Annotated in this window: 80 protein-coding genes, 7 tRNA genes, 1 pseudogene and 1 riboswitch (1 of these 89 cut by a window edge); of the genes and pseudogenes, 12 read left to right on the top strand and 76 right to left on the bottom strand. The window is 38.2% G+C overall.

Annotated features, from left to right (window positions below):
- Positions 1–475 precede the first annotated feature (475 nt).
- Complete coding sequence (locus DWV85_RS07920; protein WP_004692958.1) at positions 476–1,207, top strand: SIMPL domain-containing protein; 732 nt, start codon at positions 476–478, stop codon at positions 1,205–1,207.
- Here the strand turns inward: DWV85_RS07920 and DWV85_RS07915 are convergent.
- Positions 1,188–1,934 (bottom strand): ubiquinone/menaquinone biosynthesis methyltransferase, encoded by a 747-nt coding sequence (locus tag DWV85_RS07915; protein WP_123138484.1) that lies wholly within the window; start codon positions 1,932–1,934, stop codon positions 1,188–1,190. The genes DWV85_RS07920 and DWV85_RS07915 overlap by 20 nt on opposite strands.
- A 346-nt stretch (positions 1,935–2,280) precedes the next feature.
- Here DWV85_RS07915 and sstT point away from each other — a divergent pair, with 346 nt between their 5' ends.
- Both sstT and DWV85_RS07905 read left to right on the top strand, forming a co-directional pair.
- Complete coding sequence (gene sstT, locus DWV85_RS07910) at positions 2,281–3,501, top strand: serine/threonine transporter SstT (RefSeq protein WP_123138483.1); 1,221 nt, start codon at positions 2,281–2,283, stop codon at positions 3,499–3,501.
- Positions 3,502–3,747: 246 nt separating this feature from the next.
- Positions 3,748–5,265, top strand: coding sequence for an FAD-dependent oxidoreductase (locus DWV85_RS07905; protein WP_123138482.1), 1,518 nt, complete (start codon positions 3,748–3,750; stop codon positions 5,263–5,265).
- A 189-nt stretch (positions 5,266–5,454) separates the two neighbouring features.
- Here the strand turns inward: DWV85_RS07905 and DWV85_RS07900 are convergent, their stop codons facing one another.
- From DWV85_RS07900 to DWV85_RS07710, 40 genes are all read right to left on the bottom strand, one after another.
- A complete protein-coding gene (locus DWV85_RS07900; protein ID WP_123138481.1) occupies positions 5,455–6,111 on the bottom strand; it encodes a PepSY domain-containing protein in 657 nt (218 codons plus the stop codon).
- A 127-nt stretch (positions 6,112–6,238) separates the two neighbouring features.
- Positions 6,239–7,360, bottom strand: coding sequence for an AI-2E family transporter (locus DWV85_RS07895; protein ID WP_123138480.1), 1,122 nt, complete (start codon positions 7,358–7,360; stop codon positions 6,239–6,241).
- A gap of 226 nt (positions 7,361–7,586) precedes the next feature.
- Complete coding sequence (locus DWV85_RS07890; protein ID WP_123138479.1) at positions 7,587–8,600, bottom strand: OmpA family protein; 1,014 nt, start codon at positions 8,598–8,600, stop codon at positions 7,587–7,589.
- 552 nt (positions 8,601–9,152) lie between these two features.
- Complete coding sequence (locus DWV85_RS07885; protein ID WP_123138478.1) at positions 9,153–10,562, bottom strand: MATE family efflux transporter; 1,410 nt, start codon at positions 10,560–10,562, stop codon at positions 9,153–9,155.
- Between the two features lie 255 nt (positions 10,563–10,817).
- Positions 10,818–14,201: a YadA-like family protein gene (locus DWV85_RS07880; protein WP_243632553.1), complete on the bottom strand. Its 3,384-nt coding sequence runs from the start codon at positions 14,199–14,201 to the stop codon at positions 10,818–10,820.
- 26 nt (positions 14,202–14,227) lie between these two features.
- Positions 14,228–15,013 (bottom strand): ESPR-type extended signal peptide-containing protein, encoded by a 786-nt coding sequence (locus tag DWV85_RS09420; RefSeq protein WP_243632552.1) that lies wholly within the window; start codon positions 15,011–15,013, stop codon positions 14,228–14,230.
- A 416-nt stretch (positions 15,014–15,429) separates the two neighbouring features.
- Positions 15,430–16,452: a biotin-dependent carboxyltransferase family protein gene (locus DWV85_RS07875; protein WP_123138477.1), complete on the bottom strand. Its 1,023-nt coding sequence runs from the start codon at positions 16,450–16,452 to the stop codon at positions 15,430–15,432.
- Positions 16,439–17,182, bottom strand: coding sequence for a 5-oxoprolinase subunit PxpB (gene pxpB / locus DWV85_RS07870; protein ID WP_123138476.1), 744 nt, complete (start codon positions 17,180–17,182; stop codon positions 16,439–16,441). The genes DWV85_RS07875 and pxpB overlap by 14 nt, the downstream gene beginning before the upstream one ends.
- A 74-nt stretch (positions 17,183–17,256) precedes the next feature.
- Positions 17,257–18,453, bottom strand: coding sequence for an NRAMP family divalent metal transporter (locus tag DWV85_RS07865; protein ID WP_004698382.1), 1,197 nt, complete (start codon positions 18,451–18,453; stop codon positions 17,257–17,259).
- Positions 18,454–18,594: 141 nt separating this feature from the next.
- Positions 18,595–19,362: a 5-oxoprolinase subunit PxpA gene (locus tag DWV85_RS07860; protein WP_123138475.1), complete on the bottom strand. Its 768-nt coding sequence runs from the start codon at positions 19,360–19,362 to the stop codon at positions 18,595–18,597.
- Positions 19,363–19,541: 179 nt separating this feature from the next.
- Positions 19,542–19,817, bottom strand: coding sequence for a thiamine phosphate synthase (locus tag DWV85_RS07855; protein ID WP_165851648.1), 276 nt, complete (start codon positions 19,815–19,817; stop codon positions 19,542–19,544).
- 4 nt (positions 19,818–19,821) lie between these two features.
- Positions 19,822–20,019, bottom strand: coding sequence for a sulfur carrier protein ThiS (thiS, locus tag DWV85_RS07850; protein WP_008602700.1), 198 nt, complete (start codon positions 20,017–20,019; stop codon positions 19,822–19,824).
- Positions 20,020–20,042: 23 nt separating this feature from the next.
- Entirely contained in the window at positions 20,043–21,347 is a 1,305-nt protein-coding gene (gene thiC, locus DWV85_RS07845) for a phosphomethylpyrimidine synthase ThiC (RefSeq protein ID WP_123138473.1), read from the bottom strand.
- Between the two features lie 77 nt (positions 21,348–21,424).
- A riboswitch (TPP riboswitch) is annotated at positions 21,425–21,532 on the bottom strand.
- A gap of 77 nt (positions 21,533–21,609) precedes the next feature.
- Complete coding sequence (locus tag DWV85_RS07840; RefSeq protein ID WP_123138472.1) at positions 21,610–23,763, bottom strand: ATP-dependent Clp protease ATP-binding subunit; 2,154 nt, start codon at positions 23,761–23,763, stop codon at positions 21,610–21,612.
- A gap of 310 nt (positions 23,764–24,073) precedes the next feature.
- On the bottom strand, positions 24,074–25,000 hold the full coding sequence (locus tag DWV85_RS07835) for a hypothetical protein (RefSeq protein WP_123138471.1): 927 nt from the start codon (positions 24,998–25,000) through the stop codon (positions 24,074–24,076).
- Between the two features lie 80 nt (positions 25,001–25,080).
- Positions 25,081–25,157 (bottom strand) — tRNA-Arg (locus DWV85_RS07830).
- 105 nt (positions 25,158–25,262) lie between these two features.
- Positions 25,263–25,336 (bottom strand) — tRNA-Gly (locus tag DWV85_RS07825).
- 10 nt (positions 25,337–25,346) lie between these two features.
- Positions 25,347–25,423 (bottom strand) — tRNA-Pro (locus DWV85_RS07820).
- Positions 25,424–25,803: 380 nt separating this feature from the next.
- Positions 25,804–27,009, bottom strand: a complete 1,206-nt coding sequence (locus DWV85_RS07815; protein ID WP_004693580.1) for an NADP-dependent malic enzyme — start codon at positions 27,007–27,009, stop codon at positions 25,804–25,806.
- Between the two features lie 265 nt (positions 27,010–27,274).
- Positions 27,275–28,057 (bottom strand): adenosylmethionine decarboxylase, encoded by a 783-nt coding sequence (gene speD, locus DWV85_RS07810; RefSeq protein WP_008715652.1) that lies wholly within the window; start codon positions 28,055–28,057, stop codon positions 27,275–27,277.
- 77 nt (positions 28,058–28,134) lie between these two features.
- Positions 28,135–28,632 carry a YfcE family phosphodiesterase gene (locus DWV85_RS07805; RefSeq protein ID WP_123138470.1) on the bottom strand — a complete coding sequence of 166 codons (498 nt, stop codon included), beginning with the start codon at positions 28,630–28,632 and terminating at the stop codon, positions 28,135–28,137.
- 66 nt (positions 28,633–28,698) lie between these two features.
- Positions 28,699–29,274 (bottom strand): XTP/dITP diphosphatase, encoded by a 576-nt coding sequence (locus DWV85_RS07800; protein ID WP_123138469.1) that lies wholly within the window; start codon positions 29,272–29,274, stop codon positions 28,699–28,701.
- A 1-nt stretch (position 29,275) separates the two neighbouring features.
- On the bottom strand, positions 29,276–30,031 hold the full coding sequence (gene rph, locus DWV85_RS07795; RefSeq protein WP_105087097.1) for a ribonuclease PH: 756 nt from the start codon (positions 30,029–30,031) through the stop codon (positions 29,276–29,278).
- Between the two features lie 163 nt (positions 30,032–30,194).
- Complete coding sequence (locus tag DWV85_RS07790) at positions 30,195–31,619, bottom strand: histone deacetylase (RefSeq protein WP_123138468.1); 1,425 nt, start codon at positions 31,617–31,619, stop codon at positions 30,195–30,197.
- On the bottom strand, positions 31,609–33,321 hold the full coding sequence (locus DWV85_RS07785; protein WP_123138467.1) for a hydantoinase/oxoprolinase family protein: 1,713 nt from the start codon (positions 33,319–33,321) through the stop codon (positions 31,609–31,611). Before DWV85_RS07785 ends, DWV85_RS07790 begins: the two co-directional genes overlap by 11 nt.
- A gap of 195 nt (positions 33,322–33,516) precedes the next feature.
- Positions 33,517–34,167, bottom strand: coding sequence for a coenzyme F420-0:L-glutamate ligase (locus DWV85_RS07780; RefSeq protein ID WP_004698361.1), 651 nt, complete (start codon positions 34,165–34,167; stop codon positions 33,517–33,519).
- Between the two features lie 12 nt (positions 34,168–34,179).
- Complete coding sequence (locus tag DWV85_RS07775; protein WP_004698324.1) at positions 34,180–34,719, bottom strand: hypothetical protein; 540 nt, start codon at positions 34,717–34,719, stop codon at positions 34,180–34,182.
- Between the two features lie 12 nt (positions 34,720–34,731).
- Positions 34,732–35,535 (bottom strand): glutamate racemase, encoded by an 804-nt coding sequence (gene murI, locus DWV85_RS07770; RefSeq protein WP_004698316.1) that lies wholly within the window; start codon positions 35,533–35,535, stop codon positions 34,732–34,734.
- Positions 35,528–35,947, bottom strand: a complete 420-nt coding sequence (locus tag DWV85_RS07765; RefSeq protein WP_004693602.1) for a thioesterase family protein — start codon at positions 35,945–35,947, stop codon at positions 35,528–35,530. The genes murI and DWV85_RS07765 overlap by 8 nt, the downstream gene beginning before the upstream one ends.
- Before the next feature lie 116 nt (positions 35,948–36,063).
- Complete coding sequence (locus tag DWV85_RS07760; protein WP_004693603.1) at positions 36,064–36,408, bottom strand: YkvA family protein; 345 nt, start codon at positions 36,406–36,408, stop codon at positions 36,064–36,066.
- A 22-nt stretch (positions 36,409–36,430) separates the two neighbouring features.
- On the bottom strand, positions 36,431–37,282 hold the full coding sequence (locus tag DWV85_RS07755) for a hypothetical protein (protein ID WP_123138466.1): 852 nt from the start codon (positions 37,280–37,282) through the stop codon (positions 36,431–36,433).
- 126 nt (positions 37,283–37,408) lie between these two features.
- Positions 37,409–38,176 carry an SDR family oxidoreductase gene (locus DWV85_RS07750; RefSeq protein WP_118090942.1) on the bottom strand — a complete coding sequence of 256 codons (768 nt, stop codon included), beginning with the start codon at positions 38,174–38,176 and terminating at the stop codon, positions 37,409–37,411.
- An 11-nt stretch (positions 38,177–38,187) separates the two neighbouring features.
- A complete protein-coding gene (locus tag DWV85_RS07745) occupies positions 38,188–38,982 on the bottom strand; it encodes a TSUP family transporter (RefSeq protein WP_008715639.1) in 795 nt (264 codons plus the stop codon).
- A gap of 65 nt (positions 38,983–39,047) precedes the next feature.
- Positions 39,048–39,344 (bottom strand): YerC/YecD family TrpR-related protein, encoded by a 297-nt coding sequence (locus tag DWV85_RS07740; protein WP_004693609.1) that lies wholly within the window; start codon positions 39,342–39,344, stop codon positions 39,048–39,050.
- Between the two features lie 9 nt (positions 39,345–39,353).
- A complete protein-coding gene (locus DWV85_RS07735; RefSeq protein ID WP_060919524.1) occupies positions 39,354–40,007 on the bottom strand; it encodes a methionine ABC transporter permease in 654 nt (217 codons plus the stop codon).
- Positions 39,988–41,034, bottom strand: a complete 1,047-nt coding sequence (locus tag DWV85_RS07730; protein ID WP_021147815.1) for a methionine ABC transporter ATP-binding protein — start codon at positions 41,032–41,034, stop codon at positions 39,988–39,990. The genes DWV85_RS07735 and DWV85_RS07730 overlap by 20 nt, the downstream gene beginning before the upstream one ends.
- A gap of 55 nt (positions 41,035–41,089) precedes the next feature.
- Positions 41,090–41,947 (bottom strand): aminotransferase class IV, encoded by an 858-nt coding sequence (locus tag DWV85_RS07725; RefSeq protein ID WP_008602746.1) that lies wholly within the window; start codon positions 41,945–41,947, stop codon positions 41,090–41,092.
- A gap of 282 nt (positions 41,948–42,229) precedes the next feature.
- Entirely contained in the window at positions 42,230–43,351 is a 1,122-nt protein-coding gene (locus tag DWV85_RS07720) for an acyltransferase (protein ID WP_123138465.1), read from the bottom strand.
- 10 nt (positions 43,352–43,361) lie between these two features.
- The gene (locus DWV85_RS07715; RefSeq protein WP_123138464.1) at positions 43,362–45,176 is read right to left on the bottom strand and encodes a DUF4127 family protein; all 1,815 of its coding nucleotides are present in this window, start codon (positions 45,174–45,176) and stop codon (positions 43,362–43,364) included.
- A gap of 148 nt (positions 45,177–45,324) precedes the next feature.
- Entirely contained in the window at positions 45,325–45,951 is a 627-nt protein-coding gene (locus DWV85_RS07710) for a trimeric intracellular cation channel family protein (protein ID WP_004693621.1), read from the bottom strand.
- 83 nt (positions 45,952–46,034) lie between these two features.
- Between DWV85_RS07710 and tadA the strand changes: the two genes are divergently transcribed.
- The 3 genes from tadA to DWV85_RS07695 all read left to right on the top strand — a co-directional run bounded on the left by tadA (position 46,035) and on the right by DWV85_RS07695 (position 47,870).
- Complete coding sequence (gene tadA, locus DWV85_RS07705; protein ID WP_207798798.1) at positions 46,035–46,580, top strand: tRNA adenosine(34) deaminase TadA; 546 nt, start codon at positions 46,035–46,037, stop codon at positions 46,578–46,580.
- Positions 46,534–46,624: transfer RNA gene (locus DWV85_RS07700), tRNA-Ser, on the top strand. The genes tadA and DWV85_RS07700 overlap by 47 nt, the downstream gene beginning before the upstream one ends.
- A gap of 58 nt (positions 46,625–46,682) precedes the next feature.
- Positions 46,683–47,870, top strand: coding sequence for an MFS transporter (locus tag DWV85_RS07695; protein WP_123138463.1), 1,188 nt, complete (start codon positions 46,683–46,685; stop codon positions 47,868–47,870).
- Positions 47,871–47,981: 111 nt separating this feature from the next.
- Here DWV85_RS07695 and DWV85_RS07690 read toward each other — a convergent pair.
- The 4 genes and pseudogenes from DWV85_RS07690 to DWV85_RS07675 all read right to left on the bottom strand — a co-directional run bounded on the left by DWV85_RS07690 (position 47,982) and on the right by DWV85_RS07675 (position 51,474).
- Positions 47,982–49,227, bottom strand: a pseudogene (locus DWV85_RS07690) (L-serine ammonia-lyase, iron-sulfur-dependent, subunit alpha).
- Position 49,228: 1 nt separating this feature from the next.
- On the bottom strand, positions 49,229–49,600 hold the full coding sequence (locus DWV85_RS07685; protein ID WP_004693629.1) for a RidA family protein: 372 nt from the start codon (positions 49,598–49,600) through the stop codon (positions 49,229–49,231).
- A 132-nt stretch (positions 49,601–49,732) separates the two neighbouring features.
- Positions 49,733–50,530, bottom strand: coding sequence for a hypothetical protein (locus tag DWV85_RS07680; protein WP_123138462.1), 798 nt, complete (start codon positions 50,528–50,530; stop codon positions 49,733–49,735).
- A complete protein-coding gene (locus DWV85_RS07675) occupies positions 50,530–51,474 on the bottom strand; it encodes a glutamyl-tRNA amidotransferase (RefSeq protein ID WP_123138461.1) in 945 nt (314 codons plus the stop codon). The genes DWV85_RS07680 and DWV85_RS07675 overlap by 1 nt, the downstream gene beginning before the upstream one ends.
- 242 nt (positions 51,475–51,716) lie before the next feature.
- Between DWV85_RS07675 and menA the strand changes: the two genes are divergently transcribed.
- The gene (gene menA / locus DWV85_RS07670) at positions 51,717–52,619 is read left to right on the top strand and encodes a 1,4-dihydroxy-2-naphthoate octaprenyltransferase (protein ID WP_060919515.1); all 903 of its coding nucleotides are present in this window, start codon (positions 51,717–51,719) and stop codon (positions 52,617–52,619) included.
- Between the two features lie 142 nt (positions 52,620–52,761).
- Positions 52,762–53,580, top strand: a complete 819-nt coding sequence (locus tag DWV85_RS07665) for a MetQ/NlpA family ABC transporter substrate-binding protein (protein ID WP_004698373.1) — start codon at positions 52,762–52,764, stop codon at positions 53,578–53,580.
- Between the two features lie 39 nt (positions 53,581–53,619).
- Here the strand turns inward: DWV85_RS07665 and DWV85_RS07660 are convergent, their stop codons facing one another.
- Genes DWV85_RS07660 through DWV85_RS07645 form a run of 4 tightly spaced genes read right to left on the bottom strand, consistent with a single transcriptional unit; the run spans position 53,620 to position 56,687 of the window.
- Positions 53,620–54,015, bottom strand: coding sequence for a cytidine deaminase (locus DWV85_RS07660; RefSeq protein WP_004693640.1), 396 nt, complete (start codon positions 54,013–54,015; stop codon positions 53,620–53,622).
- Between the two features lie 10 nt (positions 54,016–54,025).
- Positions 54,026–55,327: a pyrimidine-nucleoside phosphorylase gene (locus tag DWV85_RS07655; protein WP_123138460.1), complete on the bottom strand. Its 1,302-nt coding sequence runs from the start codon at positions 55,325–55,327 to the stop codon at positions 54,026–54,028.
- Positions 55,328–55,380: 53 nt separating this feature from the next.
- Positions 55,381–56,043: a deoxyribose-phosphate aldolase gene (gene deoC, locus DWV85_RS07650; protein ID WP_123138459.1), complete on the bottom strand. Its 663-nt coding sequence runs from the start codon at positions 56,041–56,043 to the stop codon at positions 55,381–55,383.
- A 14-nt stretch (positions 56,044–56,057) separates the two neighbouring features.
- On the bottom strand, positions 56,058–56,687 hold the full coding sequence (locus DWV85_RS07645; RefSeq protein WP_123138458.1) for a 3'-5' exonuclease: 630 nt from the start codon (positions 56,685–56,687) through the stop codon (positions 56,058–56,060).
- 188 nt (positions 56,688–56,875) lie between these two features.
- Between DWV85_RS07645 and pyrF the strand changes: the two genes are divergently transcribed.
- Positions 56,876–57,595 (top strand): orotidine-5'-phosphate decarboxylase, encoded by a 720-nt coding sequence (gene pyrF, locus DWV85_RS07640; protein WP_060919511.1) that lies wholly within the window; start codon positions 56,876–56,878, stop codon positions 57,593–57,595.
- Positions 57,592–58,179 carry an orotate phosphoribosyltransferase gene (pyrE, locus tag DWV85_RS07635; protein ID WP_008602774.1) on the top strand — a complete coding sequence of 196 codons (588 nt, stop codon included), beginning with the start codon at positions 57,592–57,594 and terminating at the stop codon, positions 58,177–58,179. Before pyrF ends, pyrE begins: the two co-directional genes overlap by 4 nt.
- Before the next feature lie 276 nt (positions 58,180–58,455).
- On the opposite strand, the gene DWV85_RS07630 is transcribed toward pyrE, so the two are convergent.
- The 13 genes from DWV85_RS07630 to DWV85_RS07570 all read right to left on the bottom strand — a co-directional run bounded on the left by DWV85_RS07630 (position 58,456) and on the right by DWV85_RS07570 (position 71,185).
- Positions 58,456–58,884 carry a hypothetical protein gene (locus DWV85_RS07630; protein ID WP_060919510.1) on the bottom strand — a complete coding sequence of 143 codons (429 nt, stop codon included), beginning with the start codon at positions 58,882–58,884 and terminating at the stop codon, positions 58,456–58,458.
- 9 nt (positions 58,885–58,893) lie between these two features.
- A complete protein-coding gene (locus DWV85_RS07625; RefSeq protein ID WP_008602778.1) occupies positions 58,894–59,469 on the bottom strand; it encodes a DUF1700 domain-containing protein in 576 nt (191 codons plus the stop codon).
- On the bottom strand, positions 59,456–59,785 hold the full coding sequence (locus DWV85_RS07620; protein WP_004693657.1) for a PadR family transcriptional regulator: 330 nt from the start codon (positions 59,783–59,785) through the stop codon (positions 59,456–59,458). The genes DWV85_RS07625 and DWV85_RS07620 overlap by 14 nt, the downstream gene beginning before the upstream one ends.
- Before the next feature lie 359 nt (positions 59,786–60,144).
- Positions 60,145–61,242, bottom strand: a complete 1,098-nt coding sequence (locus DWV85_RS07615) for a trypsin-like peptidase domain-containing protein (RefSeq protein WP_004698370.1) — start codon at positions 61,240–61,242, stop codon at positions 60,145–60,147.
- Positions 61,243–61,910: 668 nt separating this feature from the next.
- A complete protein-coding gene (locus DWV85_RS07610) occupies positions 61,911–62,600 on the bottom strand; it encodes a response regulator transcription factor (protein WP_060919508.1) in 690 nt (229 codons plus the stop codon).
- Positions 62,597–63,937: a HAMP domain-containing sensor histidine kinase gene (locus DWV85_RS07605; protein WP_123138457.1), complete on the bottom strand. Its 1,341-nt coding sequence runs from the start codon at positions 63,935–63,937 to the stop codon at positions 62,597–62,599. The genes DWV85_RS07610 and DWV85_RS07605 overlap by 4 nt, the downstream gene beginning before the upstream one ends.
- Positions 63,938–64,386: 449 nt before the next feature.
- Positions 64,387–65,739 carry a pyruvate carboxylase subunit B gene (locus tag DWV85_RS07600; RefSeq protein ID WP_008602782.1) on the bottom strand — a complete coding sequence of 451 codons (1,353 nt, stop codon included), beginning with the start codon at positions 65,737–65,739 and terminating at the stop codon, positions 64,387–64,389.
- 543 nt (positions 65,740–66,282) lie between these two features.
- Complete coding sequence (locus DWV85_RS07595; protein ID WP_060919506.1) at positions 66,283–66,609, bottom strand: hypothetical protein; 327 nt, start codon at positions 66,607–66,609, stop codon at positions 66,283–66,285.
- A complete protein-coding gene (locus tag DWV85_RS07590) occupies positions 66,596–67,771 on the bottom strand; it encodes a glycosyltransferase family 9 protein (RefSeq protein ID WP_123138456.1) in 1,176 nt (391 codons plus the stop codon). Before DWV85_RS07590 ends, DWV85_RS07595 begins: the two co-directional genes overlap by 14 nt.
- Before the next feature lie 72 nt (positions 67,772–67,843).
- Positions 67,844–68,791 (bottom strand): hypothetical protein, encoded by a 948-nt coding sequence (locus DWV85_RS07585; protein ID WP_060919504.1) that lies wholly within the window; start codon positions 68,789–68,791, stop codon positions 67,844–67,846.
- A gap of 8 nt (positions 68,792–68,799) precedes the next feature.
- Positions 68,800–69,738 (bottom strand): phosphodiester glycosidase family protein, encoded by a 939-nt coding sequence (locus DWV85_RS07580; RefSeq protein WP_004693677.1) that lies wholly within the window; start codon positions 69,736–69,738, stop codon positions 68,800–68,802.
- Positions 69,739–69,749: 11 nt separating this feature from the next.
- The gene (locus tag DWV85_RS07575) at positions 69,750–70,553 is read right to left on the bottom strand and encodes a polysaccharide deacetylase family protein (protein ID WP_004693679.1); all 804 of its coding nucleotides are present in this window, start codon (positions 70,551–70,553) and stop codon (positions 69,750–69,752) included.
- Positions 70,554–70,621: 68 nt separating this feature from the next.
- Complete coding sequence (locus DWV85_RS07570) at positions 70,622–71,185, bottom strand: nitroreductase family protein (protein WP_120056104.1); 564 nt, start codon at positions 71,183–71,185, stop codon at positions 70,622–70,624.
- Positions 71,186–71,390: 205 nt separating this feature from the next.
- On the opposite strand from DWV85_RS07570, the gene DWV85_RS07565 reads away from it, so the two are divergent.
- On the top strand, positions 71,391–72,182 hold the full coding sequence (locus DWV85_RS07565) for a carbon-nitrogen family hydrolase (RefSeq protein WP_123138455.1): 792 nt from the start codon (positions 71,391–71,393) through the stop codon (positions 72,180–72,182).
- Positions 72,183–72,288: 106 nt separating this feature from the next.
- Here the strand turns inward: DWV85_RS07565 and DWV85_RS07560 are convergent, their stop codons facing one another.
- From DWV85_RS07560 to DWV85_RS07535, 8 genes are all read right to left on the bottom strand, one after another.
- Complete coding sequence (locus tag DWV85_RS07560; RefSeq protein WP_123138454.1) at positions 72,289–72,501, bottom strand: hypothetical protein; 213 nt, start codon at positions 72,499–72,501, stop codon at positions 72,289–72,291.
- Between the two features lie 54 nt (positions 72,502–72,555).
- The gene (locus tag DWV85_RS09415; protein WP_243632550.1) at positions 72,556–72,912 is read right to left on the bottom strand and encodes a hypothetical protein; all 357 of its coding nucleotides are present in this window, start codon (positions 72,910–72,912) and stop codon (positions 72,556–72,558) included.
- 3 nt (positions 72,913–72,915) lie between these two features.
- Entirely contained in the window at positions 72,916–73,542 is a 627-nt protein-coding gene (locus DWV85_RS09410; RefSeq protein ID WP_243632549.1) for a hypothetical protein, read from the bottom strand.
- A gap of 51 nt (positions 73,543–73,593) precedes the next feature.
- Positions 73,594–73,992, bottom strand: a complete 399-nt coding sequence (locus tag DWV85_RS09405; RefSeq protein WP_243632548.1) for a hypothetical protein — start codon at positions 73,990–73,992, stop codon at positions 73,594–73,596.
- A gap of 182 nt (positions 73,993–74,174) precedes the next feature.
- Positions 74,175–74,606: a hypothetical protein gene (locus tag DWV85_RS07550; protein WP_243632547.1), complete on the bottom strand. Its 432-nt coding sequence runs from the start codon at positions 74,604–74,606 to the stop codon at positions 74,175–74,177.
- Between the two features lie 392 nt (positions 74,607–74,998).
- Positions 74,999–75,084 (bottom strand) — tRNA-Leu (locus tag DWV85_RS07545).
- 12 nt (positions 75,085–75,096) lie between these two features.
- Positions 75,097–75,172 (bottom strand) — tRNA-Phe (locus DWV85_RS07540).
- Positions 75,173–75,193: 21 nt separating this feature from the next.
- Positions 75,194–75,269: transfer RNA gene (locus DWV85_RS07535), tRNA-Asp, on the bottom strand.
- 335 nt (positions 75,270–75,604) lie between these two features.
- Between DWV85_RS07535 and DWV85_RS07530 the strand changes: the two genes are divergently transcribed.
- On the top strand, positions 75,605–76,225 hold the full coding sequence (locus DWV85_RS07530) for a DUF2939 domain-containing protein (protein ID WP_004697968.1): 621 nt from the start codon (positions 75,605–75,607) through the stop codon (positions 76,223–76,225).
- Between the two features lie 237 nt (positions 76,226–76,462).
- On the opposite strand, the gene DWV85_RS07525 is transcribed toward DWV85_RS07530, so the two are convergent.
- The 6 genes from DWV85_RS07525 to menD all read right to left on the bottom strand — a co-directional run.
- On the bottom strand, positions 76,463–76,840 hold the full coding sequence (locus DWV85_RS07525) for a PaaI family thioesterase (protein ID WP_004697993.1): 378 nt from the start codon (positions 76,838–76,840) through the stop codon (positions 76,463–76,465).
- Entirely contained in the window at positions 76,837–77,988 is a 1,152-nt protein-coding gene (gene menC / locus DWV85_RS07520; RefSeq protein WP_123138453.1) for an o-succinylbenzoate synthase, read from the bottom strand. The genes DWV85_RS07525 and menC overlap by 4 nt, the downstream gene beginning before the upstream one ends.
- Positions 77,989–78,001: 13 nt before the next feature.
- On the bottom strand, positions 78,002–79,408 hold the full coding sequence (menE, locus tag DWV85_RS07515; protein ID WP_123138452.1) for an o-succinylbenzoate--CoA ligase: 1,407 nt from the start codon (positions 79,406–79,408) through the stop codon (positions 78,002–78,004).
- Between the two features lie 207 nt (positions 79,409–79,615).
- Positions 79,616–80,458 carry a 1,4-dihydroxy-2-naphthoyl-CoA synthase gene (gene menB / locus DWV85_RS07510; RefSeq protein WP_004693709.1) on the bottom strand — a complete coding sequence of 281 codons (843 nt, stop codon included), beginning with the start codon at positions 80,456–80,458 and terminating at the stop codon, positions 79,616–79,618.
- A 4-nt stretch (positions 80,459–80,462) separates the two neighbouring features.
- Positions 80,463–81,323, bottom strand: a complete 861-nt coding sequence (menH, locus tag DWV85_RS07505) for a 2-succinyl-6-hydroxy-2,4-cyclohexadiene-1-carboxylate synthase (RefSeq protein WP_004697990.1) — start codon at positions 81,321–81,323, stop codon at positions 80,463–80,465.
- Positions 81,320–81,331: the final stretch of a 2-succinyl-5-enolpyruvyl-6-hydroxy-3-cyclohexene-1-carboxylic-acid synthase gene (menD, locus tag DWV85_RS07500; protein WP_123138451.1), read on the bottom strand. The gene runs 1,752 nt beyond the window's last position; the window shows 12 of its 1,764 coding nt (coding positions 1,753–1,764); its start codon lies off the right edge, out of view — the gene reads right to left on this strand; the stop codon is at positions 81,320–81,322. Before menD ends, menH begins: the two co-directional genes overlap by 4 nt.

The following is an 81,331-nucleotide window of genomic DNA, read 5'->3' as shown; positions in this document are numbered from 1 at the left end:
GGTTTTGACTATGTCAAAACCCGCACTCTGGCATATGTTCAATCGTTATGATTGATTACCTATCATTGTTCAGTTTTCAAAGATCTGTTATCAATTTGCACTACTTCATTATTAAGTACTGTCGTAATTGACGACTTGATTATAATAACATTATGACCACTTTCATGTCAACACATTTTATAATCTTTTTTGAAGTTCATTTTAAACCTCTAAGTGTATTGCTACACTCATTAAGAAACAGCCGCTCAAACGACTGTATGCATATTATAGTACAATGAAAATATAATCGCAACCCCCAATTCTCAATTTTACAAAATCTTCATTTTATTTTCATTTTTAACCATAAACCTAATAATTGATTTTACACAATTAATCATGTACAATGTAGCTGTAATAAAGAACTTTCAGCACAAATTAGTTTTCTTTTATTAGCGTTTACCAATATGAATATTACATTATTGTAAGGAGATTGAGTATGAAACTATCAAAACATTTATTATCAAAAGCTGTAGCTATAGCTGCTATATGTGCTACTATGGGAACCACCACATTAGCTGCACCACAGGGCACATTTGATACTTCAGAAATTAATATTACTGGTCAAGCGTCTCGATCTGTAGCACCTAACTATGCGATTTTAACACTTGGTATTACAAGCCAAAATACCAATATCAATGCTGCAAAATCTAATAATGATCGTATTATGAGTAATTTAATTAGTCAATTAGCTAACTTAGGTGTTGCAAAAAAAGACATCTATACATCTAGCATTTCCATCAATCCAACGAGCGACTATCAAGACGGCAAACGCATCAATACAGGTTACAATGTATCAAATCATGTAACAGTTAAGATCAATAACCTTGATAACGTAGGAAAGGTTGTCGATGCCGCTGTTAGCGCTGGTGCTAACGACATCAACAACCTTTCATTCCAAAATGATGTGTCTCAACAATTATCTGATTCTTTAACTACAGAAGCGATTCAAAACGGTCGCCATAAAGCAGAAGTTATCGCAGCTGCCCTCGGTCGTACATTGGGACCAGTAAAAACTGTTTCCATTAGCACAACTGAAACTAGCACAATGGACTCTGGTTACTATCGTAACCCAGTAATGCTAAAAGCAGCTCTCGAAACTGCTACACCTGTAGAAAAAGGCTCTTTAATAGTTTCCCAAGACGCTAACATCACTTATTATCTACAATAGAATTTTCCGGTACCACACCTTCGTGTACAGCTACAATGCCGCCTGTCAATTCATGATAGGTGGCATTTTCATATCCTAGAGATTTCCAGATTTCTAAAATCTCACTTTGATGAGGGTATCTACGTAAAGATTCTGGAAGCCAGGCATAGGAAGAGTTATCTTTGCTCAATTTTCCTATAATAGGCAATATATATGAAAAATAGAAGTTATATAACTGTTTAAACCCAAACATACTTGGTTTTGCAAGTTCTAACACCACAACCTTCCCACCTGGTTTTACCACGCGTTGCATTTCAGACAATACCTGCTTAATATCTGGAACATTTCGCATTGCAAAGCCACTCATTGCAGCATCAAATGTATTATCCTCATATGGTAAGGCCATGGCATCACCTTGTACTAAATTTACTTGATTAAGTAAACCAGCAGCCTCAATACGAACACGACCTTGATTTAACATTTCACTATTAAAATCTAATGCCTCTACCTTCAAAGTGGGCTCTTGACGTAATACTTCCTTCGTAAATACACAAGTGCCACATGCCACATCAAGTACATATTGGTGAGGACCGATATTCATCGCTTTTACAGAGAATTTACGCCAAAAATAATCTTGTCCAAAGCTTAACACCGTATTCATTAAGTCATAGTTTTTTGCAATATTAGAAAAAACGCCTTGTACAAATTTCTCTTTATCTGCATACGTTTTAAATTCTTTAGTATTCATTATGGACCTTTCACAAATCAAGAACTATGTTCAAGAATTATATATGGCATAGTATACCACACTATAGGAACGCTAAAAAGAATCCTAATATATATACTCTATATAATGACTATGTAATATATACATATCTACTAAAAACACTGGTATTTAGTATTTTCCGCTACATAATATAGAACTAAACACACATATCTATTTTTTACCTATATTTATAATAAATATATACGGCTATCGATTATAATATCTATTGCCACCATTTCATGTTCGTTGTATAATGACATATGTCCATGTTGAAAGGATGCTTTATCATGGAGTTTTATTTGTTTTTATATAAGTATTGGAGTGTACTATGAATCGATTTGTAAAATCAATCAATAGAGTCAGTCTAATCCAACAAATTATCATAGGTTTGATTATTGGTATTTTAACTGCTCTTTATGTGCCAGATGTGGCCAATGAACTTGCTTTATTAGGAGTCCTCTTCGTTGGAGCGCTAAAAGGTATCGCCCCTATCCTCGTATTTTTCTTAGTAATTGCTGCGATTAGTAAACATCGCTCTGGACAAAAAACAGGTATGGGCTCTGTTATAACCTTATATTTACTAGGTACATTCCTATCTGCGGCTTTAGCAGTAATCGTAAGCTTCTTTTTCCCGACTACATTACACCTAGCAGCAGGTGCAGCCGATGCCGCACCACCTCAAGGTATCGTAGAGGTTATGACAACATTACTAAAAAATGTAGTTGATAATCCTGTAAAAGCATTAATGACTGCTAACTACATCGGTATTTTAGGTTGGGCACTTATCATTGGTGGTGCTTTACGCCATGCACCGATGAATACGAAGGAAGTTATGGAGTCCATTGCACAAGCTATTACTACTGTAGTAGGTTGGATCATTCGATTCGCCCCTCTTGGTATTATGGGCCTTGTAGCAGAATCCATTGCTACTAACGGCATCGAAGCCTTGATTGGGTACTTTCAATTACTCGTATTATTACTTGGTTCTATGATCTTTGTAGCACTAGTAATCAATCCAATTTTATCCTTTATTTACCTTCGTCGTAATCCATACCCATTGGTATTCAAATGCTTACGAGAATCTGCAATCTATGCGTTCTTTACACGTAGTTCTGCTGCAAACATTCCCGTAAACCTTGATTTAGCCAAACGATTGAAACTTAATCCAGATATGTATTCCGTATCCATTCCATTAGGAGCCACAATCAATATGGGGGGTGCAGCAATTACAATCACAATCATGACATTAGCTGCGGCGCATACATTAGGTATCATTGTAGATATTCCTACCGCAATCCTATTATCTGTTATTGCCACTATAGGTGCATGTGGGGCTTCCGGTGTTGCAGGCGGTTCCTTGTTACTCATTCCATTGGCTTGTTCCCTATTCGGTATATCCAATGATATAGCAATGCAAGTTGTAGGCGTAGGCTTTATTATCGGCGTATTACAAGATTCCACGGAAACTGCACTTAACTCTAGCACAGATATCCTCTTCACTGCTACTGCTGATTATGCAAAACGCGGTTATCATCAAGATTGGAACTAAAAATTTTTTTAGACGGTCCTTTGGGACCGTCTTTTTTTGTAAACTAATTGTACATTCTTTTATAGGACTTTGTGAAAGTTACATATATCCGCGCCTCTTAATTTTCTGGAAATAATATTATGTATTTGGATAAACTAAATATAAACTTTCACCAATCACTAACAAACTATATTGATTTTCTTCAATGTAGTGGTATAATATAGTTAATGATAATAACTATTAGTAGATATATAGGAAGGAATCAACATGAAACAATACGATATTATTGTAGTTGGTACAGGCGGCGCAACCATCGTAGCTGATGCTGCGCTCAAAAAAGGCCTTAAAGTGGCAATCATAGAAAAAGGTAAATTTGGTGGTACATGTCTAACTCGCGGTTGTATTCCTACAAAAGTTATGGTTACAGCAGCTAATGCAATTCAAGAAACAAAAGAATTCAAAAAAATTGGCGTTAACGTTGGACCTGCTACTATGGACTGGCATACTGTGTCCAAGCGTACTTGGCATAAAATTGACGAATCTGCAGACATCTATGATTATTACAATGCCTATGACAACGTAGATGTGTATCGTGGTGCAGCAAGCTTTGTATCTGATAAAGTGATGAACATCCATCTTAACGATGGGTCTGGCATTGTAGAAATTACAGCGCCTACAATTATCCTTGGTACTGGTGGCTATAGTAATGTACCTAATGTACCAGGTCTTCAAGAATCAGGGTTCCTTACTAGTGAAAGTCTCTTTGGTGATAAATTCCCTAAACAGCCATATAAATCCCTTGCTGTACTTGGTGCGGGTCCGATTGGTGTTGAGTTCGCTCATGTATTTGATTCCGCTGGTACAAAAGTAACAATTCTACAACATAATGTACGTTTAGTTCCTAAAGAAGATGCAGATATATCGGAACACTTGCTTAACAACTACAGAGAACGTGGTATTAACGTACTTCTAAACCAAGACACTGTTGAAATCCGCCAAGAGGATGGCCTTAAAGTAGTAGTTACTAAAGATCGTACTACTGGCGAAATTACAGAAACTAAAGTTGAAGAAATCCTTGTAGCTGCAGGTATCCGTCCAGCTGTGGAAGAACTTCACCTAGAAAATACTGGTATTGAAACACGGCCTAAAGGCTGGATCAAAACTAACGAATTTTTAGAAACATCCGTTGATGGTATCTACGCTTTAGGTGATGTCAATGGGGAGCCGGCATTCCGTCACCGTGCAAACTACGAAGCAGATATCATTGCTCACAATCTCTTCTATGCAACAAGTGAAGATGATTACCGTTGGGCAAGGTATGATACATTACCAAAAGTTACTTTCTCCTATCCTGAAATTGGTAGTGTAGGTCTCACAGAGGCTGAAGCTATCAAAGCGGGTTACAATGTAGGGGTTGGGAAGAACTTCTACTCCTCCACTGCAAAAGGCTATGCAATGGGTATCAACCCTGGAGATATAAACGATGGATTTGTAAAAATTGTAGTAGATAAAGACACCAACCATATCCTTGGTATGCATGTCGTAGGTCCTCAAGCCTCTATCCTCTTCCAGCCTTATGTGAACCTTATGAATAGTGGTGTAACTCCGTTGACAGCAATCAACGAAGAAATTGCTTCTGAACGCACTAAACGTTTACGTGAAAAAGGTATTACTCGTGAAATGGACCCTAGATCCGTTATCACTGTAGGCGAAACTATGAGCCCACATCCATCCCTCGTCGAGGTTATCATGTGGACACAAGTGTACTACGAAAATCGTTGGTAATACAACTATAGTTATAAATAATAAAAGGACTAAACCTAGGCACAGTCCTTTTGTTGCAAACATATCTATTGTAAAAAAAATATTCTAACATAAGAGCACTATCAACCGATATTTTATAGTATCGGAATCGCAAAAAAGAGCCAAAGGCATTGCCTTCGGCTCTTTTCTTATTAATCATCAATAGATAGGTTAGCGGCCCATATCTATATCAGAACCCCAAACGAGATTTGTTTTACGACCATCGAAGCCTTGATCTGGCTCAGGTGGTAATTTATAGGATTTAGATTGTTCTACATAAGCACCTGTCTCAGCATCTACTGTAACAACTACTTTTTTACCATCTTGATGCATAGTCACATAGTATAAAACTTTACCATTATGAGCTTCAATTTTCCAGCCCTTCATAACAGCATCATTTCCAAGTTGTTGTTTTGCAACACGTTCTGCTTGCGTTGATTCAATAACTTTATCTTTATTAAAAATCTCACCAATAACTTTCTTAGGTTTGCCCCCCTCTTCCATATCAGAAGCATTACCAGTGATTACATCAATTTTCATCTTGTACTGATGATACTTACCATAACCAACTACTTTATAACCATAGTTCAAGTCATTAGAGTTGAGCTCTACAGAATGAAGCGCCGCATTAGGATAGCGATTTTGGAAAATAGTTCCAATTTGGCTCATAGTCATAACTATGGACTCGCCAGGTGCACGTTTTACAGAAATATCCGTACTTGTTTCAGGCTTTGTTTTGCGTGCATCTGCCACACTTGGTGTAGCAACGGATAACATGCCCACTGCTAATACCCCCGTTAATGCCATAGAAATCAACTTTTTATTCATTATAATCCTCCTACTAGATACTATGCTTCTATTAATCAAACTATTAGTACACTAGAATTTCTATAAGTTCATGCTATATTCAGCAACACGAAAAATATGTAAATAGTCATATCATTTAGACAATATACTATAAACCTTCATTAGATGCAAGTCGTCCATCTACATCAGTCATAATCAATTTATAGCATGTAGCCACTAAAGGTACACCGATCAACATACCAGTAACCCCCATCAAACTACCGCCTACGATAACAGCAGCAAATACCCACAAACCTGGTAATCCAACAGAGTTACCTACAATTTTAGGATAAATAAAGTTACTTTCAATTTGATGAAGTACCTCTAAAATAATTACATATATGAGAGCATCCATAGGGCTAACAGTAAGTAGCATAACGGCTCCAATGATACCACCAACATAAATACCTAATAGTGGAATCAATCCAGTTAGACCAATTACACAGGCAATCGTTGTAGCATATTCAATATTAAATAGCCATAAAGTAATTCCTACCATCACGCCTAGAACCAAGGCATCTATAAACTGACCTACAAAAAAATTGCTGAATGTTTGAACTGCTACGCGAGTTACATAACTAACTCGATTTACCCACTCATCTGATGCATATGCCTTTAATATACGTTTACCTTGTAACATAAGGCGTTCCTTATCAAGCAACATATAAACAGCAAAAATTAAGCCAAGACCTATGTTCAAAGTCCAAGACAATACGGTGCCCATTGCATTTACAATATATGTGCCACCTTTTGTCCCCCATTCACGAGTATATTTAGCAATATTCTCTCCACTTAGGGCATCTATAATCGTTTGATTCGACGCCATTGGAATGGTTTCTGTAATATGTTGCATCCATGTTTGGAAATCCGTATACAATTGCGGTGATGCAGCTACAATAATCGACATAGAATGAATCAATTGAGGTAAAGCCATCCGAGCAATAAAATACACAATAACACTAATTGTTACAAAGGATAGCAAAAGACTCAACGGGCGACGTATTTTATACTTCCATCCAGAGTCACACTTAGGCCATAGCCATCGTTCATAACGAACGACTAGAATATCCAATACGAAAGCAATACAAGCACCCACAATGAGCGGAACAAAAGCCGTAAAGATAGCGTCAAGACCACTAGCAATATCACTTATACGTAGTGCCATCATAATCATAATGCCCGCTAGTATAATAGCTCCTATGAGCTGTTTGTAATATTTGAATTCTTTCATAATAACCTACTTCACATAACACTATTAATAAGCTACACCTATATAACTATACGATTCTCACATCGCATACATTACCAAAGCATAATGAACATTGTATGACCTAGGATTGTATGCAATTTTAGTATAACACAAAAGTCCACCTTATCGCATGCTCGAATTCTCGATAAACAAGAGAGCATGATTGAAGGTGGACTTATTGTAGGCCTAATCTAGATTAGTCTAGAGATTAGCGATGAATATAAACGTCTACACGACGGTTTTCAGCTTTACCTGCTGCTGTAGAGTTAGTTGCAACTGGTTTAACATCACCATTAGCAATACCGATAAGACGATCGGCAGATACACCATGGTTAACTAAATATTGAGCCACATGTTGTACGCGGCGTTCAGACAAAGCAATGTTGTATTGAGGATTTGCATCAGTATCAGCATTACCCATCAATTTAACTTGGTCTTGAGAATATTGGTTAGCAGCATTTACAGCAGCTGTTAAGTTTGGATATTGGTCTGCACGAGCAACATCTTGGTCGGAGTCAAAGTAGATAGATTGTACATAGTAATCCAATTTAGGAGTTTTATATGCAGGCGCTTCTACAGTAGGAGCTGGAGCCGGAGTGTATACAGGAGCTACGGATTTGTGACCGCCGAAACGGTAAGATAATCCAACTACTGGACCTTGGAAGGAAATATTGGATGCATCATCACGTTTAGTATTGATATAACGATACCCTGCATTAATATCCCAGTCTTGATTAACTTTATAACCTAAACCTGCTTCCCAAGTGGTAGTTCTCTTAGTCCCTACACCCGCTTTACCATAAACGTCTACTTTAGAGCCAAGGTTAGCTTTACCAATTACACCTAATTGAGCAATATTATTTGCTTTAGGGAATGTATCACCAGAAATGTGAGCATAACCGCCATATACTGCAAAATTTTTGTTCAAGGATTGAACCAAATTAACTTCTTGCATTCTGTCACTATAGCTAGTGCCGAACATTTTATCATTCAAACCATGGTATTGGTATTGCAACGCTGTTTTATCTGTGAAAGCGTATGTTACACCACCATCAAAGTTCCATTTTGCATCAGCAGTCCAAGCTTTAGTTTTTGCTTTAGAATCAGACGCACCAAGATCAACTTGAAACTCACCTTTATTGAATTGAGTTTGAGGAGTTGCACCTGCTACGGACACACCTACAGCAGCAACTGCCAATAAAGCTAATAATTTTTTATTCATTATAATTCCCTCCAAAAACAGCCCTTATAATACTTAGGCTTTGGTAATAATATGCTTATATTTTACATAATTTTTCAATATAATTCAACATTCTTCATGAATATTTGATGAATTTTTAGTTATATCTATCTATAAATATTATAAATATAAATATTTAAACCCTCTCTATTGCCGAATCACTGCGATTCTCTGCACATATTACATTCCCGTAATTATAATACTATTTATCTTTTTTAAGATTCTCTAACAATAATAAAATTACTGGTCTTATAAGTTCATCAAAATCATTATTATATATACTAATAGATCTAACTATAATTGAACGAATAAAAGCTCCCTTATGCACTAAGGAAGCTTTTATCATTTCATATGTATATCCCTTACATATATACGTGAAATCAGAAGTTTCTGGTCAGATAACACATTCCCCAATGTGTCATTTTTTTCACATTACGTATTGTACATCAAAAATTTTTAATAGCCAAGAGTTTATTCACTTCTTTTTCATGAATCCTTCTAAAACTTTCAATGTGAAAAAGAATTTACATCTCATTAAACAACCTTATGTTGCCATGTTCCTCGAATAAATCTCAAATAAGAACAACATAATCTTAGAGACTGATCGAAGCACAAAGATAACCATGCCCCAAAAAGCCCTAAACCTAGTGTAATGCACAATAAATAAGTAATAATAGGACGAATGATTGCTACGCTTACAAGAGAATATTTCATGATGTAATATGTATCTCCTGCCCCTTTCAACACACCGGAATACACTTGCTGTAATGCTTGAGGGAATGCAGCGATAGCCATAATGCCCATCAAAGTGGCTGAAAGTGTAACAACATCACTTTCACGAGTATATAACTGTACTAAAAAATCACCAGGACCAATAAAGATTAATGCACTTACAAGGCCCACGACTAAACCAATACGAGCACCAATTTTACCATAAGTACGTGCAATATCTGGTCGTTTGTGTCCCAGACTTTGCCCCGTATGTGATGCACCTGCAAATCCAAGACCCATCGCAAAATAGTAAAATATATCCATTAAATTCATACATACGTAATGTGCTGCTAAAGGTACCGCACCTAAGGAAGCAACAATCATAGTGTATGTATACATACCGAACCGCTCAAAGAACTGTTCTCCTAAAGAACTGCCACCGACATGAAACATTGTATGTAATACGGGCCTTTCAAAAGTCCATTTCGACGGATGGCGCAATGTTAATCCAGTAGAAGTATGTTGTGAAATCGTACGCAACAACAATAATGCAATAATAGCACTACTGATCATAGTGGATACACCTGCCCCCATAACGCCAAGTTCAGGGAAGAAACCAATACCATAAATCAAGAAGAAATTCATTATCGTATTCAAAATATTCCCTACTACATTAGATTTAAAAATAACTTTAGTGTTACCATATCCAATGAGTGCAGCCCCTACGATTTGGCTAAAGGACTGAAATATTAAGCTAATAACTATGAAACGACCATACCAAACGGCTGTTTCAATATAGCCATCTTCAGCACCCGTAAAACGTAGAATATGCTCTAAGTTCAAGAAACATATCAATAATAACGGTACATAAATTAAAAAATTCAATAAAATAGATTGCTTGAGTACGGCATTCATACCATCTACATCGCCTTCACCATGACGACGAGCTATAATTGCTGTCACAGCAATGGATAAGGCTCGACAAAAGATGAGCATTACCATCTCAGGTTGACCCATAATGCCTACCGAAGCAAGAGCTGACGCACCTAAGGCACCAACCATCGCCAAATCAATGGCAGTCATAAATTGTAACATCAAGCCTTGTAATGTAGCTGGCCAAGCTATTTTTAAATAATTACCATATAGCTGCTTTGTAGTTCCTACAGGTCCTAATCGTTCTGCAACAGGCAACATGGTGTCTATTGAAAGCCATCGTTGTATACGGTCTAACATCCTATCTCCTATTCATGTAAGATCATATAGTAAAGGCATTACTTCACCTCTTATATCTATTGTATTATATCATATAACATATGAAAAATCATTCATATGTTATGTTTTTTAAATAAGAATATATATCAAAATAGCAAAAAAGAACCTCTTAGACGAAATGTATATACCCTATCAAGTACAACAATGTATAAGAGGTTCTTTAGTTTTACAGGAAAATAACTATCTTAGACTATTATCAAAATTAGTTCTCAACTCTTAACCTTTAGAGGCTAATAATTGATTTACTACGGCACGCAAGTCATCTAAGCCTTGTTTAGTTTCAGCCAATTCTTGACGTTGACGTTCATTTTCAGCTTCTAATGTATTTAGACGCGCTGCTTGATTAGCAATAACAGTTTTTTGATTACTATTTTCTTTTTTGAGACTAGATACTTCATCTTGCATTACATAAACAGAGCTAATAGGACCTGCTTTATAACGCTCTGGAATAGCGTCTTTTCTTTCACGACTACCACCAAATTTATGCGTTACACCTGCATTTACCATGTTATGGCTAGTGCCAAGTGAAACACCTACGTTGAACATAGTATCTTCAGTTCGGTAGTGAGCAATACCGATGGCACCAGCAGTTTCACCACGGTAGTTACCGATACCAGCCATAATTTGTGTTGGTTCCAATGGATCATATTGAATTGGTTTCAACGCTGCCATAGCTGCCGCATGAGCACCAACACGTTGTGTTTCAGTACCGACACGGTTAACAGCTTCTTGTAAACCAGCATTAGATGCTTTCAATTGGCTAACATTTACTGCATCAGTATCAGCTGTGCCAGGCGCTACTCCATGAATTTTGTTGCCACCATTATTTAAGCCGTCTACAGTAAGTGATACAGGGCTAGCTGCTGTATCTGCAGGAGTAATAGTCATACCACCCCCATTAATTGTAGTAGAGTTGCCAGCTGCATCTTTCACAGTTGTACCTGCAGGAGTGATTTTAGTAGATACACCGTTTTCATCACCTACAATAACACTGTTTAGGCCTTTTAAGTCTTTAGCCAAGCCATATGTGAAAGTAGTTCTATCTTGGTTAACTACAAGATTATCACCAGCTTGGAATTTTACGGTATCACTACCTTGTACTTTTTCAACGGTACCGCCAGCAGCCGTTACATTCCATGCAGATATATCTTTAACTTGTTGTTTACCAGCATCTGTCAAGTTGCTCAAATCTTGATTTGCTGCATTATCGATTTTTGCTTTAGTTTGATCATCAATCTTAACAGTTACATCTTCACCATTAGCTATAGTTGTTAAACCGTTTTCGCCTTTAATATTGAATTTTACATCCCCTGTACTCAACGATTTTTCATCAGTCAAACCAGAGTTACCACCTAAAGAAATCTTACGAGCAATAGCTGTCGTGTTTTTGTCGATATTAGCTTTATTGGTTGAGATGTTATCCTTATTAGTTGCAATATCACTAGTATTTTTAGTGATAGCCGCTTTGTTATCAGCAATATTTTGTTTATTCGCAGCAATATTGTCCTTATTAGTTGCAATATCAGCAGCATTTCTATCAATTGCAGCTTTATTATTAGCTATTTTTTGCTTATTATCTGCAATGACATCAGCATTTTTGCCAATCTTATCTGTATTATCAGCAATATTGGCTTTGTTTTCTGCTACTTGATCATCAACGTATTTCAATTGGTCTTCTGTAGCTGCACGACCAGATACAGGTTGTGTTTGGCCTAGAGTCCATGCAGTGTTAGTCAAACCTGTTACTTGAGGAGCTTCAACCCCAGTTGTCGCTTTAACCTTTGGCGCTGTAATCGTTTGAGTAGCTGTTACCGTATCAAAAGTTACATCTTTCTTAGTAGAAATGGTGAAGTCTTTACCATTTTGAGTGATGGAAATGTTATCGCCATCGATGAACTTAACGGTGTTGCCACCATCAACTTTTTCAGCCGTTTCATTATTAGCGACTACATTCCAAGCTGCTAAATCCTTAACTTGTTGCTTACCATCAGGAGTCAAATTGCTCAAATCTCGATCAGCTGCATTGTCAACTTTACCTTTAGTTGCATCATCGAGTTTAACAGTCACATCGTCACCATTGGCAACCGTAGTAAGGCCATTTTCCCCCTTCACATTGAACTTCACATCACCTGTGCTCAAGGATTTTTCATCGGTAGAACCAGAGTTACCACCTAAAGAAATCTTACGGGCAATAGCTGTCATGTTTTTGTCGATGTTAGCTTTATTGGTTGCGATGTTATCCTTATTAGTTGCAATATCACTAGTATTTTTAGTGATGGCCGCTTTGTTATCAGCAATATTTTGTCTATTGGTAGCAATTTCACCAGTATTTTTATCTATTGCAGTTTTATTGTCAGCAATTTTTTGCGTATTCGCAGCAATACTGTTCTTATTGGTGGCAATATCTGTTTTGTTTGTTGTAATGTCACCTACATTTTTAGCAATTGCGGTTTTATTTGTATCAATAGCAGTTTTGTTAGCTTCAGCTTTATCGTCAACTTTTTTCAATTGAGATACATTGACAGCATCTTTATCAGCAACACCATCTGCTACATTGGCAACTTTCAAATTTCCAGCATTGATACCTTTATCACCATCAATTTTTACAGTTTCATTACCGCTAGCATTATTGAAAGAAGCACTGTTTAATTTAGAAAGATCTTTTTTCAAAGCTACAGAGATTTTCTTATCATTTCTAGCAACCGCAACATTATCGTCACCAGAAAAATCTACTGTATTACCTTTTTCAACTGCTACTGGTGTAGCTTCACCATTAGCAGAAAGATTCCAACCATATTTATTTTGATCAATTGCTTGATTAATCGCATTAGCTACGTTAGCAGAATCCGCCATACCAGCCGAGGCTGTAGCGCTACCATTTGCTACAGTAATGTCTTGCTTTTTACCAGAAACTGTAATTTTCTTGCCATTAGCTGTAGTGCTAATGTATGTATTATCACCATTTACAGCCAATTTACTATTAGCAAGGTTCACATCGCCTGTACCAGTATCACCTGTAAAAGCTAGATTAACACTCTTTAATTGCGCCACGTTTACTGCGTCTGTATCAGCAGTACCTGCAGCAACATAGTTAATTTGACGTGTTTGGTTTATCGTACCAACAGCAACACCACCTAATTTAGACGTTAGGGCGGCACCACTTAAACCAGCATATATATCTGTACGACTAGCATTAACATTATATCCCGCTACGCCTGAAGCAATATCAGCTATAGATTTTGAGCCAACAGCTACACCATCTACTACTTTACCTCTGGCGCCATCACCAACAGCCACAGAACGACTTGCAGATGTGTCTGTTGCGGCATTTGGGCCAATAGCAATAGAATTATCGGCCGTAGCACCAGTATTATCTTTATTAGCAACATCAGAAGATTTTATAGATATATATTTATAAGCGATTTGGTCTACAATAGCGCTAAGTTGAGAGCCATTAATTGCATCTGTGGAAGTAGCACTTACTTCGCCAGGAGCCACATGTTTCAACTGACGTTCATACCCTTTAGAACCAAAAGATACAACGTCACCTGGCAATGTTTTATCACCACCAGCCCAGGAAGCAACAACGTTATTTGGCAAAGTATAGCTAGATTGTTTTGTACCGCCTACATCAGTGTTAGAACCACCACCGATGGCAATAGCATTATCACGATTGCCCTAGCCCCTGTGCCAATAGCAATAGCATTTGTTACATCATTATTGGCTTGACCAGAAGGTCCTGATAAACGGTCCTTCGCATTTGCACCTGTACCAATGGCAATGCCCACATTGCCTGACTGACCTTTCATGCCTAATGTGATACCAGATTCACCAGCTGTTGCCGTTGTATATAGTGGATTTCTCATATCAAAGCCTGTTAAGCTTTGAACCGCACTACGCAAATCCCCAGTTTGAATCTCACCATTATTCGTAGTGTAAATAACTTTTACACCATCGGCTTTAACTACATCATCGCCACCAATAACAATAGAAGAGTTACCTTGAGCTATTGTATTTCCCCCAATGGCAATTGCTTGCTCCCCAATTACTCTTGCACCTTCATTAGCAGTATTACCACCACCAATAGCGATTCCTTGTGGACTGTTAACACTAGTACTAGAATTAGAACCTATTGCAATAGAATATCCACCAGCTGCTGCTGCATTTTGACCGAAACCTACAGCTTTATCACCAGTAACAGAAGCACCATCCCCCAAGCCTACTGCTGTTGCATGCAGTTTTGTAGGCAAAGTATTTGCCGCCATGGAGATGCTAGCATTAGTCATTGCTAATGCAGCCAAGATTGCTGCTACAACAATTTTCTTCTTGCCACTATTATTCTTAGCGAACTCAGATACTACTACGTAGCAGTTTTTTGATTTGCTCCAAACCACTTTAAAAATCTTATTCATACTTTCTCCTATAAACTATAGTAATAGTAATGCTCCCTCGATGTTTTATCATATGGTAAGTCATACGAGAATTCCAAAATTTTCAATATTATAAGTATATCAAAACCTTTAATACACTATCAAGCTTTTTCATTTTTTATTCATAATTCTACACGGCGCACAAATGCAGCATTAATGCTTTTTATAGTGATTCATATCACAAATTTATATAAAATACGGGCTTATTTTATACCATAACGAAGAGATAAAATGAATATAAATTCATAATCATTATTTTAAACTTGTTTTATAAGATTATATTTTCCCACCACCTCATCAATTCATCTTACATTACATAACAAAAAGCTATCTCATAGAAATAACAATCTACAAGATAGCTTTATTGCTAGTTTATATAATTAAATAGGGAAAACCAATTAAGTTACATTAAAGGCATATACACTTTGTTCGTGTGCTAATTGTATGCGCTTATGTAAGCGTTTCATATATGTACGATATATCGCTTGTGCTTCTTCGACAGATATGATATCAAAATGAATTCCATCCCCTACTGGTAATTGGCTTAACCTAGGTAAATCTGCCGTAATCACAGTACCAATCTTTGTATAGCCACCTGTTGTTTGCCGATCTGCCATGAGCACTATAGGGTTTCCATCAGAAGGAACTTGGATAGAACCAAATACAGCGCCATCGGAGATAATATCTGCACCATCTATATGCTCTATAACAGGGCCATCCAAGCGAAAGCCCATGCGATCACATTGTACAGTCAATGTATATATTTTACTACCAAAGGTCTTGATTCCTTTCTCTGTAAAATACTTTGCTTGATTTCCGAGAACAACACGCAAAGGTTCGTGACACTCACGGCCGCCGCGGTTATATAAGGCGATATTGAATAAGTTATGACCATCATAGAAGTCGCACACATTCACTTCGTCTCTAGTAAATGCTTTAATGCCAAACTGATCACCTGCTTGTAACGGTCTCCCCTCAAGACCACCTATCTTAGCCTTTGTATGAGTCGATACGCTACCATTAATAGTAGGAACATCAATACCGCCGGAGAAAGCAATATACATACGCACGCCACATTGGCTAAAGCTACCAGAAATAATATCTCCTTCATGACATATAAAAGGTATGTATCGAGGCACGACTATATTATTAATAGTGGGGTGCATATCAGCCCCTGTAAAAGCAACAATACATGTACCTTGAACCATTAGTGTAGGCGGTAATACGGTGCATTCTAAAGCACCTAAAGGCTCCTTGTTTCCTACTAAAGCCTGCCCCAATAGATAGCTTTCACTATCCATAGGCCCCGCTACAGGCATACCATATTGTTGATAGCCGACTCGTCCTGCATCTTGAATCGTTGTATACATCCCTGGTCCATCTACGTGGATTGAAGCTTTCTTAAAACTATTTAAAGCCACGCAAATCACCTACCTCTACTTCATGTACAACAGGAATATAAGCTGAACCTAAGGATTTGATGCGATAAAATTCAGTATCATCGATGGGCACATAACGAACGTAGTCCCCTGCTCTTAATAATGCAGCTTGTTTTTTAGACATATCATACATAGTCACAGGTGTGCGCCCAATGATCTGCCATCCCCCTGGAGAATCTGATGGATATGTGCCAGTCTGTTCTCCTGCAATACCTACAGACCCGGCAGGAATCAAAGTTCTTGGCGAAGACAACCGCGGCGTTGCAATGCGAGGATCCATTCCACCTAAGTAAGTAAAACCAGGAATAAAACCTAACATATAAACCAAATAATCAGTACCACTATGAATGGATACAACCTCAGCTTCACTTATATGATTATGAGAGGCTACAAAGCCTAGATCTGGACCATACTCGCCACCGTATATGGTCGGGATTTCAACAATCGTAACACGTTCATTTGCGCTGTCTGTTACAGATTCTTGTAATATAGGATTGATAGTTCTACAAATGTCGGAATACGTATATACCATTGCATCATATTGAACAAGCAATGCACAGTATGTAGGAACTAGTTCAATAATTCCATCTAGCTGTAAGAGTTTAATCTGCTCTATAACTTGTCGGATTTGTCGATTAATCTTTGGATCGATTGCTTGACCAAAATCAATAGAGATAGCGCAATCCCCTACAGGTGAAATTGTAGGTTTCATATGTACCTCCTGCTATAACTAGAAAGGACCATCACATTCAAGACGAACGTAATGGTGCTTTCACAGATAATTAATTAACCTAGTAACTTAGCAATACCTTTTAAAGATGTAACACCAATGTAAGATGTTACGAGCACTACAATCCACCCTGTATAATATAAAAGTTTATTGTGTTTATATGTTCCTACGATTTCAGATTTATGAGTTGCGACAAGCATAACTGCCAATGTAACAGGTAATATTAACCCATTTACAGAACCAGCTAAAATCAATAGAGATGCTGGTTTACCAATAAAAATCAGGATACATGTGGAAATAAAGATAAATGCCATAATAGTCAATTTTTCATTTCGTTCTACCACTTTAAACAATGTTTTTAAGAAGGATACTGATGTGTAGGCAGCCCCTACTACAGAGGTCAATGCGGCACAGAAGAACACTATACCGAATAATTTATGCCCGATTTCACCAGCTCCTAAAAGAAAAGCAGAACCAGCTGGATCCTTAGCATCTAGTACAAATCCCATAGATACCACACCAAGAACAGCTAAGAATAATAATATACGAACTAGCGCATCAACAGACATGCCCATAATCGCTGCACGACGTACATCCTTTAAATGTTCTTGACCTGTAATACCAGCATCAATAAGGCGGTGACCGCCAGAGAATGTTATATAACCACCTACGGTTCCTCCAATAAGAGTTATCGTAGCAAGCCACGGATAATTCGTAGGTACTATCGCATGAGTTACTGCTGTACCTACTGGAGGATTTGTTGAAAAGGCTACATAAGCAATAAGGACAAGCATAACCGTACCGAGTACTTTAGCCGTATTATCTAGAACACCACCCATCTTCTTGGATGTAAATAATAAGATGCCCAAGATACCGCTAATAGCGGCCGCTGTTGTTGTGTCAATTCCAAATATAATATTGAGGCCCATAGAGGCACCACCAATATTACCGATATTAAAAGCCAATCCGCCAAGAGAAATTAAAAATGCCACTATATAACCAAGGCCTGGTAATACCTTATTCGCAATATCTTGACCACGCATTTGGGATACACCAATAATCGTCCACACATTAAGCTGTGCAATAATAGAAAAAATAACGGATACGACGATAGCAAATGCAAAGTCTGCTTTCAACTCATTTGTAAATGCTGCCGTTTGTAACATAAATCCAGGTCCAATGGAAGACGTGGCCATTAAGAAAGCTGCCCCTAGTAGGACAGAGAAACTCGCTTTACCTGTAATTGGTTTCATAGGAACCTCCACATATAATAATTAATTGATGCCATACTTATTGCTTAAAGCTCATACTTACATGTAATACTTACTTTTAATACTTATATTTGCATTTTTGTTGGTATTAATTAAGCATTTATTTTAATGTATTTAATAGCGTTATCGGTGTTGAAAATTCGCCACCGTTACACCAGCTTTTGTAAGCCCCTCCCGAATATATCTTGTGAAAGCTATCGCTTCAGGATTATCTCCATGAACACATATGGAGTCAGCCACAATATCAATGATCTTCCCCGTATTAGTAACAACCTTACCCTTTGTAACCATCATAAGAACTCGGTCTAAAGCCTCTTGCGGGTCTTTAATGAAAGCACCTACTTCTGTACGAGGGACCAATGTTCCCTCCTCTGTATAGCCACGATCGGCAAACACTTCCTGTATAACAGGAATACCTCGTCGCTGTGCCTCTTGAGCAATATAGCTACCACTCAATACCATGATCGCGATATTAGGATTTACCGCTTGTAAACCATCTAAAATTGCATCGGCTAGTACAGGCGTAACACAGGCTGTATTGTAAAAAGCACCATGTAGTTTCATATGCTGTAAAGTAATGTCATAACTATCACAAAAAGCTTGAAGTGCACCTAGTTGGTACATCATATAGGCTTTTGCCTCAGCAGGACTTACTGCCATCGCACGACGACCAAATCCCATCAAATCTGGATAACCAGGATGCGCCCCTACGGCAACTCCTTTTTCTTTACATATACAAACAGTCGCATCCATAATAAGAGGATCTCCAGCGTGCCAACCACAAGCAATATTAGCACTTGTTACGTGATTTAATACTTCACTATCCATGCCTAATGTATAGTTACCAAAACTTTCGCCTAAATCACTATTTAAATCTACATAATGAGACATATACTATTACCTCTCCATCTTCATTTATTTTATAAATTCTATAGAATATCGAATTTAATGATACGATTATACTAAATAAACCTATATCTTAGCAAGGATATTTATCAAATCTACAAAATTATTTTATAAATACAAAAACCACAAGATTAAAATCTTGTGGTTTGTATGTATACTCTTTTTTATCTGACCCTACTATATCCCATCATGAGCTCATAAATAGTATTTTGTATATTATCCGATTCTGTTATTTCAGAAACGGCACAAATAAAATCGGGATGCGCTTGCCAAACGGTATCAGCATTTGTGGTTTTAATGCCCCCAACAGCAACAATGGGAGCCTTACTAAACTGCTTTGCCCAATATATATAAGAAATTCCTACAGGATTAGCATTGGGTTTTGTTTGTGTAGAAAAAATAGGCCCTACCCCAATATTACCTATAGTAAATGTATCCAATATATCAATTACCTCCTACAAAGCTAACGATTTCTAATCTGTCAGCAGCCGTTAATTTAGTGGTTGTATATGCTTCCTTACTAAGAATCTCTCCATTAAGCTCAACTACAAAGTGTTTACCAGAATAGCCTAATTCATCAAGAATCAAATGAAGTTGCTCACCTACAACATACTTTGGCTCTCCATTAACAATCAAATCCATAATGACCTCCCATATGAAAAAGCTTATAAAATATCAATATATTCTTCTTGTAAAGCTTTATTCATACTGCGTACAGCACAGAATTTGCCACACATAGAACAGGTTTCACTATGGTCTTCCTCCGGTGCTCTACTTTCACGAATAGAACGAGCCCGTTCCGGATCAATGGCACAAGCATATTGTGCTTCCCAGTCGAGAACTTGACGCGCCTTAGCCATAATGTCGTCTATATCTCTTGCATTAGTAATACCACGAGCAATATCTGCAGCATGCGCCGCTATTTTGAAAGCCATAATTCCATCTTTTACATCATCTGCATTTGGTAAGGCTAAATGTTCCGCTGGTGTAACGTAGCACAAGAATGACGCCCCATGCATACCTGCTACAGCACCACCAATGGCAGCTGTAATATGGTCGTAACCAGGAGCAATATCTGTTACGAGCGGTCCCAACACATAGAAGGGCGCTCCATCACACAAGGACTCTTGTATTTCCATATTCATTTGTATTTGATGTAAAGGTACATGCCCAGGTCCTTCAATCATAGCTTGTACACCATATTGTTTCGCTCGTTTTGCCAATTCACCAAGCCTTACAAGCTCTTCAATTTGGCACACATCAGTTGCATCCGCCAAGCAACCTGGACGACAAGCATCACCTAAAGACAAAGTAACATCATATTCTTTGCAAATCTTTAAGATTTCATCAAAGTATTCATAGAATGGATTTTCATGGCCTGTCATGCTCATCCATGCAAATACCAAACTGCCTCCGCGGCTAACAATATTAAGCAACCGTTTATGATTCTTGATTTGATCTATTGTTTTTCTCATAATACCACTGTGGATAGTAATAAAATCTACACCATCTTGAGCGTGTAATCGGATAGTGTCCAAGAAATCTTGAGCTGTTAATTCACCTAAATCTTTTTGATGATGAATGACACTATCATAAATAGGCACCGTACCAATCATTACTGGCGATGTCTCAATTAATTTACGTCTAAAAATACGAGTGTCACCATGAGTGGAAAGATCCATGATCGACTCTGCGCCAAGTCTAATAGCTCGATTAACCTTTTCAATTTCACTATCATAATCAGTAACGTCTTTCGATGTACCTAAATTAACATTGACTTTCGTTCTAAGGCGTTTGCCAATCCCCTCAGGCGAAATACTAGTATGTTGCTTGTTACAAGGAATAACAACCTTTCCTGCTGCCACTAGTGAACGTAATACCTCTTCATCCATACGTTCTTTTTCCGCAACTACTTTCATTTCCTTCGTAACTACACCAGCCACAGCAGATTCCAATTGAGTCATAAACATTTTACATCCTCCTATATAAAAGACATATATAGTTAGGTATGCAAAAATGGGTATCGAACAAAATGATCGATACCCATATTAAGTATTAGCGTGCTTCCTACGCGGGCATGATCCCGATCAGGTATAAAGGTCAGGTGCTCGCAGCCCTTTCTCAGCCTATATAATAGGCTCCCTTGCATACTCACTATATAATTATGCTATTAATATTACTACTTTATTCAGATTTGTCAAATGATTATTCTGACACTTTTACGTCTATTCTTTATTTCTCAGCCTTATCTTGGTCTTTGCTATCATCGGAATCTGCTTTTTCAGAGATTACAATATGACCATCCTTAACATCGGCAAGCAAGTGTTTAGCATCGATGTGATCCAAGTAGAAATCAGTTACATTATCGCGGATTTCAGATTCGATAACACGACGTAATGGACGAGCGCCCATAGTTTTGTCATACCCTTGTTCCATCAACAATTCTTTAGCTTCATCTGATACATCAAGAGTGATATCTTTTTTGGCTAAAGTTTTATTCACTTGATCAAGCATCAAATCTACAATTTTTTTCAAATCTTCTTTGCTCAATTGATTGAACTCGATAACTGCGTTGAAACGGTTCAAGAACTCTGGACGGAAGAATGGAGCAATGCGTTCCATTACATCTACTTTATTTTCATCATCATTGTCATTACCATAACCGAAACCTGCATTGGATGTAGCAATGATAACAGTATTTTTAAAGTTTACTGTGTTACCTTGACCATCTGTTAAGCGACCATCGTCCAATACTTGTAAAAGTAATGTAATAACTTGAGGGTCTGCTTTTTCGATTTCATCGAATAATACGATGGAATAAGGATTACGACGTACGCGTTCAGTTAATGTGTTAGAGTTATCTTCATAACCAACATACCCAGCTGTAGCGCCGATTAATTTAGATACGGCTGTGCGATCACTATATTCGGACATATCCAAGCGAATGATTGCATCTTTGTTACCAAACATATCTAGAGCTAATTGTTTAGCTAATTCTGTTTTACCAACGCCAGTAGGACCTACGAATAAGAAGCTACCAATTGGACGGTTGCCTTCGTCAAAGCCTGCACGGTTACGACGAATTGCTTTAGATACGGCTTCTACTGCTTTATCCTGACCAATTACATGAGCTTCTAAACGAGATTTCATGTCTTTCAAGCGTTCGATATCGGATGCCCCCATTTGAGATACAGGGATACCTGTCATTCTTTCAACGGCTTCTGCTACATCGTTGACCTTAGCCACTACCTTTTGATTTTCTGTATGGTTATCAAGCTCTGCTTGTAACTTTTGAATACGCATTTTTTCATTGATTGCAGATTCATAGTCTTCTTTTTGAGCATATTCCTCTTGTTTTGCTTTAGCATCAGCAATATCTGCTTCCAATGTTTTAATATCTGTTACAGGATGTTGAGATGCCAAGTGAGCTGCTGTTACATCGATTAAATCAATAGCTTTATCAGGCAAGCTACGTTGTGGAATATACTGTACGGAATAATCTACAGCTGCTTTCAACACCGCATCTGGCAATTCAATATTATGATGCGCTTCGTATAATGGACGAATGCCTTGTAAGATTTTGAAAGTATCCTCTGCAGATGGCGCGTTTACCTTTACCTCATTAAAACGACGAGCGAGAGCCGCGTTTTTCATGATTGTATTACGGTATTCATCTTGTGTTGTAGCACCAATTACAGTCATTTCACCACGAGACAAGGCAGGTTTTAAGATATCTGCCAAGCCTTTGGAGCCTTGACCATCACCGGTAGAACCAGCACCCAAAATTTGGTGGATTTCGTCGAAGAACAAGATAATATTGCCAGCGGCTTTTACCTCTTTAATAAGATTTTGAATGTTTTCTTCAAAGGAACCACGGTATTGAGTACCAGCTTCCAATCCGGAAATATCGATAGAAATGATTTCTTTATTTTTAATAGCTGCTGGAACATCACCATTTACAATAGCTTGTGCCAAGCCTTCTACTACTGCAGTTTTACCAACACCAGCATCACCTACAAGTACAGGATTATTTTTAGTACGACGTGCTAAGATTTCTGCTGTTTCTTGGATTTCTTTATTACGTCCAATTACAGGATCAAGTTTACCATCACGAGCTTGTTGAGTTAAGTTTGTCCCCAAACGAGCAAGGATGCCATCTTGTTTAATTTTACCTTGTTGCGCAGCTTGAGCAGCTTGCATTTCTTCATTAGATGGTAAGCGACCAGTTTGACGATAAAACGCAAATTCTTCTGGAGTTACTTCGCGACCATTAATCTTATAACTACGTCGTTCTGTGGAATAACCACCCATATTACCCATCAATTGATTAAACAAATCATTCATGCTAGAAAATTCATTACCAAAGTTGTTAAAGTTGTTGTTCATATATTTTACCCCCTCATACATCATAGAGTTTAACTATTTGACTAATACTATTTTTACTGGGTTTATTTACCCTACGACATTATAATAACCTTTAAAAGTCAAAAAGTCAATATATCAAAACGTAATTTTTTGACTTTTATTTTGACTAATTCGAATTATGAGGAAAGAATGTAGATAAATACTGAATTTATAGGATGCGATTAAAGCTGAACTTTTGAGTGATTTATTATAAATGCAAAAAGACCATTCGATGAATGGTCTTTTTTTCAGAAGCTCAATATAAAAATATTGTTAATATATGAATCTATATCTAATTTAAAATAGCTAATAGGTTACTATAATCTTCCCAAAAAATATTCTCTGTAATTAAATCCCTTACTTGCCAACGTCTTTTCTTTAAATCAAAATTTAATATAAGGTAAACAACAGACTGTTCTTTATAAGTTTCATATATTAGAGGAGAAAGATATATTCTATTTTTTATAATCTCTTGAAGCTTTTTTAGTTTTTTTACTATTTTATTGTAATATTGTATATCAACAATTGGATCCCCAATAGTAGAATAACCTAACCCATTCATTGAGACAAAAATTTTCTCTCCATTTTTAGAGTCTTTAATATCTATTATAGCTGAATTTATACCTGCTTTTCTAAGCAGCTGCCGATCATCATCTGAAATCTCAGTTGGCAAACCAATAATATCATCAAATTTATGAAGAAGCTCCGGCCAATTATCATATACTTTTTGTACTAATATTTTTTTAGACCAAACATTATCACGATGATTAAATACAGAGAGAAGATATACTTTATCAAAATATGGAATTATAAATAAAAGAGGACCAGTTCTCTTTATAAATTTAGGATTTTTAGCTTCAAACTCCTTACCCAAATGTAAATGTAATATCCCCCAATCATTAAATAAATAATCAAATTTCTCATCATTATTTAAGATAATACTATTCTTACTTAAATATGGCGTCAAATCGACTCCATTTTCAATTTTATTAATTAATGAATGAACATTATCAGCCAATTCTACAGGAATAGATTTATCAAAATCTTTTGACTTTATTATCTTTTTAGGTAAACTATTTCCTGTTTTTCTTAAATAGGTTAAAACTCGAATAGACGCTAATGATGGATCAAGATTTTGTAGTTCAAGACCTATTGAACGCCCCTTATTCACGAGCTTATCCTCAAAATCACCAATTAAATTTATACGTACATATGCCAAATTACCACCATCCTTACACAGGCTATTATAAATTCAAATAAACAACGGATAGCTCATTACGAACTATCCGCTTATTTCTTTGGTGATCCAGGAGGGATTCGAACCCCCGACCCACGGCTTAGAAGGCCGTTGCTCTATCCAACTGAGCTACTGAACCATGTGGATTACCTATATATGGAATTATCTATTATAGTATAAATTATGTACTATGTATCGTCAACTACACCCTATCTTAGTATACCCTAAAAAAGGCAAAAAAAAATGGAGCGGGTGAAGGGAATCGAACCCTCGCGACCAGCTTGGAAGGCTGGGGCTCTACCATTGAGCTACACCCGCAAATAAAAAATGGTCGGAGCAGCAGGATTCGAACCTGCGACCCCCTGGTCCCAAGCCAGGTGCGCTACCAAACTGCGCTATGCCCCGTCATTAATTACTTTGCTATTATAGCAAACCCGGTAGTTGATGTCAACCACTACTCTTGCTGAGTTCTTACTCTTTCAAGTATCGCTCTGCAACGAAAATTATTATATCATTGATAGAAACTAGTGACAAGTACTTTTTTACAACTTCATTAATTTTTTTACTGATACATTAATACATTCTTTAATATATATCTATCCTTACTTCTATTATCCTATACGCCTACGCCTCTATATCATTTTAATCTATAGATTATTCGCCCTAATAGTATAAAGCCAATCATATACTTAATCGATCATATAAAAACATGCACCCCTTTCGAGGTGCATGTTGTATTGTTCTATGGTTATATAAGATTATAAAATGCTAGTAAAGCAAATAAATTAACCTTCGTAGCTACCATCTTCTATTGCTTGAGGATTTTTAGCAATACCTTGTTTTACAGCAACTTCAGCAACTGCTTTAGCAACAGCTGGAGCTACGCGAGGATCGAATACGGATGGCATTACGTTTTCTTCGTTCAATTCACTATCAGGAATCAAGTGAGCCAAAGCGTCAGCAGCAGCTAATTTCATTTCGTCAGTGATTTGAGACGCACGAACGTCGATAGCACCGCGGAATACACCTGGGAATACTGCTACGTTGTTGATTTGGTTAGGAGCATCGGAACGACCTGTACCAGCAACACGGATACCAGCAGCTTTCATATCAGCATATGTTGCTTCTGGATTAGGGTTAGCCATTGCAAATACAATTGCATCGTCAGCTAAGCTTTCCAAAATTTCTTTTGTAAAAGCACCTGCTGCAGATACACCAAGAAGAATATCAGCACCTTTAGCATTTTCAGCCAAATCGCCATGTTTTTCTTCAAGTTTAAGTAAATCGATTAATTCAGCTTGTAAAGAGTCAAGACGTTTGTAGTCTTTATGCAATACGCCAGAGGATACCAATAATGTAATATCACGAGCACCTGCAAGGTATAATAAGCGAGCAATATTAGCACCTGCCGCACCAGCACCGTTTACAACGATTTTAGCAGTAGCTAAATCCTTTTTAACCAAACGAAGAGCGCCTTTTACACCTGCTAAGCATGCGATAGCAGTACCGTGTTGGTCATCGTGGAATACAGGGATTTCTAACTCTGCTTTCAAACGATTTTCAACTTCATAGCATTTAGGAGAGGAAATATCTTCCAAATTTATACCAGCAAAGTTTTTTTGCAACAATTTTACTGTATTGATCAATGTATCAGCATCTTTTGTATCTACAACCAATGGAATGCAGTCTACATCACCGAATTTTTTGAACAATAAGGATTTACCTTCCATTACTGGCAGTGCTGCTGCAGCGCCAATATCACCAAGACCAAGTACACGAGTACCGTCAGATACAACGGCAACCATGTTGGAACGGCAAGTTAATTCGAAGGATTCTGCTTCATTATCTTTAATACGCAAACATGGTTCTGCTACACCTGGTGTGTAAGCTACAGATAAATCATGAGCGTCTTTTAATTCATATTTAGTTCCTACAGTAAGGAAACCTTTTAATTCACGTTTTTTTTGTACAGCTAATTCACGTACGTCCATAACAATTCTCCTTTGTGGATACACTCGGACTCTTTAGAGTCGGTAATTTATACCTTTAACTAATTGTATTATACAAAATGCTAAATCATAATTCAAGTTTTTTCGATATAGTTTCTCGAAAATTTTAAAAACAACTATCATTAAGCTCCAGTATTAATAAAGTAAATTATAAAAAAGTAGATAAACCATATAAGGCTTATCTACTTCAAGTCTATCTTCGTATTATACGATAAAAGCTGTCACAACAATGTTATAAAAGCTGTCTTTAAGCTTTTACAGATGGCAAATTGCGTCCATAGAAGATTTCCATCATTTCTTGTTTTAATTGATGTTTAATTTGCTTGATTTCACGATCGCTCAACTCTGACTCAGTGATGCCAAAGAGATAATTATCTAAATCAAATTCTTTTAACATCATCTTTGTATGGAAAATATTTTCTTGATATACATTTACATCAATCATATTGTACATGTTGCGAGTTTTTGCACTGATGTAATTTTGAATAGAATTGATACGATGATCAATATAAATTTTCTTACCAGACACGTCCCGAGTAAAGCCACGTACATGATAATCCAAGGTAAGAATATCAGAGTCAAAACTTTGAATTAAGTAATTCAGTGCATTTAGCGGAGAGATTTGTCCACATGTAGACACTTCAATGTCGGCACGGAATGTACTAATCCCTTTGTGCGGATGGCTTTCAGGATACGTATGTACAGTAAGATGCGATTTATCTAGATGCATAACTACATCTTCTTTTTCAATTTCCTCTTCAGAAATCAAAATTGTAACAGACGCACCTTGTGGATCATAATCTTGTTTCGCTACATTAAGGATGTTAGCGCCAATAATATGGCTAACTTCCGTCAAAATAGCTGTTAAACGATCCGCATTGTATACTTCATCAATGTATTGAATGTATTGTTTTTTCTCTTCTTCCGTACGAGTATAACAAATATCATAAATATTAAAACTCAATGTTTTCGTGAGATTGTTAAAACCATATAACTTCATTTTAGGCTTTGCTTTAACTGGTGTATCCATGATATGTCATAACCCTTTCCATGCATAGACTTACTATTCCTTTTGAAAGTTTCAAAACCGAAGCTTTCACCATATAACTAAACAATATCTTGTTTATACACAAACTCTACATCAAACTGTCCATTATCGTAGATAACGATGGCAAAGGTACCACCGGAGCGATCACGAGCCAAAGAAATACTACCAGGATTTACAAATACCGCATCACGGGCACGAACCTCCCCATGATGATGGCTATGACCGGACACGATGAGTCGTGCACCCATGTCAGTTCCTAACTCAATCAATTTTTGTATTCGATTATAATATGATACCTCATGACCATGTGTCATGTAAATATAGGTATCTTCAAGAGGAATTAATTGCTCTCGTGGTTCAAGCGGTTGCACACGGTCGTTGTTCCCACGTACAGCATATACAGGAATATCCGTATGTTCCTGCATATAGCGTGCGTCATCTCCAAAATCACCAGCGTGAAGCCACATATCGATGTCTTGATCAGCGGTAGCAGCCAAAACGAGGTCGATATCCTCTAGATACCCATGAGTGTCACTTAAAATGCCAATTCGTTTCATTGTATTTAATCTCTAATGCCACTATATTATATATTTATATGAACTATACCATATAGTTCGAAAATATCAAAGTTTGTTAATTAATTCACGTAGTGCACGGCCACGATGACTAATCGTTTCCTTCTCTTCTATACTTAACTCTGCCATAGTCTTTTTAAACTCAGGCACATAGAAGTACGGATCATAGCCAAAGCCATTCTCCCCTTTTGGCTCATCTTGAACGAGTCCATCACAATAGCCTTCCGCAGTAACTTCTCGGCCATCAGGATATACAAGCGCTAAAGCGCATACATAATGACCTGTACGGTTACTTTTCCCTTGTATTTCACGAATTAACTTCTCGTTGTTTGCATTGTCATCACCATGACGACCTGCATAACGCGCAGAATATACACCTGGTGCACCATTGAGGGCATCGACAGTAATGCCAGAATCATCAGCAAGGCATGGGCGATTCGTAGCCCTCGCATAGTAACGAGCCTTCAACAGAGCATTTTCCATAAAGGTTGTACCAGTTTCCTCAGGCTCCTCAATGGAAATCACAGCTTTTACAGGTACACAATCGATAGATAAATGGGAAAAAGCCTCAGAGAACTCACGAATTTTCCCTTTATTGCCTGTAGCAAGCACAATTTGTTCCATTTTATACCTCCGGAGCTGTAGGATACTCTTTACCTACTTTATCTGCTGTCGCACCAAGTACTTCACGTTGTTTAGCCATGAGCTCATCTGTAGCAGCCTCTGCTAAATCAAGTAAAGCGTTGAGCTCATCACGATTAAATGTACCGTGTTCACCTGTGCCTTGTACTTCAACCATATTACCAGAACCGGTACGGACTACATTCATATCTACAATGGCGGCACTATCCTCTTCGTAACAAAGGTCCGTAATAGGACCATCTGGACCAATACCTACGGAGATGGCTGCACAGAAGTCAGTAATTGGAAATTTGCCAGCTCCGCCAAAGGTGAAGTCCACCGCATCAACGAGGGCTACAAAGGCACCGGTAATCGAGGCTGTTCGTGTACCACCATCCGCTTGAATCACATCGCAGTCGATAGTGATAGAACGCTCTCCTAATGCTTCAAGGTCCACAACAGCACGCAATGCACGACCGATAAGGCGTTGAATTTCTACAGTCCGTCCTGTTTGTTTTCCCTTTGCAGCCTCACGGCTCACGCGAGTTTGCGTAGAACGTGGCAATAATGAGTATTCCGCAGTTACCCATCCTTGCCCAGAACCTTTTAGCCAGCGTGGCACAGAATCTTCAACAGTAGCTGTACAGATAACCTTGGTCTTACCACACTCAATAAGTACAGAACCTTCTGCATACTCTGTAAAATTCCGTGTTATTTTAATAGGTCGCAATTGACCCGCTGTTCTATTATCACTGCGCATAGGAACCTCACCATTCTAAAACTAAATATTAGAACGCCCCTTACACAAAGGGGCGTTATTTCTTATATTATATCATAATTTTTCTATTTTTCAGCATTACGAATCATATTATAATTTACGATTCTAACATGATAACTCACCTTATCATTTACAAAGATTAACATTATAGTTCATATTGTCCGTCACCAAGTGGATCTACCACAACGTAACGGCTAGCTCCCCCTTCTGCTTTAGCTCGTTTTGCTTCTGCGATAGCATCTTGACGCGTCCCTTTATCTGCTTGCCAAGGGATGAACATCGCATATACACTTTGCGGCCCATACGGGCCGTATTGTCCTCGTGAAAGCACGCTATGCCAGCCTACCTTGTCTTCGTACATGCGCACCCTTTCAAGGCGCTCCTCTTGTACGCCCGTTTCATCGTAATACACATTGTAACGATTTGACCAAATATCACCTACACCAGCACGTTCTTCTTCTGCTATACGATATCGATTAGCCCATTGTACCTTCCACTTAGCGATAAGCTCATCTATATAATTTGTTACACTTTGACTTTGTTTATATTTAACAGGGTCAAAGGCAGGTTCTACGACCTTGCTGTAATCAAGGCCTGCCATGGATAAAATGATACCTGTATTCACATATGGCAATGCTTCCTGTACGGAATATCCCCCTTCTAAGACTGCTATATCGGCTTGTAATAAATCGACTAACTCTGCATAGCCTTTTGCAGTTACCTGCATATTGGCTAATGGATCGCTAAAGTGATTATCTTGCCCAGCCGAGTTAATGACGATATCTGGATTAAACTCTTCAAGGATAGGCAATACAAGCTCACGCATGACCTTCATCAAGCCTTCGTCACCCGTACCAGGCGGTAGTGGAATATCGATGTTACCACCGATGGCCTGAGGTCCACCAAATTCATCCATAAAGCCTGTGCCAGGATATAAAGTACGTCCATCTTGATGGAAGCTAATATACAACGTATCAGGATCATGGTAAAACACATCTTGAGAACCATCACCGTGATGTACATCAGTATCTACTACGGCAACGCGTTTGATTCCATAGGTTTGACGTATGTGTTGAATCATAACGGCTTCAATATTAATCGTACAGAAGCCACGAATACCATGAACCATAGCCATCGCATGGTGACCTGGTGGTCTTACCAATGCAAAGGCGCGATCTACTTCACCGCGCATGACCGCATCAGCTGCCGCAATAGCACCTCCAGCAGATACTCGATGAGCTTCAGTCACCCAAGACTCTAAATCTGGAACACCAACATGAACCCGCTCTATTGTATCCCAATCAGCTACTATTGGATTATATTCTCTAATATTCGGTATATCTAACAAACCTTCTTCTACAATTTGATCACGCGTATAGAGTAAACGCTCTTGTCGTTCAGGATGTGTTTCAGAAATTTTCCAGTCAAACGCAGGGAAAAAGACAAGACCTAAACTGTGATGATATTTAGCTTTATCAATAGTAGAATTCACGTCGTCATTCAGTTTCGTGTTTATATTCTTTTCTATAAGGCCATGACGCTCACGATAGGATAAACCTTTATTCCACATAGTGTTTCACCCCCGCCGCTAGTTGTACTTTCACCGTAATTAAACGCTCCATAGATTGCCAGCCCTCTACCACAGGGAAATCTTCAATGCTAATGACCTCGATTTCTTGCGCCGTATCTAAACCTAAACGTAAAGCCTCTTCACTGAGAGCCTCTTTAGCTCGTTCTACAACTTGTTCCGCTCGTTTTAAAGTACAATTTTGCTGTTTAATACCTAATTCAGGAATAACAAGCAAACGACGTTTTGTATCTACATGGACAGTGAGTTCGATGGTAGATAAAGCTAGCGCAGCACCAATAGCATTCGCTACGGCTGCATTTTCTGGAATCGTAATAGGTAAATCCATATATTCTCCAATGCTCGCTCCGAGACTTGGCGCCGTGCCTCCTACTACAACAATATGTTCAGGCACAAATATATCAGGATTTACAATATCTGCCACCACATAAATAGGGCGTTTATTCTCAACCGTTATAACCTCATCTACGCCACGTTGAATCGTTTCCAACGCATTTTGTAGGATTAGTCTTGCTACATCAGAGGAGGTCTTAATAAGAGTTAGTTGATTATTTAAGGTATTTACATTATTAGATTGCAACGTAGCCTGGATAGCATCTGCTAAATCTTGTAAAGCTCGTGATGCTAGATTAAAGTCGCCATAGTTCGCGTGACCGAGCACGATAAGTGCATCCCCCAAGGTAGGTTCTACACCACCTAGAGCCACCGATGGTCCCACTCGTTCAGGACCTACGGTAAGATTACCATTTTTAAGACGAACTACAGATTCCCCACCAATGCCGACCGAGGTAACGGCAAAGGATCGCACTGCACTTGGATACTCACGGATAGATACACCATTTTTTGTCATCAATGGTCTACCATGCTTCCAGAGGGATATATCCGTTGTAGTACCTCCAATATCTAGAGCCACTGTATGCTGATTACCTATAACGCCAAGAGCAGATAGTCCAAGAACTGTTGCGGCAGGGCCTGTAAAGGCGGTCTCTACCGGGCGACTCACCATGTGTTCTATTGGAAGAGAGCCTCCATCTGCTTTTAAAATGTGAAGCGGGGCCACTATATTTCGAGCACGGAGAGCGTCTTCGACATTTTCCTTAAATACCGTAAATACGGGTGTCACAGCGCTATTAAAGTAAGCGCTAATAGTACGCCGTGGAAAGTTTAAAGAGCCACTTAATAAACTGCCATTAGAAATTGTATGATATGTGTTTTTCAATTCCTCTGTAATAGATAATTCTTCCTGAGGATTCCGTACACCAAATTTAGCTGATACAGCAGCCAAATCAGTACCACTACGTGCTTGAACCATGTTGGCTATACCACGTACAGCATCAGCAGGGGTATGCTCTACAACGATACCTCTATGATCTGTATAACCTTGAAGGTATATAGGTTTCACAGGGAATATATCATCTACATTACGGCCTGGACCTGTAACCACATAGAGATCTACTACTTGCTCCTTCTCTTCTACGATGGTATTCGTCACCACGGTAGTAGATAAGGTTACTTGTTCAATATTTGATGTATCATAGCCCTCCAAAACCGCATCTAAGGCCTCACCTATACCATTCATTAGATTATCCTTTGTAGTCCGCCTCTTGGCAGTTGCCACTACACGATGGCCATCAATGATAACAGCATCGGTAAAAGTACCACCTACGTCTAACCCTAGTAACATATAACCTCCTTATTAGTATTAATAAAGAATCTATACAAACTCAAAACAGAGTAAAGAAAACTCAATTTAAGCTAGCATATAATCTCTATTTGAACTAATATGCAATTCCTATTCAACCCTGCGTTTAGTTCGTATTCAATCTCATTATATATAAAAAAGCTGTACCCATCTCTATGTGATGAGTACAGCCTTCTGTTATTTACCAGATACAGATGCGTAATTTTTGATGATAACAATCGGAGTCATTTGGCTATCATTACCAAATGGATTATCAATCAACAATTGTGCAATTTTCTTAGCGTCAATGCCACGACTTGTACCTAAAATAGCGGACCGTTTCAAGTCATTAACGTCAGCTACAACGGCACCATAACAACCAGTGCGAGATACAATTTTCTCAGCCACTTTATCAGGATCCTTTGGACCAAATACAATATGCTTATCAAATGGAGGCATAGTCCCCGTTACATCATCGGTTAAGGATGCAGCACGAGCAATTGCATAGAACACGCCAGGTTTACGGAAAATTTTAGCAATAGCACCTAAAATAAAAGCACCTAACACCTTCCATTTACCGTCCAAATTCATAGCCGATTGCATACCATAAATAGATGCCATGGAGCCATCTGGATGAATAAAACGATTAATTAAACGAGCTTGCCAGCATACATCTAGCTCTTCAGGACGTGTAAAACGGCCTTGCGTAATAGCCACTACAGATTCAGCAACGCATACGATATCTTCAGGTCCAATATTATGACCGCCAAATTCAACGATAGCATCAACGATGTCATCATTATCTGTAAGAATACGTGTTGGCACACATACTAACTCTAATTCTGCCATTGTTATGCCTCCTTATTGAACCATTGCTGCTTGAACTTCTTCAGCAGTCAAACGAATACGCTGTTTATCGATATGATAGTCTGTCCGACCTACGATTTGGTAGTAAATATCGATGTCCATATAAGGGAATCCCTTAATATCTTCTCGAATATTGCCAGTTTTACCTGTTAATGTAACATATACACGAATTGTGCCACCTTTGCGTGGTTTGATAATTATAGCTTCAAAGTATCCATCTTGACGTGGACGATTAATATCCATAGCCCAAGCATTTACCTTAATAGCATCAAAATGTTCTTCTGGTAATAATGGACGTGGAAATAAGTCCATTATTGTGCCTAATTGGCGCCCTTTATTTACAAATGGTATATCACAGAACAACGTAATGGACTCAAAATTACGATCAGATACTTGAAAGTTCGTTGCTCGTTTCGCTAATAAGACAATATTTTCATTACCTTGTTTCAATACAAACAAACGGAATAATAAGTACAGAGCTGCAACAGCCACAATAATAGCTATTACTGCACTGAGGATGTTATAAAACCACATAGGGTATCTCCTTTATAATGTAATATGTTCAATGGTACGACGGCTTGTATCAAGAAAGGATGCACTCAATGCATCACCAAGTTCGACATCCTTTGTAAAACACAATGTCACGGTGCCTACAGTATCTTGAGGATTGAAAAGATTTTTACTCTCAAGTCTGTGACGAACCAATTCACTTGTTTCAAAAGCAGGATCAATGAACTGAATGCGACATGACGTTAGTTCCTCTAGTAAAGGTTGTACAAATGGGAAATGAGTACAGCCCAAAACGACTACCTCAATTTCTCGAGATAATAAAGGTTCTAAATAATCCTTGCATACTTCACGAACAAAGTAATCATCTAAATGACCTTGTTCAATAAGCCCCGCCAACTCTGGACAAGGTTGTTCCCAAACCAAAACCTCATGATCAACTTCTAAAGCCACATGCTTATGAATATGACTATTTACAGTGGCTACGGTTGCCATAATACCGATAGTCTTGCTTTTACTTTTATTAATGGCTGTTTTCACACCTTGTGATACACCAATAACTGGCACAGATACAAGTTCACGTACCGCATCAAGAGCCACAACGGTGAAGGTATTACAGGCAATCACCATCAACTTAACAGGCTGCTTTTCTAGCGTCTCCGCAATACGACACGCCAAATAAGTAATTTCATCATCACTGCGATTACCTACAGGATTATTCGCATTATCACCGATATAGATGAAATCTTCGTTAGGAAATTGTTCTTGTAACACCTTTAACACAGATAATCCGCCTACACCAGAATCAAATACACCGATAGGCAATTGTTGTACATTACTCATGCGGCATCTCCTCAACAGCTGCTAACATAGGCAGATAGAAAGTATCGTCTAATCGCACAATTTTTCCTGTTAATTTTGACATAAAGGCGTTCTTAGTTTCCCCCGTAGCAAGTAACGCTCCATCACTAGCACGGCGCATGCGATAGCGAAACACCATTTGAGCCCTCGTCATCTTAACCAAATACGTTTCGATGTGAAGTTCATCATCGAAATTCGCAGGTTCTTTATAATTGCAAGATACATTCATGATAGGAAATACAATATCCTCATTCATCATATCCCACAAAGTGACACCGATCTTACGAAGGAATTCAATGCGCGCCATTTCAAACCATCTAAAATGGTTACTATGGTGAGCAATCCCCATCATATCAGTTTCATAAAATCGTACATTTACTGAAGCAATATGCATAAATTCTGTCCTTTTTAAATAGTATACAATTTTTATTCTATATCTATTACTTTAGTGTGTCAAATAAATAAAGGCAGTTCAATCACTGTGGATCAAACTGCCTAAAATGGTAAAAGTTAGCGACTGCTACCAAATGGAAAGAATTTTTTTGCCTCTTCTTGATGACTCGTTTTGATATAACGATTCGCAATCTTAAAGGCTAATCCGAGTACTGCCACATCATCTACCCAACCTAATACAGCAATCGCATCCGGCACAATATCAATAGGTAATACCAAATACCCTAAGGCACCTGCAATGACCGCTTTTACATATTTGGGAGTATCCTTGTCACGAAAACAAAGGAACAAGGTTACTGCTTGTTGTACAAAGGCAAGTTTCTTACCATATCGACCAAGAAACCCTAAAAATCTTGATTCGCTAAAATACTTACCATATTTAATAATATTAAATGGATTCATAGTAATAATAATCCTTCAGCGTTTATTTACGCAAACCGCCAATTTTTTCTTTCGCTGTATTAACAGTGTTTGTAGCAACATCTTTTGCTGTCTCTACAGCATCAGAGGCTTTAGTTTTTGCAGTTTCTACTGCTACTTGTGCAGAAGCTTTTGCCACTTCTACACCACCTTTTGCGAATTCTTTGGCTACTTCAATACCTTCTTTAGCAGAATCAATTTTTTCTTTCGCTGCATCAGAAACCTTTGCTACAACCTCTGCTGCGTTATCATGAATTTGGTATTTTGTTTCATTATTCCATTTATTGATGGCAGGTGTTACTTTTTCATCGTAAACTTGCTTTAAAGATTCTTTAGCAAGACCTGTTTCGTTAGCAATCCCAGCCCATACGTCACGTTGACCTTGAGTGAAAGGAATGCTAGCACTTGCATCACGAACGATTTCAGAAGCAATAGCTTTGCCATTTTCAAAGAATTCAGCAACCATCGGTTTGTAACGTTCGATATCAGAAGGCATGCCATCTTGAATCCAAATATGTGCAATTTTACCAATAGCATAAGTTAAACCGATAGCTACAGGAACGCGAACAGCTTTAATTGGAATTAGAAGGGATACTGCAGCTGTACCTACAGCTGTGCTAAGACCACCTACTAAACCAACTACAGCACCTGCTTGCAATTCTACATCATAAAGATGAGCAATGCGAGTTACCATGTACGTAGCATTGGCGCACAAAGCGACACTGCTGAATTTAGAGGATAATGCCAATGCTGCCGCACGACCTGCCCCCCAGAAGATAAATTGTTCAACTTGATAGTCACGATCTTGAGATCCATCCGTAAGGGGCTCAAGTGTTACGCCATTATATTCTGCCATAAGTATTCTCCTTTGTTGTGAACCAACTATAGGTCTTATTATTAGTATTATTATACCATTCTATTGATAGAAGTGAAATGAATTTTTCTAATTATCCATATATAATAGCTTCTAATATTTTCTATATTACCAACTTGTGAGTCCTCCATCGATTGTCCAGGCTGCACCTGTCACAAAAGACGCCTTATTACTCAACAAAAATACAATTACTTCTCCAATTTCATGAGGCTTAGCAATACGACCTAATGGGTAATGTTGGCCCATTTCAGCCTTAGCAGCCGCCGCATCTTGGTGGGCATTAGCAATCTGTTTATCTACTAATGATGTATCTACATCACCAGGACACACACAGTTTACACGAACACTGTGAGGTGCCATTTCAAGGGATAGAGATTTTGTAAAGCTCACTACAGCTCCCTTTGACGCACCATATACAGAACAAGCTACATTACCTTGTAAACCCGCATCACTAGCAATCGTTACAATACTGCCCTTTGAAGACCGTAAATAGGGAAGCGCCGCTTGGCATAAGAATACAGTACCTTTTACATTGGTTCCAAACATTTCATCAAAAGCTGCCTCTGTAACATCAGCTAGTAACTCTTCTTCATAATAGCCTGCAGCTGTTACAAGAGCAGACACCCCACCAAATAAATCTACTGTTTCTTTTACAATTCGCTGACAGTCCTCAATTTTAGATACATCACCTTGAATATATTGCACCTTAGAGGAATAGCGACGTAGCTTAGTTTTAACCTTTTGACCAACTTTTTCATTTCGACCATTGATGACTACACACCAACCTTCTTTAAGTAAAAGCTTTGCCGTAGCAAATCCAATACCCGATGTACCACCACTAATCAAGGCCACTTGAACATCACTTTTATGAGGCATACCTTGCCCTCCTATAATGTTGAAATATAGTCATAGACTAATTTCAACAACATAACTGTCGTTACCGACAAGAATACAACTCGCACCAAAGATGAGCCCTTCGCAATTGCCAAATGCGAGCCTAAATAAGCACCTATAATTTGACCTGCCCCGGTGGCAAGACCATACTTAACATTGACGTGTCCTAAATATAAAAATACCAATAAAGACGCCAAATTACTAGTAAAATTCAATATTTTTGCATTAGCAGATGCATGTAAAAAATCAAAGCCTGTAAAGATAAAGCCCATAATCAGAAATGTACCTGTACCAGGACCAATAAAGCCGTCATATATACCAATGCCAAGAGCAAAAGCCATACAAATATATAGCGCTTTTCCTGCTACCTGAGATGTACGATTGATTTCACCCCAGTCTTTTTTGAACACCACAAAGAGTGTTACACAAACAAGTAATATGATAATAATAGGCTTTACATATAGCGGTGGTAAAGAAACAACCGCCAAGGTACCAAGCATAGAACCCACAAAGGTAAAAGGCAGTAATTTACGAACTAGGGAAAAATCAACCATGTGATTTCTCAAAAATGTAATCGATGCACTGCCAGCACCAAAGATACTGGATAATTTATTACTGCCTAGAGCCACACTAGGTGGAAGATTTGTTAATAACATGGCAGGTACAGAAATGAGGCCTCCCCCGCCTACAATGGAGTCTACAAAGCCAGCAAACGCACCAGCTACGGCGAGTAAAACGAGTATAAGGATATCAAATGGTAAACCTGTTACCGTAATGAGCCACTCCATAATAAACCTCCTACAGATAGCACATCAACGGTCGCCAAAGGCCACCGTTGTCATGCTAATTTATTTTATTTTGCACCTAGACGATCGAGGGCCAATGTATAACCATCCGCACCATATACTAAACAGCGCTTTACACGACTAATCGTAGCAGTACTCGCACCCGTTTCTTCTACGATTTTCTCATAGCTATCCCCTGCGCGAAGCATTTTTGCTACTTGTAAGCGTTGAGATAATGCTTTTAATTCGTTAATCGTACAGATATCTTCAAAAAATGCATAGCATTCCTCTGTATTTTCAAGCGTTAAAATGGCGGTGAACAATTCGTCATTTTGTTGACTTCTCAATTTTTCATTGATACTCATAGGATCCTCCTACTTCTTATTCATCGCTTTAGACCAAGCATCACCAATCATTTGTACAACTTGTACCAATACAATCAAGATGATGATTGTAGCGATCATAATATCTGCTTGGAAACGTTGGTAACCATATCGGATAGCAATATCCCCAAGGCCACCACCACCAATAGCACCAGCCATCGCAGAGTAACCGATGAGGTTAACGATAAGAACCGTTACATTGTCAATAATTGTTGGCAATGCTTCTGGTAATAATACTTTCCAAATGATTAGTAATGGGCTTGCCCCCATAGATTGAGCCGCCTCGATAACGCCAAAATTGATGTCCTTAATAGACGTTTCTACAAGGCGTGCCAAAAACGGAATTGCCGCAATGGTCAACGGCACACATGCTGCAGTTGTACCGATGGATGTACCTACCACCATACGAGTAAACGGAATGATAGCAACCATCAAGATGATGAAAGGTACAGAACGTGTAGCATTGACAATGGCACCCAATACTTTATTGAGTGCTACATTTTCTAAGATATGACCTTTAGAAGTAACAACCAAAACAACACCAAGAGGAATACCTAATAACATTGCCATTACGGTAGAAATTATCGTCATTTGCAATGTATCAAGGGTACCAGTTATGAGTAGATTAATGATTTGCTCTGACATAACCGATCACCTCGCTTTCAATTGGTAATGTTTTGATGTAGTCCAAACCTTCTTGCGCATTTTCTGGGTCACCATTCAAGATAACGATGAGGCGACCAACGCTCGTATTTTGGATGTAATCAATGCCACCAAAAAGGATGCTTACATCTAAATTAAAGCGTCTTACAAGGCCTGCTACTACAGGCTCATCTGTTGCTTGTCCTGTAAATTTGAGACGAACTAAGGGCGCGGTCCCTGCAATCCATTGATCATGCAACTCTAGATGTTCCAATGCTTCTGGAGGTAAGTTATCACTCACTACAGAGCTAATAAACTCTTTTGTCGTATTTTCGCGAGGATGTGTGAATACTTCAATAGTACTACCTTCTTCGAGGATGACACCACCTTCAATAACCGCCACGCGATCACAGATTTCACGGATAACGTGCATCTCATGTGTAATGAGCACAATAGTGAGCCCCATCTTCTCATTAATATTTTTCAACAATTTCAAAATAGAATCTGTTGTTTGAGGATCAAGGGCAGATGTAGCTTCGTCACAAAGGAGGACCTTTGGATTAGACGCTAAAGCACGAGCAATACCAACACGTTGCTTTTGACCACCAGACAATTGAGATGGATAGTTGTTCATCCGGTCTGTAAGGCCTACGATATCAAGAATCGGCGTAATGCGTTCCTTGATTTCAGATTTGCTCATTCCTTGTAGTTCCAACGGAAATGCCACATTGTCATATACGGTACGAGAGGACAATAGGTTAAAATGTTGAAAAATCATGCCAATATCTTTTCGCGCTTTACGCAAATCAGATTTGCTAAGTGTAGTTAAGTCTGTACCATTTACGATAACAGAGCCAGATGTAGGTGCTTCGAGCATATTGATGCAACGAATCAATGTGGATTTACCGGCACCAGATTGGCCGATAATGCCAAAGATTTCGCCTTCTTTCACATTTAGGCTAATATCTTTCAACGCTTCCACACGAGTAGCGCCTTCATAGACTTTACTAATGTGTTCTAATTGTATCAAAATAATTTCCTTTCTTAAGGTAAATATGTATTATTTGATGAAAGCAGCTTATCTATCAAGGTAATCCTTCTTCCATCAATTTTTCTAGAGCTTCGCGTAGACGAAGTGTAATAGCACCTGGTTTACCACCAGATACTGGATTTCTGTCTAGCTTAGTAATTGGAATGACACCACCAATTGTATCGGTAAAGAATAGTTCGTCCGCTTCATCTACAAAGGTGCGGTCAAATTCTTTCTCAATAATGGTAATACCTAAAGATGGTGCTACACGGGTTAAGATCATTTGGCGCGTAATACCTTTTAAGATATGATTATCCGCTGGATGCGTGTACAAGATACCATCTTTAACAGCAAACACATTAGATGTAGCGCCCTCTGTACAAATGCCATCACGGAACAAAATGGCTGTATAGGCAAATTTCTTTTCTGCTTTTGTTTGCGCCAAAATATTCGGGATCAAGTTAGTAGTCTTAATATCTACATGTTCCCAACGTTCATCAGGCAAAGCTATCGCTTTTACACCTTCACCCAATTTATTGACTTCATCTAAATCCAAGGTACGGATAGACATAAGCATTTGTGGTTCTAATTTGGAGCGATCATAAGCATGATGACGTGGTGCTACACCACGAGAGATTTGTAAATAAATATAGCCCTCTTTGATTTCACTTTGCTCGATCAAAATTTCGTGCAATTCTGTCAAATCATCAGGGGTCATTTTTACAGGGATATCCATTTCACGCATAGAGCGATACAAGCGATCTTGGTGGTAAGACAAAGCGAAGCAACGGCCTTTTACGACGCGAACAACTTCATATACAGAGTCACCAAATAAATAGCCACGATCATCAATGCTGATAACTTTAGCACCTGGTTCGACGAATTCACCGTTAAAATATGTTAATTCTTGCATAGGAGCACCTCTTTTTCTATTCCGTTACTCTATCAAGTGGTAATCATCATGGACTTATTATAACACAATTACTTTTAAATTTTCACACTTTACTTTGTGAAAGATATTAATTCGATATACAAAAATCCGCTAGGATACCATAGTTAAAAACTATATCCTAGCGGATGTATAACAAATATTATTTTTATACTAAATCAGCACTACAAAACTAACTAAAACTACGTACACCATTAACGTACTAGCACCAATTAGGGCTCTCTATAAAATAGTTCTCATACTAAACTAATGCCCCAGTATAAATTTACGGATAGATTTAGGCACATAATTAAGAGCCACTGTAGTCAAATAAGATAATGCTAACGCCATACCATACATAATTAGCACGTTGGTCACCGTATACAAGAGATTATATTTAGCCATCACACCAGAAATGATTAACAACCAAAATGGATGCGCTAAATAAATACCATACGATTTATCGCCTATCTCAGACCAAATGGACTCCATAGTCACATTCATAGGTAGCCTTTGGAATAGGAACAAACTAAACATCGTTCCCAATCCTGTATAAAGAACGCCCATAGGACTCATTTGATGTACCGTGTAAATTGCTTCCAACACAGTGTAATGCCATACGTCCATGACATAGTAATAGGAGCCAAGCATCAACAATACGGAGCTTACCGCACTGACGCCTAAAAGGTAACGATAACGCCACATATATTCGCAGACGGTTTCATATCGTTCAGCACATACGGCACCTAAAAGGAAAATCCACACATAATGAATAACCCAATAGTTGAGTCGCATATCAAAAAGATATTTAAGAACTGGCTGATTACTTAGATTTTCTGTTACCCAACGACCAAGCATGTAAGACGAAACATAATCGATACCAACTTGGATGACAAATAGTAACACCATCCAAAATATAGGCCGTTTTAAGATGACTTTCACCATTGCCCGCCATAATGGCATCATCACGTAGAACCATAGCAAAATAACCATAAAATATAGATGATACATAGAGGTACCAAAGAGTAAATTTATCGACAACGGCCCTGGATGTAAATTGCTAAGGTTATGAGCTGTCATCCCTGTATATAGCAAGTAAAAGATGGACCACGTAATATATGGAAATAGCACCACCTGAATGCGGCGGTGCATAAATTCCTTATATGAGAATGGTCCCTCTACCGAGGTATGATAAAACAAGCCAAATGCAGAGAGGAAGAAAAACGCAGGCACCCCAAAGCGAGAAAGAATTTCTAATACGCTAATGAGTTCTAAATTTACAAAAGGATTTTGCAATGCGTAAGATCCTACATGAATGCCGATAACACCGAGCATACAGAGGCCTCGCATATAAGTAATTTCCGGTAAAAACGCTTTTTTCATAGCCATTGCCTATTCACTATTGACCAGGTGCCACTGTAGGTGTCGGTACCACACGTGGACCTTGAGACTCTGTAGCTGGTTGTTTAACTACAGGAGGTGTAGATGTAGGTATTTGAGGCGTTGCAGCTTTTTCAGGTTGTGCGGCTTGTGCTGGTACAGCCTGACCATTTGCTTTAGCAGCCGCTTCTGCCTTAGCCTTAGCTTCTGCTTCAGCCTTAGCTTTTGCTTCAGCTTCTCGTTTCAAGCGCAATTCTTTTTCAAGTGGTACCACTGGTTTGGCATAAACAGTGATATCCGTTTCAAATAGACGACCCCATGGGAATGTAGCTTTTACTGTACGAGGATTGATTTTAAGGTATTTTTCAGCGAAATCTTGAATGCGTTCACCTAAGTAACTTTCAAGACGTTCATTTAATTCACCAGAGTAACGAACATTGTCTGTTCTGATAGAATCTTGCATACGATAAATATCTTTACGAATATTTGCTTGATATGCCCAGTTATCCAAATATTGTTGCGTCAACATATCACGATGACCTTCTGGACTCATAGATTTAAGCAATAATCCTTGAGCAATAGCGTAACCTACTGTGTTACTTGCTGTATTCCAACCATTATACGCACCGATTTTGTACAACAAATCTCGTTTATACATAGCGGATACCAATGTATTATCTGCGCCATTATTGAAAGCAATATCTGCAACGCTTACGTTCACACCAGAGTCAACAGCTTGCTGAATGCGATCTACGAAAGCATTTGTAGAGTTAGAGATCATTGGGAAGTTTTCGAAGTTTTCAGACTCGCCTGTACTCGTAGTAAGAGGTGTATTAACAGCCAATAATACAGTTGGTTTACCTTGTGTCACCATTGTGCCACCTACAGCCTCAACGTGTTGAGCAATTGTTTTATCAATCGTTTGATCTTCGTAACCTGGTAATGTTTTACCTCCGCCACCGAGTGGATAAATTACGGAGAATGTAGGTTTTTCTGTGCTCACATCGGTACGGGAACGCGCCATCAATAAGAGACCAAGTTGGTCAGCACCAGGGAAGCTACCGTATTTTTCAACAGAAATATCCTTGGAATATTTGTTAAGGTAACGACCTTCTAGAGCGGATTGAGATAATTGAGATGTATCATCATGACCTAATGCAAAGTAGTCGAATACACCACTGCGAGTTTCATCAATCAACTCTTTGTTGATTTTCATATTTTTTTGACGGCGGTCAAACCAGTCTTGCAAGTATTCCACAGGAACAGAGGCTTGTAGGCTCATCAATTTTTGAGTTTCTTCTTGCGTTAAAGAGCCAGAATCTAATTTATCTTGTAATGCAGCGATTTGGAAGATAGTTGGGCCATATTCCGCATAGTAGGCCGGTTCAGTACCACCACCACTCGCGCGTGGGGAACGCATTACGGTACCAAATCCATAGATGCGTACATTTTTATTACGCGCTTTTAAACCTTCAATACGTTTCAAGCGATTTTGCAATGTGCTAAGAGGAATATTATGTTTACGAGAATCTACAAGACCTCCATAAATAAGAGTATCTGTACTTAATACCATAACATCAGCACGACCTGCATTTTGCTCTACCCAAGCCATAATTTGATCAGCTTGACCTTGGTACGTCTTACCAGAAATCAAGTGTTGAGGTGGTGTCAACACAGTCATACCCGCCTCACGAGCTGTATCAACTGTATATTGCAAACTTACAGGACGATCATCTTGAGGTACATATAATACGGTTTCTGCATCAATTTTGATGGATGTACCTGTAGCAATGGCTGTAACCATTAATGCTACTTTCAACCATTTATTTGTCATAAAGCAAATCTCCTTCTGTGTACACGAGTACTCTCGACTCGAAAATTAACTTTTATATAATACTCTTTTTTTCTGACACTTTTATGAAATACTTAATAGTATAATTATATCATTTACCTGTTATTTCTCAAATGCAGTGCCTTTAGCTTTAGCGCACTTTGGGTAAGCTCCAATTATATTTAATAGCTAGTAAACGGATAACTAGTACAACGGTAAACGCACCATATACAGCCTCTCCAACCCAGTTAGAAATAACCATTAAGTAATAAACGATGCCCCCAATAACACTAGGCAGAGCGTACACATCTTCTTTCAAAACAGACGGAATCCGTTGAGCCAGCATATCTCGGATAATACCACCTCCAACAGCAGTAATAGTTCCTAATAAAACAATGAAAATTGGCAACTCTGGATATAGTTTAAACCCTGCAGATGCTCCAGTTACTGTAAAAGATGCCAACCCAACTGCATCGGCTAATAAATAGCTTGCTCGGCTACGAGGGCCCATAGCATGCTTGCGATAACGGCTGTTATAGATAATAAATACGATAATTGTTACGGAAATAACCACAGTTACATATACAATATTGCGTAATGAATTCGGCGGAAAATACCCCAAGAGAACATCACGTACAATTCCACCACCGATTGCCGTAGCCAGTGCCAATACAGCCATACCAAATATATCCATTCTCCGCGCCACCCCAACAAGTGCTCCGGAGATAGCAAAGGCAATAGTGCCAATCATATCAAATATATACCAAATAATATCCATAATACCCTCACACAATCTATTCGCATAACTTCGCACACTATGATAGACTTTATGTAAGATATTATACATTAAGAGGTATGAGAATGACAAAGAACATTACACCTATAGAGATTAAAAATATGGATGAGCGTAGCCGTGATGAATATTTTATGGGTTTTGCCCTAGAGGAGGCCCACAAAGCTTATGCTCTAGGAGAAATTCCTATCGGCGCCATTTTAGTTCAAAACAATACAATCATTTCACGCCACCATAATCGCCGCGAATTAGATCACGATGCAACGGCTCATGCAGAAGTGCTCGTCATCCGCGAAGCATGCGATGTACTCAAGCGCTGGCGGTTGACTGGTTGTACCCTGTATGTTACGATAGAGCCGTGTCCGATGTGCGCTGGAGCCATCATCAACAGTCGTATTGACCGTGTTGTATATGGTGCAAGTGATTACAAAGGAGGCGCTGTAGAATCTCTTTTCAATGTACTCTCTCACCCTGGTTTAAATCATGAACCTGAATTAGCATCGGGTATCCTTGGTGATGAATGTAGTCAAATCATGAAAGACTTTTTTAAAGAGCGCCGTAAAACACGGAGGAGTACCCAAGAGGCTGAAGGGTCCGCACTCGAAATGCGGTAGGTCGGGCAACCGGCGCGGGGGTTCAAATCCCTCCTCCTCTGCCATATAAAATATATAAAGCGCTAACCGAGGTTAGCGCTTTTTTGCAAAAGGACCACTACTATGAAAAAATATTACCCTTATCTCATTACGGTGAGTCATATGATTAACGACTCCTGTCAAAGTGTATTACCTGCCCTCTTGCCATTATTTATCTACACTTATGGACTTAGTTTAGAGCAAGCAGGCTTTCTCATATTAGCCAATACAGCATTATCTTCATTGTTACAGCCATTATTAGGTTATGTCTCTGACAAGATCAATCAGCCACGGCTTATCGCCTTAGGTGTTCTGCTCTCTGCTTGTAGCACAGGTGCCATGGGTTTTGTAACCTCCTATGAAAGCTTACTTGTTTGTGCTACCTTAGCTGGTGTAGGCTCCTCTATCTTCCACCCTGAAGGAGCGAAAATCATGAATCGCCTCGGAGGTGGTAAAAAAGGTAAAGCCATGGGTACCTTCGCCATCGGTGGTAGCTCTGGTTTTGCCATCGGCCCACTCTTTGCGGGCTCTATTGCCTATACAGTAGGCCCTCATGGGCTGGCAGCTTTCACCATAGTAGGTCTTATCATCTCAACGGTTTTATTCGTCCTCATGCCGCGCATAGTAACTTGTGCACGCACTATCGACCTAGCGGTAGCTATGGAAAATCCAACACTTGTAGCAAAACCACTCAAAAATTACTGGAAATACTTTGGTATCTTGTTCGTTATCATCCTAAGCCAATCGGTAAACTTCCGCGTTATTAATGCATTTATTCCTATCTTCTGGACTCGTGAACTCGGCACTAGCCCAGAGCAAGGGAGCTTTGCATTAACCATATTCTTTAGTATCGGTATCTTCATGACATATATTGGCGGTCTATTAGGCGACAAATATGGTCCCATCAAAATCATTAGACTATCCCTATTGATTTGGTTGCCAGCCATGTTCCTATTAACAGAAGTGCCAACCTTCTCCCCTGTTATCATGATGCCTGTAGCCTATATGTTACTACTCATGATTGGCGCTGCTAAAGCTCTTAGCTACAGCCCCGTTATCGTACTAGGCCAAACCTACCTCGCTAAAAGCATCGGCTTTGCGTCCGGTATTACCCTCGGGGTGAGCCAAACTATCGGCGGTATCATCGCACCTGTAGTAGGTAACCTTGCGGATACCTATACTTTACCTGCCGCTATGATGACACTCGTACCATTCCTAGTAGTGGGTCTTGGGGCTTCATTGATACTTAAAGATCCTAAAAAATTACAGTAAACAAAAAAGAACCCTTCACGTGAACTGTACCCCAAAAATTGGACACAATTTTTGAAGGTACAGACCAACGAAGGGTTCTTTTTATATTCAGCTAACCACGTCACTTGCAGTTTAGTGTTTTAGCATTTCATTCAATATAACTACGTCCGTTTCTTTCATACCTTGTGCCACAACCAATACTGCGGATAGTTTCATCAACGGAGTATGCTACAAGGCCATCGCCTTTTTGGTAGTTTTTGTTAAGGCGAGCTTGTTTATATCCCATAAAGGCGCCATCAAGGGAAATTGCAATTTTACCTGCACAGGATGGTTTCGCACCATCACATACGATACCAGATAGACTTGCAAGACCATTTACAAGAGTGTTCTCGATGATATCTTTACTATCACCTTTCAAAAAGGCTATGCCTGCTACGCTTACCACACCGGCAGATACAACGCCACAGTATGCAGACAATTTACCAATACCAGATTTAACATAAAGCGTTAGCAAGTTAGCAAAGACGAGCGCTCGATACAATTCATCTTCACTTTTACCAAGTTCCTCTGCAGTCGTAATGATTGGCACAGATACGGTTAAGCCTTGGTTACCGGAGCCAGAGCAAATAACGACAGGCAATGGGCAGCCACTCATACGCGCATCAGAGCCAGCTGCGGCACGAGCCTTACATTTCGTTTCGAGAGATGGATTTTCTTCATCTAACAATAACAATTGTCCAATATTAGATCCATAATCATTGGACAGACCTTCCTTAGAAATTGCAGTATTATACTCAACTTGCTGTTTGATTTGAGGTAGGATACCAGAAATATCACCTGTTAAAGCAAATTCGTAAATGCTATCGAAGGTCATGGCATATTCTGTTTTAGCTGCTTTCTTGATTTCATTGACTGTTTCAGAGACAATCTCGCCATCTACTGATACATAGGTTACATTCGTATGGTCATTTTCAATGCGAACAATCGCTGTATGTTCATCTGTTTCTGCAGTGATTTCTATATATAGATTATCTACGCCTTCAGCGAGTGAAACGGTACAGAAGTTGGCATCAAGCAATGTGCCAAGCCATTTGCGATCTTCGTCTGTAGCAGATTCCAATACTTCTAGTTCACGCTCTGAATGACCTACAATAGCACCCAGTGTAGCGGCCGCCGTTAGTCCTTTTCGCCCCCCAGAATTTGGAATGACTACAGATTTTACATTTTTGATAATATTCGCGCTGCATCTTGCATGAATATGGTTAGGAAACTCATCTAAAACAGAGACTGCCTTCGCAGCCGCATAAGCCAATGCAATTGGCTCAGTACAACCGAAGGCAGGACGCATCTCTGACTGTAACAAAGAAATATAATCCATCTTATACTTCCGCAATAATTTCCACTTCTACAATAACGCCTAATGGAAGGTCTTTTACTGCTACACATGAACGAGCTGGTTTAGAAGTGAAATATTTAGCATACACTTCATTAAATGCTTTGAAATCACCAATATCAGCTAAGAAGCAAGTTGTTTTAACAACTTTGGAAAAGTCTGTACCAGCTTCAGTCAATACGGCTTCAATATTTTTGCATACTTGTTCAGTTTGCTCTACAATGCCCCCTTCAACAACTGTACCAGTTGCAGGATTGAGTGGAATTTGACCAGAAGCAAATAATAAACTGCCAACCACTTTAGCTTGAGAGTAAGGGCCTACTGCTGCTGGTGCTTTGTCTGTAGAAATTGTTTTCATGATAAATCTCCTTTTATAAATAAATATAAATTAATATGACTATATTTAAGGTGCGAAACTCATGTTAATGCCTCGATATATATAACTTACCTCAATATATCACATATTACATAAAAGTACGTATATAACCAATTATTTAATTGATTTGAATGCATTGTCAAATATTGGTTTGAAATAATCACGTTGTACATCAGTTGTTATACCTACATACAACACTGGTTTTCCTGGCTTCAACACAAATGTAGCATTTGCATAGAGTGGAGTTTGTACATTTCCATCTGCATATAACAAGCGAGAGCTTGCTGCATATGTTTGATATTTTGTACCAGCCACCGGATGTACTTGTTCTGCATTTTCTACGGTTAGAGTTTTAAGTGTTTTAGGCATAATCGTTGCTTTTTGGGGATCACGACTAGATACATTAATAGGTCCATTTAAAGGAACTACCGTTGTGCTAGTGGGAATCTGTTTATTTATTGTTCCTAATAAAAGTTGCTCTGTTACAGGATCAATTTGACCTTTATCAAGAGCCGTCATAGCAGCTATAAACATAGGATCATTAGCCTTTTCTTTAGCTACTTGTTGCGCTATTTGTTTAACATCTACAGCTACTACGAATGCATCTTTTTGACCAGTTTTATCCTCACCTTGTAGCTGATATATGTCGTAGCTAATTCCCATCTGATCCAATACAGCTAAAGCTTGTTGATTACTTTGTCTTGTCATTTGATGCGTGTTTGGCTTTGCATTTTCTTTAGCAATTATATCTTTTACAATACCTAATGTATTAGTATTAGACGCCGTAGCTAGTGTAACATTATTAGGAATCGACATTGTTCCTACCAAAGTGTTTACATCCTTAGCACTAGCAAAACTTGTAACAGCACCAACTAAACAAGTTGCTAACACGAGAGTTTTTAATGGTTTCATTATTTATTTCCTCCCTTTAGAGCTTTTAAGCTATACATTGATTCCAATTGTTTAGTCCAATAATCGTGACTTGTATCTTCTGTTACTAGTAATTGTATAGTGAGCCCTTCATCTTGTGGTAACATATACAATCCTAGAGAACCAGGTAGCATAAATCCATCATAATTTAAACTGCCACGCATAGACATCGCCTGCATTACACCAAATTTTGAAGTATATGGTCTAGCAGAAAAGTCTGTAGCTTGTACAGAAAAATTAGGAATAATCTTTTTTAGAACATCGACTACTTCTTGTGTAGCTAGCTGGTCCTTAGGAGATAACTTTTTACCTTCTATGGCCATTAGATTTAACTGTGTATTCATATCATAATTCACTCTAGTATTGAATTTTTCCATAACAGGTTTTAAGGACTTTTGATCTAAACTTATCGGCTTCAAACTAGTAATAAAATTTTCTGCATTAGATCTTGAATATGGTTTAGCATCAGGAAGTTTCTCCGCTTTTTTATCTGCCATAACGGAATTAACTATTTGTGTTGCTACATCACCAGAATAGTTAATAATATCTTTATTCACATTATAATTTACCAACCATGCTGTATGATGACCTAAAGCACTATCACCAGATAGTTGATACAAGTTGTATCCATCTATAACCTTCCCTTGGAATGGTGGCACCTCTGCATGGTACACTTCTTTTATATGCTCACCAAGCCTTTTTGCTGCTAGCGCATTAACTTCATTTACCATTACATTTTGTTCTTTTGTTCTCAAATTAGGATTTGTGGAAACTGAATCTATAACAGATGCTTTAACACCATTACGAGTCTCTACGTTCATACCATAACCTAAATCTACCGTATCAGCGCATGCCACTGCCCCCATACCCACAGTTAAACAGGTGGCACAAGCCAAGGTCATCAACTTTTTATTGAGAGTTCTCATAAGACACCTCACCTTTTTAACAATACACTATGTATAGATTGTTAGATAATCCGTGCAGTATATATTAAGAGTTTAAAGGATAATCTATACTGTATATATTAATTATTATACTATATCGACATATATAACTGTATAGTATAATTTACAAGCTTACCTTTCTGCTATACAATACATAAATAGACATGTAAAGATGATATATGTATGAGAAATGGAAAGGAGTGCACACTCGGTGTGCTTTTAACATGATACAAGAATTAATTCCCCTCACTAGGCCTCGCACATTAGCTGCTGCATTGGGGCCTACCATTTTAGGTGCCGCCTTTAGTTATTACGCATTTGGTGCTGCTCAGGGTACAGGTCTTGCCATTTTCCATACAGTGCTCATATTTTTAGCGGTTGTAACAGCCCAAATTGTAGCTAATTTATGGAATGAATATAAAGACTTTAAATCTGGACTCGATGCTGGTCAAAAGGTAGGTAATGCTGGTTCTATCACACGTGGCGTTATAACACCAGAGCTCATTATAACGATGATTAAAGTACTCATGTTTGTACCCATTATTATTGGTCTTTATTTATCTGCTACTATAACTTGGTACTACATTCCTGTAGGCTTCTTATGTATTCTAATTAGTTTTCTTTACTCTGGCGGTCCAAAACCAATTTCTCGAACACCATTTGGAGAAATTTCCTCTGGTATCGCCATGGGTTTTGCTATCGTACTCATTACAGGCTATGCCTGGATACGAGAATTATCCTTAGCCCTGTTAATTCCTGCAATTCCATCTACATTGCTAGTTGGTTCCATCATGTTGACGAATAATATCCGAGATATTCGTAATGATGAAAGCCATGGACGTCACACGTTGCCAATCGTGCTTGGTCGCGAAAGAGCACTCAGCTTAATGAGTATCTCATATATTTTCAATTTTATTTGGATCATTGCTTGGATTATAGTAGGCCATATGACATGGTTCGCCTTATTAGCGTTCCTTGCAGCACCACTAGCTTTCAAAACAATTCATACATTATCTACCAATACAGATGAGTTCCAACTAGATAAGGCTATGGGCACTACCGCTGGGGCCGCTATGATTTATCAACTAATGTGGGCGATTGGACTTATCATGGGCAAATTGTTTTAAAAATGAACATACTTATATTATAGGTTCTCCATAGTTTTTAGTTATGGAGAACCTATAATAATTCCTTCTTGATAGATAGGAAATTATTTAGTACTATAGATTTAATATTTTATATGTAATTATTGTATAAGGAGTGTGTCTAATGAGAAAATTTTTAGCATTGGCAGCTACTGTAATCCTTGGCGGCGCTTTATTAATCGCAGGCTGTGGTAACGACAACAAACAAGCTGCTAGCGATGGCAAACAAGTATTAAAAATTGGGGCAACAGCAGTACCTCACGCAGAAATTTTGGAACAAGTTAAACCAATCTTAGCAAAAGATGGTATCGAATTAAAAATCACTGAATTTACTGATTACAACACACCTAACTTGGCTTTAGGGGACAAAGAGATTGATGCCAACTTCTTCCAACACGTACCTTACATGGAGGAATTCGCAAAAGCTCACAAACTTGACTTAGTATCTGCCGGTGGTGTTCATCTTGAGCCAATGGGTTTATACTCCCGTAAAATCAAAGATTTGAAAGATCTTCCAAAAGGCGCTAAAATCGCTATTCCTAATGACCCTACAAACGGTGGTCGTGCATTATTGTTGTTACAAAAACAAGGTCTAATTACATTAAAAGACTCCACTAACATCTTATCTACCGTACAAGATATTACTGCAAACCCTAACGAATATCAATTCGTAGAATTAGAAGCAGCACAAGTACCTCGTTCCCTTGACGATGTAGCCTTAGCCGCTATCAATACTAACTTTGCATTAAACGCAGGTCTTAACCCTGGCAAAGATGCATTGGCAATTGAAAATAACGATTCCCCTTACGTAAATATCGTAACTGTACTTAAAGGCAATGAAAATGACCCTCGCATCAAAAAATTGATGGCTGCACTTCATAGCCCTGAAATTATCAAATTCATCCAAGAAAAATACCAAGGTGCTATTGTTCCTGCATTTTAAGATATACCAAAAAGAGACCACATCAACGTGGTCTCTTTTTTATATGTTATCGGCCCCGAATCTAAAAGGTAATAAACCTTCTAATTCAACAACTGTATAGTCCCCTCTTAAATTCGCCATTATAATACGAGGTATTTCAAATTCAGAAATCACCTGACGACAAGCACCACATGGTGCACAAGGCCCTTCCGTATCAGCAACTACAGCAAGGGCTTTAAATTTTGTTTGTCCTTCCGATACGGCCTTAAATATAGCAGTTCTCTCCGCACAATTAGTTAATCCATAAGAAGCGTTTTCTATATTACACCCTTCATAGATGGTTCCATCTTCGCAAAGAAGGGCTGCGCCCACACCAAAATGTGAATAAGGACTATAGGTTTTGTCGCGAGCCACAATGGCACGATCGATGAGCTTTTGAATATCCTTTTCTTTCATATTGCACTCCTCACTCTACAATATCTAGTATAGTATCCACTACTTTAGGTGCAGTATTACCAATAGTAATCGCCGCTAAATAGGTCTGAGCCGCATTAGTGAATAAGCTTTCATCAGAAGCATATAGTGTAGCTATCCTTTCACCCATGCTAACGGCATCCCCAGTTTTTTTGTGCATTACAATACCTGCACTATAATCGATGGGGCCATCTTTAACGGTCCGACCGGCTCCAAGCATAACGGATACAATCCCGCATTGTTCTGTATTCATATGGATAATATAACCGTCTTGAGGTGCTATCACATCATAGGTAAACTGGCCGATTATCAATATACTTTCATCATTGATAACGCGGCTATCTCCACCTTGGGCTTCAATCATTAAACGTAATCGCTCTAGGGCTGCGCCAGAATCTAGTGCTTGTTGCACACGATTAAGAGCAGTTTCATAATCACACATATGGCTCAATACGAGCATATGAGCAGCCATGATAATACATTCATGCGTTAAATCCTCTGGACCATGACCTTTCAACGTATCAATAACCTCGCGAATCTCCAAGGCATTTCCAATAGCATGTCCTAGCGGTCGGTCCATATCCGTCAAAATAGCCTTAACCGAACGGCCATTTCCCTTTCCAATATCTACCATTGCTTTAGCCAATTCACGAGCATCCTCTATGTTTTTCATAAAGGCACCACTGCCAACCTTTACATCTAACAAAATTGCTTGAGCACCAGAAGCCAATTTTTTGCTCATAACAGAGGATGCAATAAGAGGGATACTATCCACAGTTCCCGTCACATCGCGCAAAGCATATAGCTTTTTATCAGCAGGTGCAAGCTCTTCCGACTGACCTATAACAGCAAGACCGATTTGATTAACTTGATTGATAAAAGCATCTTGCTCTAAAGATACCTTTAAATTTGGAATGGACTCCATCTTGTCAATAGTGCCGCCTGTATGACCAAGTCCACGACCAGACATCTTAGCCACCTTGCCTCCACAAGCGGCTACGAGAGGCGCAATAATAAGTGTGGTCTTATCTCCTACGCCACCTGTACTATGTTTATCTACGGTAATCCCATCAATATTCGATAGATCTACCATATTACCTGATTGAGCCATAGCCAAGGTCAAAGTTCCTAGTTCGCGAGCATTCATACCATTAAAAACTATGGTCATCAAGAGCGCACTCACTTGGTAATCAGGGATTTCCCCCTTTACATAACCATCTATGACAAAGCGGATTTCCTCATCTGTTAACGGCAAGTTCGCCCTTTTCTTCAGAATAATATCATACATACGCATAGTTACACCGTCATTCTAAGAAACCACCTAAGCATAGCCTAGGCGGTTTTCTATTATACTTCTTCGTTCAAGTGATTCTTTAGTAACTCTACAGCTGCACTGGCTCCAATTCGGCTACAACCTTCTGCAATATAGGCTTTCATATCCGTAATAGAGCGAATACCACCTGCGGCCTTAATCTGTACATTAGGACCAATATGCTTTTTAAAGAGTCTAATATCTTCAAGGCTTGCACCGCCGCTACCAAATCCAGTAGATGTTTTAATATAGTCTGCGCCACCATTTGTAATACATTTGCAAAGCGCTACCTTTTCAGAATCTGTAAGATAACAAGTTTCAATGATAACTTTTAAAATCTTATCACCACAAGCCTTGTTAAGCGCCTCAATTTCGCTAGTTACCGATTCAAAATCACCTTGCTTTACATCTCCAAGATTAATAACCATATCAATTTCAGAAGCGCCCTCTTCAATAGCCTGTTTCGTTTCGGCCACCTTTACCTCTGTTGTTTCATATCCTAAAGGGAAGCCGATAACGGTACATATGTTAAGTTCTGGATATGCTTCATGGGCAGATGCTACAAAATCTGGAGGAATACAAACAGATGCGGTTTTATACCTTATACCATCCTCACAAACTTCTTTAATATCATCCCATGTAGCTGTAGGACGCAATAATGTATGATCTACATACGCTAATAATTCTTTCCCCAACATAGTACCTCTCCTTACTAAAAGAACGACATTTGTTCTGGTTCTGGCTCTTTATGTAATGCATCTTGAGCAGAGCGATTTTTATCATCAATGAATGGTTCTAACGGTACGCCTGTAGTCTTTAATAAATCTGGTAAACTATTAACGCCTTTCAACTTAGCAGCTTCTAATACAACCTTTGCACAAGTCTCTGCATCATCCAGTGCATAATGATGTTTAAACTCAACTCCAATATATGCGGCCATTGTATTCAACTTATGATTAACTAAATCAGGCCATACCGCACGTGAAAGTTTAACTGTACATGCATAATCTAGTCCTGGCCAAGGGATTTTATAATAATCTAAAGTAGCACGCAATACGTTCATATCGAATTTCGCATTGTGAGCCACCATAATATTCCCTTTTAAATGGTTTTCATAAATGGCATTCCACAACTGATCAAAGGTCTTTTCATGAAGAACATCCTTCGGTTGGATACCATGAATTTCAATACATTCATCATCAAAACTCATAAACGGAGGCTTGATGAGGCTATATGCCTTTTTGGTAATTTGTCCGTCCTTTACGGTAATAACCGCCAAGGAGCATGCACTATTTTTAAATTTATTTGCTGTTTCAAAGTCTAATGCAACAAAATCTAACATAGGACTCCTTTCAAAATCTATATATAAGAATTATATTCATTTACTCTACTTATTATAGCATGAAATAGACTATAATCTACTGTTCAAAGGTGACCAATAATCACCTCATTCACACCAATTTTAATTGACAGATAGGCCCTCAGTATGTGAAAATTATTTAGATATGTATGTAGTATGGAGGTTGCAACATGGCAGATGACAGATTAATCGTTGCCCTTGACGTATCCACGATGGATGCAGTGAAAGAAATCGTATTATCCCTCGGTGATTCGGTTAGCTTTTACAAGGTCGGCATGGAGCTATTCTACGCCGAAGGAGCAAAAACAATTCGTTTTTTACAGGAGCAAAACAAACAAGTATTTCTTGATTTGAAATTGCACGACATTCCAAATACCGTAGCCCATGGCGTAGCTTCCTTAACACGTCTCGGCGCTAGTTTAATTACTTTACATGGTCAAGGTGGTCCTGTCATGATGAAAGCTGCTGTTGAGGCAGCTCGTGAGAGTGGCAAAGAACTTGGCGTGGAACGCCCAAAATTATTAGCCATCACCGCATTAACTAGCTTTGACGATGAATCTTGGACTGCTATTGGTGGTCAGCTACCTATTTCCGACCAAGTCATTCGCCTTGCAAAACTCGCTAAAGACTGTGGTATGGATGGTGTTGTATGTTCCGCATTAGAAGCTAAAATGATTCGTGAAGCATGTGGCGATGACTTCCTCATCGTTACCCCTGGTATTCGCCCTTCCTTTGCAACAACAGACGACCAAAAACGGGTTGCTACACCAGCTAGTGCTTTGCAAGATGGAGCATCTCGCCTTGTTATCGGTCGACCTATTACACAAGCCGAAAACCCTCGTGAAGCGGTTCATTTAATTATTGAAGAAATGGAGAAAGTATCCAAATGATGACAGAACAAGAAGTAAAACAATTATTGATCGACACTCAAGCTATTTTAGAAGGTCACTTCCTTTTGACATCTGGTCTCCACAGTCCAATGTACGTTGAAAAATTCAATGTATTGCAACATCCAAAATATACTGAAAAACTTTGTAAAGAATTAGCTGAACGCTTCCGCGATCAAAATGTAGAACTTGTTATTGGACCTATGACTGGCGGCATCTTACTTGCTCACGAAGTAGGTAAAGCGCTTGGCACCCGTGCTATCTTCACAGAACGCGAAAAAGGCGTTATGACATTACGTCGTGGGTTTAAAATCGAGCCAGGCACAAGAGTACTTATCGTTGAAGATATCGTAACTACTGGTGGTTCTGTACAAGAAGTAGTAAATGTGGTAAACCAATCTGGTGGCGAAATCGTAGGGGTAGGCCTTCTTGTAAACCGTTCTGGAGGCAAAGCAGAATTCGGTGTACCTCATGAAAAGGTACAAGCATTACTTAATCTTGAAGTTCCAACTTATAAACCTGAAGAATGCCCTCTTTGCAAAGACGGCGTAGCTATGACAGAACGCGGTTCTAAACACATCAAATAATTTTTTAACGACCTATATACATGCATAGGTCGTTTTTCATTAGGAAGTTAATAAAATATTCCCAGTCCATCAACTACTGTCTATATTTATAAATAGATACAAAAAGAGCTCCTTCACTGAGGAGCTCTTTTTGTTTGTGTGTAGTTATTGTGTGTAAGAGAGAGATTCTGATACGAATGTATCACATAGAGTATGTGGCTCTATGGTGGCCATGAATGCACTTTCATGACCATTTACTCCATAATCTTATAAGAGAAATGGACTCATAAAGTATCGTTAGTTTTGTGTAGCTTGTGGCACACCTTGTTCACTTTGTTGTTGTGGTGCATTACCATTAGTTTGTTGAGGTGGTTGGCCTTGCATAGGCATTTGACCTTGTGGAGGCATTTGACAATTTGAATGCATATGCTGGCCATTATTTGGTCCCATACCATCTTGAGGCATCATTTGGTTTTGACCATTTTGGTGCATATGCTGGCCATTATTTGGCCCCATGCCATCTTGAGGCATCATTTGATTATTTCCATCCATCATATGTTTATCCATATATTTATTAGGACCATCATGTCTATGTGGTTTTCTAAACTGTTGTTCATTTGTTTTCATCCATTCACCAAAATTAGGTAAATCATTTACTGCAAACGATGTACATGCCCCAACAGCACAAATTACGGTTAAAATCGCTGTTATTATAATTCGTCTCATAAATCCTCCTTAGTCCACATTGCGGAAGTAACGTTCACGCACACCACGAAGCTCTGTACCAACAAAGACGCACGTAAGTCCACCAAATAGACCTACACCACCAAGTGCCACTAAAGTTACAATGGACAATACTGGAAATGCAGTAACATTCTCAAATGGTTGCCATGAGCTACCTAGCAAGAACAAGATAGCCGGTGTAATAATGAATATAAGAGCACCTACAATATAGGATAAGGCACTTCCAATAGAGAGCAAAGTCTTAGATGCTTTTTTAGCCATCCCCGGTAATTGAGGTAAAAGACGCTCTTTATAATCATCAAATCGTGCATAAATTTCTTGCATATTAACGGATTTACTTTCACTACCATCTTGATTCATTGTGTCTGTAATGATACCTGCATCTACGTAGGATGCATATATTTCCTCTGGAGTCCCTAAGGATTTAATGATCTCACTATCGGTAAGCCCTTTTTCATAACCTACCGCAAAATGCTCTTCATAAACCTCTATGATACTCTCCACATCTGCAACACGCGCTTTTTTAAATATATTACGCAATGCATCCAAAAAGCTATTTTTGTTCATTATTATCGACTCCTTTCAACAGCATATTGATAACACCAGAAAAATCATCCCATTCTTGACGCATCTTGTTATATGCTGCACGGCCTTCGTTCGTGATATGATAATATTTCCGTGATGGGCCTGTAGAAGACTCCTTTAAATACGTTTCAACATACTTTTCTTTTTTCAGTCTGTTAAACAATGGATATATCGTTCCTTCAGATATTTCAATATATTCTGAAATGGTACTTACGATTTCGTATCCGTAGCGATCATTTTGTGTTAATAATGCTAGCACCAGCATGTCCATAACACCTTTTTTTAATTGAACTTGCATAGTTCCTCCCTTTTAGGCTGTGCTTGCCTGCCAATGTGAAAGCTCTCTTACGGTCACTATCATGTACTGACAAATACATAATAACATAAGGTACCTTGGAATGCAAGGTACCTTGTAAAAAAATATTGAAATTTAATATATTTTTTCTTATTTCTAATCTATAAACACAGTTAATTTCTGCGTTTATAGGGAAAAATTTTTTCAAAAAAATTTTCTTATTTATGGTATTTTTTATACAAAATCTATTAAAGTACCCTATTATAACTAAAAATCCTCATCTAAAAGATGAGGATTTTCTAACACTACAAAAGAAAGTAGTGCATTATTGGAATACTTAATTAAGTTTTATTTACTAGATTCTAATTTGAAGACGCTTCCCCTAATTTAAGCTGTGTACTCTTCATTTTGCCGTTATGAGTATAGGATACCAAAATTGTATCTCCCGGGCTCTTAGCATCAATTTGTTCTTTTAATTCAAGTAATGTAGTAATATCTTTACCATCAATTTGTGCAATCGTATCCCCTTCTACGAGACCAGCTTGTGCAGCAGGACCATTAGGATCAAGTTGAACAACAAGAAGTCCATCACCTTCATAGGTTACATTATTGCGCGCTGCAGTTTGACGGTCTACAGCCCACACCCCAATATAAGGGCGAATGACCTTACCATTTTTAATAATAGAATCAACAATTGTCATCGCAGAATTAATTGGAATAGCAAAGCCCATACCTTCAATTCCCTCTTTAGAGATTTTAGAGCTATTGATACCAATTAACTCACCATCTGCATTAATAAGCGCACCACCTGAGTTACCTGGATTAATGGCTGCATCAGTTTGAATCAATGGGAATCGTTGACCTTGATCATCAATTGTACGTGCTAAGGCACTAATAACACCAGAGGTAACTGAACCTTTAAACTCAAGACCTAAAGGATTGCCAATAGCAATAGCTGGCTCCCCTACTTGCAAGGAGTCAGAGTCACCAATTTTGATAGGTTTAATATCTTTTGGAGGTTTAATTTTTACAACTGCTAAGTCCGTCTGTGAATCTGAACCTATAACAGTCCCCGTCACCGTACTGCCATCAGACAATGATACTGTAACCTCCCCATTTCTAGCCCCCGCTACCACATGTTTATTTGTTATAATATGTCCGTCATTATCGATAAGCACACCAGATCCGACACCTTCTCCAGCATAGATAGTACGGTTAAAAATATCCTTTTGAAATACTTGTGTTGTAATCCCTACTACAGCTGGCCCAGATTCTTTAGCTGCTTGTACTACATAGGTATTACGCGTTTCAGTAATAGGCTTAGTCTGTTTAGTTTGTTCTCTCACGTTTGTTGGTTGCGTATTAACAGGGCTGCCAAAGAAATAATATCCTCCGCCTACCCCAATACCCAAAGCAAGAATACACGCAATTACTGTTTTCTTATATTTTGAAAATGTCATGTAGATCTCCTTATATTCTTCTTAATATTCTTCTACATCACCCATAACGTCTTAATGATGATTATAAAAGGTAAAATAAGAACCAAATCATAAATCATATAATTATGATACTTTATAAATACGCCACGTCTCACAATAATTCAAATCATCTCAAAATTAATTTTATAAAATTGATTTTGATGAACCTATTATAGTACGCCTGCTTTTACAATGCAAGATATCAATTTATAACTTTTCTTATGGAAGTATAATTATTATAACCGTATATCCTCCACTAGATAAATACCTAGAATCCTGAAAGAAGCTGTATAGAATGTATTCAAATATCTAAAATCTAAAAAACATAAAGGGCATTCACTAGCCGTCGCTAGCAAATGCCCTTTATGCATATAGTTTGAGAGTGTAAGGACTGTTGAGAGAGAGAGTATATATGATCTAGATAAGCTTTAGAGAGAACTTATTAAGAGAGAGAAGTTAAAATATTACTTATCTAGAGTCATAGTCAGCCTTACTTAAATAAGTATACATGGAATATCTAAACTATCAAAGTAACTATATAAACAATTCTTAAACCTTTGATTATATCTCTATAATAAAATCTCTATAAAGTCATATCTAATCAACAACCACGAACAACGTGAGTATAATGTGAATGCATATTCTCGATACTAAACGAATTTATACCCTACACCCCACACTGTAATAATATGCTTACTATCAGATGGATTATCCTCAATTTCTTCACGTAAACGATTAATATGAACCGCTACAGTTGCATAATCACCATAGGAGTCAAGTCCCCATACACGAGAATACAATTCTTCTTTGCTAAATACAATATCACGGTTACGCATCAAGAACTCTAACAACTGGAATTCTTTCTTTTTGAGATGAACCTCTTTTTTATTCACCCATACTTTCATCATTTTAGGGTCGAGACGGATTTCACCGGATTGAATAGCGTTTGTTTCCATTGCATCGCGCTCTGTTAAACGTTTATATTGCGCCAACATAGCTTTAATCTTCGCAATCAATACAGATGGAGAGAATGGCTTTTCAATATAATCATCAGCGCCTACGCCTAAGCCACGGATTTTGTCGATATCATCAAGACGCGCAGTTACCATAACGATTGGTACACGAACTTTGTCACGAATTTGACGACAAACTTCAAAGCCATCCATTTCTGGCAACATAACATCAAGGATAATAAGGTCTACAGGAGTATTTAATGCTGCTTCAATGCCATCTATACCATTAGTCATAATCGTTACATCATAGCCCGCCACCATTAAATAATCACGCTCAATATTGGCAATATCCAAATCGTCTTCAATAATTAAGATATGTTCACTCATGATTCTTCTCCTTGCTTAGGAAACTCTAATATAATACGTAGACCATGTGGCCTTACATTTTCAATCATAACTCGGCCTTCAAAGATTTCCATAATTCGACGGATAATCGACAATCCTAGGCCACTACCTTCTTGAGGATTCGTACGAGACGAATCTACACGATAGAATGGGCGCATCAGACGCTCTAAAGATTCTGGCGGCACACCTGGTCCATCATCACTGATGACACAGTATACAAAATCATCATCACTCGTTACATCTATGACGCAGTGACCAATATCGGTCATTTTATACTTAGCACTATTGTTCAACACATTCTGCAAAACACGTTGTAACAATTGTGGGTTAGCATTGATAAAAGGTGTTTCCGTAGCTATACGGACCTTAATCTCAAGCCCCTTCGATTGATACGGAGCTAAATGATCTTCTACAAAGTCACGTACAAACTGACCTAATTCAATTCGCTCAGATGGACGAGATTCTTTTTTATAGTTCAATGTTGTTATGAGGAATAGTTCCTCTAACATAGAATCTAAATCATTGGCCCGCTTCAAAATAATCCCCATGTATCTTTTTTGTTGCTCTTCCGTTGGTGCAATACCATCACGAACACCTTCAGCGTAAGCTTTAATAGCCGTCAACGGAGTTCGTATATCATGGGATATACCAGCGAGTAACTCTTTTTGTTGTTCCTGTTCCATTTCAATCTGACGATTTGCCATTTCTAACGACTTTGTCATGTTCTTAACGTGAATCATGATAAATCGTGTAACAAATCGGTTAATAGCAAAAAATGTAACAATAAAGAGCAATATGGAAACTACGATAATATAGAAAGATACGGATTCTATTAAGCTATCACTACCATGAGTAGCACGCCTAATCGCAATATGGTATACATAGGAATGACGTCCATCGTACTTTCTCATTTCATAAACGAAAGTATTATTGGATTGATATACGATGCCCTGTAATTCAGGGTTAACATCAATAAGACCAACAATGGCAGAAGCACTATAGATTTGTGGATTACCGTAGTTATACACCATACTTCCTTGATCAAGTACTTCAACATATACTTCCTTTGGATCAAGTAAGCTATAGCTAGGCTTAACCAAGCTATTAATTAGATCATTTTCTAACCCATAAAAGGTAATGGTTTCAGTTATTCGACTGACACTTTTAAACTGTTGTTCCTGCTCAATACGCAAATAGTAACCGGCATTGGCCAATATGCGCAAACCTGTAAAATATAGCAAAAATAAAATAATTGCTATTAAAATAGGTACAACAAACAGCACAACATTGGATATCCAAATTCGTATTTGTAAATTCACAGGATTACCTCAATATCATAAATAGTAGATACTCTCTATAGTTTACGCTATTTTTAATACTTAACGCAAGTAAAACACGCAAATATCCAACATATTATTCACTATTCTTTCATACGTAGTTTATAATTGACCGATTATTCAAAGGTATCTCGACCCTTTTAATATCTAATACTTTTCGTAAAAATTATATTTTCACACGCACCCATGTATCTTATGGCGATATGAAAATTGGTAATATCTAATATTTCATAGTTCCTTAGTCTCCCCTTTTAATAGAAACTTGTCTATACTGTTTATAAAAAATCTAAAATATAAAAAATGAAACAACTATTGAATCTCTTCATTTAATAAAACAAAATATATACTGGATTATACTATTTCTCTATGAGGATAGATTAAATATGGTCAAAAAAAAGAGGATTCCTAAGAATCCTCTTTTAAAATTTGGATTAACGACGATTTGCATCGAAGAAGTTAATAGCAACTTCTGGGAACATAGCGTAAGTCAATACGTCTTCGTCAGTGATGCCATTGTAGCCTTTAGAAGCTAAATCTTGACGGTAACCTTCCAATTCAGGTTCGATAAGATCTGCTGGACGGCAAGTAATAGGTTGTTCATCACCAATGATAGTTTGACGAATTTCATCAGAAATTGTACCAGGTAATTGACCATATTTACCACGAACAAGATCTTTAACTTCGTTAGGAACCATTTTGTAACGGTCGCCCATCATAACGTTCATCATAGCCATTGTACCAACGATTTGGGATGTTGGAGTTACCAATGGAGGGTAACCCAAGTCTTCACGAACGCGTGGCATTTCATCCATAACGTCAAAGAAGCGATCGCCCATACCCATTTCGTTCAATTGGTTTTGAGTATTGGACAACATACCGCCAGGAATTTGGTAACGACGAACAGCAGGGATTACATCACTAGCTGGTTTCAAGTTGAATTCTTCAGCGATTTGTTGTTTTACTTTACGGAAGTGGTCAACTAATGGAATGTATTTATCAAGGTCAAGGCCAAGATCCCATTCAGTACCTTTGAACATTTCAATCATAGTTTCAGTAGCTGGTTGGCTAGTTGCATGAGCGAATGGAGAGATAGCAGTATCGATGATATCTACGCCAGCTTTAGCAGCTTCCCAGTATGTAGTACTAGCAAGACCGCAAGTGAAATGGCTATGCAAATCGATTGGCAATTCGCCAAAACGTTTTTTGAAAGTAGAAACCAAATCATATGCATCAGCAGGTCCTAACAAACCGGACATATCTTTGATACAAAGGGAATCAGTACCCATTTCTACCAAAGTTTCAGCTACTTTCAAGAAGCTTTCAGTTGTGTGAACTGGAGAAATTGTGTATACCATAGCGGATTGAACGTGTGCACCAGCTTTTTTGGAATACTTAATAGCAGCTTCCATATTGCGTGGGTCATTCAATGCGTCGAAAATACGGATACGGTCGATACCATTTTTTACAGCCGCATTACAGAATGCTTCTACTACGTCGTCGGAGTAGTGTTTATAGCCCAACAAATTTTGACCGCGAAGCAACATTTGCAATGGGGTATTTTTCAAATTAGCTTTCAATTTGCGAAGGCGTTCCCATGGATCTTCATTCAAGAAACGAAGACAGCTGTCATAAGTAGCGCCGCCCCAACATTCAAGAGCTTCATAACCAATATCATCTAAAAGGCCGAGCACTGGTTCCATTTGTTCGTAGCGCATACGTGTTGCCAAAATAGATTGATGACCGTCACGAAGAACGGTTTCGCAAATTCTTAATTTTTTAGCCATGTTAATCCTCCAAATCGAAATAGTCTGTGTATGTAACTTTATACACTCATTAAACAACTATCTCATACCTATTTTTTTACGATTTTTTCGATGTCTGCTCACACTAGCCAAACGCGCTAAAATCGTAATACATACTTATATTAGACTACTTATAAAATTCTTTGTCAACAACCACATTATGCTATTTACTCATAATCTCATGTATTCAAAGATGATTTTTTCGTGATGAATATCACAAAAAACTGCAGAAGAACTAGAGTTTAGCATGTATGTTTAATCAAATTAATTTTTTTGTAATTGCTCATTTTAATGAGAAACTAAAAATTATATCGTAATAATTTTTGGTTATTATTAAATATTTTTCAAAATATATCGGTATTTATAAATGTAGTAATTCGATAAACGTCGGTATGCTTATAAGCTCATCAATTTTATTAATAACTAAGCCGATATTTTTAAATGCATAAACATGCAAAAGAACCTGCCCATTTACGAACAGGTTCTGACCTAATCTTTAAAATTTGAGAGTCCCCATTATACGGCTTACTTCTCAGGCTTAACCTTTTTAGGCGCAGTTTCAAGGACAATATTTTTACCTTCCCGTTTCACCTGAATAGAGAAAGCCCCTTCCCCTTCTTTAAAATACTCCATCTTGATATCAAGGAGCATTTTACCAATCATAGTCTCTACTTTTTCAGTTAAGAAATCACGGTAAAAAGCATCTTCTTTTTGCTTTGGACTTTGATGAACTACTGGTTTCTTAGCATCTCGCTCCTTATTGAGCATAGTATCTTCGAAATTTTCTGTATCCTTAAAATTTTTCATCATATCCGCATCGGATAAACCTTTTTGAATTTTAAACTTTGCCATGTGTATCTCCTATCAGTTCAAAAATTGCTTTCTTTACACGTACTGGATCAATACCAGACATACAATATTGATCTGGCTTAGGACAACGTCGTTTTCGACACCCCAAGCAATCTAATTCGTCATTTACGAGCACCTTAAAGGTCCCCGTCAGAGGGCCCCATAATTTAGGGTCCGTAGGGCCAAAGAGTGCTACTACAGGCTTATTTAAAGCTAACGCAATATGCAGAGCTCCCGTATCTGCAGTAACTACTACATCACAACTTTCAATTAAAGCCCCTAATTCTTGAAGTGTCGTTTCCCCTAACATATTCAGAACAATTTTATCAATACCCTCATCTCTCAAAGAGTCCAGCAAGGGTTTGTATTGAGCAGCCTCTTTAGGGCCACCTAAACAAACAAATTTCGCTCTATATTGAAGGGATTTAATGAGAGAATACCATTTTTCCTGAGGCCACTCTTTCGTTGCCCAAGAGGTACCTAATACCAGCCCAATGCGTAACGGAGTTTCTACCACGCCTCGATGTAAAGAAACGTCATTATCAATCGACTTCCATTGATTTTCTGCCCAACTATTTAAATTTGTTGGCACCTGAAAGTCCATGTGGTACAACGTATTAACATTAGATTCATTTAGCGGACAACTGCTCTCAATACCGTATTTATCAATGTTAAGCGATGTATCTAAATTTGCATGTTCAGTAATAGCCTTTGTTAACAACTGAGCTACCTCTACATAGCGTTTAATCACGTGTTCTGTACTAGGCTTCGTTTTATAGTTAGTAAACAGCCAATTCAACTCTTTTGTGCCACCAAGGCCAAGTCTAATGGGGGCTCCTGAAGCTAATAGTACTAGCCCTGTTATGAGTCGCCCTTGCACATCAACGGCTACATCAAATTTATAAGGCTCTAATTTGGCCTTAAGATCCCACCACATGCGCCACATTGTAGGAATATGTAGTTTTTTAGAATGTGCCTCGTATTCATCCCGTTCCCAGGGAATTATTTTATCTACATAGGGATTGCCCTGCAGGAGCTCTACCATACTAGGCGTTACAATCCAATGCAACTTAGCATCAGGATACTGTTCCTTAATCCACCGCGCAGCAGGTGTAGCATGCAAAACATCACCTATGTAACTAAGGCGTACAAATAATATATTCATAGATATCCTTAGGGTACATACTATTATAGGAATAAAGCCTTTATAATGAAAGAACATTATAAAGGCTTTTTCTTAAGATTTCTTTTTACTACCACTACTATTTGATGATTTAGAAGATGTAGTATCTTCTGTTACCTTAGTAGTTTCTTCACTACCATTCTTAATGATGTTTTTTACATCTGATAATGTCAACTCATTAAATGTAGTAGGGTGGTTGTATTTGTAAACTGGATTGAATCCTACACCTAATTTACCAGTGTAAACAGTCAATGCATTATTGTCCTCATCAACACGGGCGATGTAAATGGTTTTGTCCATATCAACACCGATAAAGCGGAAACGCCCTTCAGGGTTGATAACACGCCATCCCCCTTCAATGCCGTTGAACATGAATACATCCCCAGTTCTCACATTATCGTAGAAGAAGTTATCTTCATCATAGAATACACCGATATGACCGATATCAGTAGCTTGCATGTAAACGCGACGTGTATCGTAGTTAGCATCGGTACGATAAATGCGATATGTGTGTTCTTGAACTTTTACCTTCATATACACCACATTTGTCGCTTCAGAGTACGCAGCATCTACAATTTTACTGCCCCGAGGCAAGTCTTCAAGTTTCGTATCAACTTCGTGTTCTGGATCATCCGCATTGAGGCGTGCCATGACAACATCTCTGGAGTCATATAAACCCATGACAGCATAGTTACGGTCTGGCATCCAGTTGAAGTAACTAATCGAACGGCCCTTCAAATCGATATTTGTAGGCTTACTTTCATTAGCCTTGTAAATTTTCAAAGAGTTTTCTGTAACAACGGCCATAAATTGACGGTCATAGGACACATATTTAGTGCCTTCCTTCACATCAGGGAAGTTTTTAGTATCATCTTTTGATGCGCCTGCTACGTTAAACTCTGTAGTCGGTGCAAACATATATTGATCAAGGTATAGGTATACCCCACCTTGCAGAAGAATACCTACCGCAAAGGCGCTCAGTACACGCGTAAAAGGTTTCATCTGTCCTCCTATTTCACGATAAACGCCGTTGGGATCATGCGTTCCCCTAACAAATCGGCAGGTTTATTTACGACTTTACCATTTAGGTACAAAGTTGAACTAGAACCGCCATCTAAATTTGCTGCAATGTAGCAACCTTTTTCAAATAGAATATCTTGTACGTCACGCAAGGTAGCACCAATGGAATACCCTGGTTGACGACCATCGATTACGAGGAATAGCACTGTACCATCTTTCTTTTGACCGATAGCAGTACGAGGACCTACGCCCCAGCCACCATCACCTTCGGTAATCATCTTCTTGCCATCAACGATAAGAGGCGGACCAAAGGTAATACCTTCCATGGCCTTCATATCACTGAGCTGAGTTTTATCATAGTTACCAGCGATAAGATTACCAGATTTAGAGAAACCTACAAAGTCTACGTCTTCATCAGGGCCTACATCCTTACCGATAACGTACTCACCGTCATGCAAGATGAAACCATATGGCAAACGGCCTGTACCAGTACCATTAGGGTCGTGGAAACCACCACCATTAATCGCTGCTACAGCATTATTCATTTTTGCAATATTACTTGTAGTATCGCCTTTTTCTTGAATATTAGCCGCTGTACCTACTTGAATACGACGAGGATCAGGAATTTCTAAAATATAGCCTACATAACGAGCAGACTGGATTTTTTCAAGATTTAAAGTCTTATCTTCACGAGCATTAAACTTGAACAAATCTTGGCTTTTAACAACCCCTACAGTCCCCAAAATAGATTGTAACTCGTCTTCATTAAACAACCATGTAATGTAATGAGGATGGCGAGATTGTAAGATAGCACCAATTACAGCGCGCTTTACATTATTAAATGGTCCAAAGAGCACCACGAAGGGTGATGTGACAACGGTAAATAAGAACACCATAATGATGAACTTTACCCAATTCTTTTTGAACAATGTATTTCTCCTTATAAATCAGTGAAATGTTCGGTGCTAATGCGTTCTTCAAAATGCTTGATATCCACCGCATTGCCTACCCAAACACGCAAAATATTATATGGATTATCACCAGTATGAGCCCAGCCAGATTTCATAGCCATCCCCATTTTAATGCCAGCTTTCTTAGATGCTGAGTCGGTGAATTCATTTTTATCTCCATATGGATAGCAGAACCAAGGATTATCCTTAATGCCTACTTCTTTAGCAAGTGCCTCTTGGGCCTTTGTTATATTTTCAATTTGTTTTGCTTCCGACAATTGACCCATTTCTATGTGTTGGAAACCATGGTTTGAAATAGTAATACCATTTTTGTGCATTTCACGCACTTGATCCCAAGTTAGACGCGTCCCAACATCGCCAGGATTGATAAATACAGTCGCCGGGAATCCATATTCTTTCATAATTGGATATACGATAGAATACGTATCTGCATAACCGTCATCAAAGGTTAACACAACAGGTTTTTCAGGCACCGCAGCACCATTTACAACATAATCATACAATTGATCCATCGTCAATGGATTATAGCCATTATCCTTGAGAAACTTCATTTGTTCTCTAAACAAATCCTCCCGAATAACTGCATCATTATCTTTGTCGTCGCCGACTTTATGATACATAAGAACAGGAATCCCCGTTGGATGTACCATCTTAACTTCTTTTGCAGGCGGTACTGAACTAGTAGGTTCTGTTTTTTGTGAAAGCAATCCACAACCTGCCACCACCATTGCCAATACCAAAACTAACAGTGTTACCAACGGAATCCGTTTCATAGGTCCTCCTCTATTAGAACACAATTATATACAGAATATTATAACATTTCCATGAAGAATAGTAAAAATTAACGCTTTATTAGTACTTCATCAATCGATTTCCGAGGTCTAGGATACATGGACTCATCTGGAATACCTATAGCAATGATTGCCTGTACATCGTGAGGAATATTTAAAAAGGCTTTACTTTCACTTTGCATAAAATACACATCATTCATCCACAGTGTGCCTAACCCAATCGCTTTAGCTCCCAGTAGAATATGCTCTACAAAAGCACCAATAGCTTGTAGATCACTTTTCTCCCACACGCGAGTATAGTCAGGCAAGTGATCATAAGGATTAACTACAAAGAGTAAATCGCTAGCTGTTTGCATAGCCTTAAGGCTAATTTCTAAGCTGCCAAAATGTTCTTTTCGCTCTTTATATTGCTCTAACACCTGAAAGCCTAAATTCACAAAATGTTCTTTCTCCACTGCCGTCACATGAATAACCTGCCAGGGCTGACGATTTTTAGGCGATGGAGCTCGCATTCCGAGGGCTACCAAATTTTGAATTATGTCTTCTCCAACCGAAGAAGATTTTTTATACCGACGTACGCTAGTTCGCGCATTTATAACATCTATTATTTCCATATTTTCACCAAAAGATCTAACATTATCTAAAGTAATAACCTATATCTCCATAAATAGTATGCAAACCATTATTATCAAAAGATTGTAAAAAAATTAAACTAGCTTTATCGACTCTTATATTGTAATACACTCAATAATGCTTTAATATTCTAATTATAATACACATTACTAGAATTATACTCATCTAATAGATAAAGGATTCTCTATGAAAAAACGCTTAAGCCTTATACAAATGGACGTCCATGTAAACGAAGTGGAATACAATTATGTGCGCGTCCAAGAATTACTTTCACAAGCCCTATCAGAAAAGCCTGACATTATCGTCTTGCCCGAAACATGGAATACAGGATTTCATCCATCTAAGGATTTAATCAATATTTCTGACAGAAATGGAGAAAGAACAAAAGCTTTATTAAGTACATTCGCAAAAGAACACAATGTAAACATTGTGGGCGGTTCTGTAGCCGTAGCAAAAGAGGATTTAGTATTTAATACCTCCTATGCTTACAACCGTGAAGGTACGCTCGTAGGAGAATATTCTAAAATGCACGGATTTAGCCCTGCTAAAGAGGATACCTATTTTGCTAGCGGTACCCATACTACGCATTTTGAACTAGATGGAATCACTTGTAGCACCGTCATCTGTTACGATATTCGCTTTCCTGAGCTCGTAAGAATGGCTGCATTATCAAATACAGAGTTATTATTTGTACCTGCTCAATGGCCTACTATGCGTTTACGCCACTGGCAAGTATTAAACGAAGTGCGAGCTATTGAAAACCAACTCTTCTTATGTGCTGTCAACGGCTGTGGTACAATAGGTCGAGTTCAAAGCACTGGTCACTCCGCTGTATACGATCCATGGGGTACAAACCTCCTCGAAATGGACACTAGGGAGGGCATCTCATCTGTAGATATCGACCTCACCGTAGTAGAGGATATTCGCAATAAAATTAACATTTTTAGAGATCGCAAACCTGAACTCTACAAACTATAAAACAAAGGCACATTGTATTGAACACCCATCTAAAATTATTTCATTGTTAGATAGCCTATTCATATGACAATGTGCCTTTTTATTTTATTTATGGAATTCATATACATTAAAACTCAATAAGCTTCCACATATCCTCTGGAACCTGTTCTAGAGGTTTATTTTTCGCAATTGCTTCTTTTAGAATATCAATAGTATCTTGCACATCTTGTTTATCCTTTGTATCAGGATCATGAAGGATGACACGATTTAAAGAATCTTCACCAAATTGTTTTAAATACTCTGTTTCCACTTGATTAAGTTCACGGCGTAAATATTTCATAGCTATCACACTTCCTATATAAAAATCTAAAATATTTATCTACCTTTTATATTATCAACCTTGTTGACAAAAATAAATTATATAATCTTTATTAGGACTGACTGCAGCTCCCAATGCATATGGATGATTCCAACTTCCACCAAAATCAAATAGATAAATCACATACTCATCAGGTATTTTTACAGAGTCTTCGTTAAAGGATAATCTATGTAAATATTGTTTCTGAAGTCTTCGATTCTCAGTTTCCGTATAAGTTGGATATGATTTATCCTTAGATAAACTAGTTTGGTTTATTTGTTTAGGTTTTAATTTATCTCGCTCAGCTTCTATGCGCTTACGAGTCTCGACATACCGTTTAAACTTTGCATCCCGATCTTCACCATCAATCTTAACCTTATTAAATTCACTCAAAATTTAATTTTCTAACTCATATAATTCATCAACAGTTTTATCAATAGGATTATCCAATCTATTTTGAATAAATTTCCCCATAGGAACCGTTGTACTTTCAACAAGCACCATGGATTTAGGCAACAATTGTGCTAAAGTATCTGCATGAGTCATATCCGAATCAACATATTGTTTTACATATACATTTTCTAAATCAGATTTGGAAATAACTAATTTGGAATTTATACGTGCTTCATCAATATATGACTTTAATTGCTCAGACGTACCGCCAAATGCAAGTTGTATATGTGAACCGCCTTGCAAAAATCCTGGATTACTATGCATATGAATATTCTTAGCAAAACTTGGTATTCTTTTAGGAAAACCAGGAATTGTAGAAATCACTTTATAATTCTTAGGATCGTTGATAGGATACTCAATTAACTCTATAGGTTTAAGGAAACTTTCTAAGAAATCTTTAATCTCAGCTTTTGATCTAGCCGTATATAAATTGTGCTCTTTACCTTTATTTTTATCTAAATATTCTCGAAGTTTCTTTTCATCTGCTACTTTTTTCTCCGAACGTGTCCGATAATTGAGTGTATCAACTAAATTTGTTAATTTAACTTCCCCCTGACCATTCTTTTTCATATATGGGCTTACGACACGTAATGGTTTATCTCGACCTCCGATGAAATAGCCTTAACTACGTGTTTTTTCATTATTATAGTTTTTAATTTGTTTGAGCGACTTTTCATCCTTATCATTGTAAAGAGGATCAAATGTCTTATACTGATTTCCAAAATCTGCTTTTTGTGATACTTTTAGTCGCTGAGCAGAATGCTCCTGTTCTTGCGCATTTAATAACACCAGTTCTTCAATTGAAAGTTTCCTTGGATTTCCTGCACTATCTTTTACTATATTTCTGATAGCACCAGGAATCACCTCAATCCGCTCTAATTTTAAATTTTCTGTTGAATTTATATCACTTACAATACCTACATTTATATTTTTAACTGGTTCTTGTAGGTTTGCAGCAGAACCAAGTTGAACTGAAATCGCTAGCGAAAGTATCGTTAATGATATATTTTTCTTTTTCATATATTCCCTCTATAAAAAACGGCGTATTAACGCCATTTTTGTCGCTTCTATATATTAATCAATAATAATAGAGTATTACCAAACTGTATCGCCCGAAATATAGGAATTAATAACACCTATGATGAGCTTATAGATCAGTGGACAGCCCTATCGTCAACAATGATAATCGATATGTAATTACATCAACGGATAATTCTTCTAATAATAAGGACAGATAACACAATGATACCAAGGACTATACTCCCAGCTACTATATAAGGCCATATAAGTACATCCCGTACATCATTCAATATTTTTATATCAAAGATTGGCATATAAAGTAGTAAGTTCACCAAAATCCAACCGATTGGTCCTATGAACTTTAGCTTCTTAATCGTATCCATTTTATCTAGAATAGACTCGGTTACCTCTGAATCCTTTTCGACAGATACGTATTCTTTATTAATGTAAAAGCCTTTTGAGTATTCCGTTTCAAAAGCCCACTCTTGAACAGAAAATGTAGCAGTACCATCAACATTTTCATACTCTTTATATTTAGCAGTATCAGTAGTACCTACGTCTACCTCACCCCAAGTGCCTGTTACCATCTCATAACCACTATCTACGAGTTTCATATCGGCTGGTAGCGCTTTTCCACACAACTTGGAAACTGGTACGCATCTCGCTTCTTATCCCAACTGAGCCAAAACTCTGCATTATTCTTATGTCTAACTAACTTATACTCATACCCAATTTTTCCATGAGTATCAATATAGCGTATTTTGCCTAAAATCGTATATAAATCCCTTCGGATACGTAATGTCTCGCCATAATTAAAAACCATAATCTTCTCTCATATTGAAAACTATATATAAATGTATATTACTAATTACTATGATTGTACACGGATTGTGAAAACCTGCCAACACTTCTCAGATTTAAAAGGAGAAGATAAACTCATTAAATATATTTTAATATCAAAATAACGAAAAAAAGACCTACAGTAAACTGTAGGTCCTTATATTTTTGGTGCGGTTGGCGGGACTTGAACCCGCACGAGCGTTAGCTCACCACCCCCTCAAGATGGCGTGTCTGCCATTCCACCACAACCGCATGGAATACAAATGGTGCCTCAGGACAGAATCGAACTGTCGACACACGGATTTTCAGTCCGTTGCTCTACCAACTGAGCTACCGAGGCATGATTTTTTGTAAAAAAAAATGGCGACCCCGATCAGATTTGAACTGACGATCTTCGCCGTGACAGGGCGACATGTTAACCGCTACACCACGGGGCCGCGTATCAACTCGCGTTGACTACTTGTACATAATATCATGGATTTTAGAGCAATGCAACTATTTTTTTAAAAAATATTATTACAAATCTATGAAAATAATTGATTATATTTGATAATCGTTATTTTATAGCTTTTATAAAAGTATATCTATATTATATTACAGGAATCCACCCTTTATCGTCATAATTCGTCAGTTTTCGCAATAGTACAATTTTCTCTATAAGCTATAATAGGTATACCCTTTACTAGAAATCATCCTATTCTTTACTCAATATGCTACAATATGTATATATTCAATATGAAAATGCCGCTATAGAAACATGAAAGGATTCGCTATGAATAAGTTCAATTCAAAAGGTATTATTATCGCTCTTATCATAGCTATTGTAGGAGCGATGGCCGCAGCATGGTACTTCTTATGGTATGTACCACATACACCAGCCTACACATTAAAAATCATTCACCAAGCAGTACAAGATAAAGATGCAGACGAAGCATTACGCCACGTAGATATAAAATCCATTGTAAAAAACATTGTAGAACGAGAAGGCAATAAATATGTCGATACATCTACCCCACTTGGTAAAGCTACAATAGCAGCTACCAAAACATTTGGACCAGCTCTTATCGAAGACGTAATACGGACATATATCGAAGATCCTGACAGTTTTAAATCTGAATCACCTACCAATAATACTACTACAGCAAATGATGATAATAAGTCTATGGTAGATCGTCTTGTAGAAGGTCGCCTATTTAAGGAACATGATGTAGAGGTTAAAAACCTGAAGTCAGAAGATAATGGTGATACGGCTACTGTGACTGTAACGATACAAAATAATAAAAAGAATATGACAAAAGATATAAGAGTTTTGATGCGTCATTTAGGAGATGGAACATGGGTAATTTACGATATTCCTGATATCGAGGACCTATATACTATCACTAGAAAATAAATATCTTTGTATTTTCTAACATTTTAAATTGCAGATCTTAGAAAATGTAAAAAAAATCTATGTCGTTTTTCTAGACGAGCCATTTACATTGTAAAACCAACAAAGGACAGTATCTACTGAAAAGTATATACTGTCCTTTTATTATCCTATAATCTTAACAATCGTAAGTTCTCATGTAGGACGAAATTATACATAACTTAATTAGCAAATATAACTAAATCCATTAAAAATGAGATTTTATCTATCAAAATCTACAATAGCCAAGGTTACAGTCACTTGTGAAATAAGGCGTTGTGCATCATCTATCATATCAAAGCGCCACACATGGGATGTCTTACCTTTTACTAGTAAAGTTCCTAACGCTGTTAAGGATCCTTCACACTTTACAGGGCGTAGATGGTTAGCAGTTACAGATTGTCCTACACCAAATTTATGAGAACCTACCAGTTCATTACTCATCATACCTGCAATAATTTCTGCAAAAGCTAATGTAGCACCACCGTTTAAATAGCCTTGTGGTTGTTTGTGAAACTCAGTTAAATTCATTTTTGCAATACATGTGTTATCACTCGTCATACGAGGAGCATCAATTTGTAAGGATTCAATTAAATTCATAGTGTTCGTTTCTCCACACAATACGCCTCTAGTCTATCATCAAAGACTGTTACACCTAGTCCATCTCCATCGGGAACATGCATAACACCATCTTTAAATGTTAAATCTGGGAAAATAAGATCTTGTCCAAAATATCTATTTGAGTCAGATAAATCCCCTGCCATATAGGAATCTCCTAATGCGGATAGCTGGACATGAAGCATTTTAGAAACCCCTGACTCTACCATGCTACCAATCCAATAGGGAATATGACGTTCTCTACATAGATTAATAGCCGCTTTTGTTGGAATAAGCCCCCCCATGCGCCCTACTTTTATATTAAGCACATCAATCAAACCATATTCGATAGCATAGGACAAATCATCATATCCTAAAATGGACTCATCTAAACAAATTGGCGTATAGATTTTCCAATCACCATGATTAAGACGCTCCCACTTCCAATCTTTATAAGATTGAAGGTTTGCCATCGCAAAGGGCTCTTCAATACAAGCTAGACCTAAATCATCATACTGACGGACCTTATCTATTTCTTGATATGAATAGCTTCGATTTGCATCAGCCGCTAAGACCAAATCCGGATAATGTTTGCGAACTAAAGCTACGCGTTCATAACCATCTATAGGATTTACCTTTAATTTAATCCGCTTACAACCATTTACTACATGATGCGCTACAACATCAAGTAATTGGTCTATTGGCACATCACCGACGACGATACCACTTTCAATTGTCTCTTGTAAAGGTTGATCCATAATGTAGGAAACAGAATTTACACCTATCCGTTCACAATGAAGATGAATAAGCGCATTTTCTAGAGCCGCAATAGCCATAGGCATATTATCTCGATTGAGCCAAAACTGTAATTGTCGTACATAGGTCATCAGTGGTTTAGGCCGCATCAAGCGCAAATTAAAGATATAATCGTCTACCATAGCTTTCCAACAGGTTTCTACGGTCTCAAATGTATAGAATGGCTCTGTGAAAGCTACGCATTCCCCATATCCTACATACCCTTGTTGGTCTTCAATACGAACAACGATAGTCTCTCTTTCTTTCACCTCGCCCTTGGCAGTCTTAAAATTGAACTTCAGTGGCAATTTAAGGCGATATGTAGTTATACTTTTAAAGTTTAAAATATTATTCATAGGCGCCTCAATTTTATAATTTCAGTTCATTACGCAATATTTTGCCAGTTCCATTTCGAGGCAATGCGGTTAATGCTTTTACATATTTCGGAATCTTATATTTTGCTAAAAAGTCTGTCATAAAGGCTAGAATATCCTCTGGTGGCAGACTTTTACCATCATGAAAGGCCACAAAGAGTGCTGGCACTTGTCCCCATTTAGCATCAGGTACAGGCACAACGACACATTCCTTTACCGATGGCAACGTATAGACCAAATCCTCTAGTTCTTTAGGGTAAATATTTTCACCCCCAGAAATGATGAGGTCTTTACGGCGATTCAAAATATAAACGAAACCGTCTTCATCGATGTAACCAATATCATCTGTATTAAAGTCTCCATCGATAGGTTCCTTGTTGATGTAACCAGTCATAACCATCGGGCCCGTCAAATGAATTTCGCCTACCCCATCTGTATCAGGATTATCGATACGAACCTGCATGCCAGGCAATGGCTTACCTACAGATTCTCGTTTATGAGGATACTCCAATACAGAGAAGGTCACACTTTGACTAAAGGTTTCCGTCATGCCGTAGGTCTTATAGATAGGCAAAGATTTCTTTTCACAAGCTTCGATGAGAGCCATGGGAATGAATTCTCCACCGAGCAATATAACACGTAATGCATGGTGCGTAATATGTGGCTCTAATTGAGTCAAAATGGTAGGCACTAAGGACATCATATTGATTTGCTCAGATTCTATAAGTTTGAGAACTTGAGTTTCATCATATTTAGGCAAAATAGTGACAGCCGTCCCGTTATAAAGAGACCTCATCAAAATAGATAAACCACTCACATGAAACAGAGGCAGTACCATTAACCAATTATCCTGCTCCGTTTTCCCTAGTACCTCTTGGGATGCTTGTACATGAGCTTTAATCTGCCCCCATCGAAGCGGTACAGACTTAAATTGCCCCGTAGTAGCGCTCGTATTCATGATAGCAGCTATATCTGTGTCCACAAAGACCCAATCAAAGGAATCCTCGACCACTAAATCCGATAGAATTCTTTCTAGAGTTTCAAACTCAATTGTAACAATTGAATTAGAGGCCTTCGAATCAACAAAATGAGATAATTGATTACGTCGTTCTTTACTATGTAATACGGTGGTAACACCTAATTGATCCAATTGGTTTTTTATTTCCTTTGGCTTAAGATGTACATTAAGTAAAAGTACCTCTTTATGAACTAGCATAGCAGCCAACACATACATTGCCATGGTCACAGAGTTATCGGATAAGATAGCCACTCGAGATGCGTCTAAAGGCAGTAAATTACGAGCCACATGGAGTACACCACGGTATATATCGTTATAGGTATATTCATTTATACATTTACGATTAGGATAGTGCTGTGCACCATAACGTAACCACTCCATCATCTCACCTCGTATCTAAACCTAATCACTAATACGTAATCATTAATTACCAATTACCAATAAATAGTAAATAATAAGTAATAACTAAAAAAATAATAATTGAAATATGATAAATAAAGAGATATTACAAGAAAGGCGCCTCCTATAGAGGCGCACTTGTCGTTTTAACCGTTAATATAGTCCGTCATATAGGACTGTATCGACTCCCGATTAAGGGAATTTAGGGAATTGTTTGAAGTTAGGTTTCCGTTTTTCTTTGAACGCGTCACGACCTTCTTTCGCTTCATCAATTGTATAGTACATCAATGTAGCGTCCCCTGCGAATTGTTGTAAACCTGCAAGGCCATCTGTGTCGGCATTGAAAGCGCCTTTCAACATGCGCAATGCCATTGGAGATAATTCAAGTATTTCGCTACACCATTGAACTGTTTCTTCTTCCAATTTGTCAAATGGTACCACAGTATTAACCATGCCCATTTCATATGCTTGAGCTGCTGTGTATTGACGGCACAAGAACCATACTTCGCGAGCGCGTTTGTGACCGATCATACGAGCCAAGTAACCTGCGCCATAACCAGCGTCGAAGGAGCCTACACGAGGACCAGTTTGACCGAACTTAGCATTTTCAGAAGCGATTGTAAGGTCACATACGATGTGCAATACATGACCGCCACCGATAGCATAACCATTAACCATTGCAATAACAGGTTTAGGGATGACGCGAATTAAGCGTTGTAAATCGAGAACGTTCAAGCGAGGCACATTGTCTTCACCTACATAACCACCGTGACCACGTACGCTTTGGTCACCGCCGGAGCAGAATGCCTCTTTATCTTCGCCCTTACCGTGGTTAGCACCAGTCAATACGATTACGCCTACTTCGTTATCTTCACGAGCTACTGTGAAAGCATCAATTAACTCCATTACTGTTTTAGGACGAAATGCGTTACGCACTTCTGGACGGTTAATAGTAATCTTTGCAATGCCATTATATGTTTCGTAAATTACATCTTCATAATTACGATCCAATACTTTCCAATCAAATTTGCTCATGGACTTAACCTTTCTTCTGTAAAAAATCCAATACCGCTCGTTCAAAAATCTGCGGTTTCTCTATATGTACATTATGCCCCGCCCCGTCGACGATGACATGATTAAAACTTGGCAACTTGCCAAATACGTCTCTTCCTATTGTAGTATATTTTGTATCTAATGCGCCACTCACATATAAACCTTTAACAGAGAAATTTTTTAATTTATCCCCTACATAAGGCATTACGCCTTGCCCTGAGCTACGCAACGTACAAGCTAAGGCATATGGGCTATTATTGGAACGGCGTAAGTATATTAATTCTTCTACCCCCTCTGAAAGCTGTTTTTGACTCTCAAAAATAGGTGCTTCCGCCCATCGTGCAGCAAACCAAGCACCATCATGCTCTTCGATATGAACTGCTAAGTCTTCATCCGCCTTGCGGCGTGCTGCTCGCTCAGCGTCAGAAGCGATGCCTACCGAGCCACTTTCAAGAATAAGACCTTTGATTTCACGTTCATATTGTAAAGCATAGGAAAGTGCAATACGAGCCCCCATAGAATAGCCCATGAGGTAATAGCTTTCACCAACCATGTAATAGATAACTGTGTGTAAGTCCTTTATCATTTGAGGAATGGTGTAAGCCTGATTCTCATCAGGAATATCTGAATCGCCATGTCCGATTAAATCAATACGAACCACGCGATACCCCGGCAGATTAATAGCATCCCAAGTATAGCTTGATTCAGAGAAGCCGTGGAAACATACAATAGGTTCCCCTTCACCTACCACAGTCAAACCGTAGCGATACTCTCCCAAGTCAAAATACATCCGCTGAGCTGGATTACACAAAGCATTATCTACAATACTGCAAAAATACTGACTCATAGTAATGC

Source organism: Veillonella sp. AF13-2, from assembly GCF_003603295.1.
In the GTDB taxonomy this organism is placed as follows: Bacteria; Bacillota; Negativicutes; order Veillonellales; family Veillonellaceae; genus Veillonella; species Veillonella parvula_E.
The sequence above is the reverse complement of the archived record's forward strand: the minus strand, read 5'-3'. Positions and strand labels throughout refer to the sequence as shown.

What these genes read in the sequence shown, in the direction of transcription:
- DWV85_RS07920 (WP_004692958.1), top strand. Translation starts at nt 476, where the DNA reads ATGAAACTATCAAAACATTTATTATCAAAAGCTGTAGCTATAGCTGCT.
- DWV85_RS07915 (WP_123138484.1), bottom strand. Translation starts at nt 1,934, where the DNA reads ATGAATACTAAAGAATTTAAAACGTATGCAGATAAAGAGAAATTTGTA.
- sstT (WP_123138483.1), top strand. Translation starts at nt 2,281, where the DNA reads ATGAATCGATTTGTAAAATCAATCAATAGAGTCAGTCTAATCCAACAA.
- DWV85_RS07905 (WP_123138482.1), top strand. Translation starts at nt 3,748, where the DNA reads ATGAAACAATACGATATTATTGTAGTTGGTACAGGCGGCGCAACCATC.
- DWV85_RS07900 (WP_123138481.1), bottom strand. Translation starts at nt 6,111, where the DNA reads ATGAATAAAAAGTTGATTTCTATGGCATTAACGGGGGTATTAGCAGTG.
- DWV85_RS07895 (WP_123138480.1), bottom strand. Translation starts at nt 7,360, where the DNA reads ATGAAAGAATTCAAATATTACAAACAGCTCATAGGAGCTATTATACTA.
- DWV85_RS07890 (WP_123138479.1), bottom strand. Translation starts at nt 8,600, where the DNA reads ATGAATAAAAAATTATTAGCTTTATTGGCAGTTGCTGCTGTAGGTGTG.
- DWV85_RS07885 (WP_123138478.1), bottom strand. Translation starts at nt 10,562, where the DNA reads ATGTTAGACCGTATACAACGATGGCTTTCAATAGACACCATGTTGCCT.
- DWV85_RS09420 (WP_243632552.1), bottom strand. Translation starts at nt 15,013, where the DNA reads ATGAATAAGATTTTTAAAGTGGTTTGGAGCAAATCAAAAAACTGCTAC.
- pxpB (WP_123138476.1), bottom strand. Translation starts at nt 17,182, where the DNA reads ATGAAACCTACAATTTCACCTGTAGGGGATTGCGCTATCTCTATTGAT.
- DWV85_RS07865 (WP_004698382.1), bottom strand. Translation starts at nt 18,453, where the DNA reads ATGAAACCAATTACAGGTAAAGCGAGTTTCTCTGTCCTACTAGGGGCA.
- DWV85_RS07860 (WP_123138475.1), bottom strand. Translation starts at nt 19,362, where the DNA reads ATGTCTCATTATGTAGATTTAAATAGTGATTTAGGCGAAAGTTTTGGT.
- thiS (WP_008602700.1), bottom strand. Translation starts at nt 20,019, where the DNA reads ATGGATTTGATTGTTAATGGAGAGCCAAAGTATGTTGTAGGTGAGCAA.
- thiC (WP_123138473.1), bottom strand. Translation starts at nt 21,347, where the DNA reads ATGTTTATGACTCAATTGGAATCTGCTGTGGCTGGTGTAGTTACGAAG.
- DWV85_RS07840 (WP_123138472.1), bottom strand. Translation starts at nt 23,763, where the DNA reads ATGAACAACAACTTTAACAACTTTGGTAATGAATTTTCTAGCATGAAT.
- DWV85_RS07815 (WP_004693580.1), bottom strand. Translation starts at nt 27,009, where the DNA reads ATGGACGTACGTGAATTAGCTGTACAAAAAAAACGTGAATTAAAAGGT.
- speD (WP_008715652.1), bottom strand. Translation starts at nt 28,057, where the DNA reads ATGGATACACCAGTTAAAGCAAAGCCTAAAATGAAGTTATATGGTTTT.
- DWV85_RS07805 (WP_123138470.1), bottom strand. Translation starts at nt 28,632, where the DNA reads ATGAAACGAATTGGCATTTTAAGTGACACTCATGGGTATCTAGAGGAT.
- DWV85_RS07800 (WP_123138469.1), bottom strand. Translation starts at nt 29,274, where the DNA reads ATGGAACAAATTGTGCTTGCTACAGGCAATAAAGGGAAAATTCGTGAG.
- rph (WP_105087097.1), bottom strand. Translation starts at nt 30,031, where the DNA reads ATGCGCAGTGATAATAGAACAGCGGGTCAATTGCGACCTATTAAAATA.
- DWV85_RS07790 (WP_123138468.1), bottom strand. Translation starts at nt 31,619, where the DNA reads ATGTGGAATAAAGGTTTATCCTATCGTGAGCGTCATGGCCTTATAGAA.
- DWV85_RS07785 (WP_123138467.1), bottom strand. Translation starts at nt 33,321, where the DNA reads ATGTTACTAGGGTTAGACGTAGGTGGTACTTTTACCGATGCTGTTATC.
- DWV85_RS07780 (WP_004698361.1), bottom strand. Translation starts at nt 34,167, where the DNA reads ATGGCAGAATTAGAGTTAGTATGTGTGCCAACACGTATTCTTACAGAT.
- DWV85_RS07775 (WP_004698324.1), bottom strand. Translation starts at nt 34,719, where the DNA reads ATGTGGTTTTATAACATCCTCAGTGCAGTAATAGCTATTATTGTGGCT.
- murI (WP_004698316.1), bottom strand. Translation starts at nt 35,535, where the DNA reads ATGAGTAATGTACAACAATTGCCTATCGGTGTATTTGATTCTGGTGTA.
- DWV85_RS07765 (WP_004693602.1), bottom strand. Translation starts at nt 35,947, where the DNA reads ATGCATATTGCTTCAGTAAATGTACGATTTTATGAAACTGATATGATG.
- DWV85_RS07760 (WP_004693603.1), bottom strand. Translation starts at nt 36,408, where the DNA reads ATGAATCCATTTAATATTATTAAATATGGTAAGTATTTTAGCGAATCA.
- DWV85_RS07755 (WP_123138466.1), bottom strand. Translation starts at nt 37,282, where the DNA reads ATGGCAGAATATAATGGCGTAACACTTGAGCCCCTTACGGATGGATCT.
- DWV85_RS07750 (WP_118090942.1), bottom strand. Translation starts at nt 38,176, where the DNA reads ATGCCTCATAAAAGTGATGTTCAAGTGGCCTTGATTAGTGGTGGTACA.
- DWV85_RS07745 (WP_008715639.1), bottom strand. Translation starts at nt 38,982, where the DNA reads ATGGAGTGGCTCATTACGGTAACAGGTTTACCATTTGATATCCTTATA.
- DWV85_RS07740 (WP_004693609.1), bottom strand. Translation starts at nt 39,344, where the DNA reads ATGAGTATCAATGAAAAATTGAGAAGTCAACAAAATGACGAATTGTTC.
- DWV85_RS07735 (WP_060919524.1), bottom strand. Translation starts at nt 40,007, where the DNA reads ATGTCAGAGCAAATCATTAATCTACTCATAACTGGTACCCTTGATACA.
- DWV85_RS07725 (WP_008602746.1), bottom strand. Translation starts at nt 41,947, where the DNA reads ATGCAAGAATTAACATATTTTAACGGTGAATTCGTCGAACCAGGTGCT.
- DWV85_RS07720 (WP_123138465.1), bottom strand. Translation starts at nt 43,351, where the DNA reads ATGGCTATGAAAAAAGCGTTTTTACCGGAAATTACTTATATGCGAGGC.
- DWV85_RS07715 (WP_123138464.1), bottom strand. Translation starts at nt 45,176, where the DNA reads ATGACAAATAAATGGTTGAAAGTAGCATTAATGGTTACAGCCATTGCT.
- DWV85_RS07710 (WP_004693621.1), bottom strand. Translation starts at nt 45,951, where the DNA reads ATGGATATTATTTGGTATATATTTGATATGATTGGCACTATTGCCTTT.
- tadA (WP_207798798.1), top strand. Translation starts at nt 46,035, where the DNA reads ATGACAAAGAACATTACACCTATAGAGATTAAAAATATGGATGAGCGT.
- DWV85_RS07695 (WP_123138463.1), top strand. Translation starts at nt 46,683, where the DNA reads ATGAAAAAATATTACCCTTATCTCATTACGGTGAGTCATATGATTAAC.
- DWV85_RS07685 (WP_004693629.1), bottom strand. Translation starts at nt 49,600, where the DNA reads ATGAAAACAATTTCTACAGACAAAGCACCAGCAGCAGTAGGCCCTTAC.
- DWV85_RS07680 (WP_123138462.1), bottom strand. Translation starts at nt 50,530, where the DNA reads ATGAAACCATTAAAAACTCTCGTGTTAGCAACTTGTTTAGTTGGTGCT.
- DWV85_RS07675 (WP_123138461.1), bottom strand. Translation starts at nt 51,474, where the DNA reads ATGAGAACTCTCAATAAAAAGTTGATGACCTTGGCTTGTGCCACCTGT.
- menA (WP_060919515.1), top strand. Translation starts at nt 51,717, where the DNA reads ATGATACAAGAATTAATTCCCCTCACTAGGCCTCGCACATTAGCTGCT.
- DWV85_RS07665 (WP_004698373.1), top strand. Translation starts at nt 52,762, where the DNA reads ATGAGAAAATTTTTAGCATTGGCAGCTACTGTAATCCTTGGCGGCGCT.
- DWV85_RS07660 (WP_004693640.1), bottom strand. Translation starts at nt 54,015, where the DNA reads ATGAAAGAAAAGGATATTCAAAAGCTCATCGATCGTGCCATTGTGGCT.
- DWV85_RS07655 (WP_123138460.1), bottom strand. Translation starts at nt 55,327, where the DNA reads ATGCGTATGTATGATATTATTCTGAAGAAAAGGGCGAACTTGCCGTTA.
- deoC (WP_123138459.1), bottom strand. Translation starts at nt 56,043, where the DNA reads ATGTTGGGGAAAGAATTATTAGCGTATGTAGATCATACATTATTGCGT.
- DWV85_RS07645 (WP_123138458.1), bottom strand. Translation starts at nt 56,687, where the DNA reads ATGTTAGATTTTGTTGCATTAGACTTTGAAACAGCAAATAAATTTAAA.
- pyrF (WP_060919511.1), top strand. Translation starts at nt 56,876, where the DNA reads ATGGCAGATGACAGATTAATCGTTGCCCTTGACGTATCCACGATGGAT.
- pyrE (WP_008602774.1), top strand. Translation starts at nt 57,592, where the DNA reads ATGATGACAGAACAAGAAGTAAAACAATTATTGATCGACACTCAAGCT.
- DWV85_RS07630 (WP_060919510.1), bottom strand. Translation starts at nt 58,884, where the DNA reads ATGAGACGAATTATAATAACAGCGATTTTAACCGTAATTTGTGCTGTT.
- DWV85_RS07625 (WP_008602778.1), bottom strand. Translation starts at nt 59,469, where the DNA reads ATGAACAAAAATAGCTTTTTGGATGCATTGCGTAATATATTTAAAAAA.
- DWV85_RS07620 (WP_004693657.1), bottom strand. Translation starts at nt 59,785, where the DNA reads ATGCAAGTTCAATTAAAAAAAGGTGTTATGGACATGCTGGTGCTAGCA.
- DWV85_RS07615 (WP_004698370.1), bottom strand. Translation starts at nt 61,242, where the DNA reads ATGACATTTTCAAAATATAAGAAAACAGTAATTGCGTGTATTCTTGCT.
- DWV85_RS07610 (WP_060919508.1), bottom strand. Translation starts at nt 62,600, where the DNA reads ATGAGTGAACATATCTTAATTATTGAAGACGATTTGGATATTGCCAAT.
- DWV85_RS07600 (WP_008602782.1), bottom strand. Translation starts at nt 65,739, where the DNA reads ATGGCTAAAAAATTAAGAATTTGCGAAACCGTTCTTCGTGACGGTCAT.
- DWV85_RS07595 (WP_060919506.1), bottom strand. Translation starts at nt 66,609, where the DNA reads ATGGCAAAGTTTAAAATTCAAAAAGGTTTATCCGATGCGGATATGATG.
- DWV85_RS07590 (WP_123138456.1), bottom strand. Translation starts at nt 67,771, where the DNA reads ATGAATATATTATTTGTACGCCTTAGTTACATAGGTGATGTTTTGCAT.
- DWV85_RS07585 (WP_060919504.1), bottom strand. Translation starts at nt 68,791, where the DNA reads ATGAAACCTTTTACGCGTGTACTGAGCGCCTTTGCGGTAGGTATTCTT.
- DWV85_RS07575 (WP_004693679.1), bottom strand. Translation starts at nt 70,553, where the DNA reads ATGAAACGGATTCCGTTGGTAACACTGTTAGTTTTGGTATTGGCAATG.
- DWV85_RS07570 (WP_120056104.1), bottom strand. Translation starts at nt 71,185, where the DNA reads ATGGAAATAATAGATGTTATAAATGCGCGAACTAGCGTACGTCGGTAT.
- DWV85_RS07565 (WP_123138455.1), top strand. Translation starts at nt 71,391, where the DNA reads ATGAAAAAACGCTTAAGCCTTATACAAATGGACGTCCATGTAAACGAA.
- DWV85_RS07560 (WP_123138454.1), bottom strand. Translation starts at nt 72,501, where the DNA reads ATGAAATATTTACGCCGTGAACTTAATCAAGTGGAAACAGAGTATTTA.
- DWV85_RS09410 (WP_243632549.1), bottom strand. Translation starts at nt 73,542, where the DNA reads ATGAAAAAGAATGGTCAGGGGGAAGTTAAATTAACAAATTTAGTTGAT.
- DWV85_RS09405 (WP_243632548.1), bottom strand. Translation starts at nt 73,992, where the DNA reads ATGAAAAAGAAAAATATATCATTAACGATACTTTCGCTAGCGATTTCA.
- DWV85_RS07550 (WP_243632547.1), bottom strand. Translation starts at nt 74,606, where the DNA reads ATGAAACTCGTAGATAGTGGTTATGAGATGGTAACAGGCACTTGGGGT.
- DWV85_RS07530 (WP_004697968.1), top strand. Translation starts at nt 75,605, where the DNA reads ATGAATAAGTTCAATTCAAAAGGTATTATTATCGCTCTTATCATAGCT.
- DWV85_RS07525 (WP_004697993.1), bottom strand. Translation starts at nt 76,840, where the DNA reads ATGAATTTAATTGAATCCTTACAAATTGATGCTCCTCGTATGACGAGT.
- menC (WP_123138453.1), bottom strand. Translation starts at nt 77,988, where the DNA reads ATGAATAATATTTTAAACTTTAAAAGTATAACTACATATCGCCTTAAA.
- menE (WP_123138452.1), bottom strand. Translation starts at nt 79,408, where the DNA reads ATGATGGAGTGGTTACGTTATGGTGCACAGCACTATCCTAATCGTAAA.
- menB (WP_004693709.1), bottom strand. Translation starts at nt 80,458, where the DNA reads ATGAGCAAATTTGATTGGAAAGTATTGGATCGTAATTATGAAGATGTA.
- menH (WP_004697990.1), bottom strand. Translation starts at nt 81,323, where the DNA reads ATGAGTCAGTATTTTTGCAGTATTGTAGATAATGCTTTGTGTAATCCA.